Below are 87,240 nucleotides of genomic sequence, written 5' to 3'. Positions count from 1 at the left end.
CCATGAACTGCTGCTGGATCCAGGCCATTCTCAAAAACTATTAAATTCTACCTCCAATAACTGAAGCAAAAATCAAATCATTTTCCAGAATGATTTGATTTTTGCAAAAAACAGATTGATTCCTTTAAACACCACCCGCCAATCCGCTGTTAACTTTGCTGTAAACATTACAAACAATGGCAAACAAAATAGCACTCATCACCGGCGGCAGCCGCGGCATAGGCCGCGACTCAGCTTTAAAACTGGCTGATAAAGGACTGGATATCATCATCACTTACAATACCCGCATCGAAGATGCACAATCTGTAGTCGCAGCAATCGAAGCAAAAGGTCAAAAAGCCGCTACTCTTCAACTGAACACCGGCATGATCAGCACCTTCGAAGACTTCGCCACACAGGTAAAAAACACCTTAAGTACCCACTTCGGTACAGACCACTTTGATTACCTGATCAACAATGCTGGACAGGGTGGATACGGCGCCATCACCGAAGTCACCGAAGCCTTCTTCGACGACCTGCTGAATGTACACTTCAAAGGCGTGTATTTCCTAACACAAAAACTCCTCACTCTCCTGAATGACGGCGGTGGCATCGTAAATATCTCATCTGGTCTGACACGTGTATCATTCCCTGGATCTTCTGTTTATGCATCTTTTAAAAGTGCAGTCGAAACCTTCACCCGCTACCTCGCAAAAGAACTCGGCAGCAGAAGCATCAGGGCAAATGTAGTCGCACCAGGTGCTACTATGACCGATTTTGGCGGTGCACACCTCCGAAACAGTTCAGATACACAAAAAACAGTCGCTGGGGTTACTGCCTTAGGCAGAGTAGGAACAGCAGAAGATATTGGTGGTGCAATAGCTTTCCTGTGTACAGAGGATGCACGTTGGGTGAATGGACAAAGAATAGAGGCTTCCGGTGGGATGCTTGTATAATAAAAAATGCCTGCCGCACTGTGTACGGCAGGCATTTAACTAATTACTACCTTTATCATATGCTTACCACTACCTCTCTCGAAGAATTTTACAAACGTAACGCCGCCACCTTTCCTGCCGGCATTACAAAGGATACAGGACATTTCAATGTCTTCGACCCTCAAAAACTCTTTGACAAAGCCACCGGTAACCGCATCATGCCCTACAGCCGCAGAGCTTACTATAAGATCAGCTGGCTCAATGGCAAAAGCCGTGCAGAATATGCTGACAAAGTGATCGAAGTTGAACAAAATGCCCTCCTCTTCGCCACCCCAAAAATTCCTTATCACTGGATCCCCGCTGATAGCAACCAGCATGGCCTCTTCTGCATCTTTACAGCTGATTTTCTCATGCCCCGCAAATCAGGTGTCGTATTGGAAGAATTACCACTATTCCAACCCGGTCATGTGCCACTATTTCATTTAAGTGAAGAAGAAGCACAGGAAGTAGCTTATATCTTCAGAAAAATGCAGAAAGAACTGGATGCTGATTACAAATTCAAATTCGACTTACTCCGTAACCTCGTTATGGAGCTCATCCATTATGGTCAAAAGTTACAACCACTTACTGCACTCAATCCCGCACAAAACGCCTCTCAACGTATTTCCATGTTGTTCTTAGAACTACTGGAAAGACAGTTCCCATTGGAATCTCCTGAGCAAAGACTAAGTCTGCGTACTCCAAAAGAATACGCAGACCGGTTGGCGGTACATGTAAACCACCTGAATAAAGTATTGAAAGAATCCACAGGTCGTACTACTTCAGAACTCATCAGCAAACGCCTGGTAGAAGAAGCTAAGGTCCTGCTCAAACAAACTAGCTGGAGTGTTGCTGATATTGCATATGTGTTAGGTTTTGATGAGGTATCACACTTCTCTAATTATTTCAAAAAACAAACAGCTGCTGCGCCGCTTACTTTCAGAACATAGTTTCCTCTCATGACCTCATTTGTGCGAATGCTCGTCCTTATAAAGGAATTTCCTCTTCATGTAATAATGGGGACCAGGTTTTACGGCGCCAAATTATATAAATAATTTTAACAACCTATGCCCCCATTATGCAATCATTAAATTTTATATCTCAGTCCTCCGTAAAACATTCTTCCAATCACCGGTCCCCACACCATACTCGCATCAAAACCAGCACTAAACGGCTGTCCCGCATTGATCACCGGATCCTTCTGGTAAAAATTAGTCAGGTTCTCTGCCCCAACATAAATATCCAGTTTCTTCGCAAATGTCTTACTCACCTGTGCATTCATCGTCACATAACGCTGTGAATACGCCTCCGGACTCACCGCCGTCATTGGTATACGCTTTGGTCCATTGTAATTCACTGTATAATCAAACTTCCAGGTCTTCACCCCATAGGCCAGATTTGCAAATACACGATGCTTAGCCGTCAGCGGCCGCTGTTTTAAGGTACCACTATAAGTCGTCTTTACATCAAAATAACGGTAAGCTACCCGCACATCCAGCTTTGGCAACGGCTCTGCTGTAATCTCCGCCTGCATACTATTTGAATAAGACTTCCCATTCAAATTATAAAACTTCACCGCTGTAGGGTTTTCTACATCTACTACCACCTGATTATTAAAATCATTCCTGAAATAATCCACACTCACCATCGCATCACGACCAAATAATGTCAGTTTCTGATCTATACTCATCCCTTTATTCCACGCTACTTCAGGATTCAATCCATACGCTTTTCCATCTGTCGCCCCTAAGATCTGTAACGTTCTCGCACTCGCCATCACACTCATATTCTCCGCCAGTATATTCGCTGTTCGCTGACCTCTACCCGCACTTACACGTACTGTTGTACCCGGAATAGGCTCATACCTGACATGGATGCGGGGTGTCAGGAAAAAACCAAACAGGCTGTTATTATCTCCACGCAAACCAGCTACCACACTGAATTTCTCCACCGGTGCAAATGTGTATTCAAAAAATGCACCCGGTACCACCTCTGTTCTTTTATACTTCAGCGCATTGTATGACTCGTTGTAATCATCATTCAAAAAGCTAAACCCTGTTCTGAATTTATGGGTCGTACTACCAATAATTGATTGATAGATCAGGTTCGCATACACACTCTTCTGATCACCATCATACTTCGTCAATCCAAAGAAGGAATTCTGCGTATGACTAATTCCGGCTAACTGCAAACCAACGCTTTTATAAGGCTTCGCCGGAAAGGTATACCCGATCTTTGCAAACGCTTCATATCTGTCAGTATTGATCCCCAATCCATACAAAGAAGAACCGGATTTATAATCGATCTGTCCTCCCTTCTTTTCATCCTTCAACACCTTCACACCAAAGATGGTCATGAACCCTTTGCCATTATCATACTTCCACCTGTTCACAGCACTGAACAGATTGCCCGTCGGCACATCTCTAAAACCATCCCTGGTGAAATCTACTTTCTTATTCGTCAGAAAGTCGTCATGCAATAACAACCCTACTGACCATTTTGAATTGATCTTCTGCGCCAGATTCACATTCACATCCGTCTTGCCAAAATCATTCACATACACATTGGCATATAATTGTTCACTGCTCTCTGGTTTCTTTAATTCCACATTGATTTGTCCGGCTATGCTTTCATAACCATTGGCTACAGAACCAATCCCTTTGGTCAGCTGGATAGATTCTACCCAAGGCCCCGCAATTGAATTCAGTCCCAGGGGCGTAGCCAATCCTCTTGGACCAGGCAGGTTTTCCACTGTCAACTGTGTATAATTCCCACTCAGCCCTAATAGCTGTATCTGCTTGGAGCCCGTGATCGCATCATTGTAAGATACATCTACTGAAGGATTGGTTTCAAAACTCTCACTCAGATTACAACAAGCTGCTTTCAACAATTCTTTACTCGTTACTATTTCTGTTCTTGCTGTAGCCAGCGAAGATATTTGCGTAGTCTTCACCCTTGAACTCACCGTAAATTCTTTCAACTGCTGCTCATTCACCCTGTAATGACAACATTCTGGCAGTGCATTGTAAGCCTTCGCACTGGCCTTCCTGCTATCTACATCGTGACCTACTTTCAGTATACGCTCTTCAATCGTATTCAAATTAGTCTGAGAAGGATCATATTCCAGCTGCAGGGTTTTAGTCGCTACATCCCAATGCGCCATATTCACCCCATTGCCCTTTGCGGCAGTTTCAATTCTATGCTGACATTGGTCACAAACGCCGGATACATTTATGGATGTGTGTTTTTGTGCGGATAGGATATTAACATAGCATAATAGGAAACCTATTAGCATAATAAGCTTATACATATAAATCTAAATTAAAAAGGAAAAAAATTGCAGTTGGCTATTTAAACAAACACGGGGGTATCAAACTCTATAATTACAGTTCAGAATATAGCTGGGGATAATATTATATAGTGGTGGCCCATTACCATAATTAAACTGGTAAGGCAGATCTATAACAGGTGGAACACTCCATGAATTGAGCTGTACATTCAATAGCGTAAAGAAGAAAGTAGCAGGCACATTCACATGTGTAGCAGAGAAATGACTATCCTCTACCTTCAGGGTCTTAAATGTCGTTTCACAACAACCCTTATGTTGTTGATCCATCTCACAATGATGCCCATCGGCACTGGCCAGTCCGACAGACACTTCCGCCAGTTTACCACAACAATAAAACTGCTTTACACCCAGACCTACCAGTGTCAGGGAGTAAAGCAGTAATAAACATATTGCAGTTACCCTTTTCATGTACCAGCAAAGGTACAACTCAGGATGTATATAATTTCAGATAAGATGTATATTATTTCAGCAAGAGGTTGCGCCTGATCTTACCCGAATTCAGACATCCCAGTTTCTGACCGTCATATAACTCATATACATCGCAATGAAACTTGCGTCTCAATTGCCGAAGTACAGGTTTTAATTGCTTCCAGGTAGCATCATTCGCCTGTTTCAATGGCACACAGATACCCAATGCATCGCCCCCGTTTATACCCAGCCCAGGCATAGGAACTAATTCAAAAGGCAAACCCGGTGCATAAAATGCCTGCTGTATTTTCACGAAATCCAGCGGCCCTGTGTTTTCAGCCATGATATTAAAACTCATAATATGATATCTACACTTAGTAATTTAGGATGATTGTACAATTGAGAAATCCTGTCTTTCAACAAGTTAATTGTCGATAGAGAGATCTCCTGCCCCCTGGCGTCGATTTTTACCCTGTGCTTTGCCGATCGGGGCAATTGCACATCATAAAACCGTAATCTTCCCACTACAAACCGGATCGTTCTGTCTACATCCACCTCCGTTTTGAGGGTATGGTTGTAGATGTACAGACACTCATTTGTAATGATGTTCGTGGCCTCGGGGGTGACCTCACCCCATTCTAAGTTATACATAATCAAAACGTTAACTGCTGAATAATGGTCGGATCCTGGATCTCTTTGTCCCTTGCGAGCAACAATACCTTGGACATCACTTCGGCCGACTTCGGATCGTCGTCTGCAAATGGCAGGAACAACCTCCCTCTTTGCTGAGAATGCACCGGCAGAATAGACAGGTACCTTCCCGGCATCATGTGCACAATAGCACTGCCCAGGTGTACGCTGTATTCGCCGTATTGCCCCTTAATTTTGGCGTGATTACCGATTACCTGCACATTGTCCAGTTTAAACAATCGTGTCGTCTCTGCCAGCAATACTGCCCTCATTTCGATAGTGGAGTGACTCGCCTCCGGATCTACACCACCTACATGCGCCACACTCACTACCAGGTCTATATCACGCATGACCTCACTGAAAATGCGGGGATCGATGTCTTTGAATGCTATGTTCTTATAAGTCTTCAGATCATGGAAGATTACCTGCTCCAACACCGGCGATTCTACTTCCGCAGGAGAGAACCAGTTCGCCTGTGCATACATCTTCACCACAAAGCCTTCTTTATGAAATGCCTTTTGCAAACCTGCTTCATGATCTACTTTCCAGCCTCTTGACTTCAGCAATGCCACCGTCTTCGCTGGCTGTACCTGGTGTCCGGCATAACGGCGGGAGATGGATTTCTCTTCCAGCTCTTCTGCCAATGGGGTATATAGCTCACGGAAGATCTGTTTGAAAGGTTGTTGTAAGCGCTGTTCAAAACAATAATGCTGATAATCGCCCCAGCTACCACTGGCATAGAGATCTGTACAGTGCGCTATGCGAACCAATGCATCCGGCTTTATTGCAAACTGCTCACCTTTTGCTGATACCAACCTATTATCTCTCCAGAAACCATGGCCTTTATCCGTCACAAACACCAGCTTTTCCAAATGCTTTGCTATCACTGGATGACTAAACAAATTAGCCAGCTCTGGCGCTTCAAAACCATCGCCTCTTACCATGGCTTCTTCCAGTGATTTGCGGGAACGACGGAATTGCTCTTTCAGTGTTTTCTTAAACTCCTGTAGTTCCAGTACTTTCTTATCCTTCTTGTATTTCGCCGGTACAGCAGCCAGTTTTTTATCCCCCCTAAAAGCGACAACATCTGCTTCACCATCCTCTTCAATGATCAGACCTATCAATACATCATCATATTGCACCTGTGTTTCTTTAGAAAGAATATTCTGCACCTGTTTGGTTTCCATGGCCCAGCTTAAGCGCATCGGATCAGCATATCCGGCATTCCTTGCCAGGTTCTCCATAGCAATACGGATCGCAATGCCTTCGCTGGTTTGCTTTTGCGCACCAAACTGTTTGCTTTCCTTTTTGAATTGCTGGATGTATTCATATCTGCCAAGTATATCCTTTTGTGCATTCGCCTTGCTCAACGGAATCAATCCATACATACGCAGGTAATCCTGGTCCCTTTTTTCTTTCACCTTTTGTGTCACCTCTTTGATCTTCAGATCTCCGGTGATCACATCGGCATACAAACGCGCCCTGCGATGACCATTCCCATCACTGATGTATTTTGCTGCATTATATACTTTCTGCCAACGGTCTTTACCTATTTCCTTGTACGCTTGCTGGAACCAATCTTTATCCACCGCACCATCTTTGAAGTCCTGCAGTTCGATAGAGGTATACAATGCAACAGCACTTTCAAAATCCGCATTCTTAGCTGAATAGGCATCAGACTTAGTATGCACATGCAACCACCAGATAGCGGTATCCAATCCTTTCCAGTTCAGACAACCACTTACCAGCTGTTGCCATTGTGGCGCATATACCGCTGCTTCTATCAATCGTTCTTCTTTTACACTGATAGCTTTCATTGCCTCATTAAATTTCTCCTGCGTATCGGTGGCAGATGGATAACATTTTTTAAGTAGCGAACTGAATAGCTGTTGTTTATTTTTATGATCAGCAGAATAAATGTATCCTTTATGCAGGGAGTCTTTGCCCAAGCCAGCCAGTATCTGGGCAAAACGATGTATACCTTCCAGTCTTTCTATTTCAGTAACAAAAGCAGATACAGGCGTAGCAGAATCACCACGTTTCAATTCAATATCCAGCAGGTGTTCTCTCACACGGTTATACATAGCTTGCAGGAAAGGATAGTCAGCGAAATAATCACGCTGTCCCCTATACCTGCGCTTTGTGGATAATTCACGGATATGATTACGGGACAAGATTCCTCTGTACATTTCGCTTTCAGAAATTACATCTTTGCTAAATGCGCTACAGAATAGATCCAATGGCGGCATAGCGACCATGATATTCTCCTTCAGTCCACTAAACTGCCGCCAGTGATAGAGTTGCCAGACAGCAGGCAGCAGGTGATCCGGGATCTCAGACACATTGATCTTTAATAAGAACCAGTTCAGATTCTGATCTGCCTGCCAGCCATAATTATAATTTCCTGAAGTAAGTCGCTCATCAGGAATACCTGCAAACAATCGGGTAGTGGCCCCAATCAGGAATTCTGTTTTTTCCTTAAATGGGAAAATCAATCGCAGCGCACCGATGATACCTGTAACCAGGTGCAGCTTACCAGTGCGCACTTCCTTCGTAACATCATCCGGCAGGAAGAGATCCATTTTAGGAATAAATGAGGCTGCCAACGAATCTACATTCAGGTATGCATAATTGTATTGGTTAGCTGCAACACCATCCAGTATATACAGATCTCTTGGCTGTAACCCGGATTGTTCAAACCATTGTTTCCATATTTCAGGCAATGGATAGCTGGCGTATTGTTCTTCCGGTGTCTGTCCTTCAGGCGCTCTGTAATGCTTGCTACGAAAGGCATTCCCCAGCAGCAGTTTATAATTCGCTTCGTCATACGTCTCCACGTCGTACTCATGATCCTGATTTGCAAGGAACAGGTCAATCAGTTTTTTGATTTCACCCTGAATGTATGCTGTGGGTTTAGATACGCCATATGGTCCTTCAGCAAGGCATTTACCATAGTAATCGTTCTCATCCACCACAGGTCTCACAACTGCCTGTATCAATGCGGGATCATACAAACCATATCCATTCTCCTCATTATAAACGATGGTCGCATTTTCAGTGGTGAGCTGATTGAGTAAGATTTCCTCCTTCGGAGAAATATTCTTCCTTTCTTTAAATGCATCCAGCAAAGGTTTGATCTCAGCTGTCAAACGACCCTGCTGTTTACACTGACTGGCAATGTCCAGACCAGCAAGACGCTGTTCAACATCACCTTGCAGCAATGCAGTCACCCCATTCAGCAACAAAGCATCCGTTTGATTCAACAGGATCCCGATCGCCCGGCTTCTCATACCGCTGCTCTTTCGTTTCAGCATATCAATCAATACGGCATTCTCCTCTTCATCCAATTGTAATGTATCCAGTACATTGAAAGCAGTCTTTTGCAGGAAGTCGCCTTTCTCTTTAATGATGCGCATGGCAAAGTTGCGCTGAAACTGTGTAATAGCCTTTACTGGCTTAGTAGTATCAAAATGGTACACGGCATATCCAGGCAGCATTACCCTGGCGAGTTTCTCTTTTACATCCAGGGCCATTTCATCAAAGTAGGAGAGTACAATATCCAGTCGTTCCTGGTATTCTAATACCAGTGTGAGCATAGCAGAGAGAACATTACTCCTGCTATAAGTGAGATTCAGCCAGGAAAATGCAATACCGTTGAAGTTCTTTTCCTTTACTTCAGAGCGTTGCAGGATCCGGTGCAGTTTATCAAACAATCCCGGGTAGTACGTATCATAGTGGGGAGGATTGTAGTACAAACGTTTGTTCAACATATCCACAGCGATTGCATTGACTGCCAGACTTTCATCTTCAATGCCCGCCATGATCACGGGTAGATCCAGTTGAAAGTGACCTGCTTCGTGTGCAAACTTCACAGCTACCACCCGCTTCTCTTCCGACTTCGCCTGCATCAACTCCTGCAAATAAGGCAATGTCTGTTCTACATCATACACACCCTGTGCCCAGAGGGCCATATATACGTCTGCATTATTCTTGCATTTAACACCTTCCGGAATCTGGGAAGTTTCAAACATATAGGTACATGCTTTGCTGAGAAAAGCATTGATCGCCGATTCCTTTTCCGCTTCCCAGCTCACCCCAGCCCATACATCAATCGCCCTGATCACAGCAGCAAACCGGTTGAGCTTATTATCAGCAATGACTTTGATCATATGTCTGAAAGCCCCGATTGTACTGGTATCAATCGATTCAACGATGCTTTGTCGCAGACCTTCCTGTCGCTGTGCAGCAATCAATAATTTCTCTACCAGCCCCCAGCAATCTTCCCGTTCACTCATCAACAATGCTTTGATGATATTGTGGGAGACCTTTCCGGTTTCTTCTTTATTGAAAATAATATTTTCTAATACCTGGAAAATTTCTTCATTCCCATCATCCAGTGCTGCCGCCCATATATAATACAGGTATCCCATAGATCGCTGATGGTCCCAGATAATCTGTTCCTGCAAAGTCGTATTGTAAACAATGAAGGAATAAGAATGACCGTATTCCTTTTGATGTACCTGGAAGATGGTATTCACCAGGAAATCCAGCTGATTGGGCAGGTACAATTCTCTCTTGCCCGGAGAGCGGAAAGAGCGGCGATAATAGCCTTTCTGATAGGTGAGTCGTGGGAATTTCTTCCATGCAATACGCACATACACCGCTTTCTCATCGCCAAAGATATAACGGAGCAGGTTATACATTTCAGGATCATCCCACTCATTATCAGGCAGCAATTTCACCATGCCCTCATAACGTGGGCTTCCGTATTGGATCTCAGTAGTAAAATCATTGTATCTGACAGTGTAGCCCTCTAATTGTCCCAATAGTAGCAGTGCTACTTCGGCATTACGTTTCGTAAGTAGTTCGTGTGTGGCTTCGCCCTTGTACACAGACTGTAAAGTGGTAGTGAGGTTTTTCTCAAAATCTGGAAGTATCCTCGTGTCGAGGAATTCTTTTGCATTCATTGTAAAATGATTTTTGGGTCCGGCTACCAAATACTACCGGAAAGAAATGTTAATCGAATAAAGGTGATAACTGTATCAGGGTTAAGGTCAAAATGATCACTTAATTGTTTCAGTTCTTCCTCGTTGGCAAATATGGCATACATACCATCTTCAAACGCCAGTAGTGCTGTTTCCTGCGCTTTGGTCAGATCTGCTTTTTCTTCATTGTAAATGCTTCCAAAACCGATCTTGCCATTGGCAGCTTGTCCCTCCATTTGTTCACTGGTCAGGTATGGCAATGCATTAGTTCCTGGTTTTTTAGTATTGTATGCATGTACCTGTTGTTTGACCACGGCAGTGATCAGCTCCTTCACAGTAGGTTTGGGTCCAATGTCATCCAGCTCTATTTTTTGTTTTTCAAGAATGGCATGTTTACGTCCCGCTTGTTTAATGTTGACAATTACGAACATCAGGGTTAAAAATTTAAACAATCCGGTGGCAATATATATAAATTATCTGACGAATGATCTCCATTTTTGACAGAGTGCGCCCATTAACTGCTAAAATGACTGTATATTCCCCTTTGGCATAAAAGATGATATTTATCAGTAATAAAAGTAGATAACATGGCTAATCAAACTGCAATACTTGCTGGTGGTTGTTTTTGGGGTGTAGAAGAGCTCATCCGTGAATTACCGGGTGTGATCAATACGCATGTGGGTTATACGGGTGGTGATGTGCCAAACGCGACATATCGGAATCATGGCTCCCATGCAGAGGGCATCAAAATAGAATTCAATCCTGAGGTGATTTCTTATCGCCAGTTGCTGGAATTCTTTTTCCAGATTCATAATCCGACTACCCGGAATCGTCAGGGGAATGATATCGGTATGTCTTACCGGTCTGCTATCTTTTACCTGGATGCAGCACAGCAGGAAACGGCTGAAGCGCTGATAAAAGAACTGGATGCGGCAAAGATCTATCCTAATCCGATCGTAACAGAGGTAGTACCTGCGGGAGATTTCTGGGATGCAGAAGAGGAGCACCAGGATTATTTACAGAAACATCCGAATGGATACACCTGTCATTATATCCGTCCAGAATGGGCATTGACGAAATAAGATTAAAGTTATATATACCAGGGCCTGCTGATGATTATCAGCAGGCTTTTTTATTTTATATTACCTTTCCGCCCGAATAGTGAATAAACCAAAGGCGGCTCGGTGAGCGGCCTTTGGTTTGATGAGGAAGTTTTAAACGCACTTGATGGGAGACTTCGAGTCTTTTTCTATCCTCTGACTCCTTTCAAAATATTTCATACGCACTGCAACTGCTTCGTCAAAGGTCAGTCCGAAATTACCTGCAATACTACCCTCGTGATATCTACCCTCTCTCTTAGCTTCTTCGACCATTTCTTCAAAACTTTGAATAAATTCAGCCATATTAAAAACCATTTAAATTGTTAGTGAATATATTGAATGTAGTGAACGAATTATCTAAATACTTTACTTGCCTGGTTGGATAATCCATATAAAGAAACCTATCCTGAAACAGACCGGCTATAAATGAATGTGTGTATGATAACGCATCCAGATCAGTTGCATCAAAGACAAACAGTCCTATTCCCTTTCTTTGTTTTATCAATTCTTTGGTCGATAACTCTCCAACCCAAATAAAGCTCGGCATAACCTTCTTTAACAAAGCATCCTTTGATGGTTTTGGAATAGAGGGGTCCCTTGCCAGATGATCTCTAAATGAATCACTGGATGTTAAAAACATCCGGATAAATAATGATGAATGCAGTGCGATATTCACCTCAGGCGTGCAAAGTATCGTCTTAAATTTGCTTTTGGCTTCTTTTGCTTTAAGGTGCATATCCGGATGAAAAGGAACGATAAAGTGTGTTATTTCACTATTTTTCCATCGTTCCTCCCAATACTCAGCAGTTGGAGCATCTAAATACGCCAGTTGATATGCAGGCCTGTTATCATCCATAAATACAAACCTTCTGGTAATATCATCATTATCAAAGATCTGGATTCCCTTATGTGCAAGTATTGCTACACTTGCAGGATCAACTTCATTCACTACTGGTAATGCATCTATCATGGCATTCGTTGTTTTTTCATGCCCAATAGCTACGATCGCATGTGCACCAAATGCGCCTTGTAATGCAATAATAATAGGCAACCCACTCGCTACATAAGTTGAAAGCATATTTTTGAATTCTTCATGCCTGAATTGTTCCCTCCAAAATATTTTACTCCCCGGTCCGAATTTCTTCAATGCATATGAAATATGCTCTACATTTAATCCCTCCGATGGCAGCTCCCTTTCCGGCGAATAATCCTTCACAACATTCACAAGTACTGCAGGCAACAAAGGAGTATACTCATTATGAACAGCTCCCAAATGCTCCATCACCGTCCACAAAGCAGTCTCCGCACAAGTATTAATATCCGCATCCTGAGATGCATGCGAAAATCCCCTCGCCACCAACTTCACCCCATTTACAGACACCGGATACTCCGCTTCCAAAGCCACAAAATCACAAACCTTCAATGCCTCCTTCGCCACCACCGATCGGCCCAATATCCCCGGCAAGATCGGCCTCACTACCATAAACCCCATATATTGCTCCGTTATCCTCTTCACCCCCTCACTACTCCTAAAATCCCCAGCTACAATCTCCCCCTCAAATAGCGATACCCGAATACAATCCCTTCCATGCTCACTCTTCTTCGAAGAAAAATGAGCATAATAACTACTCCTATACACCTTATCCACATAAGGCCACTCAATAAAAAACCATATCGACTTATTCAGCCGATCAATATGTCCTTTCAAATGAGTATCAAATAAATCTTCTGCAATCTCCAATGACACTTGAAATACCTTCTGAAGCAGTGGAATTAATATACTTCGTATTTCAGGATTGGAACAAATAACAATGGTATTGTCCATAAATTTGGGCACTAAAAAGTGAAACAATGGTTAATCTGGTTGCGTCTTTCTTATACGCAAGGTAAGGACAATACTAACGGATAAACAAATATTTTTTTCTTCTACTCAATCCTAAAAAACTAATTGGATAAAAATAATTCTCCCAGTAAAATTTTAAACAATCAACTTATAACCCGCCCCTCTAATACTCATCAACTGCACCCCCGGCTCCCCCTTCAGCATCTTCCTCAAATGACTCATAAACACATCCATACTCCTCGCATTATAATACGTATCATCCCCCCATATCTTCAACAAAGGCACCTGCCTTGGCACCAACGTATTCTTATGCTGCAACAACAACTCCAACAACGCCGCCTCCTTATAAGACAACGTATACCTCGACACAGATGTCTCCAACTCCTGCGTTACCGGATCCAACTTACAACTACCAAACACATACACAGACTCAACCTGCTGCCGCCCTCCGAATCTACTCAACAATGACTCCATCCGGATCAACAACTCCCCCATATTAAACGGCTTCCGCAAATAATCATTTCCCCCACTCTTAAACCCCTTAATTACATCTTCCGGCAATGACTTCGCACTCAAAAATATAATCGGCACTCCCGCATCCAACTTCCTGATATCCTCCGCCAATGTATACCCATCCTTCACCGGCATCATCACATCCAACACACATATATCCGGCGGCGCACTCCTGAATAATTCCAACGCCTGGCTCCCATCCGTCGCCAACACCACCTCATACCCACTCTGCCCCAAACCATCACTAATGATTTGCGCCAACGTCAGCTCATCTTCTGCATACAATACTTTATACTTCATTATAAACAGGTAATTCTATGATAAATTCACTCCCCTTCCCCAACTCACTCACCACACGTATCTTCCCTCCATGCCTCTCTACTATCTGCTTTACATAATTCAAACCCAACCCGGATCCTTTCACATTATGCACATCCACGTTATCCTGCACCCTAAAAAACCGCTCAAATATCCTTGCATGATAAATCTTAGATATCCCCGGCCCATTATCCTTCACACTGATTACAATGTGCTCCTCTGTACACGTACAACTCACATCCACCCGCACATCCTTCCCCCCATACTTCAGCGCATTATCTATCAGATTATAAAACACATTCGTCAAATGCACCGGATCCCCATCCAAAAAACAAGGCTCCTCAGAAGGATGATAATGTATACCTGCTGACTTATTCTGCAACTGCATCGATGTCACCACCTGCTCCAACCCCTGCTGCACATCATACAACTCCGACCGTAAACGCGTCTCCCCACTATCCACCTCATCTAAATTCAGCACCTTTTCTATCATCATATTGAGCCGGTGCAACTCCGTCTTACTAATATTGATATATTGCAACAACTTCTCCGGATCCGCCGTCAACTGATACCTCGTAATTGCATCCAACGCAGCCTCCATCACTGCCACCGGCGTTTTCAACTCATGCGTCATATTGCTCGTAAATGCAATCCTCGCCTGCGCATATATATGCTGATGCTTCAACAATCTAAACACAAAATAAAACGCAGCCCCCGTCAATAACAACATCAAAAACGAAGACAGTAAATAATACCGCATCTGGTAAAACACAATCCCCCTCAATGAAGGCACCACCAACTGAAAGTTGTTATACAACCGGATATTATAACTACACGGCTCACTATGATAATCCGCCTTCCGAATCTCCGCAGCCGTATGATGATTTAAAATCGCCCCAGTCTCCCAATCATACTTTACCACAAAGTACTTCACCCTAAGATGATTCTTCAACAACTCCTGATCCACCAAACTATCCAACCGGTTATACTCTACCGAATCTAAAGCCAACTGCTCTTCCTCCGTTTCTCCATGTTCAAAAATGCGCTGTACCTTATGCTTCTTCCGCTCATAATTCTTATTCGGTATCCTGATACTGATATCTACTATTGAACTATCCCCCGTCAAATCCGAATCAAACCGGCTCATCACCTTATGCCCCCTCATCCTGCTATACGCCTCCTTAAACTGCAACCACTCCGGTGACTGAAAAAAGCTCAGAAAGTTGTCATTCCCCTCATTCCCCGGCAATAAGCTCAGGAAATTACTACTCCTCACCACATTATTCACCACCTGATCCAGCTCACGCTTCACCTGTACCTCCTGCGACCGGTACAACTGACTCAACCACGCCACCTGCAAAATGACACTGACGATCATCGCCACTATCACCAAAGGATATGCATATTTTTTAGAAAACCATTTCATGCTACAAAGATGGGGACTTTACCATCCCGAAAATACGATTTAACCTTATTTAACCTAGTTTAACCGGCCTTAATATCACATCGGAGTACGTTTGTTCCATGAAAATGATCTCCATACTCCTCCTGACCTTTATGCCGATTTTTGCAATCGCCCAGTCCAGTATCACTGGCACTGTCACCGATGCCGAAGGTCACCAGCTCGATGGCGTTACCATTACCCTCAGCCAGCTAAACAAATACATCACCACCGCCATCACCGACCTGGGCCATTTTACACTCAAAGACATAAAAGGCATCAAAGGTCCGAATGGTATTTCCAATGCCCCATACACCCTTACCGCCACATCCATGGGTTATCAACCCTATACAAAAGAATGGCAACTCCCTGCCGATTCTATCCATATTACCCTGCAGGCAGATCAAAAACAACTACAAGGCATCACCGTCTCCGCTGCCAAACCACTCATCGAGCGGCAGACAGATCGCGTGGTCTTCAATGTGGAAAACAGTATCATCGCCAGCGGTGGCACCTCCTGGGAAGCCCTGACTAAAGCCCCCGGGGTTACTGTCAACTCTGACAATTCCATCTCCGCTTACCGCAAAAACGTGCAGGTATACATGGATGGCAAACCGCTCCACCTCTCCGGCGATGACCTGGTGAATTACCTGCAGGGCCTTCCTTCTTCTACGATCACCAAAATCGAAGTCCTTACCAATCCCCCCGCCAGCTTCGAAGCGCAGGGTGGATCTATCATCAATATTGTCACCAAAAAAGTAAAGAAACAAGGCATCAACCTCGCTCTCAATGGCAACTATATACAAGGTATATACGGCTCCTACAATGGTAGCGCCACTTTCAACTACCGCCAGGATAAAGTGAATATCTATGGCAACTATGGTTACGGCCATAAACATACCTACATGGATAACAGAACCTATATCAATTTTGGCGATTCTTACTGGGCAACCAACGACCACACTATCCTGGCATCCAATAGTCACAACTACCGCCTCGGTGTTGATTACCAACTTACTGATAACCAGATACTGGGTGTGCTCGTCACCGGCAATAACCGCGCTGGACAAAACGAGGCGAACATCCCAACCAACATATACAGTGCTGACAAATCTACCCTTGACTCTACCCTGCAAACCAACTCTACCGATAAAAAATATGGCAGTGGCTATACCTACAATATCAACTACAGCCTGAAAATGGATAGTGGTAAACGTAGTTTTAATGTAGATCTGGATTACGCACCATACGCCACCAGCAGTTATGCACATGTAAACTCCGATAATGATTACCGCATTTATACACCGACTACACAACACATCAACATTCTCTCCGGCAAAGCAGATTACGTCTACACACTCAATAAATGGAACCTTACCTCCGGTTTCAAATATAGCAGCATCGAAAGCGACAATAAATTCTCCTTCATCGAAAGCGATGTACTCATGCCAGACAAAAGCAATCATTTCAGGTACACAGAAAATACTTCTGCACTATACACCAGTATCTCCGGCACTTTCAACAAACTAACTGTACAAGGTGGCTTAAGAGCTGAATACACCAACACCCGTGGCTACTCCATCACTCTTGATTCTTTAAACAAACGTAGCTACTTCAAACTTTTCCCCACACTATACTTACAATACAACCAATTCCAGCTCACTTACAGCTACCGTATAGACAGACCTGAATACGCACGCATGAATCCAGCCAGACATTATTCATCTCCGTACAATTACTATGTAGGCAATCCTGCCCTGCAGCCTGCCTTTACGCACAATATTGAATTGGCCTACACCTACAAAGAAAACTACACCCTTACTGCGAACTATACTTCTACCAGCAATATATTCACCAACGTGACGGTACAGGACAACGCTACCAAGACCTACTACATCACCCACCAAAACCTGGGTGCAAGTATCAATAGCGGTCTGCGTATTTCAGCCGCCTTCCATCCGGCCAGCTGGTGGGATATAAATGCAGAAGCAGGTGGCTACTTCACACAGGAAAAATCTGCTTACCTGCAGGGGCACTACAACATCAAAATGTTCTCTTACGATGGCCGGTTGAATCAAACTTTCACCATCGATAAAAAGAATGGCATCGCTGCTGAAGTAACAGCTCAATACATTGGCCCCGGTATCCAGAATATCTATCGCAGTAAGGTGTTGAGCGAAGTAGACCTGGGTGTAAAAGCAAATGTGCTGAAAGGTAAAGGTACCCTCCGCCTCACCGCCAATGATATTTTCAATGCATTCACTTACCGGGTAAGCATCAATTATCTTGATCAGCAAAGTACCTTCTATCATAAGAATGAATCGAGACTGGCTACATTGAGTTTCTCCTTCCGCCTGGGCAAAGACATCAAAGCCGCCAGAAACAGAAACACCGCAAGTGAAGAAGAAAAAAGACGTGCGCAATAAGCACGTCTTTTTTACTCAAACTTTAATGCCACGCCTGCTATCGCCCCAATAAGTTGCAGGTATGAAATGGGTTTTCATTGTTTGCTTATTATTGCTGTGCTACTACAAAAAATCTGAAAAATATTTTACCTTTCAGTATCAAAATTCACAACTACATACCGTCCCCTTCTCTACAAACCTACATCGATGGCTACCGCATCATCGATAGCGAGGCACTCATTGTCAATAGGGTATTACCGGGCATCGTACCTGTATTGGCACTGCGGTTAAAAGGCAATATCTCTTCCCAAAATGAATCACTGCCTACTTACTCGCTCTCAGGTCTGAGAAAAACACCCCGCCTCATTCAATATCATGCCGGCACTTCCAACCTGCTGATATTATTCAAAGAAGGAGGGCTCAATGCTTTCTTCGACATCCCTGCACATGAATTCTTCAATGAAAGTATCTCACTGGATAACCTGGTAGACATTTCCTTCTTAGAAGATCAACTGAGCGAAGGCACTGACTACATCGGCATCGTAGAAAATTTCCTACTACAACAACTCAAACACCGCACACCCGATCAGTTAATATTAGCAGCTACTAATGCAATCAAAGAACAACAGGGCAATTTAAATATCACTCAACTCGCCTCCTCCCTTTATATTAGTCAGGATGCATTTGAAAAACGTTTCAGAAAAGTGATCGGCACTACGCCAAAACAATTTGCAAGCCTCGTACGTATGCAATCCATCGTTAAAAACTATCCCTCTAAAGACTTCACCCACCTTGCTCTCGAAGCCGGCTACTTTGACCAGGCACACTTCAACAAAGCCTTCAAACAATTCACCGGTCTCACGCCATCCAGCTTTTTCAATACACCTCCTCAATGGTAAATTTTACTATTTCCCAGAGATGGTAACAGCGAATGATTTACCTCAATGGTAAAATCAATGATTTTTACTATTCCCATATATGATAACAGCGAATCATTTACCTCAATGGTAAAATCAATGATTTTTTACTATTCCCAGATATGATAACAGCGAATGATTTACCTCAATGGTAAAATCAATGATTTTTTACTATTCCCAGAGATGGTAACAGCGAATGATTTACCTCAATGGTAAAATCAATGATTTTTACTATTTCCAGAGATGACAATAGCGAATCATTTACCTCAATGGTAAAATCAATGATTTTTTACTATTTCCAGAGATGATAATAGCGAATGATTTACCTCAATGGTAAAATCAATGATTTTTACTATTTCCAGAGATGACAATAGCGAATCATTTACCTCAATGGTAAAATCAATGATTTTTTACTATTTCCCGGCGTGATACCAGCGCATCTTTGCTACATGAAACATTTACTCATCGCATTGCTGCTCTTTGCCGGCACCGCAAAAAACACACAACACATGAAAGCTTTTGTCGTACTCGTTAAAGTACCACTTACTTACACTACAGAACAAGCCAAAGCTGTCAATCCCCAATGGGAAAAAGCCATTGCAGACTGGAAAGCATCCGGTCATTACATCACCAGCTTTGCCTATCCGGGAGAAAGTAAAGTGATTGCTCAACAGGCAGAGACGAAGAATCCCGCCCATCCTGAAGATAGTAACGTGACCACCCAACAAGCAACAATAGAAAACCTGAAACAGGTAAGTAGCATCCTGCTACGTGCAGAAAATATAGATGAGGCAACAATACTGGCCCAATCCTGTCCAATATTAAAATACGGAGGTAGCGTGGAAATCAGGGAAATCCCTAAGGGCGAACCGGCAATATTTCCTCCTTTACAATAGGCAAAATTTCTTGCTCTACAATAGGTAATATTTCCTCCTCTACAGTAGGCAATATTTCCTCCTCTACGGCAGGAAATACCTCCTCCTTTACAATAAAAGAATTCCCCCACGCAGTCATTGCTTCCAATACAGGAATCAATGTCTCACCCAATTCAGTAAGAAAATATTCCACCTTTGGAGGCAACTGTGCATACACCACTTTCCGGATGATGCCATGTGCCTCCAATTCTTTCAATTGCTGATTCAACACCTGTCTGGATGCCTTTGGATTTTGCTGCTGCAATTGCCCGGGCCGGTTAATACCCTTGTAAATACTATATAGCAAACAAGGCTTCCACTTATTGCCAATGATCTCCATCGTCATGGCCATCCCGCAATCGAGGTCCTTCGGTATTTTACGCTCATACATACAACAAAGATACACCACCTGTCAATAACCCGACATACGCATAAAATTATGCGTATGTCATAATCAACTGCGTACTTGACTCCAACGACATATACCGTGAATTTTGCCTTCAAAACAATCAAGATGAAACAACTTCTTTTTATTTTATTCCTTTCAATTTCGCAACAAGCAAATTCGCAACAAGTCATTCCGCTACAACCCATTTCTCAACAAGTTATTCCGCAACACCCCATTCCGCTACAAGCCATTGCACAGTTAAACCAACCTGGTTATTACCGCACTCAACTCGGCGACTACGAAGTGACTGCATTATCAGATGGCACGGTGCCTATTCACCTGCACGATATCCTCACCAATGTCTCGCACCGGGAAATCGATAGTTTGACGACACTCAGTTATCAAACACCCACCGAAGAAGCCTCTGTCAATGCCTACCTTTTAAAAATCAACGGCAAAAACATCCTCATCGATGCAGGCGCTGCTGAATTGTATGGCCCTACACTAGGCCACCTGCCAGAGAGCTTGCGCAAAATAGGCATAGCACCTGAACAAATCGATGCGATATTAGTCACACACATTCACACCGATCACACCGGCGGACTCATGCTCGATGGCAAAATGGTTTTCCCAAATGCCACCATTTACATCAGTAAACCAGAAGCAGATTTCTGGATGAATGAGAAAAACAAGACACCCCGCTTAGCCAAATGGTTCAAAGAAGCTGAAGACAAAGTAGGACCTTACATAAAAGCCGGCAAAGTAAAAACCTTTGAATATGGCACGCCACTTTTCCCCGGTATTACCCCCATCGATGCTCACGGACATACACCCGGCCACACCTTCTATGCATTAGAGAGCAAAGGCGAAAAGATGCTATTCATCGGCGATATGATACATGCCGCCAGCATACAATTTCCAGACCCTGCCGTTACTATCAACTTTGATGTAGATGAAAAAAACGCCGCTATACAAAGGATCAAAACATTTAAAGATGCAGCTGCTAAGGGCTACTGGCTGGCCGCTGATCACATCTCCTTCCCGGGTATCGGTCATGTGAGACCACAAGCCAATGGCTATCTATGGATACCTATCAATTACAGCACATTAGGATCTGGCCAATAAAAGGTTTGATTTTCTTAACTTTGCCATATGGCAACAAGAATCAGTACCTGTATCGGCGCAGACTTAAAATCTAAAGGTTTTAAAGTACATGAAGTATCCGGCATCGTACCGGCCGCTGAAGTGCACGCCAGAAGGGATTATTATAAAATAGTGATGGTAACGGGGGATTTCATCCTGAAATTCGGAGATAAAACGATGGACATAGATGGTACCTACCTTTTCTTCGCCAATCCGAACGTCCATCATACGATTATCCCCCGTTCCCTTGAAAGATCAGGCTATGCCTGTGTCTTCACGGAAGATTTCATCGCTGGCAGGGAACTGACTGACCTGGTGCAGAATTCACCGCTATTCAGATCATCGGAATCACCGGTACTGCCATTAAACCCGGAACAAGTCGCATTTCTGACCAGCATTTACAGGAAAATGCTCACCGTATATAATAGTGATTATGAGCACAGAGATGAATTGTTCCGTAACTGTATTGAACTTATCATTCACGAAGCCCTACAGATTCAACCTGCCAACCAGGACCTGCGGGAACACAATGCCGCTGCCCGCGTCACCCGGTCTTTTTTAGAATTGCTGGAAAGGCAGTTCCCCATCGACAACCCTGCAGAACCACTCAAACTACGCACTGCACAGGATTTCGCCAACTCCCTCTCCGTACATACCAATTACCTGAACCGTACAGTAAAGGCCGTCACCGGCAAACCAACGTCCGTACTCATAGCCGAGAGAATTACCGCCGAAGCCAGGGCTTTGCTGCAACATACCAACTGGAGCGTAGCAGATATCGCCTATGGTCTGGGGTTTGAATATCCCACCTATTTTAATAACTATTTCAAAACGATTACCGGCACCACCCCAAATGCCATCAGAACTACCAGGGTTTGAAAATCATACTTATTGATTTGATTCTCTTTAGTAAAAAATCGCCGCATTCCTGACCTTTGTAGTATGAAACAATAAAACTACACTCCCCAAACAGGTTGCCAGCGGATTGAGCAAACAACCTATTGCCGTACTAAAGTCCAGTCAACTATTAAAGGGCTAATAGAGCGCAACTTTTCTAATATGCAGTGGCCCCGCATTCCCCGTAATCATCAATCGCCACTGCTCCGCATTCACCGGACTAAAAGTCTGTATCCGCTTATGCCCAACAGATTCTCCCGTCGCCACTTCTTTCCATTTATCCCCCATCATCGCCTGCAGACTATACGCTAAAATATTCTCCCCATATTCCAGATCTTCCATGATCATTATCTGGCTGGCGGCTTTTCCAGTCTTATTTCCGAACTCAATAATGGATTGGGTTAAATTATTACGCACCGCCAAAGGTGCTGAAAAAACCTGTTTTAAACGATGCCCAAGACTATCAAAAACAAGCGAGTCTGCCTTTGGAATGAGTCCACTGGTATCCACCACCATGCCTACCAGCATATTCGTATTCCTGCCTACACTCTTATAATACTTCTCCATCAGCTCCTTTACAGAAAACAGGTCCTTATCTTCACCAGCCTTCCACAACCATCCGCCATTCCATGCGTAATTTCTACGAATAGGAAAATCAGATTCCCCCGGGCACCAGTATTTCCCCTCCGGATCACCATGCAGACCATCTATTTTAACAGTGCCATCTGAAGCCGTCGTTTCATTTGCCCTGCTCCATTGTGGATAAGCTGCAAACCCATCTTCATTACCAATCCAGCGAATAGTATTGCCAGCTTTCAATGGCCCCTGAAATAAGATGGCTTGTGGTTGCTTGTCATGAATCATCTTCAGCACATCTGCCTCCAACCCATTTTGCAAACCTCCATCAAACCAGATTTCAAACATAGGACCATAGTTGCTCCAAAGCTCATTCAATTGGGCCAGCACAGCTTTGGTGTAAGCTTCGTCATGGGTGCCATAATAAGTGTTAGTATTTGTATTATAATACAGCCCTGGGCGTAAGCCGTATTTTTTACAGGAGGCGATAAAATCCTGCAGGATATCTTTTTTATAAGGGGTATGTCCTACATTATAATCATTCACGGCAGAAGGCCAGAGGCAAAAACCGGTTCCATGCTTTACCGTGAGTACCGCATACTTTGCACCCGCTGCTTTTGCTGTCTTCACCCATTGATCTGTATTAAGTTTGGATGGATGGAAAATGGATAAATCAGGTAAGGTTTCTTTCTTTTTATAATCAAATGTTTCCGGTGCAAAGATGTTGATATCCAGGTGAATAATAACGCCCATCTCCGCATCCGCCCATGCAATCTGGTCTTTAGAAGGGAGGACCAGTTGAGAAAAAGATGGGATATACGCCAGCGTAATAAACAACGAAATTAAAGACAACCTGACCATAACGTTTCCATATTTGTATAAACTTACCCAATTTTGCATCTTTATCCTATACTTTTATTACCCCAACGACATTATTTTGACCTTACTTGTTAAAGACGAGTCCACGCGACTGTGGCAGAAGTATAAGGCTTAGTTTGAAATAGAGGAAAATTCCCCTGCCTACACCATGTTACATACCCCATATCTTTGCAATAAAGACAAAACACACCCAACATGAGGCACCTCAACAAACTGGTATTCTTATCTTTAGCATGCTATCTATCCTCACCATGACAGATATCTCACAAATCACCATCACAACCGCACCTTATGATGCAGCGCAATTTATCGACCATCACAAAATGGTCTTTCAAAATGCCGCGTCAACGACTATTACCATTTCAAAAGAAAAAGCAAGACGGGTCATGCAGGCACGCCTCGGCACAAGTAACTTCGATGATATGTTTGGTGTACAGGTCGGCCAGCAATATTTCGCTGAATCCCCCAGTCCATTACTGGAAAAATTAAGAGCCACAATCCCTATCGATAAAGTTATCGACGAACTAAAATCATAATTTCATTGCTGCGATAATTGGCGGAGATAATCAATACTCCGCCAATAGACTACATCCTTCCGCCTTTTGGCTACATTTCCACGCTGCAGGTACCTGACCTTTGTGACATGAAAGTAACACTCATTACTGGCGCCTCAGGTGGCATAGGCGAAGCATTCGCCAGACAACTGGCCAAAGAAGGCCATCATTTACTACTGGTAGCAAGATCTGCTGATAAGTTGAAAACACTCAGCGAACAATTAAGTCAGCAGTACAAAATCACAGCACATTATTTGGCCGTTGACCTTGCAAAGTCAGGCAGTGACCAAATCATAGCAGACGAAGTCGTTCACAGAAATCTACAGGTAGACTGGCTGATCAATAATGCAGGCATTGGTACCGGCGGAGATCTGATGATTCATCCCGATCTGCTGCAGGGTACGGAGTTGGCAAAGAAAATCCGGCAGTATGATTTCTTTCATTATGAGGTGAATGAAGCGCTAATTTTGTCGGCAGATGAAGAGCAGGATATAGAAGAACTGTTTAGGAAAATACAGCAGGAGATCAACAGACCGATTGATAAATTCAGTCAGGATGTGTTGATTGCACAACTGGATTTATTATTCACTTATAGTAATCGTTTTTATGACAGACAGTTTATTACGCGGAGGCCATTAAACAATAACCTGTTGTCTTCATTTGAAATACTGTTAGATGAATTTTTTTCTCAAAAAAACATTAATACCGGCTTACCAACCATTGGGTATTTCGCAGATAAATTACACCTGTCTGCTAAGTACTTCAGTGATATGCTGAAACAGCTCACGGGTTTAACTGCACAGCAACATATTCATGAAAAACTGATTGAGAAGGCAAAAGAAAAGCTCTCTACATCTGAGTTATCTGTCAGTGAAATTGCTTATGAGCTGGGGTTTGAGCATTCACAGTCGTTCAGTAAGTTTTTTAAAGCCAAGACGCAGCAAAGCCCTATGGAGTTCAGACAATCTATGATTTAATTTGTAGTTTTAATGCATGGACTTTTCATTCAGACAGCCCCTAAAACAAAAACAGCATCTTCGGTCAAAAGTCCGGTACAATAGGAGTAGTATATGCTAAAAAAATTCAAAAGGCAGGAACGACATCACTTGAATTTTTCCACTTTAAATTGTAGCTTAACCCTCCTCAGCCAAAAAGATTGTCATGCAAAAACTACCAGGAGCACTCCTGCTATGCCTCCTCACGTGTAAACTCTCTATCGCCCAAACGGGCAGTGCCAAAGAACCTGTAAGATACATAGGCGGTGTCACCGTAGATCCTTCTGTTCACGACGGCCGCCTCCGCTGGGCTATCGGCGTGGAAAACAGGCAGGTACTGAGGGCCAACCGCTCTCACCCTGAACTATCTGACAATTTCGGTTGGACCTACAACCACGCCCCCTTCATCGCCTACTGGAATCACCAATTTTACCTCCAATACCTCAGTAATCCAGTCAATGAACACGAAGCCCCCGGTCACACCCTTATTATGACCGCCAAAGACGGTCAGCACTGGACCCTGCCACAGGAAGTCTTTCCTCCTTACCAGGCACCTCCGGGTGTAAAAATTCCCGAAGGGTACAAGGGGTATATGATGCACCAACGCATGGGCTTCTATGTAGCACCCAACGGCCGCCTGCTCACAGTCGCCTTTTATGGTCATACAGAACACCCTTTCCGTGAAGGCGGCATCGGTCGCGTAGTCAGAGAAATTCACAAAGACGGCACTTTTGGACCTATCCATTTTATCCGCTACAGCAGTTATAATAAATGGAATGAAAGCAATACCAGTTTCCCATTCTACACGCACTCCACCGATACAGGTTTTGTAAATGCCTGTGCCGCCCTGCTCTCCGACAGGTTAATGAACTTCCAATGGCTAGATGAAGACAGCGGCAACGACGACTTCTATCCCAATTTCAAAACTTATAAAGACAGCGTGAACGCACTTTCCTACTTCCATCGCAAAGACGGCAAAGTAGTGGCCCTCTGGAAAAAATCCTGGACAGCCCTCTCTGACGATGAAGGCAAGACCTTTTCCAAACCAGTGAGAGTGCCTACTTTACTAATGGCTGGTGGTAAAAACTGGGGCCAGCGAACCAAAGACGGTCGGTATGCAATGGTCTACAATCCTATCGAAACACAGGAATACCGGTATCCACTGGCGTTAGTGACCAGTGATGACGGCATCATCTTCGATGATCTGCTGCTTGTACATGGCGAAGTTCCACCCCGCCGGTTTTATGGTAGATGGAAAGATTTTGGTCCTAATTATATAAGAGGTATTGAAGAAGGCAATGGTGTTCCACCGGGTAATGACATGTGGCTCGCTTACAGTGTGAATAAAGAAGATATATGGGTGGCACGTGTACCACTGCCGGTAAAGTATAAAGTCACGGGGCCGGTAAAAGATAATTTCAATGGTACAGGGAAAGATAATTTCACCGGCACTGTGAAAAACAATACCATCAACACAGGAAAAGACAATTCCATTAGTGATGGCAAAAGCAATTCAATCAGCGCGGGCAAAGATAATAGCATCAGTACTGTAAAAGACAATGCCATCAACCCGCTCAAAGACTGGAATATCTACGCCCCTCAATGGGCGCCCGTTACCATCGCGAACAACGCCTTGCGACTTGCTGACAAAGATCCTTACGACTATGCCAGAGCCATTCGCGTATTCAAAGAAAGCAGGCAAACAAAATTACAATTGAAAGTCTCTCCTCAACAAAACGACCACGGCATGCTGGATATCGACATCACTGACCGATTTGGCAACAGACCTGTGCGCATCAGTTTCAGTGAACAAGGGTACATTACCGCACAGGATGGGGATTCCATCAAACAGCTCCAACCCTACATACCTGGCACCTGGTACACCATCGACATCACGATTACCAATAAAAACTACGCTATCACTATCAATAAAAAGCAGTTCCTCCAACACGCACAACTAGCAGAAGCCGTAAAATCAGTAGAACGCCTTTCCTTACGCACGGGCCCTTACAGAAACTTACCCAATCGTAAAACACCTAATCAGGTAGAATCTGGTCCATTAGCAGGGGCAGACGATCCACTACCAGAAGCCGTGTTTTACATAGATGATGTACTAATTCAATAATAAATCACAATTCAATTCAACACCATCCACCGTCGCCCCCATCTTTTGATAAAACTCAATCGCATGGTGGTTCCAATTAGATACCTGCCACCTCACCTTTTTACAATTCCGGGAACGGGCCAGTTCAATCACCGATTGCAACAAGCCCTTCCCCATTCCCTGCCCTCTCACAGAAGGCTGTAGATAAAGGTCATCCAGGTACAGTGCCTTCCCACTCCAGGAATAATACGTCCAGAAGAAAGTAGCAAACCCTACAATGATACCATCAACCTCCACCACAAATGCCTGAAACAGCTCCTTATCAGCCAGCATCTGCTCAGGGGTAATACTAACCTTATCCACTGATTTCTGGAAAATAGCAAACTCGCGAATTAGCAAAAAAATAGCTGGAAAATCTTTTTCTGTAGCAAGTCGGATAGAAAATGGTTGCATAACTTTGTCCGCTGAAATTTTGAAAGAATACCAATAAAAGGTAATCAGATTAATGGAATTTCGATAGTCCTTAGGCTGCTATATTTTACTATCCATATTCCACGCCGTTAAATAACTGGTTTATAGCCAATGATTGAATCGGCAGTTTGTGTATCTTGGCTACGGTATTCGTGCTCAGTTACCAAAAACGGATCGCCGCTCACCTTCAATGAGCTACGCAAAACGGATTGCCACTCATGACCATTGAGCTACGCAAAAACGAATTACCGTCCTTGTTCAATGAGCTACCAAAAACGAATTACCACCCACGTCCAATGAAATTCAGATCACTGCTAACGATTTGTTGCCTGTATACCATTGCCACCTTTGGCCAGACCGCCATCCAGGTAGACCTCAAAAATGAAAAAGGCCCGCTCAAACCCATCTGGGCCTGGTTTGGCTATGATGAGCCGAATTATACCTATATGAAAGATGGGAAGAAACTGCTTTCTGAACTGGCAGCCCTCAGTCCCGTTCCCGTGTATGTACGTGCACATAACCTGATGAACACAGGCGATGGCGAAGCCGCCCTGAAATGGGGTTCTACAAATATGTATACGGAAGATGCAAATGGAAACCCTGTTTACAACTGGCGAATTGTTGACTCCATTTTCGACACCTATATCAACCGGAAAATGAAACCGCTGGCACAGATTGGTTTTATGCCGGAAGCATTATCCACACATCCCACTCCTTATAGACATTACTGGCAACCAGGACATGATTACAAAGAGATTTGTACCGGCTGGGCCTATCCTCCCAAAGACTATAACAAATGGGAAGAACTGATTTACCAATGGGTAAAACATTGCGTAGCCCGCTATGGAAAAGCAGAAGTAGAAAGCTGGTATTGGGAACTTTGGAATGAAGCAGATGGATACTATCTAATGGTGGATGACAAGATCCCTACTTACTGCAAAATGTATGACTATGCATCTGCTGGTGTAAAACGCGCCTTGCCAACAGCCAGAGTGGGTGGTCCGCATGCTACAGGTGGAGCAGGAGAGTTCATGCGTCGGTTTATTACCCATTGTTTAAAAGAGAAAAACGAAGCCACCGGACAAATCGGTGCACCTATTGATTTCCTTGCCTTTCATGCGAAAGGGGCACCTGTGTTTACTAATAATCGGGTACGCATGGGCATGAATAATCAATTAAAAGATGTGAACCGGCATTTAAAGATCATTTCTTCTTTTCCGGAACTAAAGAATATCCCCATTATTATTGGTGAATCCGATCCTGAAGGTTGTGCTGCCTGTGGAATGAAAACAGATCCGCAGAATGCTTATAGAAATGGAACGATGTATTCAAGTTATACGGCGGCTTCTATTGCACGTATCATTGAGTTAAATGACAGTTATGGCACGAATATCATTGGTGCGGTAAATTGGTCTTTTGAATTTGAGAATCAACCCTGGTTTTATGGTTTTAGAGAATTGGCGACAAATGGTGTGGATAAACCTGTCTTAAATGTATTCCGGATGATGGGGATGATGTCAGGTACCAGGTTAGCCATTACTGGTGATGTAGCATATGATGCGCAATCTATTATGGCGAATGGAGTAAGAGGTGATAAAACCGATGTAAATGCGCTGGCAGCTGCCTCCAAAACAGCTACGACTATTCTATTATGGAATTATCATGATGATGATATTACCACGGGAGCATCAACAGTGGAATTAACTATTCAAAATATGCCCGGTAAAAAAGCGGCACTTCATCATTATCGGATCGATCAGGAGCATAGTAATTCATATGAGGTGTGGAAGAAAATGGGATCACCTGCATCACCGACTCCGGCACAGTATACTACGCTGGAAAAGGCTGGGCAATTGGCTTTACTGAATGCACCTGAGAAAATCAAAATCACAAATGGTATTTACAAACTAAAAATAAACCTGCCAAGACAAGCGGTGTCACTGATTAAAATTACTTACGAGTAAAATTTCAGTATCATTCATCTGATTTGCTTTCAGGCAAATCAGATGAATGATACAATTCACTCTTCTTTCTACATCCTCACAAAATCAGCCGTAAATACCCCTTTCGGGATCATTACAGATCTCCTTTATTTTCAATCTTTCCTTGTGTTAATTCTCTTGCCGCCTCCTGCCACGCGCTATCCTGCGGATAAAACGCACTTCTCAGATACGCCCATGTCAATTGCTGTACTGCTGCTACTCTTGCAGGATTTTCATCTGAAGTCTCCGTTACAAGATAACCAGAAATACCACCCAGCAAATGTTCTCCTCCATATAATACAGCCAATGATTTAGGGCCCGGACTCAATGTATATGGATCCGTAAACCAATCCCAGCCACGCACTGTCAAAGGTGAAATATCTTTATCACCTGCCACTACCAATGTCGGCTTTTTCATCCCACTAAAATCAGGATTCATAAACGAGTAATGCGTTGCTGCAAACTCGCTCAGATCTTTACCACCATTTCCACCGGCACATAACAATATTCCAACCTGAATACGCGCATCAGACATATCTATATCTTCTCCAATCACGCGCATGCCCAACAACATCCCTGTGGTCTGTGCACCAAATGAATGTCCAACAGCTGCAATACGAGTCGTATCCACGCGCTCACTCAAACCAGGCACCACACTAATAATATCATCTATATGATCCAGCACCTGTTTCATATCAGCTACCCGAATCTTCCAGATATCAGGCGTCCGCACATCATCCGGACTCAAACCTATTCTTTTCGAATCCAGAAAACTGGGCTGTATCACCACAAATCCCCTCGCCGCCCAATAATTGACAAGCGGTGCATATCCATCCAATGAATTACCATAACCATGTGCAAACAAAATAACGGGAAGCTGATTACCTTTGATTGGAGCCGAAATCCGTACCTGTAAATCTAAACCACGTTCTGGTGCAGAAAGCACAACAGGACTAACTGAAATAACTTGTTCCATGAGCTTTTTTTACAAAGCTCCGCCGAAAATACCTGTGCCAATAATGACAATCAAACCAATCATTAAGATTTTCAAACCTCTTGCAAAATGTCTGCTGATCTGTATCAATATCTCACCCAAGCTTACCAAACAGGAACTACCCACTATTTACCATTTGCAAAATAACTACGGCCTGGAATCAATACCTCACCCTAGCTAACTAAACAAAAACTATCCACTACTTCCCCTTTACAAAAAGATTCCTGCTCCGCATCAATACCTCACCCAAGCTAACAAAAACCACCTACTACTTCCCCTTTGCAAAATGACTCCTCACCCTCGTCAACGTCTCTCTCGACATCCCTAAATACGAAGCCACCATATGCAATGGCACCCTATTAAAAATATCCGGATACTCCTCCACAAATGCCAGATACCGCTCTTCCGGCGTCGCACTGATCTGTTTATAAATCCTTTGCTGACTCGCATTATAACTATTCGACTGCAACCGATCCACCAAAGGTTTCAGTAAAGGAATCTGCTCCAACAAAAGCAAAAACGACTCCTTCGGCACAATCACCAACTCACTCTCCTCCAACGCCTGTATATTATACTGCGCCGGCGTACCATTACTATAACTCTCATTATCCGTAATCCACCAATCCTTAACCACAAACTTGAATGTATGCTCATTCCCTCCATCATCCAACCGATAAGATCGCAAACACCCACTCACCACAAACGCACTAAACCTACACACCTCTCCTTCCTGCAACAAAAACTCTTTCTTTTTTAAAACTTTAGAAACACAATGCGTCTCCATCAACTCCAACTCCTGCGGAGTCAAATTGATCTTATCACTAAAATATGCAGCCAGCGCACTAAACATCTTATCAATTAAATTTTGCGTCAAATGACTTTTTTTCCCTTACCCGGGACAATGACCTTTGCTTCATAAAATTAACAAATCATGGATAAATTGAATGTAGACATCCGGAATGGAGTAGCTTTCGCCTCTATCAATAACCCACCCATGAACGTGCTGGATGCCCCGCTCATGATCTCCCTGGCACAATTCGTCGCCGCTATGCAGGAGGACAAAACCGTACAGGTCATCGTCTTCCAAAGCGCAGATCCAGACTATTTCATCGCCCATGGCGATATGAATTACATCGTCAATCCCGCGTCCTTTGCCGACCTGGCCACCCCTGAAATGTTGCAGGCGCCGATCAATCCCATGCAACAACTACATGAACAGATCCGCCAGCTCCCACAGGTGACCATCGCTATCATTGACGGCTATGTACGTGGCGGAGGCAATGAACTGGCCCTTGCCTGCGACATGCGTTTTGCCTCCCTTGAAAAGGCACGTTTTGCCCAACCAGAAACCTTAATGGGCATCATCCCTGGTGGTGGCGGCACCCAATACCTAACCAGATTAATCGGCAGAGCACGTGCACTGGAGGTCATTCTCGGCGGAGAATTATTAGATGGTCTACAGGCAGAAAAATATGGCCTTGTCAACCGTGCATTGCCACAGGCAACACTATATAATTACGTCAATACCCTCGCCACCCGCATCGCCACTCTCCCCGAAGATGTCGCGGCATCAGCTGTAAAAGCAATCGATGCAAACGACCTGGCCACTGAAAACCAGCTATGTATGAGCCTCTTCACCAGACCTGTCACCTTAGCACGTACCAAATCCGCCATGGAGGCCGGTGCACAGACACGCGAAGGAGAGAAAGACCTGGAAGGGATACTAAATAAACTGTGATTTATTATCTTTGCGAACAGGTACCGTGAAATCAGCACCGTATCTGTTCCTGACAAACCTTTGCAGGAATACCTGCAGGGATATATCAGCAAAAAATACGGAGAACAGTACCAGCAGAATAATGGTAAATACCTACTCTGCCTGGTATTTGTGAAAGTATCAGGAGGCCAGATAGTCGATGCAGTCGCAGCTTCAATATTTACAGGATATCTTGTTTTACCGTGGATGGGTCAGACGGATGGCCGCTCCAATTACTTTATCACCTATCAGTCCGATCTGGTAGATCGTCCATACGCTGGCATGATCGCCTCGTTCACAGGAGAACTGATGTTCTGATAACAATGCAATTGCTCAGAGACCATATTGAAAAAATACTACCGCTCACGGATGAAGAATTTTCATTTGTGCAGACACTCTTTACCACTAAAAAGTATAAGAAACATCAGTACCTTATACAGGAAGGGGAGGAGGTAAAGTATTGTTACCTGGTCATTTCCGGTTTGTTAAAACTGGTCTATAATGATGACAACGGGAAAGACCACATTGTCTCCTTCGCCATGGAAGACTGGTGGGAAAGTGACTACTATGCATTTTATACCCAGTCGGTTGCCACCATGTCTTTAGAATGTATAGAAGACACAGAAGTCTACTGTTTCTCCTTCGAAAATTATAAAAAGCTTTGCGCGGAACTGCCTAAAATGGAACGTTTTTTCCTGCAGAAATCCACCTTTGGTTTCCTGTCGGCACAGCGCCGTATTCTCTCCCTGCTCACGTCCAATGCCAAAGAGCGGTATGAACAGTTACTCAAACAACATCCGTCCCTGTTACAGCGGGTTCCCAAAAGTTTGCTGGCAGCCTACCTGGGGGTATCCAGGGAGACCCTGAGCCGGTTGGTGTGACATACCTCACAGCATAATAGTGAGGTAGATCAAGGGCTAAATTCCCTCCTTATCCTGAGCTTTGCCTCATGGAAACAAGAAGCATCAATCCCTGGACCTGGCAGGACGAACGTAGTTATTCCCAGGCAATAGAAGTAAAGAACGCCACCAGCACCCTGTACTGTGCAGGACAAGCAGCCGTATTCCCGGATGGCACCTCCAGCAATGAGGATATGAAAAGCCAGTTGCTCCTCGCCATCGCCAACCTGGAGCAGGTCATTTCAGCAGCCGGGTATACACCCAAAGGCATTGTCAGATTAAACATCTACACAACATCTTCAGCAGACCTCTGGCCACACTTTCCCTTACTACAGGAGTGGATTGCAAAACATGGCATCCGGCAGGCGACCACCCTCATGGAAGTAAAATCCCTTTTCGAAACATTGCAGGTAGAACTGGAAGCTACAGTAGTAAAATAATCCTAATTTTGTGCCCATGAGTTATTATATCCGTATACTGGGCACTCAAGACCCGGACATTCATCTCGACGATATTTCAGAAGAGCTGGACGCAGAAGCATTGTCAGCTCAATTTGGGGTGCTAAAAAATGAGAAACCTGAGAAATGGTCAGTGTTTGAATTGAAAAATGAAAAGGGGAAACTGCTGGCGACAGTAGAGCGAAATCCAGTGACAACCGAAGGCATTGGCCGGGAAGAACTGGATGAATTCAAACAGAGCATCCTCGAATTCCAACCAGCATCGGCAGCAAAATGGCTGAATGAATTCTTTGATAGCGTGAAGGTGATATACGCGATTGAGTTACTACCAATCGGTATGGAGGCGGAGAACTATCATATCATTACCACTACACAGGGTATTATCTGGGAACAGGTAAATGGTATTCTGCAGGCGGATGAAGAAGGGTTTACAAATGAGGAAGGATATCATATACTCTGGCAGTTTCCGGATGATGCAGATGGCGAATGGAATTGCGCAGTGTTGAATGCTGAAGGGAAATGGGAGAATTTTAATATGGACCTGGCGGATGAGCAACAAAGGGAAGCATTTAAGGCAGGCAAGGTACCAGAAGGTGCAAAAAAGGTGAAATAACATTTACCAGGGATCCCACATTTATTCCTGATTAGTCCGGATGGAAAGGTGATATTACAGAAATTAGGAGGCGGAACGGAGGCGAACTATGACGACATAGAAAAAGTGCTAAAAGAGGGGGCGGAGAATTGACACATGGCATACTTTTTCCGGTACTACTATTATGAAAAAGAAACGTGTGCTAAGAATCATTGGCCGGTATTACAAACGACTCGACAAAAAGAGCCGGCAAATGCCACCTGCATACGACCCGGAAGTGATTCACAAATTCAGGACAAACTATAAAAAACTAAAAGCTTTTCTACATATGATTCAGCTTCCGGGTATACCCGGTAAGCTGAAAGACTTTTATCACCAGCTCGGTACACTACGCGATCTGCAATTGCAGGAGCAGTATACAAAACACGATGCCCGACATTTACCCACTTATAGAAAGATTATACACAAGCAGACAGAACAATCTAAGGAACAATTGCATCAATCACTTGCCCAACAACCAGTGCGAAAAGCTAGTAAAAAAACATTGAAAGCGGTCAAAACCGGTTTCAGCCATAAAACTTATCAAAAGTATTTATCCGGAAAAACCATTGCTATGCAGCAAATGCTGCACCCCACCTCCTTTAGTGACAATGACCTGCATACCATCAGGAAAACCTTCAAAGAATTATCTAATAATAACCAGTTACACAGTTCTACATTACAGGATAGACTTGGCGACTACCAGGATAAATGCAATGCACTCCGGTTGCTCAGAAAATACCGTCCTGCTGAACTGAGTAACAAAGAAGCACAGTATCTTCAACACAAAGAGGAAATATTGGTGAAAGAGAAGAAAAGGATCAAAGCCTGGTTAGCCCGGGCGTTAAAAACAATTTCCTAATGGCCCCCCGTTTGATATAGCTAAATAACTAACAGTAAGATTAATTATGGGAAACGATAGTTTGTACCCTTACCAGGAACGGGACCTCAATATACTCTTTGATAAACTCACACATGCATCCAAAGGTTATAGGATCCTTTACCAACTACCAACAGGCGGAGGTAAAACGAGAATCTTTTCAGAGATAGCAAAGTGGTATGTCACGAACTTTAACAGACAGGTGATGGTATTAACGCACCGGACAGAACTCTGTAAACAGACCGCGACTACACTTACAAAAATTGGTATCAAAAATAAAGTGATCAATAGCACTGTCAAACAATTGCGTAAGCGGGAAGAACATGCCTGTTACGTTGCGATGGTCGAGACATTGCGGAACCGACTGAAACAGGGTATTATCAATCCGGCGTCTGTTGGTCTTGTAATAATTGATGAAGCACATCACAATGCATTCCAAAAACTGTTGAATAAATTCCCACGTGCGATTGTAGTGGGAGTTACAGCCACACCGCTGAGTTCTAATGCAGACTTGCCAATGAACAAAACCTACCAGGAACTGATAGTAGGTGAAAGCATAAACGGTCTCATCAAACAGGGATATCTGGCCAAACCTGTCAACTGGAGATATGACGTGGAACTGAATTCACTAAAAACAGGTATATATGGGGATTTCACCATTAGCACTTCGGATGAATTATATTCATCCAATGCGATGTTGGAATTATTGCTGCATGCATACGAAACGCATTCGAAGCATAAAAAGACACTGATCTTTAACAATGGTATCTTCACTTCGAGGAACGTGTGTAAATTATTTAAAGATGCAGGGTATCCTATCAAACACCTGGATAACCGTCATTCTCCTGCGGAGCGTGAAGAGATATTGAAATGGTTCAAAAAGACGAAAGGAGCCATCCTAACATCCGTCTCGATATTGACCACAGGGTTTGACGAACCTTCGATACAAACCGTTATCCTCAATCGCGCAACGACTTCACTGACACTCTATCACCAGATGATTGGACGTGGTTCAAGAAGATTACCCAAAAAGAAAAACTTCAACATCATTGATCTTGGTAATAACATCGATCGTTTTGGAGAATGGCAGGCGCCGATGGATTGGCAGCTGATATTTGAAAGACCGGAAGCGTATATGGAGAGTATGCATTACTTATCCACCAATGAGGCACGGGTGATTTCATCTGATCTGCGGGCTAAATTTCCCAATACATTACAGTTGTCTTTTGATATACAGGAGGCGCATCAGCGTGTAGTAGATGCAGGGCAAAAGCCATTGACAGTGATCAGGGATGCGATCAGGCAACATGCGATGATGTGTATTGAAAATAGTGATACGATATCACAGGCGCTAGAGCTGGCGGAGGTATTGGATCAGGAAATACAATGGAGGGTGAAGCAATATGGGAAATGCCTGGGAAGGGTGACGAGGAATTATACAGATTGGTTAGTGGCGGATTATAAAGAAAGGCTGAAGACATTGATACAGAAAGTGATGCAGAAAGGGAAGACAAAGGCGGCGTAATATCTCAGGGAGAGATTACTACGCCTTATACGAACACCACTAAAATCTCGTTATTTTTTTAATGCTGATTAAATCTCGTACTATGGTTAAGTCTGATTAAATCTCGCACTATGGTTAACGCTGATCAAATTTCGTACTATGGTTAAGTCTAATTAAATCTCTTACTATGGTTAATGCTGATTAAATCTCGTACTATGGTTAAGTCTGATTAAATCTCTTACTATGGTTAATGCTGATTAAATCTCGTACTATGGTTAACGCTGATCAAATCAGCCACTGTGCCTAACGCTGATAAAGATGCTCCGGCACCTGCGCCAATGTAGATGAATGTACCTTTACACCCAATCCATACAACTCCTGAAAACTCATGATCAACGGCCGCCATTTATCCGGATCCACCCGATCCGGCATATCTTCATACCTGATATCTTCCTGTAGATGCACCCGTTGAATCTCCAACTCCATCGTCAACACATTTATCTTCTCTCCCGTCAGCGGATGCACACTCACCAATGTCGCTTCCAGATGTACCGGACATTCTTCAATTCTCATGGCCTGCACACAATCAGCTGCTAACGGGGTAAACCCTGCTCTGCCAAATTTATCCGGTTCATACACATACCCTTTTATTAACTTCCCTGGCGGGACAGGATAAGTTCCCGTAGTCAATGCTAATCTATTCACCTGTGTAGCTTGCTCAACCGAAGGCAGGTTCAATACACACTCCTTTGTACGCAATAGGTTTTCAGTCGTTTTAGAGCTGGCAGCAATGCCGATCATACAGCGATACCCTAACCAGAAGATAGACGAAATAGGAGCGAGATTATACGTTCCATCTTCATTTACAGTGCTGACTACCACCACTGGTGTACCGAAGTAAAGAATGGACGGATGACTTATGTAGTGCATAAATATTTGATTGTGATAGCAAAGCTGACACAATTTGAGTATAGCAAAAATCCGGTTCTTGCGAAATATGAAGTTTTTGTACCTTTCATATATGTCTATGAAAAATATAATCCTCCACCCATCCCAATACCAAGAGGAACGCACCAGTGATTGGATAAATAGATTCTTTGGGGTTCTATTTGGAATAACATTCCTCATCAGTATTCCCCTGATCTTCTGGACATTGAGTATATATTGGACTACGTTGATTGATGGATATTGCTTATTCCTGCTTGCATTGTTTATAGGTTTTTCAATTACTATCCTGTTTAGGAAGCGGATAGATTTATCTTCCAGCAAACATGACTTACCACGTGGTGTGCAATTGATTTTGTTTTGTGTGTTTAATAGTTTTTCCTTTGGTACGATCATTATATTTTTCATACTGTGGGGGAATCAGGCATTTGGTGGTCGTTCCCATACAACCATGAAGATAGCAGTGACGTCCTTTGGGCATACACGGCCGACTAGGAATAATGATCCGGTACCGTTTGTGGAGGCGATGTATAAGAATAAAAAAGTAGGCAAGTATTATCCACGGTATGCTGATGTGGAGCATGTGGATAGTTTAAAGGTCAGCGTGATTAATGGGTGGTTGGGATTTGAGGTGGTGGTGGTGGAATAAATTTAATTATTCTCAAGTTGTAGATACTTGTTTAAACTCCAGGAGTAAAAATCCAAATTTTCTCTTGGAATAAAAAAGCCTTTGATGCTGTTGAGGTTGCGGATACAGATTTGGATATGATTTTTCTCACGTATACCAGCACCTTTAAAAGCAGGTCCGCCCTCAATGAATGCACAACGTACAGAGTCAAACATTTTGATATTGGTTATACCACGTGTCTCGATTTCATTTTTGTAATCACTACAAATCTCTGCATGCATAAATTCAATAACAGCACAATCCAATTCTCTTAATAACTCGTCCTTATATACATGACGAGCGACATCTCTATTCATTGGCAATGGCACACTAATTTCCTTATATGTCTGTGCCATATGCTCATAATAGGTTTTCAGCATACCAATATGACTGGAGTCCATGAAATCACAACAGTGCCCAAGATCAATTACTGCGCCCACAACACCAGGTTCTTTGAACCGTCCTTGTTTTGCTCTCTGTTCTGCCCATTCACGAGCCCTCTCAAAATTATTCTCCCATAAATAGAAACCATGACCAAGCCAGTCATAAGATTCTTCACTGATCTTAATATTTTGTGGATGATGGACTAATGCGTCCCGTGTGGATTTATCACAACCGTGAAATCCAATTACTAAGTTGGGCCTATTACTATACATGGTAAAAATGATTAGACTTTTGCGGCGACGGCAGCTATTGCCCTTGCCAAATGTTGATAGTGTTTCGTAAAATTTCCATCCTTATCAAGATGGCCAGCACGCTGTAATGAAAGCAATGCTTCTTCTTTGGTTATCCCCTTTTGCAGTTTTTCTTCTGCCAAACTTTTCAAACGTTGGATATCTTGTGTGTTCATGATATAAAGTTAGGATTTTCGCTTAAAAAACCAAACAAAATAATTTCATAATAATCTGATTATCAATATAATAACAACAGGAAACCAATACAACAAAAAATCCCCATAGCATTACTGCTATGGGGATTTTCAAATGCATTTAATTACTCAACAACCACCGTCACTTCATTCACCTTCGTCAACCCACTCACACCTTCTCCCTGATACACTACCTTGTAAGTACCCGGATGGGTGATATTGTACCCTGTCAGCAAATCAATCTCAGCAGACACACTTCCTTTTGCAGCTACTTTAATATAAGCATCTACCGGCGGTGGCGTCACTCTCTTCGCCATCACCCCTTTGTACTGTACCGCCTCGCCTTTGCTATCAGTCACTTCAAAGAAAGAATTCATAAACCTTTTTTCAAACGGCGTATGCCATTTACAAAATTCCTGCTCCTTGTCAGAAGGATTGTTTACAGTAAATTTCAGCAGAATAGGTTTGCCTGCCTTTACCTTCTCAGGTACAGACATTACAGTTTCGAGTACAGAAGCACTGCTCGTATCGGCAGCTACAGGTTCAGCTACGGCAGCAGTGGTATCCTGTGCCTGTTGGGTTGTGTCATTTTGTGCACTTTGTGCATTTTGGGACTGCTGGCATGCAGTGAAAGAAAGAATGGACAGACCAACTGCCATTGTAAAAAACTGGTTTTTCATTTAGATCAATTATGCCGGAAAATTAGTTCTTTTAAACACAAGAATATACTTCCTGAAGAAATACTTCCCAATGAGAATTTGACATGCTACAAGTATAGAGTTATGAAAATTAAGACTGCTGAAAAACAATACATACTGTGGTAGGATCCAACACGGCAAACTCTTTCAATCCCCAGGGTTGTTGTTTGATATAGTTCAGATTCGGATGTAAAATAGAAGGTCGTCTTGACTTAATATCAGCATAAATCGCCTCAATATCATCAGTAGCTATTCTGATTTCAGGTCTGCTATCTTTAGTAGCCAGCTCAGGTTCTACCATCAATTGAAAGGTCGCATTGTCCCGACTCACGATATACAACACCTCATCATGGTAGCCTAATTTAAATCCAAGTCCATCAATAAAAAAATCCAGTGCCTGCTGGATATCTGCATAAAATATTTTGGGTAATACGGCGGTGAGACTCATAATGCTAACATTTACATTTTTAGGAACTGGTCTACAATATAACCCATTATTTCTAATGAACGAGTTCCGCTACCAACAATCGCCACACAACTCACTACCGATGAATTCGACTACAATTTCGATAATATGGTCAACAATTAATTGTTATAATCATTCATTCACAGGAACAGGTGCCTGGCAATAAGATTTACCGAAAGCAGAAGTACCTGATATCATCTGGTAACACTCATCGGCTTTTCAAACTTCGCCGCATTAAAAATCCGCTCTCTATGCTGCAATCCCCAATCCGCCAATCCATCTGTCAACTCCTTCAAACTCTTTCCATATTGTGAGATCTTATAAGTCACCGTCAGCGGCTGACTCTCCGACACCTCTCTGATAATAAGTCCATTTATCTCCAGATCTTTCAACTCCCTGCTCAACACCTTCCCCGCTATCCCATTCAAATCCTTCAACAACTCTGAATACCGCATAGGTCTATAACAAAGATGTGAAATCAACACAAGCGTCCATTTACCACTCAGGATATGAAGGGTATCATCAATTGCCCGGACCTTTCTCATACATTCAGTGAATGTTGGATTATCTAAGTTTTCATTTTCCATATACAAGTTGGTTACTTTTTTGTCACTAAGGTTACCCGTATGTCACCACCATCGGGCCCCCTAAAGTTACTTATTTACGTCAAGTGAATTTACTTTTGTTAAAAATTGGAATCACATGAGTTTACTTGAAGATTTACAGTGGCGCTATGCCACTAAAAAGATGGATGGCACAAAGGTACCTCAGGAAAAATTAGATTATATCTTAGAAGCTGCCCGTTTGGCGCCTTCTTCTTCCGGTTTACAGCAGTATAAAATGATCGTCATTTCCGACAAGGCTTTGCTAAAAAAGATACAAGGTATCGCTTACAATCAAACCCAGATAATAGATTGTTCACATTTACTGGTCTGGATCGCATGGGATGGGTATAGTGATGAACGGATCACCGGCGTATTCAACGCTATGATGGATGAGCGTGGTTTACCACATGACACGATGGATGATTATAAGAGCGTGATTTTAAACCTATATGAGACGAAAGGACAGGAGTGGCAGGCTCATCATGCGGCAAAACAAAGTTATATCTCTTTTGCAATGGCGATTGCTGCAGCTGCGGAGCAGAAGGTGGATGCTACGCCTATGGAAGGGTTCATTCCAGAGAAACTGGATGAGTTGTTGAATTTAAAGGGAAGCGGGTATAAGAGTACGGTGATATTGCCGCTGGGATATAGGGAAACAGAGAATGACTGGTTGGTGAATATGAAAAAAGTGCGCACTCCTAAAGAAGCGTTTATTACTGAAATGACGATTGCTGATGTGGCAGAATTGGCAGAGACTGCGGCAGGATTGGATCTGAATACGATTATAAAGAAGTAATGAAAAGCGCGTGTATCAAAAGAAAGATACACGCGCTTTTTATTCAGATACCTGATGGAGCCAGGTTTATATTTATTCGATTCTCAGAGGTTTTATTTTATTTATGATACAACTTCATTTTATTTAACCAATTTGTACACAACTCCAATTCAATTACCTCTCCAAACCGCCATTAAAAGATCCATTCATCACCTCCTTATTTAATCAACTCATACACCGGCAACCTATCCAACGCCACCACCTGCTCAATCGTCTTAGGCCCCTTAAACACCTCCCCTTTATCACTCCTCCATTTCCCCTTCGGCAACACAACAGACTGCTTTCCATCCTTCGCCATCACAGGCGCCACCAAATACTTATCTCCCAACATAAACTCCCCCTTCACTTCCGCAAGCCCCTGCCCGGGAAACTCATACTCCATACTCCTCACAATAGGCTCCCCATTGAATGCTGATGCCTTCGCCAATTGCATGATATAAGGCGTATATTTCTCCCTGATCTCCACCGTCTTCTTCACAATTGCTAAATGCTCCTGACTCAACACCCTCCATGGCGCCACCGAAAACTGCATCATCGGCATCAAAGCAGAACATTGCGCCGAACGCACTACCAACTCCTCATCCAATTTATCTCTTCCTATAAAAGATCCATATTCACCTCCGCCAATCATATCCGGACAAGTAAAATTATATCCCAACAACCCCGCAAGCGTAATATGCGGAATCAGTTTCTGCAGATCCACCCATGTATGTTGCTTATCTCTTAATCGCTGCACCAATGGCTCTCCCGCCATCTTCCACATAGCACGGTATTCATTCAAAGCATATCCCAATCCAATCTCGCCCCACAACTGACTATGATCATTAGGTATCGCCTTCTCATAAGAAACAGCATCAGCAGGATAAAAATCAGCATCCCCTGCATCAAACTTAAATCCATCCAGGTGATAGGTATGCACCATATAATCCAGTCTTCCCTTAAACCATTCCTTCGCTGCCGGATTCTTAAAATCCAACACGGCACTATACCCATTCCACCATGCCAGGATAGCCGTGGTATCAGCCTTCTTATTCAGTAACAGCTTTTTACTTTGCAACTCTCTGAACACTTCTGTATCAGGAGAAATAAAAGGACTTATCCACAACATCACCTTAAAACCATTTTGTGCAGGCTATCGATCATCGCAGTAGCATTTTCAAATCTATCCTTTCTGAAATCGAATCGACCATAATAGTCACCCCAGTTATCATCAATCATCAACACACCAGCTGGAAAACCATTCTCGATAATCGCCTTTGCATATGCAAGAATGTCAGCCTGGTTTTGATTGTACACCAGTTCAATCCATGTGTTATACTGAGGTCTGGACAATAACAGGGTGTCAGGCAATTTCCCTTTTGCAGGAAAATGTTTCTTAGCAGCATTCGCAAAAGCTTCTTTTAAATTATGCCCTATAGAGTCCAGCTCCACAGGTGCTGCAGCATTTGTGATTTCCAACACATCACCTTTCACAGTAAAGGTAAATGGGCCATCACTCCAAATGTATCTTCCACCGGTAGATAATAACAAAGGAGCTGCCTGGTTACCACCCGTATTAGCAAACAGGTTAAATGTATACCCGTCTTTAACCGGCATTTGCTGACCTTCGGTCACAGCGCCACCATACCAGCGTTCGCCATTTTTTATTTATATAGTCTTAGTTTGTGCATACGAGCACTTGCAGATAGCAACAATTAGAATAGTTGATAATACTTTTCCCCAGGGCATGATTTTGGTCGTTTTACTTTTCTAAAATAGGGTTATTTAAGGAGAGTGTGGTTACGCAACCGGTTGTGTGAATTTTAAAGTATATTTGGTAAATGCACAACCTATGCCAGACAAATCAGACAAGCTGCTAGTACTTGATCTTGACGAAACATTGATACATGCTACTTCTTCGCCATTGGCTGTACCCCCTGATTTCCAGTTTGATTTATATCATGTGTATAGACGTCCCGGGCTTGAGCAGTTTCTTTTAAATATATCCCAACATTTTACATTAGGCGTATGGAGTTCTGCATCTGATGAATATGTGGAAGAGATTGTGAAAACGATCACGCCTGATGCAATTGAATGGTTCATTGTATGGGGGAGAAGCAGGTGTACGATAAAACGGGATTATACCTTGGATAATTATTACTTCGAAAAGAAGTTGGAGAAAGTGAAGAATAAGGGCTTTAAATTAGAACAGATAATTATTGTGGATGACTCGCCGGAGAAGGCAAGGAGTAATTATGGGAATGCGGTGTATATAGAACCATTTGAGGGGAATAGGGAGGATGAAGAGTTGAGATATTTGCATGATTATCTTTTAACATTGAAGGAGGTGAGTAATATACGCGCTGTGGAAAAGAGAGGGTGGAGGAATAGAATGTTGAATTGTTGAATTCAAACATTCATCTTAACACATTCCCAATCATACGAACAATCATACAATCAACTAATTACCAACAACTTGTTACACTCAAAAACTCTTTGTATCTTCATATAATCCAACAAGGATGTGTAAAAAAACATGGTTTATAGCAATGAATTTCTAACACCACGTTTAACTGGTAAACGTTTTGACGACCATACAATTCCGTTAGACTTACTGGAAGACTTTGCGGCTCTGGAAGAATTGATTATTGAGGTCGCCAAATGGATCTACCTGAATGAAAATTCAGATAGAAAACGTGTGCCGAGAGGATTTACCAATGGAGTAGCGTTAAAATTATCTTCTATAGAAAATGGTAGCGCAGTCCCTAAAATCATGCTTGTCACTTCATCCCAGGGATTATTTCCTGATTATAATGAGGAATACTTCAAAAAGGCAAAAGATAATATTTTAAGATCAATTGACGCTGCCAGCAAAGAAGAAGAAGTGACCAAATATATTCCGGATAATCTATTGGTTTATTTTAATCGGATAGGCAAAAGACTTCGGGATGATGAAACTATTGATTTTAGTCCCGGTTCCAATTTACAGGCACAGCTTAACAAAACCACCCGAAAAAGATTGGTACTGGCTTCTTCCAACATTTATGAAGTGACTATTGAAACGATGATTCGGGGCACTATTCCCGAAGCCGATAAAAGCAAAAAAACATTTACCATTATGACATACGGTGGTCAAAGAATATTGGCCAAACTTCAGGGAGTGCATGTCCCTACAATACTTGAAGCATTTAATAGCTATGAATCAAAAACCCGGGTTCTAATTTCAGGACTTGGTCATTTTGATAAAAATGATAAACTGGTAAGCTTTGAATCCATTGATCATATATCTCTTCTTGATCCTTTAGATGTTCCTTCCAGGCTTGAAGAACTTGCTAATCTTGAAGCTGGCTGGTTAAATGGTGAAGGCATAGCAATGAACAGGGAAGATTTAAACTGGTTCGTGGAATTGTTTGAGAATAATTACAACCCGGCATTACCTCTTCCTCATCTATATCCAACTCCATTAGGTGGGATTCAGGCAGAATGGTCTTCTGAAGCTTATGATATAAGTCTAAATATTGACCTAACCGAGAAAACCGGGTTTTATCAATCACTCCATCACAGCAGTGATGACGTTAATGAGGCTACATTAGATTTAACGAATGAGAGTGATTCGCAATTGCTTAACCAAAATCTTACAGGAATTTTTAACGCTTAGTACATGCAAAAGGATACATTGTTATTAAGACAGGTTCATCCATCTTTTATACAGGCAGACAAAATATCATCTCAGGTATTCAGCATAACCTATCAGGTATTTAAACCTACGCCGAAAGATAATAATAAACTTTCCGTTTACAATGGCGAGAAGTATTCTCCACAGGAATCTCACACTCATTTCACAAATATTGACAAGGGTTATAAATCTCATGGAGTAGTAGCTGTTACGGTTCAGGAGTGCAATAATGAAGTTCTCAACTGTGAAGAGAATAACATTCCTTTTGATGGCCATTCTTTTATCGACTTTGAACCACTTTCAATTAATCAAATTGAGAAGAAAGCAAAGAAATTAAAAAATTATGCCATGGGCCGGGGTTGGCTTTATAAACAAACTAATGAAAATTAAGATTTCATAATTAGATTTTTTTTTACTGATAGCCTGCCCTTTACATAGAGATGCTCCCTCAATCTCTCTTATACTCCCTGTATTTGCACCTTGCGTGAAGTTCGCTGTATGGGGAATGAAGACCCTTATTTTCTGCCACCGGGAGCAGAGTCGTACAATCGCGATAATCCAAATGCAAGAGTAAAGTTTTATAATACCGGACATTTTGCATGGGAGACGCATGTGCAGCAAATAGGGGAGGATATTTATAATTTCCTGAAAGAATTACCGGAATAGAAAAGGGTAGTATCGCTACTACCCTTCTTTTTAAAAAGATCTTACCGCCAAAAAAAATTTGTCAATCATATAAGCTATCGTACATATCATCCCACTCAGTATTTCTATCTTTTACCACACAATGCTTCAAATGTATTCGATAATATTTTTCTAATACTGCAAAAATTATATCTGAAATTAATTCCTGTGCTTCCTTCAATGGCATTGGATTTTCAATATCCTCCCGTCTGGCAGTTTTTAAAAAACGAACCAATGTTGCTAATGGGAAATCTAACCCATCTAATTTTGATTTGACAAGATCAAATGCCTGATGCATCCGATTAAAATCCATTCCATGACTAAGCACCAATAATAAATCTCTTATAAAAACCTCAGAAGGTACTAATTTAAGAAGATGCGCCATTGGGTTTTCTTCATCTTCTATCATTGGTTTATAAACAGAAAAATCAATACTAAGGGTTGTAGGAATATTATTAACCCGTTGAAGATTTACAGTGCCCAATGTATTCATATCAATCACCGTTGTCAGGGTGACCTTATCCACATTCTCCTTATTTTCAAAAAGCAGATAGGACAATCCATCTATAAACCGCACTAACTGACGGGCTTGTACATTCACCTTTTCATCTGGCGTAGTCATTAAATAATCAGAACTAAATAGATACAGGGGTTGACCGTCATTGAAGAGACACCATATCCTAAAGCCTTTATCTACAAGGACTTCTGTTAATCCAACTATGAAATTATTAGCATAATCTATTTCAAATGCCCAATTTGCCATTCAATTGAATTAATTATTATTATCTCAAATGTAACCTTATAAAAACAAAAATGCTATCACAAATTTATATTGATTCCATCACTATTTTGAACCAGGCAGAAGGTAGTGTTGTGCATGAGCCCACCCCTCCATCCATTCTCATTAAATTGAAGCAAGGTTTTACCAGTCAATCTGGCCAATAACTCTCTACCAATTTGACAATTTTTATAAGAAAATTGTATCTTCCCCCTATGCTAGCTGTACACTGGACACCCGTAAAAAACACAGGTAGAATTCTAAAAAATAGAATCACAAAATCTTCCAACGGGCTTTATTGTTTCTCACTTACCGGTCACAAATCCCCTGTCAGGTGGTGGATTCATTTCTTCAATCAATGCGATGTAAGACAAAGACAACAATACAATGGTATTGTCTTCCGGCTTCAACAGCAGGATATACCTGCCTACTTTTGGCAAGGTGATTCCATAAGGAAATGATTTTCAGCGGGTACTTAAACAAAAGTAATTGAATAGTGAGAAACGTGTACGTAGTGATAATTGGGACAATGCATTGTAGATGATATACCCAAAATAACATCCCTAATAACCGTAAAATGAAATATTGAATGAAGGATATCAGATCAGATGTTTTACAACTCATTGCCCTTTTAGAGAGCAGGCCATCCATGGTAATGGGCGTATCACCAAATTTTCAAACAATGGCAATGTATATTGAGGGGTATTTGTCGGGTATTAATCTGGCCTCTAATCCCAACATATTTCCAGGTATTGATCCATGGTTTCAGGAAAAGAATAATGTTAATAAAAGCCGTTCCTGGCTCTGGCATATCCAGAAGCAAAATAAAGGTAAGTCTGATGAGGAGCTGAGAAAAATCCTTCTTCAGACCTTTAGAGAATACGCTGAAGAAAAACTATAGATAACCGTGCAAAAAAAATCATCCCTGCTGCCTCAGCAATAATACCAAAACAAAAAAAGCTCAATCAAGAATAATACTTATTCATTTAATGATCGCCATCAAAAACATCCTTTAAATACGGTTGTTGCTATTGTCTAAAGAGAAACAATGCCTCCGTTACCAGGTATTTTTACCTGTTTTTTAAATACAGTAAATCCTCTCATAACGCTACCACTTTTACTACATAATTTCATTAACCAGATTCTGCTGGTCCTGACATAAATTAACAGTAAGGAGAATAAACAACAACCCTTAACTATTACTGATATGAGCGGGAAGGTTGCATACAAAGAGCAATTTGGATTGGTAGCTGGAGAAAATAAGCTGGCTGAAAAACTTGTACTGAAACGCTGGCGTTTTTTATAGGATTTGTGAGGAAGCTGTCTCTAAATAAATGGAGGCGGCTTCTTTATTTATGCAATACCAGCTTCATCCAATCTCTCCGCAAAGGCCATTATACTACTCTTTGATACTACAATATACCCTTTATCACTTTTTATACTACCTTGCCTATACTTTTATTCTTTAATTATCTATGGCGCTCATTAATTTCAAACTCAGACATCCGGACAACATCTTTCCATGGGGCGATGCTCCAGATACAAGCATGCATTGGTTTGGACTCACGGATGGTGAATATTGGCTTGATTTAAATAAAGCCACTCTTTACGAATATACAAATGAAGTATTGGCAGGCGATGTGAATGCCTCTCACTATGTAGAGTACCAAATAGTTCGATTGATCGAAGATTGGACAAGCATATTTGAATCTATTGCTGAACCTATTCCTGATGCCTTTTATGCGATTGCCAGGAATAACGATCATTTATACAGGTTTTATGGCGCAGTCCAAAAATGGTTAGATAAATTGTCGGAAGACCCTTCAATTGATATAGATACCTATTACGATCGCTACGATAAGACGATCGAATGGATATACAGCAGAACACTTACCGCTATGCACTTAACAAGCGGACCGGGTATTAGTTTTTTCAGAAACAGGAATAATATTTCCATTGTCTGGAAAGCAGACCATCAAACAGAGAATAATATTCCTGTATGGACGGCTCAAAACGGAGAAGTTGAAATGGAATACGAAGTTTTCGTCAGTGAGATAGAAGATTTTGGCAATCGCTTCTTTCAGGCAATGGATATGCAGGTTCAGATAGCAGTAGAAAAAGATTGGGGCACTACACATATTAATAAAGAGCGGTTAATACAAGAACAGCAGGAAAGAAAGGATGAATTTCAAAAGAAGTTGGCAGTGTTAAAAAGCGAGCCTACTAAACACACAGATTGGGATTTAATGAATTCTCTGATAACGAAAATGTTTAGTTAAAGAAGCTATTTACGAGAATAGAATAACAAACAGTTGTCAAATAATTGATTACATGTTGATCTTAATCCCCTGTAGGGATAAAAAAGCAATCTAAAAACACAGTATCTGCAGCCATATCATGGTTCTTATGTGCACGATCATGAACGGGCATGTACGTGCATAAAGCTTGTAGTCGGGATGGAGAGCGTATTATTCATCCAGGTAATTCGTGATAATTTTACTAATGGTATCTGCTTTATTAACAACCATGAGATGCCCTCCACCCTTAATGCGATAGTCAGGATGCACAAGCCTGCCGGTTATTACTCTATCGGCAGTACCGTGTATTTGAATAGTTCTCTCCGGGGGTACTTTATTATCCCAATAAGCAATGCTTTTCAGTGCCCAACGGAAAAAAGACACATCTGTTTGCGCCAATAAATTCGTTAATGTCTTTTTATCATTTGGGGACTGGGCACCAAAATACCGATAGGAGAGAAAATTAGCACGTTTTATTAATGGACCGGGAATGATTCGATATAATCCCAATTTCATGAAAAAGTACTGAAACCTGTTCAATTCATACTTTGTTTTGACTGAAGAGATCAACACCATTTTATCAATCTTTATCTGTTTTGAAACTTCCACAGCTACGATACCTCCAAAAGAAAGTCCGATAAGATCCGGATTTTCAACGGTGATCTGGCTCTTTATCCTACCTGCATATTGCCTGATTGATTCAGTAGGCAACGCAGGAATCCAGTTTATGTAGACGATGTGATATCCTGGAAGTTTCAGGTTCATAAATATACTAGAGTCTGCTCCTATACCACTAAACAGATAAACAGTTTTTTGTTCGCTTTTTGCTGTATCCTCCGGAGGTTGAGCCCCAGCCAGGAGGCTGCTGAACATACATAAAATCCCCAAAATCACTTTCACACTTTGCGTCATAGACTTCTTCACTTCTTGCTTAATAGCCATTTTTTAACATAATAGTTTGCGATAACAGGAGAACCCGCTGAAAAGTATTTCCTATGGCAAGTATAATACCATTTCTCAGATAGCCCCCATTCCAGGAGCGATCAAACCAGTTAAAATTTATTTTATCGCAAACAGGCCCACTCTTAGACGCCCATATCAGGATTGGAACCTATACAACCATAGATCAACACTTAGCCGCCCCCGGTGATGAACATTCATCAATAGACTAACTTTTATGTTAGCATGCCTTTCTTCTGCAACGCAATTTAGTAAACGTTTCAAAAGTCGAATAATGCAAACTATATTTTATTGTCTCTGACGAAATATCCATATTTAAAAAGTTCGTCAAAAATTCCTTTAAAATAATATTTCAGCAGATCCTTCGTGTTGAGAGAAGTATTGGTAAAAAGAATCACCGCTACTTCCCGGGAAAGATCTGACAGCATTTCTGTCTTCACGCCCGGATCTGTTCCACCATAACCTATCTTCGTGCCCCCATCTTTCGTAGTCCAGAATAGGCCCTCATTCTTGGTCAGTGGATTAATATTTTCAGGTTTATTGATGGCTGTAAACTGCAATTTTTGCATCCGCTCTATAGTTGACTGCTTAAGCAGGTAATGGCCGTTATATACGCCACCATTTAATAGTGCAATAAAATATTGTGACAATTCGGATACTGAGGTGCGCACCCCACCATCTGGATAAGTAGGAAGTCCGTAAAATGGAATCACTTTTAAAGAGTCGCCTTGTTTGTCATAATGCGTGGAATATTTTGACAGATCAATTTCTGTTTGAAACCACCCGGTATTCATCATCCCTAATGGTTTAAAAATATGATTCTTACTATATTCATTTAATGGTTCTCCCGTTACCTGTTCTACAATATACCCCGCCAATGCAGTAGCAATATTTGAATATTCCCAATAGGTTCCCGGTCCTTGGTTTAAAAAATTCCCGCTGGAATAATATTTACCTTTCGGATCAAAATAGTTTTTTAAGAAATCGCCCAGGGACTCAGGACTATCTCCTCCATAATGATAGGCATTGCTGTAGATGGGCTCCCTATCAGTAATGCCGGAGGTATGTGTTCCCAGGTGTCTCAGTGTGATTTTTTCATCAGGAAAATTGGGGTTGATGACCTTGAAAGGTAAATAGGTGTTGATATCCTCATCAAGGGATAATTTACCTTCTTCCTGCGCTTTCATTACACATACACCGGTAAACGTTTTCGAGATAGATGCGATGTTCATGATTGTATTTGGCGTAAAGGGGATTTTCTTCTCCTGGTCAGCATATCCGTAGCCTTTCATCCAAACCACTTGCTTATTCACGATTACAGCAGCACCAACGCCCACCATGCCAGACTGATCCATGTTGCTAATAATGATGCTATCCAGTTCTCTTGCTTTTACATTTTGCTGTCCTGCAGCCTGCTGCGTGAACAGCGCTGGGATATAAAAAAGAACTAATGCAATCAATGTTTTCCCTGTGTTCATTTTTTGTTTTTTTGTCTATTATATTTATCCCGCTCAAATGATACATTTCTCAATTGCAGTGGTATTGGTTATTTAAGATAAATATCTAACCAATACAGAAATGATAGCGTAGATGTAGGAATGTTATGAGATGACAAACAGACATTTTCGGATGTTATTCAGTTTATATATGCATTTTTGAAGTGATTAACATCTAAAACATCCGGTTCATCGACAGGAGGGTATCAAACAGTCTAACAGTCGTATATTAACATTTGTTTGTCATGGCATTAATAGAAAGGATTGTAAAGTTTAATTCTGCACACCGCGTCCTGAGCCATTTGCTATTCTGGACGGCGGTTACCATCATATTTCTCAACAGGTATGATTTGGTTGAATATAAAGAGCCTGAGCATATCTTTTACAGGCATGTTTATTACATGTCTTTTATGATCCTGTCTTCCTATTTTGTAGCGTATCTGATTATACCTGCATTCATTGGTGGTAGGAGTTATTTATCGATACTGATTTTTTTTCTGGCGGGCAGTTATATTATATGTGTTGCTTCCAGGGCCACGGTGGTTTATTTGCTAGAGCCGCTAATCAGGGTACCGCCTTTTGGGCAGGAGTCGCTTTGGGATATCATGACGGATTTTCCTAAGTTGTTTGTACATTATTTCGCACAGACCTTTTCCGCAGCGTGGGTATTTGCCCTGATGAAATTGATCAAGGATCAATACATTGTGCAGCAGCGCAGCCTGGCTTTGGAAAAGGAAAAGGTACAGTCTGAATTAAATGTGTTAAAAGCTCAACTCAATCCGCATTTCCTATTCAATACATTGAATAATATTTACTCCCTGTCCCTGATAAATTCTCCGGTCACTTCGAAATCTATTGCCGGCCTTTCAGAAATACTTGACCACGTATTGTATAAATGTAATAAGAAGTATGTTCCCATAAGTGAAGAGATCAGGCTTATCAATAACTATATTGACCTTGAAAAATTAAGGTATAATGACCGTCTTCAGGTAAATTTTAAGTATTCAATAGATGAAGATGCAATGGTCGTACCCCTGGTGTTGTTATCACTTGTAGAAAACTCCTTTAAGCATGGAGCAGGAGAAAATATAGGAGAACCTGTTATTGACATAGATCTTAGTTTACAGGGAGGAAATTTTTATTTCAGGGTTTCCAATGGCTTTTTACCGGAGCCTGGCGAAAATAAAACAGATAGGATCGGGCTGATTAATATCCGGAAACAGCTTGATTTACTTTATGGAGACAGGTATCAACTACAGGTAAATACGGATGATAATATTTACGTAGTTTTATTGGGTATTCATCTCAATGGTAATGAAGTACAATAAAAATGACCGTATGAAAATAAAGTGTCTTGTAGTTGATGACGAGCCATTGGCCATACAATTAATCCAGAACCATATTTCGCAGCTGGATGGTTTTGAAGTAGTGGGCACCTGTTCTAATGCAGTGCAGGCTATGGAGGTATTAAGGTCGACCGCCATCGACCTGCTGTTTCTCGATATAAAGATGCCAAAGATTACCGGACTTTCATTCCTCAGAGCTTTGCAGCATCCTCCTGCCGTAATAATTACGACTGCGTACCGTGAATATGCAGTTGAAGGGTATGAGCTGGATCTGGTAGATTATCTATTGAAGCCTATCACCTTCGAAAGGTTCATCAAGGCGATTGACCGCTTTTTAAGAATAAAATCCCCCGTGCAGCAACCAGCACCAGTAATGGGAGACAAGGACCTGGTTATGCATATCCGGTCTAAAGGTAAGATCCATAGAATCCAGATCGATGAGATTATTTATGTGGAAAGTATAAAGGATTATATAGTCATTCATTTTGCAGATAAAAAAATTACAGCCAAATATAAATTTGGGGATTTTGAAAAGGAATTGACAGGTAAACCCTTCCTTCGTATTCACCGTTCCTTTCTGGTGAACATAAATAAAATTACTGCTTTTACCGCGAACGATATCGAGGTTGGCGGAACTGAAATACCTATTGGGGCGAGCTATAAAGAATATGTATCAAAAATGTTGGCGTAATACATATCCTGTATGCAGGAAAACGGCACATCAATTTGAATGGCATTAAGATCTAGCCCACACCGTACATTGGTTTAAGCCTGGATCGACTTTTGATGCATTTTAATACTATTCTTATATTTGGTAATAGCATCATGCATTTGCCCACCTAATTCTGTCATAGCCATTAAAACTGGAATAACTGTTTTGCCGATCTCGCTTAGCTCATATTCGACACGCGGTGGTTTTTCGTTATAGCTATGCCTCAAAATTAATCCGTCATTCTCTAATTCCTTGAGTTGTTCAGTCAATATCTTGCGCGATATATCTGGTATTTGTACTGCCAGCTTTCCAAAACGAACAGCACCATTTACCAGCCGGCCCAGAATAATTGGCTTCCACTTTCCGCCAATATAGGTCATCGTGTGAACGATCGGGCAGGTTGATGTATGTTCTTTAAATTTCTTCATTGGTTACATGAATGTTACCACTTTTGGCCTTTTAGTTACATGAGCGTTACCACCTATTCATGTTGTGAGAATGAATAGAAGCAACCGTTTTAGTTACTTTATGGAACTAATTTAAATCAAAGCTAACGATAAGGGAATTAAAAAAAAATAGCATGAAAAGTAAACCAACAATAGATGCGGTATTAGCGGGTAAAATAGCACTGGTAACCGGCGGCACAAAAGGAATTGGAAAAGCGGTGGTTAAAAGACTAGAGCAGGCAGGTGCAACTGTTATCGTCACAGCCCGTAACCAACCGGAAGATCCCGATGTAACATATACATTTATAGCGGCAGACCTATCGCGGGCTGAAGAGGTCAGCAAAGTAGCAGATATTATTAATCAACAATTTGGGCGGATAGATATCATCATCAATAACATGGGGGCAAACGTGTATCCGGGTGGGGGCTTTAGTACCTTGACGGATGAACATTGGGACCAGGCCCTGCAGGTAAATTTGCTTGCTTCCGTTCGGCTGGACCGGGCTTTGTTACCTACAATGCTGGCGCAAAAGAGTGGTGTGATCATTCACATATCCTCTACCAGCAGCCAGTTTCCAATATGGGAGTCGACGATGGCTTATAGTGTTGCAAAGTCTGCATTGAATACTTATAGTAAAACATTGGCAACAGAGGTAGCTGGTAAAGGGGTAAGGGTAGTAACTGTATCTCCCGGTTTAAATAAAACGGAGGCGATGACTTCCTTTTTGGAAGATTATGCAAAACAAAGCAACATCAGTGTGGAGGAAATGACGGGGAAACTTTTTGAAAGGTTAGGGGGTGTACCAATGGGAAGAATGGCAGCGCCGGAGGAAACGGCGGAGCTGATCTACTTCCTTGTTTCACCTGCGGCTTCTTATATCAGCGGAGCGAATTTAATTATTGATGGAGGGAATTTTCCGGTGGTGAAATGATGGTGTTGTTTTCAACCTGATCCAACGAGTTACTATTCGTTATCATTGTAAACTGAGTTACACAAGGCTCATTAATTAATCAGGGAAAAGATAGTAAGGGAAATTATTTGCAAATAAGACCAGTGGCTAAACTTAGCTACCAGTCTTATTTTACTATTATTAAAAGCTACATCCTGCGTCATCTCCGGCACTGATGATATTGGGGGGATAATTACCATCAGGTTTTTCCATTAGATACATATAAACGGGTAGTTAGTGTGCACATTCGTTTCCAATAAGTTTATTGCTTTATAAACCACTTCGCCGATATTCCTGATGAAGACCTTATCATCAGTAAATATATACCAGGTACCAATTTTTGTACATTTACCACCGTTTTCGAAACTGCCTTCTTATCCAAAATCTTCTTTCCCTGCGTGTCATAAACACTCAATAAAGCATTGTCGGCTATATTCACCGTTAGATAATCATGTGTGGGATTCGGATATATAACAACTGTTTCTTTACCTTCATCCTTCAGCAATGCCATCATCACCTCCAGTTCATCTGCGCCGATAGTAGGAATCGCATGTCTCTCATCACCATCATAATCATCTGTAACCGATGTGGAAGAAGTTCCCGCAACTAATGCACTGTCTCCTGTCAATAAATGCAGGTCGGCAGTTGTCGTATCTACAAAAGATACAGGCACAGATATCGAATGTATATCCATATTACTGCTATCTTTAAATACAGCAAAACTGAGTGGTTTATTATACCATAATCCCACAGTTGCCGGATTTACACTATACAAATCATTATAGTCAGATAATATCCATTCCTGTGCAGGAACAGGCCTTTCATTCACCAGGGCATAATGTTTTCCGGTGCCGCCTGTCCTGGTATTGTAATAGATATTATTGACAGAAGTAACAATGGTACCCGTAAATCTTGATTTCCTGAACGCAGCAGAAATGTTACTACCGGCCACAGTACCCCCAATCGAAATGCTATTATAATAAGATGAAACAGCGGTAGAGATTTGCAACAAATTAATGCCATAGACCTCCGTCTTAGTCGGAGACAAACTAATCATATTATTCTGAACGGTAAAAGAACCTGCACCAGATGAGCCGTTTAACAACACCCCGCTAACGATACCTGACGTTGCCAGGGGTGTTCTCAGATCATATATTCTGTTTTTAAGCACCTGTAAAACATTCGTATTACCGTTATGCAAACAGGTAATACCCGACACGTATGCCACAGGAGTCGCAGTGTTCTCTAGGTCATAAATGGTATTTCCCCGAATGCGGACAGGTGAGTTTTTGGGACCTCTTGCACTGATTCCCTGCACAGCAGGAGAATACTGTGTACCTGAATAAGCAGCAGGGTTATGCAGAGAATGAATACTATTAGAGTCCACATACAAATATTGATAATAAAGATTGGTATTCTCTATGCCAGTTACAATAGTAGCTGCATTAGTACTTGTAGTATATAAATCATAAATAGTATTTCGTCTGATAGTATTATTAAGATAGGTACTTAACGATGACCCAGCCCCAATCTCATTTTCAGAAAAGATGCCCCTTACAGATCCCTTTATAGTGCCATTATTATATAGTCCATATACCTGGTTATCCTCAATGGTATTATTGGCAGTAAATGCACCTCCACTGTTCATCATTAAAGAATAGATACCGTGTATATTTACATTTGAATATAAATAGCTGACAGTATCATTCCGGCAAAAAATGTTTTGATAATTCCCATGTTTAAGCATCAGGCCGGACACAGCGCCACTATCAGCATTAACGGCAATCTGACTTACGATGCAATGTTCTATCATCACAGTATCTGAACCAACATCCTTTAATATACCTGCTACCTGTGCATTTGCAAGTGGTGCCTCTCCAATTGCCGGAGCTGCCATTGGAAGTGCTTATGACTATAGATTGGGGGATGGATATGTAGGACTCAACTTCGGAGATTACAAAACTGGTAAATCATTGTTTAACTTTGGATTGGAAACGACTGCCTTTGGTCTAACCGGCTATGGCATGGGTAAAGGATTAAATAATCTTCAGTTTACAGGAAGAGCTTCTTTGAGAGATATGGTAAATATGGGACTGAAGAAAGGGGGGATTACAACTTTTACAAATGTAGGAGTTGGAACGGCCACTTTTATAGTCAATATGGAATTAAATAATATTGTCAATAATACGGAGAACGCAACAGCTACTCCTGATCCGGCACATTAATTTATAAACGACCGGTAAATAAATTATTTACCGGTTTTCAAACATTTACATTGAAATCAGTTCGGGAAAAAAGAGAGTTTAACAACCGGCTAAGAGATATTATTATTTTAATAATAGTCCTTGGCAGTGTGCTGGCATTTATACTAAATTCTGAGCATATGTCTGTAAAAAATGAAAAGTTAAGAGCAAATCATGATACCGCTACAGGGTTTATCAAAGGATTTGAACATGCAAGCAGGAGCCGGGGAGGGTATATTGTTTTTAGTTTTTCAGTCAATGGGAAGGACTATGAAAATGATAAATTTTATGATACGATGCATGAGTCTATGGTCGAAAGTTTGAAAAATGTACCACTCACCGTGGTTTACCAGGTAGGAGATACCAGTAATAGTCAAATTTTGATAAGACAACGGGAGTACATGAAATTCGGGGTAACAATTCCGGATACCATCATTAAATTAAACTATTTTTAGTTCATCATGAAAAGATATCAACACACATTGCTGCTGCTTATATTATGTGTTATATGTAGTATAAAAACCGCTGCACAAACTACTCCTAACCCTGAACAGAAGCAGATTGCGAATCAATTTCTTGCCCTGCTTGAAAGACATAAAATTGAGGAAGCCGCTCTTTTGCTTACTAAACCTGATAAGAAGCAGATGGATGCCATTAACAAAGCAGTAAAAGAAATGGATAGCATTCCTATGGGAACAAAGCTATTAATCATGCAGGTAAATCCGGAGAAAGGGGTTATCTATCGGTCATCCTATATAATGGTGAATGAAAATTATAAATCCTATTACCAGGCAGATGTGATGTTTGAGAAATCGATTGACAGGAAAATAGCGAAAGTGAAATTTTTTAACAGGAAGTACCTGGAGGAAGATGAGAAGAAGAGAATGGCGCGGGTTGGTGAAACACCACCTGAGGCCCCTGCTGTGAAAGTGAAGCATTAAAATAGAATATTTCATCATCAGATTTTATACTAGTGCCCGTCATCTATTCACTGCATAAAATCATCACTCAAAGGAATCTTTTCTTTCCATTAAAATCATTTTTACGAGTTAAAAACCAATTACACCAAATGCTCACTCAAAAGCCACGAAAAAAGAATTGATATCAATAACTCCGATTAATTCGACGTAATAAATTAAGGGGCAATCATTTGCGTGGCATACAGTGAATCACGAATATAATTCACAAAACGATTCACTTTTTTAACTCACGAATATCCATACAGATTCACCTAAACCACACCCCAAAAACACAAAAGGCACGTAAAACCTCCGTTCTACGTGCCTCCTGATATCCTTTGATATTAAATATGTCGGGGCGGCAAGATTCGAACTTGCGACCTCCTGCTCCCAAAGCAGGCGCGATAACCGGACTACGCTACGCCCCGTTTCCACTCACTATTTTTCGTAGTTGGGAGTGCAAAAATAATAACCTTTTTTCAAGTTGCTAAACTTTTTTTCAAAAAAATGTACCTGACCACCTAAAATGGTCATTTAAGACAACACATATCCCGGGTTTTATCCTCCTATAACCCTCTCCTTGTATTTATCCTGATTTTGATCAGCTTCGGGGATTAGCGCCCCAAAACAGCTGCCCTCCCCAAATATCACATCCATATTGGCTTTATCACAGTACCTATCAGACATTAAGCATGCAGGGATTTTACAACTCTATTATTTTCCAGCGCAATTACCGCTATCCCTATAAATTAGACTCCCCTGAACTGGTTTTTTGAAAATACAATTAACGTATCCCCCCGAACATGTCTCTGAAGAGAACATACGTACCGACGGCCATTGGTAAGACCGAACCTCTGTAACGACTACTTCTCAAACAGAAATAACCTTTATTCAGGAACAAGACGAGACTTGATCGTTTGATAAATCCCTCAAAAGTAAATGTTTCTACGAGTACCACGACCACAAGTTCTACGGATCCTTAATAGGTAGGAAATGCGGGTCCGATGTGGGGAGTGTAAAATATTTTGTGTAAACTCCTTCCCCATTGTTTGAAACCCTGCCGGGATGGGGAAGGGGGAATGGCGCGGCAGCAGCGCCTTCCCCGGTTTTTGGGTCTATTGAGATAATTCACTACCATAGGCCATTAACACAGGAAATTTTACAGTCTCTCCGATGGTTTTATGTCTGAGATCGAAGACAGGTAAGAAGATAAGTGTTATATTCTATTCCTCTACCAGAGAATTACCGATAGATTTTAGTACCATTCGGGTTCGTTTCGATCATCCTCCGTTTGGGCTGGCCCAGTATCACCGTAATAGACAAAATAAATGTTTGAGGTCATCGGACGACATATCTCTCAGTTCTAAAAAGTCAATCATCCGTCCTCTTTTTATGCCTGGCTGTAAATTCTGTTTTTGCTCCGGAATCCACTCGAATAATTGACAAATAGTTCACTACAAATTTTCTAATTGATTAAGCCAGTTATTAAATCTGGGGCATCTATTTCTTATTATCGTCAACCCTGCGAGTTTGGCTAGTTCATATCCATCATTTACTTTGTCATAGCCTCTGATAATCTTCTTTAAGCGTTTAGACGGAGCTGTTAATACGCCATCATTAACAGATTCAGGATCAAGTGCACATAGAGTAGCCAAATCTATAGAATTGTATTCTCTTGGCTCATAGTAACTATTAAACGCGTTAATATCAGATAGAACTAAAGCTTCAAATTCATGTAATTGAATATATGGTATAAATTGTGTGGCGATTGACTGCGTAAAACTATTTTTCATACCTGCTTCAAGAATAGCCATAGTATCAGATTTATTCGCTTCATAATGAGCTAATACCCAATCTGGATAATTATGGTCACCTTGAGGTAAGCCATAGTAATCGATAAAAGTTGTTATAAAAGCATTGTTATCACTGATATAATGATTCTCAATCTGCAACTTGAGAATTCGCCAGGGTACAATACCTCCTCCTGTATGAATAATTAATGGATTTTCAACTTCAATATTCTTATAAAACAAATAAGGTTTCAAAATATATTCACAAAACATCTGCTCTGTTTGCCCCTCGCAGATAATGATAAGTTTCTTCATTTCTGAAATGGTTGTGCAGAGTTTATAATATTTTTTTCCCAAAGATCACCTAAGCTATACTCTTCAAGCCATGTTGCTAACTTATCATTATCCAATCTTCGAATAATTGTATCGCTCCGGTCTTTACTTCTATCAACTACCAATATATCCTCTGGCTTGAAAAAATCGATAAGACTTGCAGATTGTGTTGCTGCTAAAATCTGTATTTGGCTTGATGCTGCCTGAATCATACTCGCAAGTTTTCCTATTGCGAATGGATGTAATCCCAATTCAGGTTCATCTATAATAATTACGGCAGGTGGATCAGGTTGCATTAGTAATGTTGACAATGCAATAAAGCGCAAAGTTCCATCTGATAATTGATATGCAGAGAAACTTGATTCAGAATCGCCATTATCTGCCCATCGCAAAGAAATTTCAGATCGCCCCTCCGATAACTCCCGAGGTTCTAAAATCAAACGATCAATATAAGGAGCGACAGATTGAATTGCCTTTTCTATTCTTAGGAAAATTTTAGGATGATTTTTCTGAAGTGCAAATAGGTATGCAGGTAGGTTTCCTCCATCACTTCTAAGTGCTTTATTGTCATCTATGTCACATTCTCTACGAAGTGCAGATGTAGATGAAGTATCATGAAAATGAAAAGTCTTCAACGTTCTAATATAATCACGTAAATATTTATCGCGGAAACTTGAAGAAATTGCGACTTTACTTTCTTCTAAATTTGATTCATGAAAGTAATTATTAGAATCATCTTCGTAACCAACATTATAGCCAGAACCCTCTGTACGAATAAATAAACCACCTTGTCTATCCTGACCTAACTCAAAAAAATATGCATTATTATTACCATCTTTATTCTTAAAAATAGTTTTAGCATACATCTTAGTCGTATGCTTGCGACCAAAATGGAGAATATTATCGGTCTTTTCTTCCAAAACAAATTTTTGGAGCTTCTGACTAAAAATTGCACGGAATAATTGAAAAAATGATAACAGATTACTTTTCCCACTTCCATTACTGCCAATAAGGATATTTATTGGTGCTAGTTTTATTTCAAGATTTCTAAAAGACTTGAATCCCTCAATCTTTATATAATCTATCATTTATTTATATTTTTAACTTTTAACACTTAATTGTTTAGTTAATATTAAACTACAATAGGGCTCAAGAACTCATTTCATGAATGATATCCTTATTTTATTTTTCTATTTATAAGAAACAATGATTCTTACAAGATATTGAAGATGGAGATTATACACCTCGCCTAAATTAGGCGTTTAGACAAACGCAATTGCAAAGTACAAACAAACCAAATATACCAAAAACAAAAAGGAGATCAGTTTCCTGATCTCCTTTTTCCGGTATTTTGTCGGGGCGGCAAGATTCGAACTTGCGACCTCCTGCTCCCAAAGCAGGCGCGATAACCGGACTACGCTACGCCCCGTGATCCCTTTTTTCCCTTTCCTCACTACCATTCTTCGTCGTTGGGGATGCAAAGATAGGATTTGTTCAATTCATTCCAAATATTTTTTAAAAAATCTTGTGAAAAACTTTCCGCCACCTATTTTTCACCCCCATTTTTCCCGGGTTTTCTATACTGTTTGTTCGAATCTTCTATACTCATTCTATACTCGTTGTATACTCGTTGTATACTCGTTCTATACTCTTTCTATACTCGTTCTTCGCTGCTAGTTCGCTGCTTCTTCGATTAAAACCTTTCCCCAATTTTTTATATTTTTACCCCAATCCTGTGAAAAAATGAATGCCAAACTATTCCTCCGCCACCTATTCCTATTCACCTGTCTCCTGACAGCCACCTTCACCTTTGGTCAAAAACCGGAAGCCATCCGCCTTACCCAAAGAGAAATCCGCTTCGACAATAACTGGCTCTTCCAAAAGGACTCCCTAAAAAAGACCGTCCAGCTGCCTCACGACTGGAGCATCGAAGACCTCCCTAATCAAAACGACTCCACCATCATAGGGCCTTTCTACAAATACAGCCTCAATAAGGAACAAGGCGCCTACACCGTAGGCGGCACCGCCTGGTACAGGAAATCTTTTACCCTTCCAGAACTAAATGACCACCTGCTCCACATCCGCTTCGACGGCGTTTACATGAACAGCGACGTATGGATCAATGGCCACCTCCTCGGCAATCACCATTATGGCTATACTCCCTTTACCTACGACCTGACTCCCTACCTCTCCCCAGCAGGAAAAGTCAATACCATCGAGGTAAAAGTTAAAAACGAAGGACTCAACTCCCGCTGGTACACAGGCTCAGGCATCTACCGCCATGTATACCTGGTCAATTTGCCAGCGCAACACCTGGACGTGGAAAACATCGCTATCACCACAAAACAAGATGCGATCGAGGACATAAAAAACACAATTCAAGATTCCAATTCCTCTATCCAGACTGCAAAAACCACGGTTCAAAATACCACTACTTCTTCCTACTCCACAAAGACTACAGGTCAAGACGCCAACCTTATTTTCCCCACCACCGATCCTACCTTCCAAGCCAGCATCCACGTCAATACCACCCTCCCCGAAGGTACCCTCCTTCACCTCCGCCTCCTCGACACCACCAACACCGTCGTAGCGGAGTCAAATACAAACACCATCACCATCAACAATCCACAACTTTGGTCACCAAACCGCCCTTATCGCTATAAAACCGAAATAACCCTCCAAAAAGACAATATTACCCTCGATAAAGTAATTATTCCAACCGGCATAAGAGAAGTCAAAATTGACCCTAAAATTGGCCTTTTAATCAATGGTACCCGCACCCTCCTCAGAGGTGCCAACATCCACCACGACAATGGCCTCCTCGGTGCCGCCGCCTTTGATCGTGCCGAAGAAAGGAAAATCGTGCTGTTGAAAGAAAATGGTTTCAACGCCATCCGTACCAGCCATAATCCGCCCTCTCCCAAATTCCTGGAAGTTTGTGACAGCCTCGGTATGCTCGTCATCGACGAAGCCTTCGATACCTGGGAAGATGAAAAAACACCTTCCGACTACTCCCGTTACTTCCGCGATTATCATACTAAGGACCTCGAATCCATGATTCGTCGCGACCGAAACCACCCCTCCATCATTATGTGGAGCATTGGTAATGAAATCCCTGAAAGAGCAGAGTTCAGAGGCATCCTTCTTACCAAAGAGCTCAGCGCTACCATCAAATCACTCGATACTACCCGTCTCATTACCGCCGCTTTCAACAATTTTGGCCGTGGGTCCCTCAAATGGGAAGACGCAGATGCGCCCCTCGCTCTCCTGGATGTGGCTGGATACAACTACCTGTGGGGCAATTATTACCTCGATAAAAAGAGAGTACCCAACCGTATCATGGTGGGCACTGAAAGCACCATTCAGGATTTACAAAATGCCTGGAATCATGTAGAAGGGTTAAACTGGATCATCGGTGACTTTGCCTGGGCTGGCATGGATTACCTTGGAGAAGCCGGTATCGGACACACCATTCACAGTGATAAGGACAGCGCACGCCTCACCTGGCCATGGTTCAATGCATGGTGCGGCGACCTCGATATTACAGGCGAGAAAAAACCACAATCTTATTACAGAGATGTAGTATGGAGAAGGAGCCCCATCGAAATACTTGTACACTCACCAGATACAACCAATGAAAAAACCAGTTTCTGGGGATGGCCGGATGAACTCCCTCGCTGGTCATATCCTAAACACCTGAGAAAACCTTTGAAGGTGAGAGTCTTTACCCGTGCCAAATATGTAAAATTTGAGCAAAACGGAGAGGTGCTGGCGACTAAAGAAACGGCTACTGACCTGACAGCTACTTTCGATGTACTGGTGAAACCAGGAACCATCGTAGCCAATGCACTGGATAGAAATAAAAAACCGATAGGAGTGAGATACCTCGTATCGACCTCCGAACCTGCGGCCATTGCTTTACATGCTGATACAACTACCATTCAGGCAGACGCTGAATCTCTTTCCTATGTCAATGTAGCAGTAATGGATGCTGAAGGGAATGTAGTGCCTTATGCCGACCTGAAATTAAATATCAGGATCTCAGGCCCGGCTGTGCTTGCAGGAGCGGGGAGTGGATGTCCAAATAGAATGGCCAGTTTCCAGCAGCCAACACTTACCACCTTTAGGGGGAAAGGATTGATTATCCTGCGGAATACCGGCCATGCTGGAAAGATTAAAGTAGAAGTAACCGGTGATAAGCTGAAAACAGGATATATCACCATTAGAGTAAAATAAAGTAGAGTTGAAATTGAAAGCAACCGAGAATGCATTACTTAAAGCTTACCAGATAATCGATCAGGCAATTAGAAATTGATACCATAACCTAAATCTTATCAACTAAGCAATAAGCCAATTAGTAATTGATCCCATAACATAACCTAAATCTTATCAACTAAGCAATAAGGCAATTAGTAATTGATCTAATGCATAGCGCATAGAATTGAATGCCTACCCCCTAATGTATCACTATCGCATCATCCCCCTCATGCATCACAATCGGATGCTTAATTTGCCTGCGCCCTATCACCAACACCACCACAGACATCACCGCCGTACCTGCCATTATCATCACCATCGGCAACGCTGTATGACTATCAAACAAACTCACCCCCACTGATGCCAACGCACCTATTCCCATCTGCGTAGCTCCCATCAACGCCGCTGCACTTCCCGCATGCTTCTTAAAAGGCGCTATAGACAATGCCGACGTATTAGGATTTGCAAAACCCACACAACTCAAAAATATAAATAACAACCCTATCACCTGCGGTAACTGATACCACCCCTGATATTCTCCCACCAAAAATAATATCCCCGTCAATGCCTGCGCAATCACCGCCACCTTTACCACCTGATCACTTCTATAACGACGCAACACCCAACTGTTCACCTGACTAGACCCAATCAATCCTACCGATAACCCCGCAAAGATCCAGCCATACACCGTCTTATCCAGATGAAAGATCTCCATGAACACCACCGGCGAACCCGATACATAGGCGAACAATCCCGCAAATGCAAATGAACCCGACAAGGTATAAGTATAAAACTGCGGCTCCTTTATCACCGCCAGGAAATTACTAATTATCGGCCCCGGCTTTAAAGACATATTCACATCCGGCTCATAACTCTCCGGCAATAAAAATATACTCGCCAGTAATATCAACAGCCCCAATCCACCTAATATTATAAACACCGCATGCCACCCCAAAGCCAACGTAACATAACCACCTACTGTAGGCGCAATCATAGGAGAAGCTCCTACCACCAGCATCAACAATGCAAATACCCTCGCATTCTGCTCCACCGGAAACAAATCCCTCACCATCGCAATAGCAGCTACCGCCGCCGCACAACTACCAATAGCCTGGAAGAAACGTAATATCACCAACCCCTGCAAGCTATGCACCAATGTACAACCCGCAGATGCTAAGATGTAAAGACAAAGCCCAAAGTAAAGCGGTTTCTTCCGACCAAAACGGTCTAACAGTGGTCCGTATAATAACTGTCCGGCAGAGATACCGATAAAATAACTGGATAAGGAAAGGCCGACTTCTGCTGTAGTCACCCCCAGGTCTTTTGCAATGGAGTCAAAGCCTGGAAGATACATGTCAATAGAGAATGGTCCTAATGCTGTCAGTGATCCTAAAATAAAAATAAGAAGGGATTTCCCGCGCGACGAGGATTCCGATGTTTGCATAGCTCGTGATTAAATCACGAAATTAACCTGCTTTCAGCGAAAAAAAGCTTTTACCATGATGGCAAAAGCTTTTTTCGGTAAAAAAAGGGGAAATATCTATAGAGGCTAAACGCGCGTTTACTTAAAAAACCCGCCCGCCGTCGTCATCTTCTCCACCCATATCCCACACCCCTTCGGCAACACAAACTCACTCACCCCCACTCTATTCACCCTCGGATTCCAATCATATGTATACCCCATCCTCGTCCATGGATAATGCGCGCCACCTGGCGCCAGCGGCTGAAAATAAGATGAAATAATATACCCGTTAAACCACGCCTTATACTCCTCCGACACTCCCGCTGACAATACCGGACCCGCATGCGTCGTCGTCACATCCGGATTACCCGCTGGTCTATACAACTTACCCGCCGGTACCCATACCTGTGCGATATACTTATTACCATTCACTGGCGGTAACCCCAGCATCTGGCTCAAACGCAACAATGTATCAGAAGTTGGTGAAAAAGTACTTCCCAACCTGTACTTCATCTGGTTGGGAATGAAAAGCCACATCTCTCCCCAACTATTATTGATCGAATCTCCGGGAGGAAAGCTATTAGGATACTTCATAAAAGTACCCATCAACACATACTGTTGTCCGTTAATCGTCTTCCATTGTAGTACAGGATTCCCTGCAGTGATCGTCTGCAGCGTGTCGATTGTTTTGGTGGTGTCTGCGATCATCGCCTGGTTAATGGACCTGTTATAAACTTTGTCCAACGGCTCGTTGCTACCATACCCATCCCGGGTGGTTTTACAGGCTACCGCCAATAGGGCGATCAGCATCAAATTGCGTAAGGTTTTCATGTCGGGGTGTAATTTAGTCAAAGTTAACATCCTCAAAAGGGATATTGTTCACCCCGCCACATGTATATGTAGGTTAATTAGTTACATAACCCCTCCACTTTAAAAAACCTTATATCATAGGAAAATTTGTTGTATCCAAAACATCAACAGGTGCATTCCGGTTTAGCCTCAAAGCCGGCAATGAGAGAGATCATCCTAAATACTTCAATATCGCAATCATATCCTCATCTCCCAATCCTTCCTTCACCGCACCCTCCAGCGCCTCATTCAATGTCACCCCTGCCGGCGTATCCATTCCCTGCTCTCTCGCCAACCTGATATCCTTTGCCAACAACTTCAATGCAAACGCTGGTGCAAAATTCCCATTAATAATCCCCGGTGTCTTTATCTTCGTAATCCCACTCCCTACACCACCTTCATTTATTAATGGTAACAACTTATCTGGTCCTATACCATGCTTTTGAGCAAATATCACCGCCTCTGCCAATCCCTGCACTGTAATACCCAGAAACGCATTGATAGCCAGTTTCGCATAGTTCCCCGCACCATTATCCCCCAACAACGTAGCCGACTTACCCAAACTATCAAACACCGGTTTCGCCCTTTCAAAATCCGCCTCATTCCCTCCTACCAATATTATCAACTGACGATCTTCCGCAGGTTTTACACTCCCCGATACAGGCGCATCCAGGTAAGCAATCCCCTTCTCTCTGACACGAGCCGCCATTGCCTTCGTCGTATCCGGAGATACTGTACTCATATCAATCGCCAGTAACCCATCAGGTAACGGTGCCGCCAGCAACTGATCCCAGATCTCCTTCAACGCTGCATCATCCGACACCATCGTAATAACACAATCTACATCCTTCACAAGTTCCGCCAGTGTAGCAGCTACCTTCACACCTGTTTCCTTTGCAAATTCATTTGCCTTAGCTACCGTGCGGTTATACACCTTCACATCAAATCCTGCCTTTACCAGGTTCTTCACCATAGGTTTACCCATGTTACCAAGTCCTGCCCATCCTATTTTCATAATTCCAGTTTAATAAAAATGCCGCAAAAATTTGCGGCATTAAGTTACTGAGCAATTTTTAAAGCGGAGATATTTTCTTCAGGAAGTTGGAATACATTTCCTTTCAACTGTTGGCATAAACTATCTAATTCAGCTACTACTGCATCTTTTGTTTTGTTATAACACGCCAGATCCATGTCTTTGGTTTTTTCCAGTAGAAAGTAATATTGCTTTACATTCCTGAATGCCTGTAATAAGATCATGGAGACGTGAGGGTCCCTGCCCTGTCGAAGATTAGAGATTTGCTTCGCGGTAAGTAATGATGCCGCATCCATCAACATCATACGCAGTTCGAAACAACTGTTCGCATCATTGTAATGTTCTGCCGCTATCCGTTCATTTATCTGCTGAATCTCTATCATAGTACATATGTATAAAAAATAGCATTAGTTCAATTTTCAAACCAAGCATAATTTAAATACAAAATTAACACCATATAAACACATGCAATAAAATAAAGATAATATTACACAACTCAATGGAGGAGATTTTCCACAATTTGAGGGCATTAAAAAAACGCTTTTGCCCCTAAAAGACAAAAGCGTTTAACATAATTAATTTCACTTATTTCAAATAAGAACGCAGGAACCATGCCCACTCCTCATGCTCCTTCAACACACCTGTCAGGAAATCGGCAGTACCCGTATCCTTATACTCATCCTCCACCTTCTCTATATGCGCACGCACGCCACGAATAAGCGTCTCATGGTCATCCAGCAAATTCCTGATCTGGGTATTCTGATCATTCGTATAATCCCCTTCCTGCAGGTTAGCCAGTTTCAGATAATCTGCCAGACGGCCTTCGGCATAATGTCCAATCTTACGTACACGCTCCGCTACCTCATCAATCGTTTCCGCCAGTTCAGTGTACAGTCTCTCATACAACTTATGCAACTCCATAAAACTAGGGCTCTCGATGTTCCAATGATAATTGCGGGTCTTCGCAAATAACACCTGTTCATCTGCCAGTAATTGATTTAAGATAAGGGCAACAGCTTGCGTGTTCTTTTCGCTGATTCCAATATTAGCTTTCATATCAAAATTGTTTATATTTTACTTAATCCTTAATTTCTGTAGCATTTCTGTTGTCAAAGTATCTGCCGATGGGCCATAACCCGATACAAGTATACCTTTCAGGCCATTTTTACACTCAATAGCATATACCGCTGCCTCGTCCGACGGATCCGAATTACCCTCATACCTGTACACATCCACGATACTGAAATCATCCACATGAATCTTATCCTCTGACGATACGATGTAATTGTCTTCCATGTTAAAATCAACAGTAAAGCCTTTTTTCTTCAAAGCGGCAATAGCATTGATAACAGTATCGTAGTGCAATTGGTGTTCCATAAATTAAATATTTAACAAAGTGAGCATATTCACATTCTTCCGCAGGAACAGGGGAAACTTCAAACAGTATGCTATATTAAGCATTTTTGTCCAAACACGGAAGGCCGCTCCTTGACAGAAACGGCCAATTGCAATCAAGCTCCACTGTATGAATAAAGGAAGGAATGAACATTTTTCCATTGAAACAAAGCTAACTCCCTAAACTGCTACTGTCAATTGACAAAACATATTATCTGTTGTACTTTTCGTGGGTACAACCTAAATTCTAACCTTTAGTGACCACCCCGCCAATAAATCCACCTTTATTTTTCACCTCTCATTACAAAACTTATAATCAGATTTCACCACATGAAATCATTACCCGCATTTTTTCAGACAATGCACTGCGATTTATAAAGACTTATTTTATATAAAATCGCCCTTAGACCAGTTAAGAATCCGAAAGTTTAATCTTAACCGGTTACTTTTTTTTAACGTAAAAAAGACCTTTTAATTTACCTCAACAATTCCATCCTTTACCGACAAAACTCTCTTCCAATCACGATTGTAGATACATTTACAAAATCGACCAATACAAATATTTAATTAAACATCGTGCCATGGAAAGAAAAATCTTCTTGAAAAACACCCTCGCTGCTTTAGGTTTAGCAGCCGTTGCCCCACTGGCTGTATCGTCCTGCGGAAAAGACACAGATACGACTACCAGCACAGACGGTACTACCACTGACAGCACCACTACCAACACTGGAAGTACAACTACATCCTGCACTGTCACAGCTACTGAAACAGCAGGACCATATCCTACCAAAAGCCCATCTTCCTATGTAAGAAGTAACATTGTCGATAGTCAGGCCGGTGTGCCACTCACTGTGAAAATCACCATCGCCAATACAAAGAACAGTTGTGCTGCACTCTCCGGTGCACTGGTAGATATATGGCATTGCACCGCTGTGGGCTACTATTCTGAATATGTAGTAAACCCCGGTGGTGGATATTCCAGTGTTGACTATACCTCTTCTCACTTCCTGAGAGGACGTCAGACTACTGACTCCAGCGGATTAGTTACTTTCACCAGTATCTTCCCAGGCTGGTATTCAGGCAGAGCGCCACACATTCATGTGCATGTGTACAATAGCAGCGGTACTTCTCTGCTCATCACTCAGATCGCGTTCCCTGCTGATGTTTGTAACACGGTGTACACCACTGCTACTGACTACAAAGCACACGGTACGCAGGATACATCCAACACTGCCGACTCGATATTCAGTGACTCCCTTGCCAATGAACTCGCTACTGTAACTGGTAGTGTCTCGGCCGGCTATACACTGACACACACCATCTACGTCGCTGCATAAATTCATCGTATGAGCGTGTATCCAAAGATGCACGCTCTTTTTAATAAGGATACCTCCGCTTATAACTACAGTAACAATGAAGACCATCCGCCTCATATATCGCAAACTCATTGATGCATCGAATACCAAACCATGGGATCAAATGCTCTTCGAAGGCTCCTGGTATGAATACCTCCTGCAGGCACAAACATTCAATCCTGAAAAAAAGTACAACACCTTCGCTGAACTCATCGCTAATGTTCCTAATGCAGACAGGATCCATTTTCTCGTTACACCTGCCATCATCGGCTACCTCAAACAACTGAATGGCAGAGTACCTGATATCACTAACAACATTGGTAAAACATTTTTACCATTCAAAATTTTCAAGTTCGAAATCGTCAACTCTGACATCACAGATAAAAAGAAACACCAGGTAGCGGTGAACTTCATTTCTGAACCGCTCACCTGGCATAACACCATCAGCAATCAGCTGCTGGTCACTATTAACAACGAACCGGAGAATGGTGAAACACTCACAGAAATGTTCTCTATGCAACCATTCCTAAGTATTTATTCTATTCAATCATGATACCACAATCAAAAGGAAAAATGTACCTGTCTGATGAACGCGGCTACAACGAAATGCCTTGGTTCCGTACATACAATACATTCAACTTCGGCAGGTATTTCAATGAACACAAACAGCCGTTTGGTGCACTCTATGTACTGAATGAAGATGTATTAGCTGGTGGCAATGGTTTTCGTATGGAAATCGAAACAGCTTCTGACATTATCCTGCTACCTGTTGTAGGCGCCATCACCGTCTCTACTAATGACGGACATAATGGTTTGCTGGAAGCGGGGCAGGTACAGGTGCTACACCTCACACGGGGTACTACATTCGAAGTACGTAATCCATACGAAAATGACTTAGTGAAGTTCCTGCAATTATGGATCAAAACCCCAATAGCAACGTCAGCTACATTGACCACTTTTGACCTCAGCCATAAAGATCAGCTGCACACACTCATCAATAATGACACCTATTCCTTGTCTATCGGAAAATTCAATGGCAGGGCTGAAACCACCTACCCACTAAAAGATAAGGCCAAAGGGGTATTCGTATTTAATATAGAAGGGGCTTTTGAAGTGCAGTACAGACTGCTGCATAATGGCGATGGGCTTGCTTTGTGGGATGTAGATGCAATAGAAATGGAGGCGTTGTCGAGTGATGCCATCATCCTGCTACTGGAAGTGGCTATGTGAAAAAAAGCCCCGGGTAATCAGTCCGGGGCCGCATTTTCATCACTCTTCCAATTTACCGTCTTTATAAGGAGGTCTTGTTTACGCATACCTATTTCCTACCCTATAGTAGTAGAAGAATGTTCACTAAGATAAAATATTGTTTATCATTGACTGATGATGCGAATCAGCAAATGCTGTGATAGTAGTAAGGCACTAAAAAAACCGCTACAGCCACTTCACGCGATTCGAATATACGGTAGGTTTGATACGCTGTCATAGTATGACAAAGCTACTAATTTATTCGTTCCTGCTCTTCCTTTGCCCCGCCCTCCTTGTGGCTTTGTTTCGTCCCACCAAATGCCCTGAAATAGGTCAGTTTCATCACCGGAAAATAACTGGACTCCGCACTATACACCACTTTCGATTTTAAATCATGCGCCTCCTCTGTCAATTGACCAAAAGAAAATGGAATATGCATACTGGAAAATACATCCTCTACCGCAAACTGCAAAGTGCCTTTCCCCATCTCTTTTTTCACACCTACGTTCACTTCTCCAAAACTACCTACCTTCTTAGACCCATCATAAGAAGGACCCCAGTAAAAACCGGACAATTCACCAGACCACCCTTTTTGAAACTTAAATTGTTCACTGAAATTCACACTCCACGTAAAGTATCCTTTCTGCGCCGGCTTTCGCGTATAATCCAATTTAAATTGCCTGTAGGCGGCCAGCAGACTGTAATTCATACTCCACCAATCTGTCACCTTCACAGGTATACCTGCCTGAAACACCAGGTTATTCTGCCACAACATATTTTGTGAAGACACTATCAACACTGCACTATCCGGTGTTTCCGTCATCTGCCAGCGTACGATAGGATGATCATCTCTACTGGCTAAGATCGAAAATGAATAGCCTTTATAATTGTATCCTATTTTAAAAATATTCGTGATAGTAGGTATCAATGAAGGATTGCCTGATTCATAAGAATTAGGTCCTGTATAAGATTTATAAGAAGCCAGATCTGTATAAACTGGCCGGGTGATTCGCTTATTGTAAGTGATAAACAATTCATGTCCGCCCGGGAATGCTTTATTAAAAGCAATGGCAGGAAACAGTTTTCCCATCTTACGAACAGTTGTCAACCGCGTATCGGCATATTCATACCTGCTACCCACTGTCAATGCAGTCGTAGAATCCAGCTGCCATTTCAGGGACGCATAGCCCGCCCCGATTATTTCTCTCATCACCCCATCATTCGTTGCATCCTTACCAGTTACATATTCACCATCTACCAGGCTTTTAATACCCGATGCACTTTCCGTACGGTTATAACTACCTTTTACACCTGCTTCCAATTTCAATTTATCACTGAGCTGCGCTTTATAATCCAGTTTCACCACACCTACCTGTATCAATGTATGTGCATACCCTTCCTGTATCGGTGCAAACAAGGTATCGTTATTCCCAATCTCTTCTCCTTTCAGATTTACAAATGAATTCACCGCTTTGCTGGGGCGATCCATTGTATAGCGCAGGTAATCCAGGCTTACATTCAGGTGCTTTCCTTCCACATAGAAATCCGCAATCGTATTCTTCCATTTCATGTATTCATTGACATCTACATGATTGTATAAGATAGAATCAGGCAGTACATTAAACATGCCGGTATTGATATTATGCAGATGCGTTTGACTATATCCAAACAGCAAACTACCGCCCATATGTTTGGAATCAAAACCGACTCTGGCGGTATGACTGTTCTCCACAGGCTGCATCACACCTGTTACATCAGAATAGGTCAACCCTCCATATAAAGGTTCTACAGCTGTACCGATCGCATGCCAGTTCGCATTACTCCTGTTATGATTATAACTGTAGGAACCATACCACTTATTATATCCCAGTTGTACACTCGTACCTGCTTTCTCTCCCCAGCCATAGCCCGCAGTAGCGCTCACACTACCATTCAAACCGACATTGCTGTTCTTCTTTAAAACAATATTGATAATGCCGCCATCACCTTCTGCATCATAACCTGCACCCGGTGTAGTGAGCAGCTCGATCTTTTCCACATCGTCCGCCCGCATTCCTCTCAGCAAGGCTACTACCTGTGTAATGGGCATACGCAATAGCTTTCCATTCAGCATTACCATCACACTACTTTTTCCATTCATAGAAATACTATTGTTTCTATGATCGATGATAATACCCGGTGCACGTTCCAGCACCTCCAATGCCGCACTGCCTTTGGAGAGGATACTGCTTTCTACATTCACTACTATCCCCTGTTCCTGTTGCTGATAAAGTGGTTTCGTACCACGTATCACCACTTCCCCCAGTTGCCGGCGGTTAGTCTGCAATACCTGTACGCCTACATTTCGGGGTCCATCCAGGGATAAATTTACCCCCTCGTACCCAATCGCATTTATCCTGAGCACATATTGTCCCGCTGGCACTTGAGCGATCAGAAAACCTCCCTGTTCATCAGAGACGGCTCCTTTAAAAATACTGCTATCTGCAGCTTTCAGTATGATGACATTTGCAAAAGGAACCGGCGCCCCCTGCACATCCTGTAGTTTGCCACTGACCTGCGCCAGGGCAGGCGAGCAAATTGCGATGATATAGCAAATTAGAAAAAGGCGTTTCATAATGCTTGTTTTCAGCAAAAGAATCTAAATTCTTTTCCTCCGAAAAAAGCGTATGACCACCCGTTGTAAATAATTGATGAAATACCCCACACCCGTTCATGTACAACCAGGTGCATTTGATCATTTTCCCGTGTTATTTCATATAATTATACCCACTGCCACAGCATATTTTCGTAAATTAGGGATATGGAAAAGCATTGGTTATTTCGTTACAGGCTCTACCATCTGCCATTCTGGGTAATGTATCATTATGCATGGTGGGTAGTGTCTTATGGCGATCCGCTCAAAGCGGCCAATACCATCCTGTTCACCCCTCATGCCGTAGAGTTCGCATTTTACGTCGTTTTTCAGGCGGTGGCAGTATATTTCAATTTGTACTACCTCATTCCTCAATTTCTTCAGAAAGGGAAATACCAGGCTTACATGGGCTACCTGTTGCTCACACTGGCAACCGCCACCTTGTGTATAGTAGGAGGGTATTATCTCATTCCCACTCCCAGTGATCTTTGTTTCTTTGGATTTGTTGGCAAAGCCCTGCCCAGTACCATGGCAAGTATGACCCTGGCCATGAGTATCAAGCTGGCCAAACACTGGATGCAAACAAAAGAACGCCAGCAATTATTAGAAAAAGAAAAACTGGAAACAGAATTGCAGTTTCTGCGCAATCAATTTAATCCACATTTTTTATTCAATAGTATTAACTCTATCTTCTTCCTGATCCATAAAAATCCGGATGTAGCAAGTGCTTCACTGGCCAAATTCTCTGAATTATTGCGGCACCAATTGTATGAATGTAATGATCCACACATTCCACTCGATAAGGAAATAACTTTCCTGGAAAACTTTATAGAACTGGAAAAATTAAGACAGAATAAAAGCACCCGCATACAAGTGCATTTTACTGACAAACCTGTTGCGCATATTTCAATTGCACCATTTATACTGATGACATTTATTGAAAATGCATTTAAACATGTATCAGGTCAGGATGCAAACTGGATCAATATTCACCTGGAAATAGAGGCAGATCAACTACTTTTCAGGGTCAGCAATAGCACGACAGACAAGGCATCCAGTCAATACAGCGGTATAGGATTACAGAATGTAAGAAGAAGACTGGACCTGATATACCCTGGTCAATACCAATTAGATATCCAGGAAAAACCGGACAATTTCACCATCCAGCTACAAATCAACGCCGACGCCGGTAATGCAATGGAGATACTCCCACTTGCAATTTAAAATGCCGGTTAAAATAAGACACATTATTAAATCCACTCACGGCTACACATCGTACCCGGTGGAAATGCCTGCCGCAGGCACCCTCCCGAAAAAAATGGCTCCCGACATTAGTGGAAGCTGTTTTTTTCGCAATGAGATTATTATCTTGTTGCTCATATAAAACCAACACGATATGAGGGTATTGATTCTACTGTTATGTTTAAACTATTTTCAACTATCTGCGCAACAAAAAAACTTCCCCATCACCAGCTACGGCGCCAAAGGTGATGGCAAAACCAACAACACCACCGCCATCCAGGAAGCTATCGACAAAGCAGCTGCCGCTGGCGGCGGTACAGTAGTCGTACCAGCCGGTAAGTTCGTAACCGGTGTCATCGCCCTGAAATCTGGTGTCACCCTGCACCTGGCGCCCAACTCCTTCCTTCTCGCAACCACCAGCCGTAAGGATTATGGTCCAGCCAAAGCCTCTGCCCTGATCGTTGCCAACAACCAGCAAAATATCGGCATCACGGGGAAAGGGACCATCGATGGACAAGGAGAACTGCTCCTGAAAGACATTTTTGACATGCTAAAAAAAGGCACACTAAAAGATAAAGAATGGCAGCATTACAACGAATGGGGACAAATGCGACCTGAAGAAAACAACCGTCCAAAGCTGATTGCATTCACAAATTGTCAGCACGTAACGGTGAAAAATGTCACCATCCTGAATGGTCTCTGCTGGATACAGGACTATGTAAGCTGTACGGACATGATCTTCGACAGCATCAAAGTGATCAGCAATACCTTCCTGAATAACGACGGCATTGACCTGGTAGACTGCAAAAATGTAAAGCTTACCAACAGCAGCTTTGACGTAGCCGATGATGGCATTTGCCTGAAATCGCACGATACCGCAGGACTTTGTGAGAACATCTACATCGCCAATTGTAAGGTACGTTCCAGCGCCAGTGGGTTCAAAATGGGCACCGCCTCCTGGGGAGGATTCAAAAATATCACTGTAAAAAACATCTATGTATACAATACCTTCCGCTCTGCTATCGCTATTGAAACGGTAGATGGCGGAATTGTGGAAAACATTGATATCAGCAATATCACAGCAAAGAATACCGGTAATGCCATCTTCCTTCGCCTGGGCAAGCGCCAGGCACGTCGTGAACCCGGTACCCTCAGCAAAGTGCGAATTTCTAATGTAAAAGCGGAGATCCCAGCTACCAAACCTGATGCAGGGTATAATATGGAAGGGCCAAGAGAGCTTTTTGAACATAACACTTTCCCTGCCGGCATCTATGGCATACCCGGTCATCACATACAGGATGTGACTTTGGAAAATATAGATATCACCTACACCGAGAAATCCAGCATGGCGGTAGCGAATATCAATGTAGATTCATTACATCGTATTCCTGAAGCGATCAGCGATTATCCTGAATTCTCCATGTTCAGAGAATTGCCAGCATGGGGTTTTTATGTGAGACATGCGGATGGTATTACTTTCAAAAATGTAAAACTGAGCTATACTGGAGAGGAGTTCCGTACAGCTTGTATTTTTGATGATGTAAATGGATTGAAACTGGAAAAGGTGAAGATAAACAAAGCAGCTTCCAGACCGCTGATCATATTAAATAATGTAAAGGACCCGGTAGTAGACGATCCGAACCTGACTAAAGAATAATAAAAAGAACCAACATATTACCTGACGTCATCGGGTATCCGAATTTCCTGGGGCTGGCCAAAAAGCAAAGTGAAGGTCGTGACAATTGCTTAAACGATGACAGGTCTCCATCAGGTACCCGAAATAAATAAGGGCTGACCATTACTTTTTGGTCAGCCCCTATAGAATAAATTCCTGTAATCGTTGTCTCGTCACCGTCTGGTTCCCCCAATAAAAAGCATCCGCCTCATTCAACCTGGCCATACCCGCATCAGACTGCCCTGCCAACCAACTCACAAATTCGGCTTTAGCCGTAAATGACAGTACCTTATCATCCATGATCCCATCCCACAAACCACCATAATAATAAACCCCATTCCGGTATTCCAACCCCATTCCACAATAATCCCGGTGGCCAAATCCAAAATTAGCTGTCAGCAACCGTTCCGCCACCTTTTCCGCCAATTCCACCCCATAGCTTTCCGTCTTGCTTTCCAGCAGGCGGCGCCAGTTTTGCTGCTGTACCCTGGCCTCCTGATCTCTTTGTCTTTGCACCTGCAGTGCTTCCTGTTGGAGGCGGCCCTTGCTCACCTGCTTATACACAAATTGATCCATGAGCAGATCTGCCTGTACGATCAATCCGCCCAGTTCCGGCTCCTGGAATACGTATTTGGAAACCAGGGTATCCAATTTCTTATCTGTCGGCCATATCAATACCGGCTTTCCGTCATTTCTGATCCCATTCATGGATAATAATGCCGGCGTCTGAAATCTGATACTTCCGCGAACACAATGATATTTCTCCAGTATTACCCGGAGCTGATGGTCTATGGCTGATTGTAATTCTTCTCTGGACGTCATTAGGATAGCTTTACGAACCCGGCAACAATTTACACTATCTCAAATAAAAATGATTATCAACCAGTTTTTCTTTTTATTAAGAAAACAGGAGGGGTAATACCCTGTCATATTTTAAAAACAAACAATGCCTTAGATAAGTATACTATAATAGTATCAACTCATTTTCCCCTCGTCACAAAGCAGACCCAGGTCACATAATTCATGATCCGGGCGCCCATGCCACTTTATAATATCAAATTGTAGGTCCGCTCATTATTTCATTGACCACATACATGGTCTAACATTTCTATCGCACTTTTGTTCAGGCAGCAAAAAAAACAGGATATATCAAAAATAAATGAACCTCCTTAGACCAGCATTAATGGAAACCTGGCTCCATCAGGTATCCGAATGAAAAGAGCGTGTATCTTACTTTTGATACACGCTCTTACATTTATTTACTAATAATCTTAACAAAGACAGCAGCTTTCTATTTATTTACTGACAATTTCAACACTGCCTCGTAACCTTATATCTTTCGAAGAACTCCCGACCATAATCTCAAACTTCCCGGGTTCTACCGTAAAATGGTCATTGATATCCCACAACCCCAACTCATGCTTACCCAATTCAAAGCTCACTTCCTTTTCTTCCCCCGGGGCCAGCGTAATACGCTCAAACCCTCTCAACACTTGTGTATAAGTGATCACACTGCTTATTGCATCATGAATATATAATTGCACCACCTCATCACCTTTTACAGCGCCTGTATTTTTCACCTTACAACTCACTGTCACATTTCCCTCAGGCCCCTGTTGCGCAGGAGTAACTTTCAGATCACTATATCCAAATGTGGTATAACTCAACCCAAAACCAAAGGGATACAAAGCCCCCCATACCGATGTCTTAGAAGAGGCCTCTGAACCCGGTTTAAAAGGAAAAGCATACGGTATCTGCCCCACTGATTTTGGGAAAGTCACTGCCAGCTTTCCACCCGGATTATATTCTCCAAACAATACAGACGCAATCGCCTTACCACCAAACTCCCCTGGAAACCATCCATGAATAATAGCAGGAATATTCCGCTGTGCAAAATTGATCGTGGCCGCACGACCATCTAACAATACTAATACCACTGGCTTTCCGGTAGCATAGACCGCTTCTAACAAACGTTCCTGTACTACCGGCAAGTCTAAACTTGTACGGGAACGATCTTCACGTACCGTCTTTTCAGAACCACCTAAAACCAGAATAGTTACCGCTGATTTTTTAGCCAGATCTACCGCCGCCTGTAGCATATTTTGCTCCGCACTATCAGCAGGAAAAGGTAAAATCTCATCTTCAGGAAAATGCGGCCCTATTATATTACATCCCTTCTCATATCCCACCATTGCACCTGGCAACATCGCTTTGATACCATCATACACCGTCATCAATGGTGCATTTGCAGGACCATACCTGGATAACAATCCTTCTACTTCTTTGGCATTGGGACCAATGACCGCCACTGATTTCAGCGACTTGCTCAATGGCAGCATCTGATTTTCATTCTTCAACAATACAATAGATTCCAGGGCGGCCTGCAGCGACAACGCCTGAGCGGCAGCCGTATGTACCTGACTGGCATCTCCTCTATATGGGTTGTCAAACAAGCCTAACCGAAACTTCACACGCAATACTTCTGCCACCCGCTGATCTAACATTTCCATAGATATTTTACCATCTTTGATTGCCTGTCGTAACGGATGCAGAAAATCCTCCGGTATAGAAAAATCAGTTCTGATATTCACACCTGCATTCACAGCCATCGCCACTGCATCTTCCATATCAGCAGCGACTTTATGCTTCTCATAAATGAACTCCAACGCCCTGCTATCAGTAGTCACATACCCATCAAATCCCCACTGGTGCCTTAATATATCCGTCAGGAAATAAGCACTCCCTGTTACAGGCACACCATCAAAGTCATTGTAGGAACTCATTACACCCATAGGATGCGCTTCTGCTACCGCTACTCTGAAAGGCTCCAGGTACAAGGTTTTCATCTCTCTTGGCGCTACATGCGGATCCGTTCGGGTACCACCATCTCTACCACCCACCGGCACGGAATACACCGCAAAATGCTTGATTGTTGCCGCTACACCCTGCTTTTGTAAACCTAATATCATCTGCTTGCCTAACTGACCGACAAGGTAAGGATCCTCGCCATACACTTCTTCAGCACGGCCCCAGCGAGGATCCTGTACAATATCAAGTATAGGGGAATAAATATTAGTGTATCCTAATGCCATCGCCTCCTTTCCTTCAATAGCACCAATCTGACAGATCAGCTGCTTATCCCACGTAGCCCCCTGTCCACACTGTGCCGGAAAAGAAGTCGCCCTGTCATGACACAAACCTCTGATCCCTTCATTGGTAAAATCAACAGGAATACCCAACCGTGTATTTTCAATAAACCACTTTTGAATAGTATGAATCGTTTCAATATGCTTACTATAAGGAAAAGCATATTCTGACTTGAATTTCCCTACACCATTATGTTCCTCATCAATATTACCAATCCCATCTTTCCAGATCTGATGCTGCCATTCGGGCGTAGGGAGGGCGTCTTTCAACACCCTTCCCGAACCATATAATGTGGCCAGCTGACAGGTTTTCTCTTCAACCGTCATCTGTGAAATTAAATCCCTGACCCGGTCTTCAATATTCGCCTTTGCATCTTCATACACATCTTTTTTTCCATTTTTGTTAAAATCAATCTGAGCATAAGAAATAGAGTGGAATAGTATAGCACAAAGTATTAGTAATATCTTCTTCATAATTTATAACTAAAATCATCATACAAAGGTTGCAAAGTTACTACATCCTTTGCTGTCTCTTTCACTACTGTGATCGCAAATATTTTAATGTTCTTATTCTCCGGCAGCTTGATCCGCTTTGCATGTGCAGGTATAGCTATCCGATATTTAAACATATAACTATAATTGTAGGCTTCATTCTTTGAGGGGTAAGCCAGATGCCTGTGCGATGCAAACCAAGCAATGTTGTCTTTTTTCACAAAAGGATCAGCGATACTTTTCACCGTGATCTCATCCTGCTCAAAACGCCTATTATAATACTGACCGATATATCCCGTCCATTCCTGAATACCTACAGGTACCACATGGTCATCAATCCGGAAATCACCCACCGTATCCTTATCAGCTACTGCTAAAAGATACACGGCATTATAGTCCCCATCCGGCAACACGATTTCCTGCCCTTTACAAATTACGGCATTGCTGTCTTCATCTGCACGACTCCCCATTTTAAAAGCCACATCTTCGCTCACAATCGTATCCGGCACCAGTTCTGCAGGTAAGCTATATCTGCCTTTCAGGTTACCATCGTCCCTGTTATTGTCATAGCTGAATGCATCTACATTAAAAGGTAGTGACACAGGCGCCTGTGCCACTACGCTCTTAACTGCTACAGTTGGAGCAAATTTTACAGCAAAGGATTTGATAGCATCATGTCCCATATCAAAAAATACATGCTGCCCATCAAACTTTGCTGGTCCAATCCGCTTTTCCTGGCCATTCACTTCGTAAGCATCTGCGATACCTGCAGAAAACTGTACAGTGACGCCATGTGTATCGATACCCAGCAGCTCGTTTAATCTCACGATATAATAATCATCAGAATGTTCCATTTTCTTGAACGCCATCAGGCCAATCTGTGGCGTACTAATTGTCAGCATAGCAACCTGTTTGCCATCTTTACCTGCATGCGCATCTGTTTCAAATGCCATTAAAGGTTGATTCAAAGCCTGTCCCTGCCAGGGAGTCAACCCTTTACGCCAATCGCCGGCATGTGCATAAATGCCATATTTAAATGCATGCCTGCCCCAATCCTGTGTACCCTGCACGACATAACGCTTATCAGGTTTAGGTGTGAACAACAGTGTCAAACGCAGGGTCGTATCATTCGGCTTATCTGATCCATACTTACAATCTTCCAGTATCGATACCCCGAATTGCCCACTCTTATCTGTCTGATCAAACCACTGATTGGAAGGCGCTTCGTAAGCCTTTTCATTGTTTCGGGGTCTTGCAATCGTGCCAACGCCCATGTTGTAGGTAGTGCTATCATTCACAGCTGTGAGTGGAAATGCCGCCTTCAGACTTACACCTTTCGATTGCCAATCCAGCAGGTTATCAATCTCCAAACGTTTGCTTCCAGCGGCAAGACTCAAAATCTGGGTAATTTGTGAGCCCAATCCTTTACGGCTCACGGCTACCGCTATGCGCAATGGCCCATTTTCCACCACGCGCAGGGTAGCTGCTTTGTCCAGGTGATCAAATGGTGGTTTCTGACGCTCATCCCAGTCCATATTCCATGCGGGCCAGGTATAAGATTTTTCTGATTGAAAATCGAGTACAGCAGGCTTACTTAACAGCTCATGATTTGTAACCTTATCATAGATGCTGGCAATATTTCCATCTGCACTGATCTGAACCTTATAAAACTCATTTTCTAATGAATGATCGGTAACTTTCAAACCGGAGGTCACTTTTGTAACCTGGCTTCTTACATCATACACGGCCAATCCAACAGATGGCACCTTTGCCTGAAAGATGAATTTCAATGTGTGATCAGACACCTGCAATACCTGACTTTTAACAGGTATACCATCAGGACCATATACTGTAATCCCCTCCGGCACCTTATCAAATACTACACTAGCCGTCACTACATCCTCCCGTTCAATCGCCAATGGGTTATACACAACTACTGCCCGCCCTTTCACACGCGTATCCATCTCCTTCGCCAAGGCTTTCATTGAATTTTCCAACACAGCTGCAAACCCATTTGCCGCTACATACTCATCATTCCACGCATATTCATACGCTTTTGGAATAGACGTACCCGGCAATACATCATGCACCTGACTACCCAATACCAACTCCCACGCATTATTCAATTTATTGAAAGGATACGCCGCCGCACCTTTATAATCTGCTACCACGGCCAGTTGTTCCGCTGCCTTCGCCAACAGTTCATTCTTCCTGTTCATCTTCTTCATGAACGCCTGTGAGGTAATAGAACCTGCACTATGCTCTGTGAGTAACAACTCTCCTTTATAAGTTGGCAAATCACGCTGTATCTCCGGCGTAATGTCCTTAAAGATCTGATCAGAAGATGTCAACACTACCTTCAACTTGCTATCCGGATTATTCAAACTCCCTTCTGCATGTTTCACATCATTCTCCCTTGGTGCACCACCCTGATCACCTACACCATAATAATGAAAGTCAAATGCATATCCTGATTTCTTCCTGTTATTCTCCAATCGCTTACTCCACCCTTCATCCAGGTCCAACCTCACCGGTACATGACTCACATATGCCCCACCATTCAATGCAGACACCAGCCCACTGCCATCAGGGCCATACCAGGTTCCAATATTAAAAGGAATACCCACTGCAGAACCCCATGTTAACTTCTGTGTGGAAAACCCGATCAAACCAGCATGACGTAGCACTGTCGGCAAACTTGCAGGGAACCCAAAACAATCCGGCAACATATAATCCTGGCTCACTACACCAAACTCCTGCTGAAAGAAATTATTCCCATACAGCACCTGCCTCAATATTGACTCCGGTGTAGACATCACTGTCTCTGCCTCATCTACAGAAGATCCGGACACATGCCACCTGCCTTTCGCGATATAGTATTTCACCTGTTGATATAAATCAGGATAATACTCCTTCATCATATGATAGCGACGTGAGCCGGTAAAATTGTAAGCATAATCCGGATACTTCTCAAACAAAGGGAAGTTCTCAGTCATGATGCTCTTAATGTATTCATTGATCACCTGGGGATAATCCCAGTTCCATTCCGTATCCAGGTGTGAATATCCAATCGTATATAATACCTTATCTTTTGCAATGTTGTATTTAGTCTGTGCTTTTAAGCATGTAAAACACAGTACACCTGCAAAAATTAAAATCTGCTTTTTCATTTAATATCCGTCGTTTTGTGTTAACACCGCGCCTGTATTTAAATCAATATCAGACTGCGGTATAGGAAATAAATTCTGATGATCCAGTATCCCTACGCCAGGGTTCGAGGGATCATTATTATACTTCCTGACACGTTCTACCAGTTTTTTTAATCGCATCAATGTGAGCATCCGCCACTCCTCCGCATACAATTCTCTTGCTCTTTCATCCAGAATAAAATCGATAGTCACATCGCCTGCAGTAATGCTGGAAGCATGTGATCTGCTACGAACTACATTGATATCATCCGCGGCCTTGCCTGCATCACCCAGTCCTAAATAAGCTTCCGCCCTTAACAGGTAGGTCTCTGCCAGTCGCATAGCATACAGGTCTTTGTGATTGTACCCACCACCAGACCTCCCAAGGTCAGTATAATGATCTAATGGCGCAGCCACTTTCATATAATAAGGGAATAGGTATTGTGTCGAATCTTTCAGTGGACTTGATCGGCTGGTATACAGTTTCCAGTCGATCACTTTCCCATTATAAGAAGAAGCGGGGTTGTCAAAATAGAAATGTCTCTTAACATTGGCTTCTGTATTCCTGTCATCATTCCAGTCGCCATTCCAGATGTCGTAAGCAATGTAATTGGTAGGTCTGCACCAGGCGACTGGTCTGCCCAGCGTATCACTATAGCCGGTATAACTACCACTATACAATTCTCCCCGGATAGCTTTTACCCCATCAGGCGTATTACCTATTCTATAATAAGCAGGACCAAATGCACGTTCGCCAGAATACTGTCCACCACCGGTAGTATTAGGTTCATTCTGTATCACCCAGATGGCTTCTGTATTATTACTCAGGTTCTGGTTATCCATGGTAAACAGATCGAAGAATGCATTTTCGGTGGAAAAGATATTCAGCTGTGTACCGAACCGTGTTGTCATCAATGCATAGCCGTAATCGTTTATGACATGTGAAGCTGCATCTGCCGCTTCCTGGTATTTTTGTTGTGCCAGGTATACATCGCTTAACAAATGCCAGGCAGCACCCTGCGTCAATCTTCCGGAAGCCGCTTCGCTACCTCTCTTTGGCAGGTTGGCAGCAGCATACTCCAGATCGGATTCGATGAGGGCATAGACAGAATCCTTACCGGCTCTTACAAAATCAGTACGTGGCGTAGTAACAGGCTTTGTCAGCAAAGGCACATCACCATACATAGTTACTAAGATGCGATAACTGAATGCCCTGAAAAACCGTACTTCTGCTACATATCCTGCACGCTGCGTCTGATCCGTCCATTCAAAATTATCAATCCCTTCCAGCACCGTATTGGCCTGGTATACCAAATCAAAAGCCTTGGTCCAGTATTGCTGTGGCAGCGAACCAGTAGGTACAATCTCTGTATCCCAGTTACACAAAGTACCGCCAGCAGGGTCTTCACCATAATAGGCTTCGTCTGTACCCAACGCTACATAACAAAACATATACTTCTCGTCCACATTACTATACCAGTTACGCCCCAGGCTATACAAGCCCACTACCCCCATTTCTACATCACTGGGCGATTCAAAAGCATTGGCTGCCGATACAAAATCTATCGGTTTTTCATCCAGTACCTTATTACTACAGGAAGCCATCAAGAATAAACTAACCGCTCCCAGGAAAATATTTTTACAATTCATTGTCATCTTTTTTAGAAGGAAGTATTTACACCACCAATAAAGCTTCTGATCACCGGCGCCTGCACATCAGGATCCCAGCCGGACCATTTGGTCCAGGTATACAGGTTTCTGCCACTCAGATACACACGGAGGTTATTAAAACCCCACTTATTGATCAACTTGTTATTGAAATTGTAAGACAGGGTTACATCCTGCAGGCGTACAAAACTCTTATCCTGGTATACCGTAGGTGCAATCTTTGGATTGTAATACATACCTGGTGCATTATTCACAGGATTGTCCGGCCGCCAGTAGGCACGTACGTTAGGTCTGTTCAAACGATAGGCTTTGTCCGTACCGCCTGTCACCAATACGCTGGTATTGCCCGCCATATAGTAACCATTGCCACCCTGTATGGAGTTCAAAAAGATGCTCAATGAAAAACGTTTGTAGCTAAACATATTGTTGATACTAAAACGGTAATTAGCATCTGTAGAACCCAGAATTTTACGATCCCCATCTGCGGTGATCGTTGCATCTCCATTCTGGTCTTTGATTTTAAACTGACCAGGATAATAACCTGACATAATGGTTTTGTTAAACAAATCCTGCTCCTGCCAGATGCCCTGCGTTTCATAGCCGTACACGGCATTGATAGAATGCCCTACAAACCAGCCATTGCCGATATCCTTAGTCACATTATTATACAGTTTGGTAATCTTGTTTCTGTTGAGAGCGAACACAAACGCGGTAGTCCAGTTAAAGTCTTTTTGTTTGATGTTCTGTGTTTCCAGGCTTACTTCCACACCATGGTTTTTGATACCACCGATATTATCCCATACACTTGAGTTACCTGAAATAGTAGGAATCCCTCTTTGTACCAATACATCGGTAGTAGTCGCATGATATACATCAACACTACCACTGATACGGTTATTCAGAAAACGGAAGTCCACA

81 protein-coding genes, 2 tRNA genes and 1 pseudogene (1 of these 84 cut by a window edge) are annotated in these 87,240 nt (G+C 42.4%); 39 read left to right on the top strand and 45 right to left on the bottom strand.

The features are described from left to right. The first annotated feature begins 176 nt into the window (after positions 1–176). Together BW716_RS11325 and BW716_RS11320 are read left to right on the top strand one after the other, a co-directional pair. Complete coding sequence (locus BW716_RS11325; RefSeq protein ID WP_083722665.1) at positions 177–935, top strand: SDR family NAD(P)-dependent oxidoreductase; 759 nt, start codon at positions 177–179, stop codon at positions 933–935. A gap of 59 nt (positions 936–994) precedes the next feature. Then, positions 995–1,903 carry an AraC family transcriptional regulator gene (locus BW716_RS11320; protein ID WP_083722664.1) on the top strand — a complete coding sequence of 303 codons (909 nt, stop codon included), beginning with the start codon at positions 995–997 and terminating at the stop codon, positions 1,901–1,903. 137 nt (positions 1,904–2,040) lie between these two features. Here BW716_RS11320 and BW716_RS11315 read toward each other — a convergent pair whose 3' ends face one another. The 6 genes from BW716_RS11315 to BW716_RS11290 are packed head-to-tail and all read right to left on the bottom strand — an operon-like array spanning position 2,041 to position 10,816. Next, positions 2,041–4,263 carry a TonB-dependent receptor gene (locus BW716_RS11315; RefSeq protein WP_083722663.1) on the bottom strand — a complete coding sequence of 741 codons (2,223 nt, stop codon included), beginning with the start codon at positions 4,261–4,263 and terminating at the stop codon, positions 2,041–2,043. 60 nt (positions 4,264–4,323) lie between these two features. Continuing rightward, positions 4,324–4,710: a hypothetical protein gene (locus BW716_RS11310; RefSeq protein ID WP_083722662.1), complete on the bottom strand. Its 387-nt coding sequence runs from the start codon at positions 4,708–4,710 to the stop codon at positions 4,324–4,326. Positions 4,711–4,762: 52 nt separating this feature from the next. Continuing rightward, entirely contained in the window at positions 4,763–5,068 is a 306-nt protein-coding gene (locus BW716_RS11305; RefSeq protein WP_083722661.1) for a hypothetical protein, read from the bottom strand. Continuing rightward, positions 5,065–5,361, bottom strand: coding sequence for a hypothetical protein (locus BW716_RS11300; protein WP_083722660.1), 297 nt, complete (start codon positions 5,359–5,361; stop codon positions 5,065–5,067). Before BW716_RS11300 ends, BW716_RS11305 begins: the two co-directional genes overlap by 4 nt. Positions 5,362–5,363: 2 nt before the next feature. Next, complete coding sequence (locus tag BW716_RS11295; protein WP_083722659.1) at positions 5,364–10,367, bottom strand: DUF4132 domain-containing protein; 5,004 nt, start codon at positions 10,365–10,367, stop codon at positions 5,364–5,366. A 23-nt stretch (positions 10,368–10,390) separates the two neighbouring features. Beyond that, positions 10,391–10,816 (bottom strand): hypothetical protein, encoded by a 426-nt coding sequence (locus BW716_RS11290; RefSeq protein ID WP_083722658.1) that lies wholly within the window; start codon positions 10,814–10,816, stop codon positions 10,391–10,393. 156 nt (positions 10,817–10,972) lie between these two features. Between BW716_RS11290 and msrA the strand changes: the two genes are divergently transcribed. Beyond that, positions 10,973–11,467 (top strand): peptide-methionine (S)-S-oxide reductase MsrA, encoded by a 495-nt coding sequence (gene msrA, locus BW716_RS11285; RefSeq protein ID WP_083722657.1) that lies wholly within the window; start codon positions 10,973–10,975, stop codon positions 11,465–11,467. 132 nt (positions 11,468–11,599) lie between these two features. Here the strand turns inward: msrA and BW716_RS11280 are convergent, their stop codons facing one another. The 4 genes from BW716_RS11280 to BW716_RS11265 all read right to left on the bottom strand — a co-directional run bounded on the left by BW716_RS11280 (position 11,600) and on the right by BW716_RS11265 (position 15,585). Then, positions 11,600–11,788, bottom strand: coding sequence for a hypothetical protein (locus BW716_RS11280; RefSeq protein WP_143708826.1), 189 nt, complete (start codon positions 11,786–11,788; stop codon positions 11,600–11,602). 1 nt (position 11,789) lies between these two features. After that, entirely contained in the window at positions 11,790–13,310 is a 1,521-nt protein-coding gene (locus BW716_RS11275) for a hypothetical protein (protein WP_083722655.1), read from the bottom strand. 153 nt (positions 13,311–13,463) lie between these two features. Then, positions 13,464–14,141 (bottom strand): response regulator transcription factor, encoded by a 678-nt coding sequence (locus tag BW716_RS11270; RefSeq protein WP_083722654.1) that lies wholly within the window; start codon positions 14,139–14,141, stop codon positions 13,464–13,466. After that, entirely contained in the window at positions 14,131–15,585 is a 1,455-nt protein-coding gene (locus BW716_RS11265) for a sensor histidine kinase KdpD (protein ID WP_083722653.1), read from the bottom strand. The genes BW716_RS11270 and BW716_RS11265 overlap by 11 nt, the downstream gene beginning before the upstream one ends. 98 nt (positions 15,586–15,683) lie before the next feature. Here BW716_RS11265 and BW716_RS11260 point away from each other — a divergent pair, with 98 nt between their 5' ends. The 3 genes from BW716_RS11260 to BW716_RS11250 all read left to right on the top strand — a co-directional run bounded on the left by BW716_RS11260 (position 15,684) and on the right by BW716_RS11250 (position 19,818). Further along, positions 15,684–18,026, top strand: coding sequence for an outer membrane beta-barrel family protein (locus BW716_RS11260; RefSeq protein WP_083722652.1), 2,343 nt, complete (start codon positions 15,684–15,686; stop codon positions 18,024–18,026). A 77-nt stretch (positions 18,027–18,103) separates the two neighbouring features. Then, entirely contained in the window at positions 18,104–18,904 is an 801-nt protein-coding gene (locus BW716_RS11255) for a helix-turn-helix transcriptional regulator (RefSeq protein WP_083722651.1), read from the top strand. A 467-nt stretch (positions 18,905–19,371) separates the two neighbouring features. Further along, positions 19,372–19,818, top strand: coding sequence for a hypothetical protein (locus BW716_RS11250; protein ID WP_083722650.1), 447 nt, complete (start codon positions 19,372–19,374; stop codon positions 19,816–19,818). On the opposite strand, the gene BW716_RS11245 is transcribed toward BW716_RS11250, so the two are convergent. Continuing rightward, on the bottom strand, positions 19,781–20,227 hold the full coding sequence (locus tag BW716_RS11245; RefSeq protein WP_083722649.1) for a helix-turn-helix domain-containing protein: 447 nt from the start codon (positions 20,225–20,227) through the stop codon (positions 19,781–19,783). The two genes, BW716_RS11250 and BW716_RS11245, sit on opposite strands and share 38 nt — an antisense overlap. A gap of 123 nt (positions 20,228–20,350) precedes the next feature. On the opposite strand from BW716_RS11245, the gene BW716_RS11240 reads away from it, so the two are divergent. Continuing rightward, positions 20,351–21,349, top strand: a complete 999-nt coding sequence (locus BW716_RS11240) for an MBL fold metallo-hydrolase (protein ID WP_083722648.1) — start codon at positions 20,351–20,353, stop codon at positions 21,347–21,349. Between the two features lie 27 nt (positions 21,350–21,376). Beyond that, positions 21,377–22,246: an AraC family transcriptional regulator gene (locus tag BW716_RS11235; RefSeq protein ID WP_083722647.1), complete on the top strand. Its 870-nt coding sequence runs from the start codon at positions 21,377–21,379 to the stop codon at positions 22,244–22,246. Between the two features lie 156 nt (positions 22,247–22,402). Here BW716_RS11235 and BW716_RS11230 read toward each other — a convergent pair whose 3' ends face one another. Further along, positions 22,403–23,701: an alpha-L-fucosidase gene (locus BW716_RS11230; RefSeq protein WP_179091088.1), complete on the bottom strand. Its 1,299-nt coding sequence runs from the start codon at positions 23,699–23,701 to the stop codon at positions 22,403–22,405. Positions 23,702–23,952: 251 nt separating this feature from the next. Here BW716_RS11230 and BW716_RS11225 point away from each other — a divergent pair, with 251 nt between their 5' ends. The 3 genes from BW716_RS11225 (at position 23,953) to BW716_RS36730 (ending at position 27,393) form a co-directional block, all read left to right on the top strand. Further along, positions 23,953–24,255, top strand: a complete 303-nt coding sequence (locus tag BW716_RS11225; protein ID WP_143708825.1) for a hypothetical protein — start codon at positions 23,953–23,955, stop codon at positions 24,253–24,255. Between the two features lie 107 nt (positions 24,256–24,362). Beyond that, positions 24,363–25,250, top strand: a complete 888-nt coding sequence (locus BW716_RS11220; protein WP_083722644.1) for an SDR family NAD(P)-dependent oxidoreductase — start codon at positions 24,363–24,365, stop codon at positions 25,248–25,250. Between the two features lie 184 nt (positions 25,251–25,434). Next, positions 25,435–27,393: a hypothetical protein gene (locus BW716_RS36730; RefSeq protein WP_179091087.1), complete on the top strand. Its 1,959-nt coding sequence runs from the start codon at positions 25,435–25,437 to the stop codon at positions 27,391–27,393. On the opposite strand, the gene BW716_RS11210 is transcribed toward BW716_RS36730, so the two are convergent. Beyond that, positions 27,382–27,825: a GNAT family N-acetyltransferase gene (locus tag BW716_RS11210; RefSeq protein WP_083722643.1), complete on the bottom strand. Its 444-nt coding sequence runs from the start codon at positions 27,823–27,825 to the stop codon at positions 27,382–27,384. The two genes, BW716_RS36730 and BW716_RS11210, sit on opposite strands and share 12 nt — an antisense overlap. Positions 27,826–28,139: 314 nt before the next feature. On the opposite strand from BW716_RS11210, the gene BW716_RS11205 reads away from it, so the two are divergent. Beyond that, positions 28,140–29,807, top strand: coding sequence for a beta-xylosidase (locus tag BW716_RS11205; protein WP_083722642.1), 1,668 nt, complete (start codon positions 28,140–28,142; stop codon positions 29,805–29,807). A gap of 112 nt (positions 29,808–29,919) precedes the next feature. On the opposite strand, the gene BW716_RS11200 is transcribed toward BW716_RS11205, so the two are convergent. Next, complete coding sequence (locus BW716_RS11200) at positions 29,920–30,801, bottom strand: alpha/beta fold hydrolase (protein WP_083722641.1); 882 nt, start codon at positions 30,799–30,801, stop codon at positions 29,920–29,922. Between the two features lie 286 nt (positions 30,802–31,087). Continuing rightward, positions 31,088–31,693 (bottom strand): Crp/Fnr family transcriptional regulator, encoded by a 606-nt coding sequence (locus BW716_RS11195; RefSeq protein WP_235643605.1) that lies wholly within the window; start codon positions 31,691–31,693, stop codon positions 31,088–31,090. Positions 31,694–31,750: 57 nt separating this feature from the next. Between BW716_RS11195 and BW716_RS11190 the strand changes: the two genes are divergently transcribed. The 7 genes from BW716_RS11190 (at position 31,751) to BW716_RS11160 (ending at position 36,968) form a co-directional block, all read left to right on the top strand. Beyond that, entirely contained in the window at positions 31,751–32,557 is an 807-nt protein-coding gene (locus BW716_RS11190; RefSeq protein ID WP_083722639.1) for an enoyl-CoA hydratase/isomerase family protein, read from the top strand. A 60-nt stretch (positions 32,558–32,617) separates the two neighbouring features. Next, the gene (locus tag BW716_RS11185) at positions 32,618–32,893 is read left to right on the top strand and encodes a hypothetical protein (RefSeq protein WP_083722638.1); all 276 of its coding nucleotides are present in this window, start codon (positions 32,618–32,620) and stop codon (positions 32,891–32,893) included. A gap of 5 nt (positions 32,894–32,898) precedes the next feature. Continuing rightward, the gene (locus tag BW716_RS11180) at positions 32,899–33,456 is read left to right on the top strand and encodes a Crp/Fnr family transcriptional regulator (protein ID WP_083722637.1); all 558 of its coding nucleotides are present in this window, start codon (positions 32,899–32,901) and stop codon (positions 33,454–33,456) included. Between the two features lie 68 nt (positions 33,457–33,524). Beyond that, positions 33,525–33,914, top strand: a complete 390-nt coding sequence (locus tag BW716_RS11175; RefSeq protein ID WP_083722635.1) for a RidA family protein — start codon at positions 33,525–33,527, stop codon at positions 33,912–33,914. A 16-nt stretch (positions 33,915–33,930) separates the two neighbouring features. Next, entirely contained in the window at positions 33,931–34,545 is a 615-nt protein-coding gene (locus BW716_RS11170) for a hypothetical protein (RefSeq protein ID WP_083722634.1), read from the top strand. A 178-nt stretch (positions 34,546–34,723) separates the two neighbouring features. Continuing rightward, complete coding sequence (locus tag BW716_RS11165) at positions 34,724–35,425, top strand: CHAD domain-containing protein (RefSeq protein WP_220388744.1); 702 nt, start codon at positions 34,724–34,726, stop codon at positions 35,423–35,425. Between the two features lie 46 nt (positions 35,426–35,471). Then, on the top strand, positions 35,472–36,968 hold the full coding sequence (locus BW716_RS11160) for a DEAD/DEAH box helicase (RefSeq protein WP_083722631.1): 1,497 nt from the start codon (positions 35,472–35,474) through the stop codon (positions 36,966–36,968). Between the two features lie 282 nt (positions 36,969–37,250). On the opposite strand, the gene BW716_RS11155 is transcribed toward BW716_RS11160, so the two are convergent. Next, complete coding sequence (locus tag BW716_RS11155) at positions 37,251–37,877, bottom strand: flavin reductase family protein (protein WP_083722629.1); 627 nt, start codon at positions 37,875–37,877, stop codon at positions 37,251–37,253. A 97-nt stretch (positions 37,878–37,974) separates the two neighbouring features. On the opposite strand from BW716_RS11155, the gene BW716_RS11150 reads away from it, so the two are divergent. Continuing rightward, a complete protein-coding gene (locus BW716_RS11150) occupies positions 37,975–38,541 on the top strand; it encodes a hypothetical protein (RefSeq protein WP_083722628.1) in 567 nt (188 codons plus the stop codon). A 2-nt stretch (positions 38,542–38,543) separates the two neighbouring features. Here the strand turns inward: BW716_RS11150 and BW716_RS11145 are convergent, their stop codons facing one another. The 5 genes from BW716_RS11145 to BW716_RS11125 all read right to left on the bottom strand — a co-directional run bounded on the left by BW716_RS11145 (position 38,544) and on the right by BW716_RS11125 (position 41,136). Further along, positions 38,544–39,215 (bottom strand): hypothetical protein, encoded by a 672-nt coding sequence (locus tag BW716_RS11145; protein WP_083722627.1) that lies wholly within the window; start codon positions 39,213–39,215, stop codon positions 38,544–38,546. Between the two features lie 11 nt (positions 39,216–39,226). Then, positions 39,227–39,409 (bottom strand): hypothetical protein, encoded by a 183-nt coding sequence (locus BW716_RS11140; protein ID WP_083722626.1) that lies wholly within the window; start codon positions 39,407–39,409, stop codon positions 39,227–39,229. Between the two features lie 143 nt (positions 39,410–39,552). After that, on the bottom strand, positions 39,553–40,107 hold the full coding sequence (locus BW716_RS11135) for a hypothetical protein (RefSeq protein ID WP_083722625.1): 555 nt from the start codon (positions 40,105–40,107) through the stop codon (positions 39,553–39,555). 109 nt (positions 40,108–40,216) lie between these two features. Next, a complete protein-coding gene (locus BW716_RS11130; protein ID WP_083722624.1) occupies positions 40,217–40,573 on the bottom strand; it encodes a VOC family protein in 357 nt (118 codons plus the stop codon). 212 nt (positions 40,574–40,785) lie between these two features. Beyond that, complete coding sequence (locus BW716_RS11125) at positions 40,786–41,136, bottom strand: helix-turn-helix domain-containing protein (protein WP_235643604.1); 351 nt, start codon at positions 41,134–41,136, stop codon at positions 40,786–40,788. A gap of 157 nt (positions 41,137–41,293) precedes the next feature. Between BW716_RS11125 and BW716_RS11120 the strand changes: the two genes are divergently transcribed. Next, positions 41,294–41,992: a nitroreductase family protein gene (locus BW716_RS11120; protein WP_083722622.1), complete on the top strand. Its 699-nt coding sequence runs from the start codon at positions 41,294–41,296 to the stop codon at positions 41,990–41,992. A gap of 196 nt (positions 41,993–42,188) precedes the next feature. On the opposite strand, the gene BW716_RS38975 is transcribed toward BW716_RS11120, so the two are convergent. Both BW716_RS38975 and BW716_RS38970 read right to left on the bottom strand, forming a co-directional pair. Further along, a complete protein-coding gene (locus BW716_RS38975) occupies positions 42,189–42,464 on the bottom strand; it encodes a hypothetical protein (protein WP_368677466.1) in 276 nt (91 codons plus the stop codon). Between the two features lie 6 nt (positions 42,465–42,470). Further along, positions 42,471–43,627: pseudogene (locus BW716_RS38970) on the bottom strand (glycoside hydrolase family 31 protein); the annotation flags it as partial. 235 nt (positions 43,628–43,862) lie between these two features. Between BW716_RS38970 and BW716_RS11110 the strand changes: the two are divergent. The 4 genes from BW716_RS11110 (at position 43,863) to BW716_RS36725 (ending at position 46,352) form a co-directional block, all read left to right on the top strand. Then, positions 43,863–44,417, top strand: coding sequence for an NIF family HAD-type phosphatase (locus BW716_RS11110; protein WP_083722621.1), 555 nt, complete (start codon positions 43,863–43,865; stop codon positions 44,415–44,417). A 129-nt stretch (positions 44,418–44,546) separates the two neighbouring features. Next, positions 44,547–45,668, top strand: coding sequence for a hypothetical protein (locus BW716_RS11105; protein ID WP_083722620.1), 1,122 nt, complete (start codon positions 44,547–44,549; stop codon positions 45,666–45,668). Between the two features lie 3 nt (positions 45,669–45,671). Then, a complete protein-coding gene (locus BW716_RS11100) occupies positions 45,672–46,076 on the top strand; it encodes a hypothetical protein (RefSeq protein ID WP_083722619.1) in 405 nt (134 codons plus the stop codon). A 108-nt stretch (positions 46,077–46,184) separates the two neighbouring features. Then, positions 46,185–46,352 (top strand): alpha/beta fold hydrolase, encoded by a 168-nt coding sequence (locus tag BW716_RS36725; RefSeq protein WP_179091086.1) that lies wholly within the window; start codon positions 46,185–46,187, stop codon positions 46,350–46,352. Between the two features lie 61 nt (positions 46,353–46,413). On the opposite strand, the gene BW716_RS11095 is transcribed toward BW716_RS36725, so the two are convergent. Together BW716_RS11095 and BW716_RS38440 are read right to left on the bottom strand one after the other, a co-directional pair. Continuing rightward, complete coding sequence (locus BW716_RS11095) at positions 46,414–47,133, bottom strand: hypothetical protein (protein WP_083722617.1); 720 nt, start codon at positions 47,131–47,133, stop codon at positions 46,414–46,416. 320 nt (positions 47,134–47,453) lie between these two features. Continuing rightward, positions 47,454–47,588, bottom strand: a complete 135-nt coding sequence (locus tag BW716_RS38440; RefSeq protein ID WP_255373866.1) for a hypothetical protein — start codon at positions 47,586–47,588, stop codon at positions 47,454–47,456. Positions 47,589–47,737: 149 nt separating this feature from the next. Between BW716_RS38440 and BW716_RS11090 the strand changes: the two genes are divergently transcribed. After that, positions 47,738–48,049, top strand: a complete 312-nt coding sequence (locus BW716_RS11090; protein ID WP_083722616.1) for a hypothetical protein — start codon at positions 47,738–47,740, stop codon at positions 48,047–48,049. Between the two features lie 574 nt (positions 48,050–48,623). After that, a complete protein-coding gene (locus tag BW716_RS11085) occupies positions 48,624–49,427 on the top strand; it encodes a DUF5984 family protein (RefSeq protein WP_083722606.1) in 804 nt (267 codons plus the stop codon). A 189-nt stretch (positions 49,428–49,616) separates the two neighbouring features. On the opposite strand, the gene BW716_RS11080 is transcribed toward BW716_RS11085, so the two are convergent. Together BW716_RS11080 and BW716_RS11075 are read right to left on the bottom strand one after the other, a co-directional pair. After that, positions 49,617–50,387, bottom strand: coding sequence for an alpha/beta hydrolase (locus tag BW716_RS11080; RefSeq protein ID WP_083722605.1), 771 nt, complete (start codon positions 50,385–50,387; stop codon positions 49,617–49,619). 299 nt (positions 50,388–50,686) lie between these two features. Next, the gene (locus BW716_RS11075) at positions 50,687–51,883 is read right to left on the bottom strand and encodes a serine hydrolase (protein ID WP_083722604.1); all 1,197 of its coding nucleotides are present in this window, start codon (positions 51,881–51,883) and stop codon (positions 50,687–50,689) included. Positions 51,884–52,146: 263 nt separating this feature from the next. Here BW716_RS11075 and BW716_RS11070 point away from each other — a divergent pair, with 263 nt between their 5' ends. Further along, positions 52,147–53,229, top strand: coding sequence for a sensor histidine kinase (locus tag BW716_RS11070; RefSeq protein ID WP_083722603.1), 1,083 nt, complete (start codon positions 52,147–52,149; stop codon positions 53,227–53,229). Between the two features lie 10 nt (positions 53,230–53,239). Continuing rightward, positions 53,240–53,938, top strand: a complete 699-nt coding sequence (locus BW716_RS11065; RefSeq protein ID WP_083722674.1) for a LytTR family DNA-binding domain-containing protein — start codon at positions 53,240–53,242, stop codon at positions 53,936–53,938. Positions 53,939–54,012: 74 nt separating this feature from the next. Here BW716_RS11065 and BW716_RS11060 read toward each other — a convergent pair whose 3' ends face one another. After that, a complete protein-coding gene (locus tag BW716_RS11060; protein WP_083722602.1) occupies positions 54,013–54,387 on the bottom strand; it encodes a helix-turn-helix domain-containing protein in 375 nt (124 codons plus the stop codon). A gap of 152 nt (positions 54,388–54,539) precedes the next feature. Between BW716_RS11060 and BW716_RS11055 the strand changes: the two genes are divergently transcribed. Next, positions 54,540–55,337, top strand: a complete 798-nt coding sequence (locus BW716_RS11055; RefSeq protein ID WP_083722601.1) for an SDR family oxidoreductase — start codon at positions 54,540–54,542, stop codon at positions 55,335–55,337. 280 nt (positions 55,338–55,617) lie between these two features. On the opposite strand, the gene BW716_RS11050 is transcribed toward BW716_RS11055, so the two are convergent. Next, the gene (locus BW716_RS11050; protein ID WP_179091085.1) at positions 55,618–57,006 is read right to left on the bottom strand and encodes a T9SS type A sorting domain-containing protein; all 1,389 of its coding nucleotides are present in this window, start codon (positions 57,004–57,006) and stop codon (positions 55,618–55,620) included. 145 nt (positions 57,007–57,151) lie between these two features. Here BW716_RS11050 and BW716_RS11045 point away from each other — a divergent pair, with 145 nt between their 5' ends. The 3 genes from BW716_RS11045 to BW716_RS11035 all read left to right on the top strand — a co-directional run bounded on the left by BW716_RS11045 (position 57,152) and on the right by BW716_RS11035 (position 58,539). Then, positions 57,152–57,580 carry a hypothetical protein gene (locus tag BW716_RS11045; protein ID WP_179091084.1) on the top strand — a complete coding sequence of 143 codons (429 nt, stop codon included), beginning with the start codon at positions 57,152–57,154 and terminating at the stop codon, positions 57,578–57,580. A 158-nt stretch (positions 57,581–57,738) separates the two neighbouring features. Continuing rightward, the gene (locus tag BW716_RS11040; RefSeq protein WP_083722598.1) at positions 57,739–58,053 is read left to right on the top strand and encodes a hypothetical protein; all 315 of its coding nucleotides are present in this window, start codon (positions 57,739–57,741) and stop codon (positions 58,051–58,053) included. 6 nt (positions 58,054–58,059) lie between these two features. Further along, a complete protein-coding gene (locus tag BW716_RS11035) occupies positions 58,060–58,539 on the top strand; it encodes a hypothetical protein (protein WP_083722597.1) in 480 nt (159 codons plus the stop codon). A 371-nt stretch (positions 58,540–58,910) separates the two neighbouring features. Here the strand turns inward: BW716_RS11035 and BW716_RS11030 are convergent. The 4 genes from BW716_RS11030 to BW716_RS11015 form a co-directional block, all read right to left on the bottom strand. Further along, positions 58,911–58,985, bottom strand: a tRNA-Pro gene (locus tag BW716_RS11030). A gap of 1,026 nt (positions 58,986–60,011) precedes the next feature. Further along, entirely contained in the window at positions 60,012–60,662 is a 651-nt protein-coding gene (locus BW716_RS11025; RefSeq protein WP_083722596.1) for a DUF4276 family protein, read from the bottom strand. Next, on the bottom strand, positions 60,659–61,768 hold the full coding sequence (locus BW716_RS11020; protein WP_083722595.1) for an AAA family ATPase: 1,110 nt from the start codon (positions 61,766–61,768) through the stop codon (positions 60,659–60,661). Before BW716_RS11020 ends, BW716_RS11025 begins: the two co-directional genes overlap by 4 nt. A gap of 266 nt (positions 61,769–62,034) precedes the next feature. Continuing rightward, positions 62,035–62,109: transfer RNA gene (locus BW716_RS11015), tRNA-Pro, on the bottom strand. A 314-nt stretch (positions 62,110–62,423) separates the two neighbouring features. Between BW716_RS11015 and BW716_RS11010 the strand changes: the two genes are divergently transcribed. Next, on the top strand, positions 62,424–64,916 hold the full coding sequence (locus BW716_RS11010) for a glycoside hydrolase family 2 TIM barrel-domain containing protein (RefSeq protein WP_083722594.1): 2,493 nt from the start codon (positions 62,424–62,426) through the stop codon (positions 64,914–64,916). A gap of 220 nt (positions 64,917–65,136) precedes the next feature. Here BW716_RS11010 and BW716_RS11005 read toward each other — a convergent pair whose 3' ends face one another. The 6 genes from BW716_RS11005 to BW716_RS10980 form a co-directional block, all read right to left on the bottom strand. Further along, the gene (locus BW716_RS11005) at positions 65,137–66,381 is read right to left on the bottom strand and encodes a multidrug effflux MFS transporter (protein ID WP_083722593.1); all 1,245 of its coding nucleotides are present in this window, start codon (positions 66,379–66,381) and stop codon (positions 65,137–65,139) included. A gap of 117 nt (positions 66,382–66,498) precedes the next feature. Beyond that, the gene (locus tag BW716_RS11000; protein WP_083722592.1) at positions 66,499–67,230 is read right to left on the bottom strand and encodes a hypothetical protein; all 732 of its coding nucleotides are present in this window, start codon (positions 67,228–67,230) and stop codon (positions 66,499–66,501) included. Positions 67,231–67,420: 190 nt separating this feature from the next. Beyond that, the gene (locus BW716_RS10995; RefSeq protein WP_083722591.1) at positions 67,421–68,263 is read right to left on the bottom strand and encodes an NAD(P)-dependent oxidoreductase; all 843 of its coding nucleotides are present in this window, start codon (positions 68,261–68,263) and stop codon (positions 67,421–67,423) included. Positions 68,264–68,307: 44 nt separating this feature from the next. Continuing rightward, positions 68,308–68,664, bottom strand: a complete 357-nt coding sequence (locus tag BW716_RS10990) for a hypothetical protein (protein WP_083722590.1) — start codon at positions 68,662–68,664, stop codon at positions 68,308–68,310. Positions 68,665–68,866: 202 nt separating this feature from the next. Continuing rightward, the gene (locus BW716_RS10985) at positions 68,867–69,337 is read right to left on the bottom strand and encodes a Dps family protein (RefSeq protein WP_083722589.1); all 471 of its coding nucleotides are present in this window, start codon (positions 69,335–69,337) and stop codon (positions 68,867–68,869) included. A gap of 18 nt (positions 69,338–69,355) precedes the next feature. Beyond that, on the bottom strand, positions 69,356–69,658 hold the full coding sequence (locus tag BW716_RS10980) for a hypothetical protein (RefSeq protein ID WP_083722588.1): 303 nt from the start codon (positions 69,656–69,658) through the stop codon (positions 69,356–69,358). A gap of 599 nt (positions 69,659–70,257) precedes the next feature. Here BW716_RS10980 and BW716_RS10975 point away from each other — a divergent pair. From BW716_RS10975 to BW716_RS10965, 3 genes are all read left to right on the top strand, one after another. Beyond that, entirely contained in the window at positions 70,258–71,013 is a 756-nt protein-coding gene (locus BW716_RS10975) for an intradiol ring-cleavage dioxygenase (RefSeq protein ID WP_083722587.1), read from the top strand. 76 nt (positions 71,014–71,089) lie between these two features. Next, complete coding sequence (locus BW716_RS10970; RefSeq protein ID WP_083722586.1) at positions 71,090–71,584, top strand: hypothetical protein; 495 nt, start codon at positions 71,090–71,092, stop codon at positions 71,582–71,584. After that, positions 71,581–72,261, top strand: coding sequence for a pirin family protein (locus BW716_RS10965; protein ID WP_083722585.1), 681 nt, complete (start codon positions 71,581–71,583; stop codon positions 72,259–72,261). Before BW716_RS10970 ends, BW716_RS10965 begins: the two co-directional genes overlap by 4 nt. 271 nt (positions 72,262–72,532) lie before the next feature. Here BW716_RS10965 and BW716_RS10960 read toward each other — a convergent pair whose 3' ends face one another. Further along, a complete protein-coding gene (locus BW716_RS10960; protein ID WP_083722584.1) occupies positions 72,533–74,893 on the bottom strand; it encodes an outer membrane beta-barrel family protein in 2,361 nt (786 codons plus the stop codon). 186 nt (positions 74,894–75,079) lie between these two features. Here BW716_RS10960 and BW716_RS10955 point away from each other — a divergent pair, with 186 nt between their 5' ends. Both BW716_RS10955 and BW716_RS10950 read left to right on the top strand, forming a co-directional pair. After that, positions 75,080–76,135, top strand: coding sequence for a sensor histidine kinase (locus BW716_RS10955; protein ID WP_083722583.1), 1,056 nt, complete (start codon positions 75,080–75,082; stop codon positions 76,133–76,135). Between the two features lie 172 nt (positions 76,136–76,307). Then, positions 76,308–77,810: a glycoside hydrolase family 28 protein gene (locus BW716_RS10950; protein ID WP_083722582.1), complete on the top strand. Its 1,503-nt coding sequence runs from the start codon at positions 76,308–76,310 to the stop codon at positions 77,808–77,810. Positions 77,811–77,969: 159 nt separating this feature from the next. Here BW716_RS10950 and BW716_RS10945 read toward each other — a convergent pair whose 3' ends face one another. The 5 genes from BW716_RS10945 to BW716_RS10925 all read right to left on the bottom strand — a co-directional run. Further along, positions 77,970–78,650, bottom strand: coding sequence for a hypothetical protein (locus tag BW716_RS10945; protein WP_083722581.1), 681 nt, complete (start codon positions 78,648–78,650; stop codon positions 77,970–77,972). Between the two features lie 473 nt (positions 78,651–79,123). Beyond that, positions 79,124–81,448, bottom strand: coding sequence for a glycoside hydrolase family 3 N-terminal domain-containing protein (locus BW716_RS10940; protein WP_083722580.1), 2,325 nt, complete (start codon positions 81,446–81,448; stop codon positions 79,124–79,126). Continuing rightward, complete coding sequence (locus BW716_RS10935) at positions 81,445–84,636, bottom strand: glycoside hydrolase family 38 C-terminal domain-containing protein (protein ID WP_083722579.1); 3,192 nt, start codon at positions 84,634–84,636, stop codon at positions 81,445–81,447. The genes BW716_RS10940 and BW716_RS10935 overlap by 4 nt, the downstream gene beginning before the upstream one ends. Next, a complete protein-coding gene (locus BW716_RS10930) occupies positions 84,637–86,304 on the bottom strand; it encodes a RagB/SusD family nutrient uptake outer membrane protein (RefSeq protein WP_220388741.1) in 1,668 nt (555 codons plus the stop codon). Positions 86,305–86,315: 11 nt separating this feature from the next. Next, positions 86,316–87,240 carry the 3' end of a TonB-dependent receptor gene (locus BW716_RS10925; RefSeq protein ID WP_083722577.1) on the bottom strand. The gene runs 2,351 nt beyond the window's last position, so only the last 925 of its 3,276 coding nucleotides appear in the window; the start codon falls outside the window, past its right edge; its stop codon occupies positions 86,316–86,318.

Origin of the sequence: [Flexibacter] sp. ATCC 35208 (assembly GCF_001975825.1) — a bacterium.
In the GTDB taxonomy this organism is placed as follows: domain Bacteria; phylum Bacteroidota; class Bacteroidia; order Chitinophagales; family Chitinophagaceae; genus Chitinophaga.
The sequence above is the reverse complement of the archived record's forward strand: the minus strand, read 5'-3'. Positions and strand labels throughout refer to the sequence as shown.

Bases quoted from the DNA above. Each gene is read 5' to 3' on its own strand.
- BW716_RS11325 (WP_083722665.1), top strand. From the start codon at position 177: ATGGCAAACAAAATAGCACTCATCACCGGCGGCAGCCGCGGCATAGGC.
- BW716_RS11150 (WP_083722628.1), top strand. From the start codon at position 37,975: ATGAAAAATATAATCCTCCACCCATCCCAATACCAAGAGGAACGCACC.
- BW716_RS11300 (WP_083722660.1), bottom strand. From the start codon at position 5,361: ATGTATAACTTAGAATGGGGTGAGGTCACCCCCGAGGCCACGAACATC.
- BW716_RS11245 (WP_083722649.1), bottom strand. From the start codon at position 20,227: ATGTATGAGCGTAAAATACCGAAGGACCTCGATTGCGGGATGGCCATG.
- BW716_RS11040 (WP_083722598.1), top strand. From the start codon at position 57,739: ATGTCTGTAAAAAATGAAAAGTTAAGAGCAAATCATGATACCGCTACA.
- BW716_RS11200 (WP_083722641.1), bottom strand. From the start codon at position 30,801: ATGGAACAAGTTATTTCAGTTAGTCCTGTTGTGCTTTCTGCACCAGAA.
- BW716_RS11220 (WP_083722644.1), top strand. From the start codon at position 24,363: ATGAAAGTAACACTCATTACTGGCGCCTCAGGTGGCATAGGCGAAGCA.
- BW716_RS11155 (WP_083722629.1), bottom strand. From the start codon at position 37,877: ATGCACTACATAAGTCATCCGTCCATTCTTTACTTCGGTACACCAGTG.
- BW716_RS11315 (WP_083722663.1), bottom strand. From the start codon at position 4,263: ATGTATAAGCTTATTATGCTAATAGGTTTCCTATTATGCTATGTTAAT.
- BW716_RS11105 (WP_083722620.1), top strand. From the start codon at position 44,547: ATGGTTTATAGCAATGAATTTCTAACACCACGTTTAACTGGTAAACGT.
- BW716_RS11045 (WP_179091084.1), top strand. From the start codon at position 57,152: ATGCAATGTTCTATCATCACAGTATCTGAACCAACATCCTTTAATATA.
- BW716_RS11000 (WP_083722592.1), bottom strand. From the start codon at position 67,230: ATGAAAACCTTACGCAATTTGATGCTGATCGCCCTATTGGCGGTAGCC.
- BW716_RS11275 (WP_083722655.1), bottom strand. From the start codon at position 13,310: ATGGACAATACCATTGTTATTTGTTCCAATCCTGAAATACGAAGTATA.
- BW716_RS11135 (WP_083722625.1), bottom strand. From the start codon at position 40,107: ATGAAAAACCAGTTTTTTACAATGGCAGTTGGTCTGTCCATTCTTTCT.
- BW716_RS10975 (WP_083722587.1), top strand. From the start codon at position 70,258: ATGGAAAGAAAAATCTTCTTGAAAAACACCCTCGCTGCTTTAGGTTTA.
- BW716_RS11145 (WP_083722627.1), bottom strand. From the start codon at position 39,215: ATGTATAGTAATAGGCCCAACTTAGTAATTGGATTTCACGGTTGTGAT.
- BW716_RS11085 (WP_083722606.1), top strand. From the start codon at position 48,624: ATGGCGCTCATTAATTTCAAACTCAGACATCCGGACAACATCTTTCCA.
- BW716_RS11130 (WP_083722624.1), bottom strand. From the start codon at position 40,573: ATGAGTCTCACCGCCGTATTACCCAAAATATTTTATGCAGATATCCAG.
- BW716_RS11225 (WP_143708825.1), top strand. From the start codon at position 23,953: ATGCTATCTATCCTCACCATGACAGATATCTCACAAATCACCATCACA.
- BW716_RS11065 (WP_083722674.1), top strand. From the start codon at position 53,240: ATGAAAATAAAGTGTCTTGTAGTTGATGACGAGCCATTGGCCATACAA.
- BW716_RS11290 (WP_083722658.1), bottom strand. From the start codon at position 10,816: ATGTTCGTAATTGTCAACATTAAACAAGCGGGACGTAAACATGCCATT.
- BW716_RS11180 (WP_083722637.1), top strand. From the start codon at position 32,899: ATGCAATTGCTCAGAGACCATATTGAAAAAATACTACCGCTCACGGAT.
- BW716_RS11005 (WP_083722593.1), bottom strand. From the start codon at position 66,381: ATGCAAACATCGGAATCCTCGTCGCGCGGGAAATCCCTTCTTATTTTT.
- BW716_RS11270 (WP_083722654.1), bottom strand. From the start codon at position 14,141: ATGAAGTATAAAGTATTGTATGCAGAAGATGAGCTGACGTTGGCGCAA.
- BW716_RS38975 (WP_368677466.1), bottom strand. From the start codon at position 42,464: ATGCAATTGGCGAAGGCATCAGCATTCAATGGGGAGCCTATTGTGAGG.
- BW716_RS11190 (WP_083722639.1), top strand. From the start codon at position 31,751: ATGGATAAATTGAATGTAGACATCCGGAATGGAGTAGCTTTCGCCTCT.
- BW716_RS11075 (WP_083722604.1), bottom strand. From the start codon at position 51,883: ATGAACACAGGGAAAACATTGATTGCATTAGTTCTTTTTTATATCCCA.
- BW716_RS11160 (WP_083722631.1), top strand. From the start codon at position 35,472: ATGGGAAACGATAGTTTGTACCCTTACCAGGAACGGGACCTCAATATA.
- BW716_RS36730 (WP_179091087.1), top strand. From the start codon at position 25,435: ATGCAAAAACTACCAGGAGCACTCCTGCTATGCCTCCTCACGTGTAAA.
- BW716_RS11295 (WP_083722659.1), bottom strand. From the start codon at position 10,367: ATGAATGCAAAAGAATTCCTCGACACGAGGATACTTCCAGATTTTGAG.
- BW716_RS11070 (WP_083722603.1), top strand. From the start codon at position 52,147: ATGGCATTAATAGAAAGGATTGTAAAGTTTAATTCTGCACACCGCGTC.
- BW716_RS11055 (WP_083722601.1), top strand. From the start codon at position 54,540: ATGAAAAGTAAACCAACAATAGATGCGGTATTAGCGGGTAAAATAGCA.
- BW716_RS11280 (WP_143708826.1), bottom strand. From the start codon at position 11,788: ATGGCTGAATTTATTCAAAGTTTTGAAGAAATGGTCGAAGAAGCTAAG.
- BW716_RS11310 (WP_083722662.1), bottom strand. From the start codon at position 4,710: ATGAAAAGGGTAACTGCAATATGTTTATTACTGCTTTACTCCCTGACA.
- BW716_RS11120 (WP_083722622.1), top strand. From the start codon at position 41,294: ATGAGTTTACTTGAAGATTTACAGTGGCGCTATGCCACTAAAAAGATG.
- BW716_RS10960 (WP_083722584.1), bottom strand. From the start codon at position 74,893: ATGAAACGCCTTTTTCTAATTTGCTATATCATCGCAATTTGCTCGCCT.
- BW716_RS10955 (WP_083722583.1), top strand. From the start codon at position 75,080: ATGGAAAAGCATTGGTTATTTCGTTACAGGCTCTACCATCTGCCATTC.
- BW716_RS10985 (WP_083722589.1), bottom strand. From the start codon at position 69,337: ATGAAAGCTAATATTGGAATCAGCGAAAAGAACACGCAAGCTGTTGCC.
- BW716_RS10930 (WP_220388741.1), bottom strand. From the start codon at position 86,304: ATGAATTGTAAAAATATTTTCCTGGGAGCGGTTAGTTTATTCTTGATG.
- BW716_RS11010 (WP_083722594.1), top strand. From the start codon at position 62,424: ATGAATGCCAAACTATTCCTCCGCCACCTATTCCTATTCACCTGTCTC.
- BW716_RS11170 (WP_083722634.1), top strand. From the start codon at position 33,931: ATGAGTTATTATATCCGTATACTGGGCACTCAAGACCCGGACATTCAT.
- BW716_RS11140 (WP_083722626.1), bottom strand. From the start codon at position 39,409: ATGAACACACAAGATATCCAACGTTTGAAAAGTTTGGCAGAAGAAAAA.
- BW716_RS11095 (WP_083722617.1), bottom strand. From the start codon at position 47,133: ATGGCAAATTGGGCATTTGAAATAGATTATGCTAATAATTTCATAGTT.
- BW716_RS10945 (WP_083722581.1), bottom strand. From the start codon at position 78,650: ATGACGTCCAGAGAAGAATTACAATCAGCCATAGACCATCAGCTCCGG.
- BW716_RS11090 (WP_083722616.1), top strand. From the start codon at position 47,738: ATGAAGGATATCAGATCAGATGTTTTACAACTCATTGCCCTTTTAGAG.
- BW716_RS10970 (WP_083722586.1), top strand. From the start codon at position 71,090: ATGAAGACCATCCGCCTCATATATCGCAAACTCATTGATGCATCGAAT.
- BW716_RS11205 (WP_083722642.1), top strand. From the start codon at position 28,140: ATGAAATTCAGATCACTGCTAACGATTTGTTGCCTGTATACCATTGCC.
- BW716_RS11240 (WP_083722648.1), top strand. From the start codon at position 20,351: ATGAAACAACTTCTTTTTATTTTATTCCTTTCAATTTCGCAACAAGCA.
- BW716_RS11025 (WP_083722596.1), bottom strand. From the start codon at position 60,662: ATGAAGAAACTTATCATTATCTGCGAGGGGCAAACAGAGCAGATGTTT.
- BW716_RS10940 (WP_083722580.1), bottom strand. From the start codon at position 81,448: ATGAAGAAGATATTACTAATACTTTGTGCTATACTATTCCACTCTATT.
- BW716_RS10995 (WP_083722591.1), bottom strand. From the start codon at position 68,263: ATGAAAATAGGATGGGCAGGACTTGGTAACATGGGTAAACCTATGGTG.
- BW716_RS11175 (WP_083722635.1), top strand. From the start codon at position 33,525: ATGGAAACAAGAAGCATCAATCCCTGGACCTGGCAGGACGAACGTAGT.
- BW716_RS10990 (WP_083722590.1), bottom strand. From the start codon at position 68,664: ATGATAGAGATTCAGCAGATAAATGAACGGATAGCGGCAGAACATTAC.
- BW716_RS11060 (WP_083722602.1), bottom strand. From the start codon at position 54,387: ATGAAGAAATTTAAAGAACATACATCAACCTGCCCGATCGTTCACACG.
- BW716_RS11250 (WP_083722650.1), top strand. From the start codon at position 19,372: ATGAAACATTTACTCATCGCATTGCTGCTCTTTGCCGGCACCGCAAAA.
- BW716_RS11210 (WP_083722643.1), bottom strand. From the start codon at position 27,825: ATGCAACCATTTTCTATCCGACTTGCTACAGAAAAAGATTTTCCAGCT.
- BW716_RS11260 (WP_083722652.1), top strand. From the start codon at position 15,684: ATGAAAATGATCTCCATACTCCTCCTGACCTTTATGCCGATTTTTGCA.
- BW716_RS11080 (WP_083722605.1), bottom strand. From the start codon at position 50,387: ATGGCTATTAAGCAAGAAGTGAAGAAGTCTATGACGCAAAGTGTGAAA.
- BW716_RS11050 (WP_179091085.1), bottom strand. From the start codon at position 57,006: ATGATGAACAGTGGAGGTGCATTTACTGCCAATAATACCATTGAGGAT.
- BW716_RS11320 (WP_083722664.1), top strand. From the start codon at position 995: ATGCTTACCACTACCTCTCTCGAAGAATTTTACAAACGTAACGCCGCC.
- BW716_RS10965 (WP_083722585.1), top strand. From the start codon at position 71,581: ATGATACCACAATCAAAAGGAAAAATGTACCTGTCTGATGAACGCGGC.
- BW716_RS11235 (WP_083722647.1), top strand. From the start codon at position 21,377: ATGGCAACAAGAATCAGTACCTGTATCGGCGCAGACTTAAAATCTAAA.
- BW716_RS10935 (WP_083722579.1), bottom strand. From the start codon at position 84,636: ATGAAAAAGCAGATTTTAATTTTTGCAGGTGTACTGTGTTTTACATGC.
- BW716_RS11110 (WP_083722621.1), top strand. From the start codon at position 43,863: ATGCCAGACAAATCAGACAAGCTGCTAGTACTTGATCTTGACGAAACA.
- BW716_RS11020 (WP_083722595.1), bottom strand. From the start codon at position 61,768: ATGATAGATTATATAAAGATTGAGGGATTCAAGTCTTTTAGAAATCTT.
- BW716_RS11035 (WP_083722597.1), top strand. From the start codon at position 58,060: ATGAAAAGATATCAACACACATTGCTGCTGCTTATATTATGTGTTATA.
- BW716_RS36725 (WP_179091086.1), top strand. From the start codon at position 46,185: ATGGGGAATGAAGACCCTTATTTTCTGCCACCGGGAGCAGAGTCGTAC.
- BW716_RS10950 (WP_083722582.1), top strand. From the start codon at position 76,308: ATGAGGGTATTGATTCTACTGTTATGTTTAAACTATTTTCAACTATCT.
- BW716_RS11230 (WP_179091088.1), bottom strand. From the start codon at position 23,701: ATGGTCAGGTTGTCTTTAATTTCGTTGTTTATTACGCTGGCGTATATC.
- BW716_RS11305 (WP_083722661.1), bottom strand. From the start codon at position 5,068: ATGAGTTTTAATATCATGGCTGAAAACACAGGGCCGCTGGATTTCGTG.
- BW716_RS11100 (WP_083722619.1), top strand. From the start codon at position 45,672: ATGCAAAAGGATACATTGTTATTAAGACAGGTTCATCCATCTTTTATA.
- BW716_RS10980 (WP_083722588.1), bottom strand. From the start codon at position 69,658: ATGGAACACCAATTGCACTACGATACTGTTATCAATGCTATTGCCGCT.
- BW716_RS11125 (WP_235643604.1), bottom strand. From the start codon at position 41,136: ATGAGAAAGGTCCGGGCAATTGATGATACCCTTCATATCCTGAGTGGT.
- msrA (WP_083722657.1), top strand. From the start codon at position 10,973: ATGGCTAATCAAACTGCAATACTTGCTGGTGGTTGTTTTTGGGGTGTA.
- BW716_RS11265 (WP_083722653.1), bottom strand. From the start codon at position 15,585: ATGAAATGGTTTTCTAAAAAATATGCATATCCTTTGGTGATAGTGGCG.